Here is a 115,343-nt window from a genome sequence, read left to right as displayed (position 1 = left end):
TCATCACTACCGGGATCCCCGGTAGCGTTCTGAACCCTTTTATCGATAGGGAGAAGGGAGGGTGCGATGCTGGAGGAAGTGCTTACGCTCGCGATGACGGGTGCGACAACGGTGGTGGCCGCGATGGCGACGGATCTGTGGGATGACACGCGTGACCGGGTGGCACGATTATGGAGACGCGGTGAGGAAGGCGCGGATGCCGGTGGCGCGGTCGAGACTCTTCTGCGGATCGACAACGCCTCGGTCAGCGGGTCGGCCGATGCGGATCGCACCCGGCAGGCTCTCGTCGGGGCATGGCAGATCCGGTTCGAGGAATTGCTCACAGAGCGCCCCGAAGTCGCCGTCGAGGTGGCCGCATTGATCGCCGCGGTAGACAAGAAGATGTCGGAGGCGCGGCGGCAGTGGGTGCAGAACGTGGTGGCCACGCACGGCGGACACGCGTACGGGGCCCAGCACGGTGACGTCCACGTCCACCACCATGGACCGGGAGAGGCCCGGCCGGCCGGATCGTAACCGTCATGGCCGACCATGATCGACGACAGACGGTATTCGGCAGCGGTTTCGCCTACGCCGCCTCTCACGCCGACGTCAACGTTTTCCACGGCCGAGGGCCGCTCTACATGCTGACCGAATACCGTTCCCGGCGCGAGCAGGATCCGACGCAAGCGTCGTCGCCACCGAGCAGGCTGCTGGACGCCCGCTACGAGATCGTGCCGTTCGTCGGACGCGAAGAGGAACTCGGCCGGCTCGTGGAATGGCGAGATGGTCCGGCCGGCTTGTCGGTCCGATGGCTGCACGCGCCAGGTGGCCAGGGCAAGACGCGACTCGGGGCCGCGTTCGCCGGACTGAGTGGTCAGGCGGGGTGGAAAGTGGTCACCGCGGTGCACGGTTCCGCGACCGTTCTGCGCTCCAGCGAGCGGCACGAGGACCTGAGCTCAGCCGGCCATACGGGGCTGCTCGTGCTCGTGGACTATGCGGACCGTTGGCCGCTGTCTCACCTGACGGTGTTGTTCAGCAACCGGATGTTTCAACAGGCACCGTGCCGGGTGCTCCTGCTTGCCAGGACAGCCCAGCCGTGGCCCGCCGTACGCGCGGCGCTGACCGGTCTCGCGATCACGGCCGAGACCGGTTCGCAGCGACTGTCCCCGCATCACGAAGCGAGATCGGAACGGGAGTACATGTTCGCCGCCGCCCGTGACGCGTTCGCCGCTCGCTATCAGGTCGATCCCGCGAGGATCGGGTTTCCCGACCTTTCGCACTCCGACTTCGGGCTCACGCTCGCGGTGCACATGGCGGCACTGGTCGCCGTCGACGCTTCGGTCCGCCGGGAACCGTCCCCCACCGGCCTGGCTGGGTTGTCCGCTTACCTTCTCGATCGGGAGCGCCGCCACTGGGCCGTGCTGTACGCAGGCGGTGCCGAGGGACTGTCGTTTCGGACCCCGCCTGAGGTGATGTCCCGCACCGTTGTCACCTCCGTCCTGACCGGCCCGCTTCGCTACGAGGTCGCCGCGGAGATACTGCGGCGGGTCGGCGCCGGGGAGGCGGCGGCGTTGCAGGACCACACCGTGTGTTACCCGCCATTCGACGAGGAGACCGTGCTCGAGCCGCTGCGCCCCGACCGGCTCGCCGAGGATTTTCTGGCCCTCGCCCTGCCCGGTCACGACATCGACGGCCACCCGCCGGACCCGTGGGCGGCCGACGCGGTCGGGCGGCTCATCGGGTTGACCCTCGGCACGGAACTCGTCGGTGCGTTCGGCGTCCAGGGCGAGATCGAGCGCGTCCGGCGCGAGCGAGCGGACCTGCCCGGACCGGACTTTCACCTCCATTCCGATCTAGATAGCTGGTCGCTGCCGTATGTTCCCGAGTCACCGTGGCAGCGATCGGCGATGACCATCCTGGTCGAGACCGCCGCCCGCTGGCCGCACGTGGCGCGAGGATGTCTCTACCCACTGTTGCTGGCCAGGCCCGACCTGCCGGTCAGGGCGGGCGGGATGGTACTCGGCGCCTTGGCGGACTTTCCCGATCTCGACCCCGGACTGCTGGCCCGGATCGCGGCGCGGCTGCCGCACGGGCGGCACGCAGACCTGGACCATGCGATGGCCGCCGTCAGCCAGCGCCTGCACGACCATCTACTCACTCAGGACCCGGACGATACGACCAAAGCTGGGTCATACCGCATGCTCTCCGTCCGACGGTCCGGAGCCGGTCAGCCGGCGAGGGCCCATGAGGCCGCGCAGACGGCGGTCGCCCTGCGCCGCCGCCTCGTCCAGGAGCAGCCTGTGGACGCGGCCCGGCAGGCCGCGCTCGCCGATGACCTATGTCTTCTGGCGGACACGCTCCGCGCCGGCGGACGGGCCGATGAGGCATTGGCGGCGGTGGAGGAAAGCCTCTCCTGGCATCAGCGCATGCCCTCACCGCGCCTGCCCGTGCGACTGTGGCTGCAACACCCTCCGTGGCGTCCGGTGTTGTCCGACGGTGACGCCGCGCAGGCGCGGGCATTGATCACCCGCAGTGTGATCCTCGCCGACCTCGGAGAATACGACGAGGCGCTGGATTCGGCCTCCACCGCCGCGACGCTCCAGTGGAGGCGGATGACAGCCATGACGGGACGCCGGGCTGTCCGCCGGTGGCGGCGTGAGGGGACGGCTCCGATCGAGCCGGGACTCGCGCACGTTCTGGCGAGCCTGGCCGGGCGGCTTTCCGAACTCGGTCGCCACGAAGAGGCCCTGGCCCCCGCCCTCCAGGCGTGCACCGCTTACCGGCACCTCGCCGCCATGCGGCCCGGTGAGTTCCTCGATCGCCTCGCCGAGGCACTGAACCAGGTAGCCGACCTGCTACGGCTCACCGGACGGGCGGCGGAGGCCACGGCGGCCGCGGAAGAACATCTGGACCTGCTCCGCCGCATGTTCGCGCGTGACGCGGCCGCGCGCCTACCCTTGGCAATGGCCCTGGTCAACCTGGCGAGTGTCCACTACACCGAGACCCGCAGGTGGGACGACGCCTTAAGGGTCACCGACGAAGCCATCGGCCTGTGCGACGATGCGCCGGGGGTCCGATCCGCGTGGTTGCTGGAGATCTCGGCGGCGGCTCTGGGCAACAGCGCCTCCTACCTGCGTGCGCTGGGGCTCTGGGATGAGGCCGGAACGCGTTTGGAGAGGGCGGCGGAGCTGTACGCCGAACTCGTGGCCGCCGGATACGAAGAGTTCCGCGACGATCTGATCGACCTCACCGAGAACCTCGCTTCACCGGCCGACGCGCCGGAATTCCTTCTGGAGCACGGCGATGAGACGCTCGCGTACGCGCTGAGAGTCGCCGCCGCCGTCTCCGACCCCGCGCACGGGCGGGAGGTCGCGGACCGCTGGGCCGAGGTCATGCGCATGTTCGACGACATGGTCGCACACGAGCGAAAGGTCGGCGGCGGGTCTCTCGCGTCCGCGCTGTCCGTGCAGGCCACGCTGAGGAGCACGTCCGGTGACCACGCTGCGGCGCTGGCCCCCGGCGCCGAGGCAATCGCGATCTATCGGCGCCTGGCCGCACGCGACACCAGCGTCCTGCCGCACCTCGCCCTCGGTTTCCACGGCCACAGCGTCGATCTGTCGGCGGCCGGCCGGAAGTCCGAGGCGATGGACATCGCCCGAGAGGCGGTCGCCCTTTATCGGCAACTGGGCGACGACCACCGTCCCGGACTCGCGAACGCCCTCAACAACCTGAGCATTCGACTGGCTGAGGCCGAGCGATGGGACGAAGCACTCCTGGCCGCAGAGGAAGCGGTCGAGCCAGGCGCCGTATCCGATGACCTGGCCGAAATCGAACGCGCTGGTCGGCTCAGCGACCTCGCAAGGATCCTGCTGCACTCACACCGGCCAGCCGAAGCGCTCGATCGAGTCGAACAAGCCATCGCCATCTGTCATCAGCACCGGCAGGATCATCCGGAAATGACGTGGCGGCTGTTACGCACGGCCAATGGCGCCAAGGTCGCGATCCTTGAGACGCTGGGTGCGTCCCGTGAGGCGGCGGATCTGCGGCAAATGCTTACGATCGAAGAGAACCGGCACGCCCTGGCCATGACAGCGAAGACCCGCAGGCTGCGTCTTCGTGAACGCCTCTACGTGTGGCTCACCACCCCCAAGTGACGAACACGGCTACAGCGACAAGCGGCCGGCGTTACCGACGTGACTCATTCCGCGCTTGAAGAAGGCGCCAGCGGCAGACGCAGCACCAACCGAGCGGCACGAAGACCGTCCTCAGCGGTCAGGGTGCCGCCGTGGGGGCAGCCCGTAGCTTCCCGACCAAAAGGCCCCGAGCGCAATGCCGCGGCCCTGCTGCCGTCGCGGCGATCGAGGTCTGGCAGGCCCATCTGGCTGAGCAAGAGCCGAGCAGCGGCGCCGCGCCGAGGAGACCGCGCTCGGCGAGCGCCGACCGACTCGGTACCCGCGGCGTGGGATGTCGGCTCACCGGCGGTGGCAGGAGCCGTCCAGAGGGAAAGGGATGAACGCCGAAAGAAGCCCAGAAGGAGGCCATGGGTGGAACGGAGCCGGCCCTGGAGACCGGCCCTTTCGGCGTTACCTGGTCTGCGTCCCTTCTACGGGCGGCCGGCGACGGCAAGGTTGACGCCGAGGGCGATCAACGCGGTTCCGGTGAGGCCGTCCACGGTCTTGCGTACGGCCGGCTTGGCGAACAGCCGGCGCAGTGCCCCCACGATGTTGGCCACCAGGAGGAACCACAGTACGGTCCCCGCCACCGCGACCAGCGACAGCACCAGCGCGTCGCCCGGCCCGGCGTCGCCGGAGACGAACTGGGGCACCAGCGCGATGAGGAACAGCGCCGCCTTGGGGTTGAGCATGTTCGTCAGCAGCCCCTCGGCGAACGCCGCCAGCGGGCCGCGCCTTCCCGAGGCGGGCAGATCCAGTCGCAGGTCGCCGCCCTTGCGCAAAGCCGCACGCCAGGCCTTGACCCCGAGATACAGCAGGTAGCCGGCCCCGACGACCTTGACCACGGTGAACGCCATGGCTGAGGTCGCCAGCAGAGCCGCGATGCCGCTCGCCGCGGCCAGCACCCAGACGAACACCCCGACCGAGACCCCGGCCGCAGCGGCCATGCCGTACGCGCGGCCGGACACGGCGGAACGCCGGACGACCACGGCGAAGTCGGGCCCGGGAGACATCGCCCCGAGTGTCATCACACCAGCGAAAGCCGCCATCTGCGCCAAATTCGTCACGGCGGCCACTGTATGACCTCGCAGACCCCGCCCCACAGAGTCCAGCTCACTGACCACCGACCCTTACCGAGCATCGAGGCGGGCCGGCAGCGCGGCCGCGGCCGCCGACCGCGCGGCCGCCCTGGAACTGCTGACACGATGAGTTGAGGCGTCGCAAGCAGATCAGAGCGCAGCCGAGGCTGAGGGAGGCCTCGTGGACGTCGTCACGGACTTCCCGGCGGATGCGCGGTCGGCGGAAGTGATGCCGGTGTAGGGCGCGAACAAGATGCCCTGCAGGGCGAGGCGGTCATCGGGTCGCCTACGTCCTGGCCAACGGGCTCGACGCTGATGTGTGGGCAGCAGTGGTTCGACGACCGCCCGCAACTCGTCACCGACCTTCAACGGCTTCGGCCGCGCCACCTGCCCACGCCTCTCGCCGTCGCTACAGCGAGAGATCAAAGCACGGCAGAGCCCATTCTGTCAGGAGCTCTCAACCGCGACACGACGGGAGAATCTCCGGCCTTCAAACCGGCGAGGAGTTCAATTCAGCCAGTCGGTGTAGTGGGTGGGGGCGATGCGGGCGCCGTCCTTGGCGGTGAGGACGTCGCCGGGGACGGCGGCGAACATGCCGCCGTCGTCGTCGGTGGTCACCGAGCGCTTGTCGCCCCTGGCGGCGAGGGTGATCCGGCCCAGCTCGTCCAGCGGGTACACGTCGGGGCCGGCCAGGTCGAGGATGCCGCCCAGGGGTGCCCCGGCCGCGACGTCGGCGACGGTGGCGGCCACGTCCGCCGCGGCGACCGGCTGGAGGGGGGTGCGAGGCAGGCGGACGGTCTCGTCGTCGGCGGTCCAGGACAGGATGTCGCCGATGAACTCCATGAACTGGGCGGCGCGCACGATGGAGTAGGGGATGGGGCCGGCCTTGAGGAGGTCCTCCTGGAGGGTCTTGGCGCGGTAGTAGTCGATGGGGACCTGGTCGACGCCGATGATGGACAGGATGACGAAGTGCCCGGCGCCCGAGCGCTGGGCCGCGGCCAGCAGGTTGTCCATCGAGGTCTGGAAGAACGCGGGGGAGGCCTCGTCGAAGGTCGGGGAGTTGGTCAGGTTGACGACCACGTCGGCGCCGGCCAGCGCCGCGTCCACGCCCTGGCCGGTGAGCACGTCGACTCCGGTGGACAGCGAGTGCGGCACCGCCTCGTGCCCGGCCTCGTTCAGGATCTTCACGACCTTCGACCCGATCAGCCCGGTTCCGCCGATGACTGCGAACTTCATGGCACGTCCTGCCCTTCCTCGGTGATCCATGCCCGCTAACTCGGACATCTGTTATCCGGGATACTACACGGACATTTTTTGTCCGAGTCAAAGGGGGGTGGATAGAGTGAGGAGGTGAAGATGTCCGGTGGGGTCGAGTGGGCTCTGCACTGCTGTGTCGTGCTGACCTCGGTGGAGGAGCCGGCGCCGGCCGCGCGGCTGGCGCAACTGCACGACGTCTCGCCCAGTTACCTCGCCAAGCAGCTCCAGGCCCTCTCGCGCGCCGGACTCGTCCGCTCGGTCCAGGGCAAGGCGGGCGGCTACGTCCTCACCCGCCCTCCCGAGCTGATCACCGTGCTCGACGTCGTCGAGGCCGTCGACGGGCCAGGCCCGGCCTTCGTCTGCACCGAGATCCGCCGGCGCGGCCCGCTGGCCGCCTCGCCGGAGTCGTGCACCGCCCCCTGCGCCATCAAGCGCGCGATGGCCGGTGCCGAGAACGCCTGGCGGGACGCCCTGCGATCCGTCACGGTGGCCGACCTGGCCCGCGACGTCACCTCCGACTACGGCCCCGGCGCGCTGTCCGGGATCAGCGCGTGGCTGAGCGCGGCCGAGGCGTAGGCTCCCGGCCCTCCGGGGATCGGAATGTCCCTGCTCCTGGGCAGCCTGTTCATGACCCGTGCGCGCACCAACCGCTGGTGGACCGTGACGCTGGAGCTGCTCGTCGCCGTACACGGCACCCTCGTGGCGGCGAGGAAGGCGCCGTCCGCCTCCCCCTTCGGTTCCGGCCGCGTCGTTCGGCGTGAACACGGACGTCCGGTCGCCGAAAAGCCCCGACAATCCCGCAAGTGAGACCGTACTCCAGGGCGCTTGCACCATAAAGACTGGACATACCAGGACAAATGCTGTCGGAATGGGGTTTTTCGCGAATAAATGATTCACCCTGCGTAAGGGGCGGTCGAACACTTCCCGATGGTGGCGCATGGACACTGCTCTGTCGTTTCGAGTTCTCGGTCCGCTTGAAGTCCTGGTAAGTGAGCAACGGGTCTCGATCGGCGGGTCACGCCAGCGCATCATTGTCGCCACGCTCATCCTGCGCGCGGGCCGGGTCGTCCCCGTCGACCTGCTCGCCGAGCGCCTCGCCTCCCAGGCGCGGTTCGCGGAGAGCGCGGGCGACCTCGCCGGAGCCGCCCGGCTGTTCGCCGAGGCGTGCGGCCTGTGGCGCGGCCCGGTCCTGGCGGGCATCGAGAGCGTGTTCGTCGAGTCGGAGGCGCGAAGGCTGGACGACCGCCGGCTGACGCTCACCGAGGAGCGCGTCCAGCTGGAGCTGGCCCTGGGCAGGCACCGGGAACTCATCGACGACCTCGCCGTCTTCGTCGACGCCAACCCGCTGCGCGAGCGGCTGCGCGCCCAGCTGATGCTGGCCAGGTACCGGTGCGGGCGCCGGGCGGAGGCGCTCGACACGTACCGGATCGGGCGGATGCAGCTGGTCGAGGAGCTCGGCATCGAACCGGGCACCGAGCTGCAGGCCCTGCACGACGCCGTCCTCCGCGACGACCTGGAGCTGACCCCGGCGCCCGCGCCGGCCGCCCGCCCGGACGCCCGCGCCCGCCCCCGAGGCCGCCGCGGAACCGGAACCCGTCACAGCTCCCGCTCCCGCTCCCGCCGAGCCCACGGCGGTCCAGACGGCCCAGGTCGAGCACCGGGTCGCCTCCCGCTTCCCCGACGGCCGGCTCTTCGTGAACCTGCGCGGCTACGACCTCGACGCCCGGCCGCTGACGCCCGGCGCGGTCATGGACCGCTTCCTGCGGGCCTTCGGCATCGGCGGCGAGCGCATCCCCGAGGACCTGGACGAGCGCGCGGGCCTGCTGCGCACCGTCATCGGCAAGCGCCAGGTGCTGCTGGTGCTGGACAACGCCCGCGTCATCGACCAGGTCAGGCCGCTGCTGCCCGGCTCGGGCACCTGCTGCGTGATCGTGACCAGCCGGGACCCGCTGGGAGACCTCGCCCCCAGGGAGGGGGCCAGCGTGATCCATCTGGAGGTGCTGGGCCGCGACGGCGCCGACCAGATCCGCTACCGCTTCCACGACCTGGTCAGGTTGTACGCCAGGGAGTGCGCCCACGCCGAGGAGGCGGCCGGGGACCGCGTCGCCGCGATCACCCGCGCCCCGAGCTGCTGGCTCGCGCTGGCCGAGGAGGCCCACCAGCGGGAGTACGGCGGCGCCTTCACCCAGCTGCACGGCTCGGTGCCCCGCTGGCGGCCCGCCGACTCGGTTGAGGACGACATCGAGGTCATCCGATGTGACCGCCTCGGCGGGCTGATTCACGAGTACGTGCGGGCCGCATAGGTGGCCGAGTTCTTGGCACCCACACGTCTCGCTCAGACGCTGTGACGGCGTGACGTCCTCAGCCGGTCGCGGCCGGATGGCTCCGCCACGCCGATGCCGCCGCCCGGGGATCCTCCCGCGCGCATTCGGCGGCGTACACGCCGATGAGCGCCGGGAAGCGGTAGCGGTTCCGGCCGACCGGTTCCAGCAGGTGGTTGGCGGTGAGGACGTCGAGAAGCTGCTTGGCGTGCACCCAGGTGACGCTTGCCAGCACCGCCGTTTCCGAGACCGTGATCACGGGCTTGTGAGTCCGGCCGAGCAGCCGGAACATGCGCGCCGCCTGGGGCGACAGCTCCAGATACGAGGCGGCGAACACGGACCGCAGGCTGGCGGTGGCGTCCCCGGCGATGGTCAGCCGGTCCAGCCGGCCCTGCTCGGCGGCATACCGGTCGGCCATGTCCGCGAGCGTCATCATCGGGTCGGCGGCGAACTGCTGCGCGACGATCCGCAACGCCAGCGGCACGTGACCGCAGAGTCCGGCGAGGCGCTGGGCGTCCGCGGTCTGTGCCGCCACCCGTTTCGGCCCGGCGAGATAGCTCAGCAGATCCAGCGATTCGTGGGGAGCCAGCGGAGCGAGGCAGATGCGGTGGGCTCCGTCCCGGGCGACCAGACCGATCTGCTGGCGCCTGCTCGTCACGAGCACGCAGGTCGGGCCGTTGGGGATCAGTGGTCGCACCTGCTCGGCGTCGGACGCGTTGTCGAGCACGGTCAGCATCCGGCGGTTGTGCAGGAGGCTGCGGTACAACGCCGTCCGGTCCTCCAGAGTCGCGGGCAGCCGCCGTTCCTCCACGCCGAGCCCACGCAACAGGGAGGCCAGCGCCGCCGATGCGCTCAGCGGGTCGCGGTCCGGGTCGAACGCGCACAGGTCGATGAAGAGCTGACCGTCCGGATAGAGGTCGGAGAGGCGGTGCGCGATGTGTACGGCGAGTGCCGTCTTGCCCACCCCCGCCGTCCCGTCGATCACGACCAGCTTGGTGCTCGCGTCCTTGGACTCGCGGTGGGGCATGAGCACGTCCCGCAACAGCGCCTGCTCCTGGTCGCGGCCTACGAAGCCGCGGACGTTCGGCGGCAGCTGCGCTGGCCGCGGCAGCGCCGGGTCGGGGGTGTCCTGCGAGTCCAGCACGGTCAGGGGGAGGTTCGGCGCCGTCTCCGCGGCGCCACGGGCGATCAGGTCGGGGCAGCCGGACAGGATCCGCTGGTGCAGTCGCTGCAGGTCGAGCCCCGGTTCGATGCCGAGCTCCTCGCTGAGCAGCCGTCGCGTCTTGTGGTACACCGCGAGGGCCTGCGCTTGGCGGCCGCACCGATACAGGGCCAGCATCAGCAGCCACCGGAGCCGCTCTCGCAGCGGCTCCTTGACGACCAGGTCCGACAGTGCGCCGGTGACCTCCGTGTGTCGTCCGGCGGCCAGCATCGCGGCGGCCCAGTCCTCCGCAACCGTCAGTCGCGTCTCCGCGAGGTACGTGCGTTCCATCTCCGCGAACGGACCGGGGACGTCGGCGTAAGCGTCACCACGCCACAGGTCGAGCGCCGCGTCGAACGCCTCCAGCGCCGCGTCCGGCCGCCCTTCGGTGTTCAACCGCCGCGCCCGCGCGTGCAGCCGCAGGAACCGCTCGACGTCGATGTCCTCCTGGTCCATGCGCAGGCTGTAGCCGCTGCCTGCGGAGACGATGAGAGCGCCGGACTCCCGCCTGCTTCGCTCCGGCTCAAGGGTCCTGCGCAATCCGGCGATATAGGTGTGCACACAGTTGGCCGCCGACTTCGGGACATCCTCGCCCCACAAAGCATCGATTATCTCGTCCGGCCGTACGACGTCGTTCACCTGGCGTCCGAGCAGAGCGAGGACGGCACGCTGTTTCGGCGCCCGGATCGTCACTTCCCGCCCGCTCTGCCAAACTCTCATCAGACCCAGCAGGTCAAGTCGCATCGGTTCAAGCGCAGCTGACAATGTCGGACGCCTCCTTTCGCCTGCGTTCATGGGTCGCCGAATCCGCGCGGCATTGTTATTCGTTATTCAGCCGTCAAGCCGTCGCCGATCTTTTCTGGATATAACCCAGAATGCAACGCTCGGGACGAAGCGGTCATCGCCCAGATTGCCCTCAGTCCGGTGGCCTTCGCGAAATCACAGTGGGATGTTGCCGTGCCGCCCGCGCGTGCCGGCCTGATGCGTCGCGAACACCTCAAGCAGCCGGACGCGGGTCGCGGCCGGGTCGATGACCTCGTCGATCACGCCGAGGTCCAGCCCGTGGACGAGGTCGCGGTTCGCCCGCCGATGTTCCTGGGTCAGGCGGGCGCGTATCGGTTCGCGTTCAAGCTCCGGGACGGCTTCGATCTCCTTGCGGTGCAGGATGCGCACCGCGGACTCCGCGCCCATGACGCCGACCTCGACGTCCGGCCAGGCGAAGACCGCCGTGGCCCCCAGGGAACGCGAATTCATCGCGATGTAGGCCCCGCCGTAGGACTTGCGCGTGATCAGGGTCACGCGCGACACCCGAGCCTCCGCGAACGCGTACAGCAACTTCGCGCCGCGCCGTACGACGCCGCTCCACTCCTGCTCGACGCCCGGGAGGTATCCGGGGACGTCGACGAGGACGATCAGCGGGATCCCCGCGCTGTCGCACATCCGGACGAACCGGGCCGACTTCTCCGCACTCAGCGAATCCAGACAGCCCCCTTTACGCAGGGGATTGTTGGCGATGATCCCGACCGAGCCTCCGCCCAGCCTGCCGAGACCGATGACGATGTTGGGCGCCCACTTCGGCTGCAGTTCGAGGAAGTCGCCGCCATCGACGATCTCACGCACGAGCGGACGCACGTCGTAGGCCCGTCGCGGCGACTCGGGCAGCAACGCTCGCAGGTCCTTGGGCGCCTCCGTCGCGCCCGTCTCGAACGACCCGGGGCAGCCCAGGAATCCGGCAAGCCGGCGCGCCGTGTCGTACGCGTCGTCCTCCGACTCGGCTGTCACGTGGGCGACCCCCGATTTGCGGCCATGCGCCTCGGCGCCGCCCAGGCTCGTCATGTCGATCTTCTCGCTGGTGACGCCGGCGATCACCTCCGGTCCGGTGACGAAGATCCGGCCGGTCGGCGCCATGATCACGAGGTCGGTCAGCGCCGGTCCGTACGCCGCGCCTCCCGCGGCCGGGCCGAGCACGACGGAGATCTGAGGCACGATTCCGGAGGCCCGGACCATCGCGGAGAAGATCCGGCCTATCCCGTGCATCGACTGGATGCCGTCACCGATCTTCGCTCCGCCGGAGTGCCACAGGCCGATGACCGGGCACCCCTCGCTCGCCGCCAGGTCGATGGCCTCGGCGATCCGCAGGGACTCCGCCAGGCCCAGTGCGCCGCCCCGCCGCCTGGCGTCGGTGCAGAAGGCGATGACCTTCACCCCGTCGACCTGGCCGCGTACGGTGGTCGTCGCGATCTCGTCCGTCTGGTGCAACATCACCGGGGACCCGGGATCCAGCAGGCGCGCGAGCCGATGAAGCGGGGCCCGGGGATCGTCGTCCTGGCCCAAAGGCCCGGATGTGATGGAGGATTTCATCACTTGTTCTCCTTGTGGCCTTTTGCCGGGCCGTTGTTTCGGTGAGGCATTCAGTGGCTTATGGCCCCGCGAATACTTGGTGGACCCCGAGGAGACCCGCCTCTTCGCGCGAGCGATTCTCGATATCGGCGGTCCTGGTCGGATGTAAGGCTCGAACGCCGACCGGATCGCCGCCGTTCCCGCGCCGGCGGTGCATGGGGTGTCGCTGCTCAACGAGATTCGCAAATGGCCAGGGGAACGTCTTCTCCGAAATTGCCGCCGACGCAGGAGGTGTCCTGGTCCGGCTATGAATCATCAATTCGGCGCGCCTGATTCGTGGCACAACCGATCGCCCTGACGGCCTGTTTCAGTCGGCCTACAGATGGCCTTCAGACGCCCCGGCGCAGACTGAGTCCGACGTACGGCCCAAACGTGCGCGACCGGATCGGAAAAAGGGAAGGTCACGGATGTCGTCCACTCTCTTCGGGGTTCCTGACGATTTCGACGTCGTCGTCATCGGCGGCGGGCCCGCCGGCGCGACCGCCGCGGGTCTGCTCGCTCAGCGAGGTCGCCGCGTGCTGGTGCTCGAGAAGGAGCGCCACCCGCGCTACCACATCGGCGAGTCACTCATTCCCGCGGTCATGCGGCCCATGGAGGAGCTCGGGCTGACCGAGCTCATGGACGCCCGCGGCTTCGAGCGCAAGTACGGCGGCAGCCTCGTCTGGGGCAACCAGCAGATCCCCTGGAACTTCTCGTTCATCAAGGGCGGCAAGTTCACTCACGCGTATCACACCCGGCGGGCCGACCTGGACGCCCTCATCCTGAATCGGGCGCGTGAGCTTGGCGCGTTCGTGATCGAGGAGGCGACCGTCAAGGACACCGTCGAGAACGAGGACGGCCGTGTCATCGGGGTCCGCTACCAGATCCGTGGCATGGACGAGGTGCGCGAGGCCCGCAGTTCGCTGGTCGTCGACGCGTCGGGGCAGGCGCGTCTCCTGAGCCGCAAGTACGCCGACGTCACGTGGCACGACGAACTGCGGAACGTCGCCGTCTGGACCTACTTCGACAACTGCCACCGGCTCCCGGGCGACGAGTGGACGAACATTCTCATCGAAGGTCTCGAAGAGGGCTGGTTCTGGGCCATTCCCATCGAGAAGGGCAACATGAGCGTCGGCTACGTGACGCGCTCGGAGACGGCGGGCGCGACCGACATGTCGCTCCAGGAGCTCTTCAACGCCGAGCGGGAGCGCACCACCCGCCTCAAGGAACTGCTCAAGGACGCCCACCAGGCGAGCGGTTTCCGTACGGCGCGTGACTGGTCCTACACCGGTCACAAGTTCTACGGCAACGGCTGGGTGCTGGTCGGTGACTCGGCCGCGTTCGTCGACCCGCTGTTCTCCACCGGCGTGGCCCTGGCGACGCTCGCCGCGAGCGTGCTGTCGAAGATCATCGACAAGATCCTCGACAACCCGGGGATCGAGCAGGTGGCCCTGCAGCGCTACGCGGACGCGTACAGGTCCTTCTTCGACGAGATCCGCGTGTTCGTCGAGCGGTTCTACGACCGGACCCGGCACAAGGAGTTCTACTACAGCCTCGCGCAGGAACTCGTCGACCCGGAGAAGAAGAACGAACCGTCGAAGGACTTCGTGACGCTGATCTCCGGGCTCAGCGGCCAGCACGCGCTCTTCAACATCGATCTTGAAGACATCCAGCTTGATTCGCTGACCACCGCGGTCTCCTGACCCCTCCGGGCGGTGGACACGGCGCCGCCACCCGGATCACCCCTCGTCCGCGGCCCGACTAGCGAGCGGAGCTCTCCGAATTGACGAGCCATGAGGTGCAACTGCTGCTCTTGGGTCTCGCGCTGATCCTGATATTGGCACGCGCTCTCGGAGCGCTCGCCGCCCGGCTCGGGCAACCACCCGTGATCGGTGAGATCATCGCGGGCATTCTGCTCGGCCCCACGATCATGCACGGCGCGATCGCCGACGTGTTGTTTCCCGAGGCGCTGACCGGGCCCTTGACGGCCTTGGCCAACATCGGCGTCGCCCTGTTCATGTTCCTCGTGGGCATGGAGATCGAGTTTCACACGATCAGCGGCCGGACAAGGGTCGTGGCCGGCGCGGCCCTGGGCTCCGTCCTCGTTCCGTTCGCACTCGGGGTGGGGCTGGCGGCGTCCCTGCTGGGCGACCACGCGCAGGGCCCAGGGAGCGCGTTCGTGGTGTTCTTCGGGCTGGCGGTCTCCGTGACCGCCTTCCCCGTGCTCGCCCGGATCCTGGCCGACCGCTCTCTCATCAGGACGAGTCTCGGCGGAATCGCCCTGGCCACAGCCGCGGTGGTCGATGTGGTGGCATGGATCGCGCTCGCGATCCTCGTGGCCGGCGTGAGCGACCAGGGCGGCGCCTGGCACGTCGTGCTCATCGTCCTCGTCGGGGCGGTGATGATGCTGGTGGTCCGGCCGCTGCTGCGCCGCCTGCTGACGCCCCGCGGAATCGGCGCGCCGCTGACGGGATGGACATTCGCGCTGGTGCTGGCCGGCGCTCTGGCGTCCGGGGCCGTCACCGAGGCGATCGGAATTCACGCGATCTTTGGTGCCTTCCTCTTCGGGCTCGCGATGCCGCGCCAGGGGGCCACCGCGGTGCGGGTCGACGTGCAGGATCGCGTCGGTCAGCTCACGTCGCTGCTGCTGCCCGTCTATTTCGTGACGGCCGGGTTGAAGGTCGACTTGGGCCGCCTCGATCTGGCCGACCTCGGGCAGTTCGGCGTCATCCTGCTGGTGGCGGTGCTCGGCAAGTTCGGCGGAACGTACGCCGGGGCGCGTCTTCAGCGACTGCCCGCCCGACCGGCCATCGCGCTCGCCACGCTGATGAACACCCGAGGACTGACCGAACTCATCATTCTCGGCGTCGGCCTGCAGATCGGCCTGCTCGACAACTCTCTCTACTCCCTGATGGTGGCCATGGCGGTGATCACGACGGTGATGACCGGCCCGCTGCTGTCGCTCATCTACCGCAAGCCGGTCGAGACGCCGGCGCCCGGGGGCACGGAGGGCTCGGGATCCGCGACCCGGACCTCGACCCGGTCCCCGGCGGAGCCATAGCAGGACCGCCATCGTGAACGCGCCCCGGCGCGCACGGCGAACTTCGCAGACCAGCGAGACCTTCCACAAAACCAGGAATGAGAGGTGAGGGAGTTGCAGCGAGACACCACCTCACAAACGCGTGCCGACCACTACGACGTCGCGATCCTCGGCAGCGGCATGGCCGGCGGGATGCTCGGCGCCGTGCTCGCCAGGAACGGCGTCAAGGTTCTGCTCCTTGACGCGGGCACGCACCCGCGGTTCGCCGTGGGCGAGTCGACGATCCCGTACACCTCGGGCATGACGCGGCTCATCTCGGAGCGGTACGGAGTCCCGGAACTCAAGGCGCTGTCCAGCTTCAAGGGAATCCAGGAGCACGTCTCCCGCAACTGCGGCCGCAAACAGAACTTCGGCTTCGTCTACCACGAGGAGGGCAGGCCGCAGGATCCCGGACAGATCAACCAGCTGGTCGTCCCCTCGCTGCTGCGTACCGAGAGCCACCTGTTCCGGCAGGACGTCGACGCCTACCTCTTCCATGTCGCGGTGAAGCACGGCGCGCACCCCCGGCTGAACACGCGCATCGCCGACGTCGAGATCGACCCCGAGACCGGCGCGGTGCTGCGCACGGACCGCGGCGAGGAGTTCAGGGCGAGCTACGTCATCGACGGCAGCGGCTTCCGCTCGCCGCTGGCGGAGAAGTTCGAGCTCAGGGAGACCCCGACACGTGCCCGTACGAACTCGCGCTGCCTGTTCACCCACATGGTCGGCGTCACCCCGTTCGACGACGCGCCCGCCGCCCGGCACCACGACCAGCCGAACCCGTGGCACAACGGAACCCTCCACCACGTGTTCAAGGGCGGCTGGCTCTGGGTGATCCCGTTCGACAACCACCCGGGCGCGATGAATCCGCTGTGCAGCGTGGGGCTGACCCTCGACCCGCGGATCTACCCCAAGGGCGACATGTCGCCCCAGCAGGAATTCGACGCCTTCCTGGAGCGCTTCCCGGAGATCGCGTACCAGTTCAGGGACGCGAAGTCGGTGCGGTCGTGGGTGTCCACGGGCCGGCTGCAGTACTCGGCCAAGCAGGTCGTCGGCGAGCGGTTCTGCCTCACCTCGCACGCTGCCGGGTTCATCGACGCCCTCTACTCTCGTGGTCTCACGAACACGATGGAACTCGTCAACGCCCTGGGCTGGCGGCTCATCGCGGCTTCGCGCGATGGCGACTGGTCCTATGAGCGCTTCGCCTATCTGGAGGGACTGCAGCAGGGGCTGTTCGACTTCCACGACGACCTGGTCTACAGCTCCTTCGTCGGCTTCGATGACTACGAGCTCTGGAACGCCGTCTGCCGCACCTGGATGCTCGGCACCATGCTCGGCAACGTCATGCTCGAGGACGCCTACTACCGCTACATCAAGGGGGGAGGCGAAAGCGTCTTCCTCGACCTTGAGCAGAGCGTTCGGCCTGGGTCGCCGTTCCCGGTCAGCGACGGGTTCAACGAGCTCGGCGTCGTCACCCGCGACCTGTGCCGTGAGGTCGAGGGCGGCTCGGTCGCGCCCGAGGCGGCGGCCCGTCAGATTCTCACGCGCATCAAGGACGCGGACTTCATCTCGCCGGCCTTCCGCCTGGGGGAACGCGACACCCGGTGCTTCAACATGACGCCGATGAAGATGGCCAAGAACGCCATATGGTGCCGCCGTGAGGCGCCGCCGCAGATCGGCCCGCGGATGATCCGGGCGAGCAAGGGCCTCGTGCGGATGCGGGTCAAGGAGTAGACGCCGCGCCCGTCACCGCCGCGACAGGAAGACCCGCCCTCCGCGGGATACGGGGTCGTGGTGTGCCGGCATGACCGCACACCGGACCCTTGTGGCCATCAGCGAGACGCAAAGGCAGCGAATGGACGCGAACGCAGCACAGGACCCCGCGGACCTGATCGCCGTTGTCGGCATGGCGGGGCGGTTTCCCGGCGCGCCGGACACCGAGAGCCTGTGGCGGCTCTTGGCGGACCGCGGCGACGCGATCAGGCCGGTCCCGGCGGACCGCTGGGACACCTCGGTTCAGCTCGACCCCGAACGGCAGATCCAGGCGGTCGGCGGGTTCATCGACGGGGTGGACCTGTTCGACGCCGACTTCTTCGGCGTCTCTCCGCGTGAGGCAGAGGCCATCGACCCACAGCAGCGGCTGCTGCTCGAGGTGAGCTGGCTCGCGCTGGAGGACGCCGGGCAGCGTGCGGCCGACCTCGCCGGCACCCGCACGGGCGTCTACATCGGCGCGTCCTGGCACGACTACGAGATCCTCCGCCGCGAACGCGGCGCCCGGGCCACCCCCCACAGCCTGGTCGGCAACGCCCTCGACGTGATCGCGGCGCGGCTCTCGTACTTCTTCGGGGTGCGCGGGCCCAGCCTCACCGTCGAGACCGGATGCTCGTCCTCGCTGGTGGCGTTGCACCTCGCCGCGCAGGCACTGCGGCAGGGCGAGATCGAGTCGGCGATCGTGGGCGGTTCCAACCTCATACTGGACCCGCACGTGACCGTCGGGCTGACCCATTTCGGCGGATTGTCGCCCGACGGCCGCTCGAAGTCGTTCGCCGCGTCCGCGAACGGGTTCGTGCGCGGTGAGGGCGTCGCGGTGCTGTACGTGAAGACGCTGGAGCGCGCGTTGCGCGACGGCGATCGGATCCACGGCGTCATCGTCCGTACGGTCGTCAACAACGACGGCGGCGGGGACAGCCTCGTCACGCCGAGCCGCGAGGGTCAGGAGGACCTGCTGCGCCGAGCGTACGGCGACGGCGCCGTTCCCCTGGACGCGCTGGCCTATGTGGAGGCGCACGCCACCGGCACCGGACGCGGTGACCCGGTCGAGACGACCGCGATCGGCAACGTCCTCGGCAGGGGGCGTGCCGCGGGCCCGCTGCCCATCGGCTCGGTCAAGACCAACATCGGTCACCTGGAGGCCTGCGCCGGCCTCGCCGGACTCTTCAAGAACCTGCTCGCGCTCCGGCATCGGACGGTGCCGCCGAGCCTGCACTCGGAGGAGCTGAACCCGGAGATCCCGTTCGACGACCTCAACGTCCGGGTCGTGCGCGAGCCGCTGCGGCTGCCGAAGACCGGCCCGATCTACCTGGGGGTCAGCTCCTTCGGCTGGGGCGGCACCAACGCCCACGTCGTGATCAGGAACCCGCCGGAGGCCGCCGAGGAAGCCGGCGACGACACCCCGGACCTGGGCCTGCCCGCCTTCCTGCCGATCTCCGCCAAGCGGTCCTCCGTGCTCGCCGAGCGGGCCGCCCTGCTGCGTGACGCGCCGGCGGAGACACCGGACGCGGCCACGGCACTCGCCGGCGCCCTCGCCTGGCGTCGTGACCACTTCCCGGTACGCGCGGCGGTGCTCGCGGACGACGCGGAACGAGCCCGGGCCGCCCTCGACGCGCTGGCCTCCGGCGACGCGGAGCCGGACGCGCCGGGCCTGGTGACGGGCCGTGCCGTCGGCCGCGGCCGGGTGGCGTTCGTCTTCCCCGGTCAGGGCTCGCAGTGGGCGGGCATGGGCCGCGAGCTCTACCGTGACAGCCCGCTGTTCGCCCGGGTCGTACGGCGTTGCGCCGAGGCGCTGCGCCCGCACGTCTTGTGGGACCCGCTCGCCGTCTTCCTCGGCGAGGCCGGGGACGAGTGGACCACCCGCATCGACATGCTGCAGCCGACGCTGTGGGCGATGTCGCTGGGCCTGGCCGAGACGTGGCGCGCCGCCGGCGTCGTGCCCGACGTCGTCCTGGGCCACAGCCAGGGCGAGATCACCGCGGCCACCTTCGCCGGCATCCTCTCCTACGAGGACGGCGCCCTCATCATGGCGCGGCGCAGCGCCATCGCCCGCCGTACCTCAGGGAAGGGCCGCATGCTCGCGGTCGACCTGGACCGGGACGCCGCGCTGCGGTCACTCGAGGGCTTCGAGGGCAGCGTCTCCTTGGCCGTGCACAACGGGCCTCGCTCGTGCGTCCTGTCCGGCGACGAGGACTCCGTGCTGGTGCTGAAGGAGCTGCTGGAGGCCGAGGGCGTCTTCTGCCGTCTGGTCAACGTCGACTATGCCTCCCACAGCCCGCAGATGGACGACCTGCGGGAGGACCTGCTCGCCGCGCTCGCCCCCGCCGAGCCGGGTGCGGGCGACATCGAGCTGATGTCGACCGTCCGCAACCGCCGTCTGGACGGCACCGAGATGGACGCGGCGTACTGGGTGGAGAACCTGTGCAACCCGGTGCTGTTCGCCGACGCGATGGGCACGCTGTTCGACGAGGGCGTCAGCCACGTCATCGAGGTGAGCCCGCACCCGGTGCTGACCCCGGCCATCGAGCAACTCGCCGCGGGCCGCGCCGAGCCGCCGGTGGTCCTGCCGACGCTGCGCCGTGACGACGGCGGGCCCGGGAGCTTCGCGCTCGCGCTCGCCCGGGCGTACACGGCGGGTCTGGAACCGTTCGGCGGCCTGCCCCGGCGTCGTTTCGCCGAGGCGCCCGGGCACCCCCTGCACGGGGAGAGCCACTGGACGCCGGTCCGCCGGCCCGGCCCGGCCACCGTCACCGGCTTCGACGTGGCACTCGTCCCCGCGCCCGGTCAACCGGACACGTGGCACGGCGGCCTGGAGATCTCCGCCGACGACCTGCCGTGGCTTTCCGATCACCGGGTGTACGACGCGCCGGTCCTGCCGGCCACGGCGATGCTCGCCGTCGCGGTGAACGCGGCGCGGGCGCGCAGGGACGCCGTGCCGCGCAGGGTGGAGAACGTCGTCTTCGGCAGTGAGATCGCGGTCGGCGGCGGGCCGGTCCGGCTGACCGCCGAATGGAGTGACGACCTCGCCGACGGCGGCGGCGTCCGGATCCTGTCGCTGCCCGACGGCGGCGCCTCGTGGGTCGTGAACGCGACCGCACGGGTGTACTTCGGCGGCGGCGACGGCGGGCCCGCCCCCGAGTTTCCGGCCTGGGCCGGGGACGTGGAGGTCATCGACGGCGCCGACTTCTACCGGCGGTGCGCCGGACGCGGACTCGATTACGGACCGGCGTTCCAGCGGGTGCGGTCGCTGCACATCCTGCCGGGAGGCGCGGAGACCGCCGGTCAGGTCCGGCTCGAGCAGCGGCTCCTCCCGGGCAACCGCCCGCACGTGCTGCACCCGGCCCTGTGGGACGGCGCCCTGCAGGTGGCGCTCGCCCTGTTCGACGGGGACGAGGCGCTGGTACCGACGGCCGTGCGTGCGGTCCGGCTGCTCAGCGCACTGGACGAGCCCGTGACCGAGGTCTGGTCGCACGCGGTGCGCCGCGACGACGGCCTCGTGGACGTCCGTGTCTTCGACGAGGCACACGCACCCGTCCTCGTCATGGAAGGGCTCGCGCTGAAGCCGCTGCCCGGCGTGAGCACGACCGAGGCCGGCGCCGAGCGCCTGCACCGCGTCCGGTGGACCGACGTGACCGGGCGGGAACCCGGCGGGACGCCGGCGCCGCCGGGCCGCTGGGCCGTCTTCGGAGATCCGGCGCTCGGCACGGCCATGAAGGCCGCAGGGGCCGAGGTCGTCCTCGTCGCGGACGCGGACACGGCCGTCACCGCCGACCTGCCCCCCGCGGACGGCGTCGTGTTCGCCGCGCCTCCCGCGGGCGCCGGATTCGACGCTCAGCGCCGCGGCCTCGGCCGGCTCACGCGGCTGGTACGCGCCTGCGCCGGGCAGGGTGTGCCACCGCGCCTGGTGGTGGTCACGCCGATCGCCCAGGCGGCCACCGCCGCGGATCAGCCGGACCCCGGAGCGGCGATGTACTGGGGGTACGCCCGTGTGCTGTGCCGCGAGCATGGCGAACTGACCCCACGCGTGATCGACGTGGACCCGTCCACGCCGGGCTGGGCGGCGGCCTGCGCGGAAGAGATCCTGCGTGGTGACGGCGAGGACCAGGTGGCGCTGCGCGACGGGCGGCGGCTGGCGGCCCGGTTGACCGCGGGGGACACATCGGACGAGGCCGCCGCCGGGCTGCCGGTGGCCCGTACGAAGCCGCAGCCGTTCCGCGTCGCCGTCCTGCGCCCGGGACGGCCCGACGGCGTCGACTGCGTCCCGCTGTCCCGGCGGGCGCCCGGGCCCGGCGAGGTGGAGGTCGAGGTCACCGCCGCCGCGCTCAATCCGACCGACGTGCTCAAGGCCGTCGGCGCCTTCCCCGGCCTGTCCGGGGAGGCCGCGCTGCTCGGCGGCGAGTGCGCGGGCCGGGTGGTCGCGGCCGGGCCGGGCGTCACGATGCTCTCGCCGGGAGACCGGGTCGCCGCCTGCGTGTTCGGCGCCCTTGCCGATCATGTGACGATACGCGCCGCGCAGGCGCTGCCGGTGCCCGCCACCCTCGGCGACGCGGAGGCGGCGGGGATCCCCCTCGTCATGGCCATGGCGTGGTACTCGCTCGTCGACCACGGCCGCGTCGGCCAGGGCGACACGGTTCTGATCCACGCGGCGGCCGACACCATCGGTCTGGCGGCAGTGCACGTCGCGTTGCTCCTCGGTGCGCGGGTGATCGCCACGGCCGACAGCGAGAGCAAGCGCGCTCACCTCCATGAGCTGGGGGTCGCCGACGTCTTCGACTCACGTGACCTGTCGTGGGCCGAGGCGGTCATGGCCGCGACGGGAGGCCGCGGGGTCGACGTGGTCCTCAACGTCCTGCCCGGCGCGGCGATCTCCGCGGGGTTGGACGTCCTCGCTCCCGACGGCCGTTTCGTCGAGGCCGGCAAGCAGGACATCGCGAAGGGGCGCAGCATCAGCCTCAGCGCGTTCGCCAAGGGCATCACCGTGTCCGCCGCCGACGCCAACGGACTGGTGCGGCGCAACCCCATGCGGTTCGCCGAGATCCTGCACACCGTCTGGGAGCACGTGAGCTCCGGCCGGCTCGAACCCCTGCCGGTGCACCGTCGTCCGTTCGCGCAGGCCGGTACGGCCCTGTTCCAGATGGCGCGCAACGAGCACGTCGGCCGTTTCGTGCTCACGGAGCCGGAAGGCGTCGGCCGGGTCGCCGCGGTTCCGATGCCCGGCGGCCGGTTCAGCGCCGACGGCACCTATCTGATCACGGGAGGGCTCGGGGCGCTCGGTCTGTCCCTCGCGAGGTTCCTCGCCGCGAACGGCGCCGGTGCCGTCGCCCTCATGAGCCGCTCGGCGCCCGACGACGCCACGGCGAAGCTCGTGGCCGGCCTCCGCGAGGGCGGCACGAGAATCGAGACCGTCCAGTGCGACGTCGCCGACGTCGCCGCGCTGCGGCGGAGCCTGGAAACACTGCGGGCGGACCTGCCGCCGCTGCGCGGTGTCGTGCACGCCGCCGGCCTCCTGGACGACGCGGTGATCCAGAACATGACCGACGAGCAGATCGCGCGGGTCCTCGCGCCGAAGGCCGAGGGGGCACGGAACCTCGACGAGGCCACCGTGGACGACCCCCTGGACCTGTTCGTGCTGTTCTCCTCGGCCGCGGCGCTCGTCGGCAACGCGGGCCAGGCCGCGTACGCCGCGGGCAACGCCTACCTGGACGCGCTCGCCGAGGCCCGCCGCAGACGGGGTCTGCCCGGGCTGAGCGTGCAGTGGGGACCGTTCACGGGTATCGGCCTGGCCGCCGCGGACGAGCAGCGCGGTGCCCGCCTCGAGGAACGCGGCATGGGCGGGATCACGGTGGACGAGGCGTGGCCGGCGCTGGCGGACATGCTCGGCCGGGGCGAGCCCGTCGCCGGGTACGTGCCGCTCGACCTGCGGCGGTGGTTCGACGCCTACCCCGACACGGCGGCGCTGCCGAGCTGGGAGACGCTGCGGGCCGCCGCTGCGCGAGCCGCCGGCGCCGGCGCCTTCGGCGGGGAGTTCCGCTCCCGTCTGGGGGAGGCCGCCCCGGAGGTCAGGGCCGAGCTGATCGAGCAGAAAGTGCGGGAACTGACCGGCCGCGTACTGCGCGCGGATCCGGCCCGTCTGGAGCCTGAGACACCGTTCAAGGCACTGGGTCTTGACTCGCTCATGAGCCTGGAACTACGCAACCGCCTGGAGTCGACGTTCGGCCTGCGGCTCTCGCCGACCTTGTTGTGGACGTACTCGACCACGAAGGCGCTGGCCGGCGCGCTGTGCGATCAGCTGGACGACGCGTCCTGACGCGCAGCCGACACCGTCAATCGGACGATGAGGAACCGAGCGTATGGATGAAGCCATTTCTTCTGGTGCGGCCCAGACTCCTCTCACGCGGGCGCTCGCGACGATCCGGTCGTTGCGGCAGCGGCTGGAGGAGCAGGAAGGGAGGCAGCCGATCGCTGTCGTCGGCGCCGGGCTCCGGCTGCCCGGCGGCATCGACGATCTCGACGGCTACTGGGATGCGCTGGCCGGCGGCCGTGACCTGGTGCGGACCATGCCGGAAGCGCGGAAGGGACCGTTCGCCGAAGCGTGGGCGACCCTGCCGCGGCGGGGCGGTTTCCTGGAGGAGGTGCTGGATTTCGACGCCGCCTTCTTCGGCATCAGTCCTCGCGAGGCCCAGAGCCTGGACCCGCAGCATCGGCTCCTCCTCGAGGTGACGTGGGAGGCGCTGGAGGACGCGGCGCTGCCGCCGGACCGGCTCGCCGGCACCCAGACCGGCCTCTACCTGGGCATCATGTGGCAGGACTACCGTGAGTGGCTGACGGATGACCCGGACGCGTACTGGACGACCGGGAACGGCCACAACTTCGCGGCCGGTCGCATCGCGTACACGCTCGGGCTGACCGGACCGGCCATGGCGGTCGACACGGCCTGTTCCTCGTCTCTCGTGGCGGCCCACCTGGCCGTCCAGGCCCTGCGCAGGGGCGAGTGCGACGTGGCGCTCGTGGCGGGGGTGAACCTCATCATGTCTCCCCGGTCGACCCGTCTCGTCCAGGAGACCCGCTCGCTGGCGCCCGACGGCCTCTGCAAGACCTTCGACGCGCGCGCCAACGGCTTCACGCGCGGTGAGGGCTGCGGAGCGGTCGTCCTCAAGCGCCTCGACCACGCGCTGCGGGACAACGACCGGGTGCACGCCGTGATCCACGGTTCGGCCGTCAACCAGGACGGCAGGTCCGGCGGATTCACCGCCCCGAACGTGCTGTCCCAGGTGTCGCTGATCGAACGGGCGATGGCGGACGCCGGCGTCGAGCCCGCGGACATCGGCTACGTCGAGGCGCACGGCACCGGCACGTCCCTCGGCGACCCGATAGAGATGGAGGCACTGGCGACGGCGCTGGGGCGGCGCAACGGCGGCGCGCCCCTGCAGGTCGGCGCCGTCAAGACCAACCTCGGTCACCTGGAGTCGGCGGCGGGGATCGCGGGCCTGCTCAAGGCGGTCCTGTGCCTGCGGCACCGCAAGGCGCCACCGGTGGTGCACTTCCGCACTCTGAACCCCCGCATCGACCTCTCCGGCACGGGGATCACCGTCTCGGCCGAGCTCACGGCCTGGGACCCGGCGAGCGGAGGCTACGCGGGGGTCAGTTCGTTCGGGATGAGCGGTACCAACGCCCACCTGATCCTCTCCGCGCCCGATCCCGGCGCCGATGCGCCGGCGGCCGGGGAGGCGCGGGCCGATGGGTTCGAGATCTCGGCCAGGACGCCTGAGGCGCTTCGCGCGCTCGCCGGCCGGTACGCGAACCGGGTCGCCGGGCTCGGCCCGGCCGACTACCCGGCGTTCGCCTACACGGCCACGCACGGGCGCGCCCGGCATGACGTACGGGCCCGCGTCACGGCGGCGGACCCCGCCTCGGCGGCCGCGGCACTACGGGCGCTGGCCGCCGGTGAGCCGTCCCCGGCCCTCACGATCGGCGGCCGGGACGAGGGCGGCGACGCGGCCGCGTCGCCGCCCCGCCGGATCGTCGGCCTGCCGTTCTACCCCTGGCAGCGTGTGCGGCACGCGCCCGAGTACGTTTCCGCGGAACGAGGCGCGTCCACGGCGTACGAGCTGGTGTGGGCGGCGGCCACGCCGGAGGGGACCGGTGACGGCGGCGCGCTGGTCGTCGCGGGTGCCGACGCCGAGCCGCTCGGCCTGCTCGTCCGGGAGGCGGCGGGGCAGGGGCGGACCGGCACCGTGCTCGGTCCGGTCTCCGCCGGCGTTCCCGCAGGATGGGAGCACGGTGAGCTGCCCGGCGGAGCGGACGGCTGGCGCCGGTTCTGGGAGACCCGCGGCGACGGACCGGCCACGCTCATACTCACCGCACAGGAGGTGCCGCTCCCCGGCGCCGCGGATGACGTCGCCGCGCCGGCGGCGGTCACGGCGGCGCTCTGTGCCGCCGTGACGACGGCGGTCGGCGCGGCGGCCGGCGACGGCGGGCCCCACGCGCGCGTGTTCCTGGTCACGCGTGCGGCCCGCCGCGTCGATGACGGCGATTCGTTGATCACGGTCGGTCACGGCGCTCTGCACGGCCTGGCGCCCGTCCTGGGCCTGGAGGCAGGCGCCGCCTGGGGCGGTGTCGTCGACCTGCCGGCGCGGCCGACCGCCGAGGACACGCGGGCGCTTCTCGCGTTCGTCGCCGCGGAGTCCGGGGCGGGGCCGTCGGCGGTCCTCGAGGACCTGGCGGCCGTACGCGACGGCCGGGTGCTCACCGCCCGGCTGCGCGGGAGCGAGGGGTACGTCCCGGAGCTGCCCGTGCACGCCGACGCCACCTACATCGTCACCGGCGGGCTCGGCGCGGTCGGCCGGGAGATCACCGTCGAGTTGGTCCGCCGCGGCGCCCGCAACCTGCTGCTGATCGGCCGCCGGGCCCCGGAGACACTCGGCACGGCGGCCACCGCGCTGCTGGCCGAGCTGCGCGGACGCGGTGCGCGGATCGAGTACCGGGGCGGCGGCTGCGAGACGCCGGCCTCGCTCGCCGCGGCCTGTGCCGGTCTCGCGGACCTGCCGCCGGTGCGCGGCGTGGTCCACGCCGCGGGGGTGGCCGACCCTGTTCCACTGTCCCGGCTGCGCACCGCCGACTTCGAGGCGGCGCTGCTCGGCAAGTTCGCGGGCGCGTGGTGGCTGCACGAGGCCGCACACGCGTGGCCGCTGGACTTCTTCGTCATGGTCTCCTCGGTTTCGGCGGTCTGGGGAACCGAAGGGCATTGCGCCTACTCCGCCGCGAACGGCGCGCTCGACGCGCTCGCCGCGCACCGGCTGTCCCTCGGGCTGCCGGCGACGAGCGTCGCGTACGGGCCGTGGGCGCTGGCCGGCGCCGGAATGGCGGACGAGGCCTCGTTGCGTCGCTACGACCGGATCGGCGTCGGCGCGTTGAGCGCGGAGCAGGGCGTCGCCGCGCTGACCGCACGGACCACGGGCCCCGCCGGCCACGTGGTGGCCTGCCCACTGGACCTGCCGCGGTTCGCCGAGGTGATGTCGGTCGTGCGGCCCCGCGGCCTGTACGCGGGCATAACCGGGGGAGCCCACGACGAAGGCCAGGCGGACGGGCGAGACGAGCCGTCGATCATGGCGGAGCTGACGGCGCTGCCCGAACGCAGCCGTCCCGCCGCGGCCCGGGCGCACGTGCGGCGTCTGGTCGCGGCGCAGCTGGGCCACGCGGACCCGGCGGAGGTGGCCGAGGACACCGGGTTCTTCGACCTCGGCATCGACTCGATCATGGCGGTCGACCTGGTCGGCCGCTTGTCCGGCGCGTTCGGCGTGGAGCTGCAGTCCGCTGACGTGTTCGACCACCCGACCGTCGCGGAGCTGGCGGAGTTCATCCTGGCACGGACCACGGCGGCGGGGACCGGCCGTGCCACGGCCGGCCGTCCTGACGCCCGCGTCCCGCGGCCCGTGCCCCGCCAGGAAGGCCGGACGGCACCCGGGACCGCGACCGGCGAGGGGATGGGCGGCCGGAGAGAGCCCATCGCGATCGTCGGCATGACCGGCAGGTTCCCCGGCGCGGACTCGGCCGACGAGCTGTGGACCCTGCTGCGCGATGGGCGGGACGGCGTCGCGACCGTGCCGGAGGACCGCTGGGACACGATGGTCTTCACCGGAGACGTCCGCCGGTCCGGCAGGATCACCACCGATCAGGGAGGGTTCCTCCGCGACATCGACCGCTTCGACGCCTCGTTCTTCGGCATCCCGTCCCGCGAGGCCGACAATCTGGACCCGCAGCAGCGGTTGCTGCTCCAGTCGGCATGGCACGCGCTGGAGGACGGCGGCATCGACCCCCACGGTCTGAAGAACTCCCGCACCGGCGTCTTCGTCGGCATCAGCTACGGCGACTACGCGCGGATTCTCGCCGGCGGCGGTCCCGAGCAGATCGACGCCTACTACAGCACGGGAACCGCGTTGAACGCCGCCGCCGGCCGGATCGCCTACCTGCTGGGGCTCAACGGCCCGGCGGTGGCCGTGGACACCGCGTGCTCCTCGTCGCTGGTGGCCCTGCATCTCGCCGTCCGGTCACTGCGAACCGGAGAGACCGACGCGGTGCTCGCGGGCGGCGTCAACATCATCCTCGATCCGATGTCGTCGGTCGCGGTGAGCCGGGCCCACATGCTTTCGCCCGAGGGACGGTGCAAGGCCTTCTCCGCCGATGCGAACGGGTTCGTCCGCTCCGAGGGCTGTGGCGTGCTGGTACTCAAACGGCTGAGTGACGCCCGGCGCGACGGCGACCGGGTGCTGGCCGTGATCCTCGGCAGTAGCGTCAACCAGGACGGCGCCTCCTCCGGCCTGACCGCGCCCAGCGGCACCGCCCAGGAGGCCATGCTCCGCGCGGCCCTAGCCGACGCCGGCGTGGCCGGCTCGGAAGTGTCCTACCTGGAGGCGCACGGCACCGGCACCTCCCTGGGCGACCCGGTGGAGATCGGGGCGGCATGGCGCGTCCTGGGGGAGGACCGGCGGCCGGGCGACCCGCTCCGCATCGGCTCGGTGAAGAGCAACGTGGGGCACTGCGAGTCCGCCGCGGGCGTCGTGGGCGTCATCAAGACGGTCCTGGCGATGCGCAACGAGGTGATCCCCGCCAACCTGCATTTCCGCGAGCCGAACCCCCACGTGGCCTGGTCCGAGATGAACGTCGAGGTTGTCGCGGCGCCGGCGCCGTGGCCCGCCGCCGGCCGGCCGCGCATCGCAGGCGTATCCGGTTTCGGCTTCACCGGCACCAACGCCCACGTCATCCTGGCGGACCCGGAGGACGTCCCGGCTCCGCGTGAGCCGGACGCGGACGACGACGCCGGTGTCCCCCACCTGGTCACGCTGTCGGCACCCGACGCGGCGGGGCTGGCACGGCTGTCCGGCGCCTGGGCCGAGCGGCTCGAGGCCGCCCGCGAGGACGAACTCGGCGCGCTCGCCGCCGTCTCGGCCACCGGTCGCGCCCACTTCCCGTACCGCCGTGCCCTGTCCGGGGCCACGCGGGACGCGATGGTGGCCGCCCTGAGGGCGCCGCTGCCCCAGGATCCCGTCACCCGGGCCCCGCGCGTCGCGTTCCTGTTCACCGGCCAGGGCAGCCAGTACTTCGGCATGGCACGCGAGCTCTACGAGACCGAGCCGGTCTTCCGCGAGGTGTTCGATCGCTGCGAGCGGACTCTCGCCCCCTTGCTCGGCGCCTCCCTGGCCGACTTGATGATGTACGGCGACGATCCGGCGCTGATCGACGAGACCCGGGTGACCCAGCCCGCGCTCGTCACCGTGGAGATAGCCCTCGCCGCGCTCTGGGAGTCCTGGGGCGTGACTCCCGCGGTCCTGATGGGACACAGCGTCGGCGAGATCGCCGCCGCGATCCACGCGGAAGTGCTGGACCTGGAGACGGGGCTCACCCTGATCGCGGAGCGGGCGCGCCTGATGCAGGCGACGGAACGCGGTGCGATGCTCGCCGTCGTCGCCGGCGAGACGGACGTCGCCGGCTGGATCGCCGGGCGCGATCTCGACGTCGCCGCGGTGAACGGGCCGGAGTCGACCGTGGTGTCCGGTCCCTCCGAGGCGATGGACGAGTTCGTGGGATGGCTGCGGGACCAGGGGGTGCGGCACCGCCGGCTCAGCGTGTCGCATGCCTTCCACTCCCGGCTGCTCGATCCGATGATCGAGGACTTCACGGCGGCGGTCGCAGCCATGGAGATGCGCGACCCGCAGGTGCCGATCATCTCCAATCTGACCGGGCGGCTCGTGGCGCCCGGGGAGTACGACGCGGAGTACTGGGCGCGGCACGCCCGCGAACCGGTCCGTTTCCACGCCGGAGCACAACGGCTGGCCAACCTGGACGTCGACGTCTGCCTGGAGATCGGTCCGGATCGCACGCTCGTCAACCTGGTGCAGGCCGCCGGGCTGACGCCCCGGGGCGGCCTGGTCTCCTCGCTGCGCCGCCGGTCGGGCGACCGGGCGGCACTGCTGACCGCGGTGAAGTCGCTGTACGAGCGGGGCCAGGACTTCGACTGGAAGCGGATCCACCGGCGGAGCGGCGGGGACCTGCCGCGTGGTCCGCTCTACCCGTTCGCCGGCACCCGGCACTGGGCCGACGTGCCCGGGCAGGGCGGGTCCCGGTCGGGCCTGCGCGTGGCCGCCTGGGGCACGGAACTGCGCTCGCCCGGGCTGCGCGGCCGGGTCTTCGCCACCGAGCGCAGCACCGACTTCCCCGCGCATCTCACCGACCACCGCCTCTTCGGCACGGTGTCGGTGCCGGGGGCGTCGCAGACGGCCACCGTACTGTCGGCTCTCGGAGCCGATGGATCCCCGATCGTCCTGGAGGACCTGCACTTCCCGCGCGCCCTCGTCCTGCAGGAGGGGGAGCGCTATGAGACGCAGATCATCCACGAGGTGCAGGACCACGGCGCGCACACCGTCAGCGTGCAGAGCCTCGTCGCCCCCGACGAGGGCCGCTGGCAGGAGCACCTCGCCGCCCGGATCGTCCCGCCGGTCCCGTCGGCGTCGTGGCCCGTGCCGGACCCCGGCACGTTCATCGGCCGTGCGGAGCGTTACCTGTCCGGCGACGACTTCTACCGCCATCTGTGGACGCTCGGCTACCACCTCGGCCCGTCGTTCCGCTGGATCCGCGATGTCTGGATCCTCGGCGACGAGGCGCTGATCAGGTACGCCGAACCCGCGGAGATGAACGAGAACCCGGCCAGCTACGAGATCCACCCCGGTCTGCTGGACTCGGTGCTGCAGAGCGCGGTCACCTTCGCCGTCGGGCTGCCCGGGGAGGACGCGACGGAGCAGACGGCCCTGAGCATCCCGTTCGCGGCCGCGCGGCTGGCCTTTCCCGGCCGTCCTGTGCCCGGTCGCGAGCTGTGGGGGCACGTGCGGGCCACCCGCCGTCACGACGGGGGAGCCGGTGACCTGCTCCACATCGAGGCCGCGGACCTGCACGTGTTCTATCCGGGCGGCGGCACCGTCCTGGTGGTGGAGGGGTTCCGGTTCCGCCAGGCCCCCCGCGCGCTGCTGCAGCGCTCCCTGCGGGAAGGCAGCGACCTCGCGTACGCCCTCTCGTGGGTCGAGCAGGAGCCCGCGGTCGAGGGAGCAGTCACGCACATGTGGCGCATCGCGGTCGTCGACGCCGACCATGTCCACGGGCTGCCGGAGGAACTCGACTCCCTGGGCCACCGGGTCACGGTCATGGGCGCGGACGACCACGACGGCGCCGCCGACCTCATCGTGGACACGTCCTTCCACGCGACGGACGGTACCGCGCCGGACGACGCCCTCGCCGCGGTCCTGGCCCTCACGGAACGGCTCCGGGCCGTCCCGCGGCACATCCCGTACGCGGTCCTGTGCGCGGACGGCGCACGCGCGGCGCCGGTCCGCGAGTCGCTGTACGGCCTGCTCACGGCGCTGGAGGCGGAGCAGCCGGACCGCCGGCTGCTGCGCGTCACGCTCGCCGAGGGGTGGGACGACGCCACGGTCGCGGAGGCGCTGGTCCGCTCACTCGACGAGAACGTTCCCGAGACGCGGCTGAAGATCGGCGCGGGGGAGGTCAGAATGGCCCGCCTGCGACCGGTGGACCGCAGCGACGGCGACTCCGCCCGAGTGAGCGGCGACGGCGCCGCCCTGATCACGGGTGGTCTCGGGGCGCTCGGTCTCAGCGCCGCAGGTTTCCTCGCCCGCCGGGGTTTCCGCTCGATCGCTCTGATGGGCCGCTCGGCTCCGGACGAGGCCGCGCGGAAGGTCATCGACGAGCTGACCGCGCGCGGGGTCCGCGTTCACGTGCTGCGCGGTGACGTGAGTGAGCCGCAGGCGTGCCGCCGGGCCGTGGCCGAGGCCGCACGAGACCTGCCGCTCCGCGCTGTCCTGCACCTCGCCGGGGTCAACGACGACAACGCCTTCGACAACCTGACCACCGCGTCCTTCGAGAAGGTGTTCGCGGCGAAGGCCCGCGGCGTCGCCAACCTGGCCGCCGAGCTCCGGGATCACGAACTGGACGCGTTCGTGCTGTTCTCCTCCGCGTCGGGCGTCCTGGGGACGGCCGGACAGGCGAACTACGCGGCGGCCAACGGCTGTCTCGACGGCATGGCCGAGTCGCTGCGCGCGGCGGGCGTCCGAGCGACGAGCATCGACTGGGGCGCGTGGGTCCCGCAGGCGAAGGGCGGCATGGCGGCATCCGCGGCGACCCGGCGGGCCATCGAGCGGATGGGCGTGCGCGCCCTGTCCGACGACGAGGCCGAGGAGCTGTTGCGGCAGGCTGTGGAGGACGGGCACACCCGGCTCGTGGCCGTGGCGCTCGACCCGGAGCGCTACATCGAGAACGCGGCCGGCCATCCCCGTGCGGCGCTGCTCGCGGGCCTGGCCGTACCGCGACCGCGGCGGACGACACCGGAGGCGGACGGCCGGCCGCGCGGCTGGCTGGCCGGCGTCCTCGCCGACATGGATCCCGCGGACCGTGACGACCGGCTTCGCGACACGCTGCGCGACATGGTGGGCGATGTCCTCGGCGCTGCGGTCCTGACCGACGACGACCTCGGGTTCGGCGACATCGGCCTCGACTCGATCATGGTCATCGACCTGCGGACCCGGCTGTCCCACGCGCTCGGGGAGGACCTGCCCGCCACGGTGGCCCTCGACCATCCCACCGTCGGGCAGCTGTCCGCCCACCTCGCCGAGCTGTTGCTCCCCGCGGATCCCGGGCCGGCGGATGAGAACGGGCCTGTGGATGAGAACGGGCCGGCGGACCAGGTCGCGACGCCTCCAGCCGAGATCGACCCCGCGGACCTGTCGCTCGACGAACTCATCCAGGCCGTGCGGACCGATCTGGCATCGAAGAGATGAGGGTGGACATGGTGGACGTCCCGGAAATGCGCAACCTGCTGGAAGATCAGCTCAGGCTGTCGCAACGGCTCAGGGCACGGATCCGGGAACTGGAGGAGGCCAGGCACGCCCCGATCGCCGTCGTGGGCATGGGTCTGCGGTTTCCCCGTGAGATCGACTCCCCGGAGGACTATTGGGACTTCCTGCGCGGTGAGGGAACCGCGTTGTCGGAGATCCCCGAGGACCGCCCCGGCCTGCGGTCGGTGTACGACCCGGTCGCAGGCAGGCCGGGCCGCTCGTACGTCGACCGCGGCGGGTTCATCTCCGACATCGCGGGCTTCGACGCCGAGTTCTTCGGCATCTCTCATCGCGAGGCCAAACAGCTCGACCCGCAGCAGCGGATGCTCCTGGAGACCGCGTGGGAGGCCCTGGAGCGGGCGGGGGTCGCCGTACGGCGGTCCGACCGGCTCGACGTCGGCGTCTACCTGGGCATGATGGCCTCGGAGTACAGCGAGCGGCTGGAAGACCCCACCCGGGCCCGCATCAGCCCCTACTACACGACCGGCGGCGGCCTCTGCTTCGGCGCCGGGCGGATCAGTTACGTCATGGGCTTCTCCGGACCCGTCGTGAGCGTCGACACCGCGTGCTCGTCCTCGCTCACCGCTCTGCATCTCGCGGTACGCGGCCTGCGGGACGGCGACTGCCGCTACGCGCTCGTCTGCGGATCCAACCTGTTGCTGTCCGCGAATCTCATGGTGTCGCTGTGCCAGACAGGGGCGCTGTCGCCCGACGGCCGGTCCAAGTCGTTCCTCGCGTCCGCGGACGGTTACGGTCGTGCCGAGGGCGTCGGAGCGGTCCTGCTGATGCGCCTCGGCGAGGCCGAGCGCGGGGGCCACCCGATCCTCGCCGTCGTCCGGGGCACGGCCGCGAACCACGACGGCGCGGCGTCCGGCCTGACCGCGCCGAGCGGTCCCGCGCAGCAGGAGGTCATCCGGGCGGCGCTCGCCGACGCGGGCGTCGATCCGGCCGACCTCGGCTGGATCGAGGCCCACGGCACCGGGACCGTGCTCGGCGACCCGATCGAGGTCGGCGCCCTGGACGGCGCCGTCGGCACGGCGATACGCAAGCGGGACACGCCGTTGGCGCTGGGAAGCGTGAAGTCCCGCCTGAACCACATGGAGGCCGCGTCGGGCATCGCGTCGTTGATGAAGACCGTGCTGATGCTCCGGCACGCGGAGATCCCCGCCGCCGTGGACGACGAGGACGGCGACCTCAACCCGCACATCCCCTGGGACCGGCTGCAGTTCACGGTGCCGCGCCGTAACCAGCCGTGGCCGCGGTCCCTGCCCCGCAGGATCGCGGGGGTCAACTCGTTCGGCATGAGCGGCACCAACGTGCATGTCGTTCTGGAAGCGTACGAGCAGGGGGAGCACGCGTCACCCGCCGAGGGCACGCGGCGCGAGCTGCTGACCCTGTCCGCGAAGCATCCGGAGGCCCTGGCCGATCTCGCCAAGGCCGTCGCCGTCCACCTGGAGAAGGCCGACCAGGCGGCGCTCTCCTCCATCTGCCACACGCTGCGAGCCGGGCGGGCCGCCTTCGCGCACCGCCTGACGGTCACCGGAACGACCCCGGCGGAACTGGCCGAACGCCTCATCGAGGCGGCGCGCGGGCCCGTGGGCGCGGTGACGCCCGTGCGGTCGGTGACGTTGCGACTTCCGGAGGACGGCGCGGACGCGGGCCCGCTCGCCGAAGCGGTCGCCGCGCTCGTGGCGGCGTTCCCCGCGCTGGAGGAAACCGTGGACGACGCGCCGCCGGGCGAGCGGCTGGTGCGTCTCCTGCGCCGTCTCGGCGTGCCGGCCCGGCCACGGTTCGGCGGGCCTGGGGATCGGGGCGACGTACGGCTGGAGTGGCGGTCCGGGCACGACACGGGAACCCACTCGATGCCCCTGGCCGGCGACTCCCCCGAGACCGCGCCGGACCTGCTCCTCGACGCGCTCGCGCAACTGTTCGCATCGGGCGGCGACCCGCGTCTGGACGCGTTGCGCGCCTCGGGTGCGCGGCTGGTCGGAGACCTGCCGACCTACCCGTTCCGCCACGTCCGGTTCTGGATCGACGAGCCGGCGGCGTCCTCGGCCGGCGTCCCTGCCGCGGACGCCGAGACCCTTGACGCCGGCGGGACGCCGCCGGACTCGTACGACCGGGAGAGCATGCGGACGTACCTGCTGGCCGTGCTGAAGGACGTCCTGGACGCGCCGGACGACATCGACCCGGAGTCGTCACTGCTGGAGGCCGGCGGTGACTCGTTCATCTTCACGCTGTTCCTGGCGAAGGTCGAGAAGCACTTCCAGACCGGGACGCCCCCGGAGGACCTTCCCCTTGAGGTGCCGATGGCCGAGCTCGTCGAACTCCTCACCGACCACATCGTGGAGACGACGGGCGCGGCGCCCGCGGCGGCGGGGACGGGGGCGTGAGCGGGGCGGGCGGTCACATCCGGGCGGCGTCGCCGCCCGGCTTCGTCCGGCCCCGGCCGGTCGAGGATCCCGAACTGCGGCTCCTGGTGTTCCATCACGCGGGAGGGTCGGCGGCCGCGTACTACCCGCTCGTGCACAGCCTGCCGCCGACCTGGGACCTGGTCCTGATCGACCTTCCCGGCCGGGGCAAGCGCCATCGGGTGCCGACGATCGGGGACATGGCCGGGCTCGTCTCCGTCGCGGCTGAGGACGTCCTCGGCTGGGCCGGTCCGCCGATCGGGTTGTTCGGACACAGCCTCGGCGCCATCGTCGCCGCCGAGGCCGCTCGGACGGTGATCGAGTGTGTCGACCTGGCCTGGCTGGGGGTGTCGGCGCGTCCCGCGCCGGACCGCCGGGTGCGTACGGCGTTGGACCGGCCTGACCTGTCCGACGAGGAGTTGCTGCGGGAACTGGCCGGTATCGGTCATGTCCCCGGCCGGATCGACGAGGTGCCGGAGTTCCGCGATCGGTTCCTCCGGCTCGTCCGGGCCGATCTGCGGGCGCTCGGGTCATACCGCCCGGCTCTGGACAGGACGCCGCTGAGGGTGCCAGTGACGGCGTTCGGGGGAACGCAGGATCCGCTGGCTCCGCCCGACTCGGTCGCGGCCTGGGAACAGGAGACGACGGGCTCCTTCCGCCGGCGATTGTTCATCGGGGCCCATTTCTACTTCCTGGGCACCGCCTTTCCGAGGTTCGGCAGGGTGATCCGGCAGGAGATCCAGCGCTCGTTGACATTCCGTTCCCGCGTCGCGGCCGGGCTGTCCCAGGGAACCGCGGCGCCTCGCCCGATCACCCTTCCTCAGAAGGAGGCTTCACCTTTATGAACCCGGACAACGCGATACCGCTGCGCGGCAAGCAATCGCAGCGCCTCACCCCGGCCACGGACCAGACGGAGGAGTCGGTCGACATCCGCCCGCTGTGGGCGGGCTTCCCGACGGGCGTGTCGATCGTCACGGCGATGGACGGCGACGGCCGGCCCTGGGGGATGACCTGCACCTCCCTGTGCAGCGTGTCACTCGACCCCCCGATTCTGCTGATCTGCCTGAGGTGCGGCAGCCCGACGCTGAAGGCGGTTCAGGACCGCGGGCTCTTCGCGATCAACCTGCTGCACGACGAGGCCCAGGCGTCGGCGGAGCTGTTCTCCTCCGGGGTCGTGGACCGGTTCGACCACATCCAGTGGCGCGTCGACGAGCGTGCCGCCGGACCACACCTGCCGAACTCCGCCCACACCATCGCGGACTGCGCCGTGGTGGAGGACAGCACCGTCGGCGACCATGTGGTGATCATGGGAAGGATACGCAGGATCACCCGGGTGGGCGCGCACAAGCCTCTGCTCTACGGGCTGCGCCGCTACGCGACCTGGCGCGAGACGGTGGCCGGCAATCCCATCTCTTATGAGTACGACTTCATCTCGTGATGCGCACGCAAGTGTCCGGGGCTCGCACGGGCCCCGGACCGCGGAGTCAGGCCACGCTGGGAAGGGGGTCCAGGCCGGGGAGCGCGAGGAGGATCGGCGGACGGGTCCAGTCCAGCGGCCGGATCGCCACGTGCAGTTCCACCTCACGGTTCGGCCGGCCCGTGATCGGCCCTACCGTGTCGACGAGCAGCGGCTGGTCGCAGTAGGGCGTCATGGGAGAGTGCGCTCCGTGCGCCACCGCGTGGAGGTACCAGGTCCCCGGCGGTATGGAGGTGAGGCGAAAGGGGCCGGGCTGGTCGCGCATGGCGCACGCGTACGGGTGGCCCTGCAGGATGGGGCTGTCGAACACCCCGATGTAGATCGACGACAGGGGCGCGCCCAGGACTTCGATCGTGCCCGTCACCGAGCCGCATGCCTTGGTCAGCGCGTGCGGGACGGCGGTCCCGACTCTGATGTCCTCATCACCCTGGGTCATCCTCCGATACTGGGTGGGGGAGAGGCCGACGGACTCGCTGAACCGGCGGGTGAAGGTCCCGGTACCGCTGTAGCCGACCTGCGCCGATATGTAGGCGACGTTGAACGAGGTCGTGAGCAGTAATCTCTTGGCCTCCTGCAGGCGGACCGCGCTGAGGAAACGGCCAGGCGTCACGCCGGTCGCGCGGCGGAACATCCGGAGGAAGTGAAATTTGCTCAACATCGCCATTTTGGCGAGATCTTCGAGGTGGAGCGGTTCGCTGTAACGCTCATGGATCGCCGTCACGGCACGCTCGATCAGGTATTCCATTTTGGGCTCCCGTTAAGAGGCTCTTCGGCGAGGATTACTCCTGTATCGCGGCGGGGCCGGGGCCCCGACATGATGAGTGGGGAGGGTCGCGACGCGCCGAGGCGCGTGTCGTCTTCATTCACGGGAGCCCGCTCGACAAGGTCCCCGTAGAACAGTCGGCGTTCGGTGACGAGAGGCCGGTTCTACCTTGTCCATCTTGACCTCGACTCCAGGATGGTCAGAGTCAACGCAGAGTGAGGAAACAGAAGTGATGTGGAGGTGGCGGTATGCTGCCGACTCCTACCCCGTGCATATTTGGAGTTGCAGTTATTACCCCTGGTATGCGAACTTTCATGTCATGCTTACGTAATCGGCGCAATATGTCTTCTTCCTCCTTGCTCAATGCTCATCGAATGTAGGCCGTAACATTCCGTGAGTCCCTGGTACGCTCTTCTATTCAGCCGGGCATCTTTCCGCCATCCGGGCCGACCTTAAATCGGTCGGCGGGCGGGCGGGACGGGGCGTCCGGGGCGCTGGCGACGCCGCGGGGCGGGTTCCGGCGCGTCATAAGGGAGGGGGTGCGCGACCGGCGCTTCCTTTTCCGGTTCCGCGAAATCGCCGTTCACGCTGGTCGCCGGGCGGGGAAGGAGAACGCCGGCGGCGTCGGTGCGAGGACGTCACCGCGAAGGCGGCGGCATCTCCGCCGGCAACGGTCAGAAGTTTTGCGGGATGCCGCGGGACTGGCGGAAAGTTTCAGATGAGGCGTCATCCACGGCCGCGGCTCCGCCTGAATTTCCGATCGTGCGGCCGCCTATTTTTTTATCATCCGCCCGTGCTCTCTTTTTTGATAAATCGTTGTTAATTTTATGTGACGCCCGGGTGGACGTGTTGGTCTCGGCCGCGGCGGGCACTCTCGATCGGGGTGTTCCGGCCGGAGTTCTCCAGCGGGCTCCGTCCGCCCCGGCGATCACCCGGCCCCGTGTACCCGGCCTTCGCCGTTCACCGCGAAGGTGGCGTGTTCCGCGCGGTCACGAGCCCGGTCTCGTACGCGAAGACGACGAGTTGCGCGCGATCTCGGGCGCCGAGCTTGGTCATGGCTCGGCTGACGTGGGATTTCGCGGTCGCCGGGCTGATGACCATGTGGGTGGCGATCTCGTCGTTGGACAGGCCCTGGGCGACGAGCGCGACCACCGCGCGCTCTCGGTTGGTGAGAGTCTCCAGCTTCTTCGGGCTGACGCTCGGCGGCCGGGTGACGAACTCGCCGATGAGCCTGCGCGTGATGGCCGCGGACAGGAGCGCGTCCCCCCGGGCGGCGACCCGTACGCCATGGAGCAGGTCGGACGGCTCGGTGTCCTTCAGGAGGAACCCGCTGGCCCCTGCCCGGAGCGCGTCGTAGACGTACTCGTCCAGGCCGTAGTTGGTCAGGATGACGACGTGCACGCCGGACAGCCGCGGATCGCCGGCGATCCGTCTCGTCGCCTCGATGCCGTCCATCACCGGCATCTGCACGTCGATCAGGGCGACGTCGGGCATGTGCTCCACGGCGAGTTCGACCGCTCGCCGCCCGTCCGCGGCTTCGGCGACGACCTCGATGTCATCCTCCGCCTCCAGCAGCGCGCAGAAACCCGCCCGGATGAGAGCTTGATCATCGATAAGGATGATACGGATCACGCTCTCTCTTTCGCTTCGCGACCGGCCATGGGGTCATGTCCGCCCGGCCGATCGTCCGGCGGCACCCGCAGGGGGATCTGGGCGTCGACGGAGAAACCGCCCTCGGGCCGGGGCCCGGCGTACAGCCGGCCGCCGAGAGCGGTGATGCGCTCCCACATACCACGCAGGCCCACCCCCGGCTCGGAGGGCGGTCCGAGCGTCCCCGGGCCGTCGTCGTCGACGCGTATGGTCAGCAGGTCGGAGCCGTAGTCGATCGAGACGGTCGCGGTGGCGGGCCCGGCATGCCGTGTCACGTTGGTCAGCGCCTCCTGGATGATGCGGTAGACCGCGCGTTTGAGGTCGGCGGAGAGCGCGCGGCGGTCACCGGTGACCGTCACCGTGGTGGGCAGGCCGGCGGCACGGGTGCGGTCGATCAAGCTGGGCAGGCGGTCGCATCCGACGCCCGGCTCGTCGGCGCCGCTCTCGGGCCGGTGTCGCAGCACCTCAAGGGTGGCCCGCAGCTCGTTCATGGCGTCCGCGCTGGCCTCCTGGACGGCCAGCAGGGCCTGCGGGACTTCTTCGCCCCGTTTGCGCGCCAGGTGGATGGCGACCCCGGCCTGCACCTTGATGATCGAGATGCTGTGAGTAAGAGAGTCGTGCAGTTCTCGTGCGATCCGCAGGCGTTCCTCACCGGCTCGGTGGCGCGCGGCCTCCTCGCGCGCGCGTTCGGCCTCGGCCGCCCGTTCCTCGACCTGGCGGGTGTAGGCCGTCCACTGCCGGAACGTCTCGCCGAGGACCGCGCTCGCCACCAGCCACCCCGTGAGCAAGAACCGGTTCTCGACGATCTGGCGGACGTCCTGCCCGACGACTGTCAGATCGGCGACCACGACGATGACGATGGCCGCGGCCGGTATCAGCGTGCTGAGGCGGTGGCCGCTCCGCACCGCGATCAGCAGCGCGACCATCACCGGGACGGCCGCAGCCACCCCCGGGTAGCCTCGCAGGAGATAGCCGAGCGCGCACACGGTGGTCACGAGCAGCGCCGAGACGGGTGCGCGCCGACAGGCGGTGAGCGCGAGCGGGCCGGTGAGGAGCAGGACGTAGCCGAGCGGGTCGAAAGGGGCGCGGCCGTTCGGAGCGAGGGCCGCGCTGGCCAGCGCGAAAGCGGCCGTGGCGGCGGCGAGAGCCACGTCGGGCAAGAACTTTCTGAGCCCCCACGGGATGTCCATATGCGTATCCTAGATACGACCGAATTTCCCCGCCTCCGTCTAAGAGACTAAATTGGCACTACTCCCGGGGAAGTAGTCCGCCGAGAAATGCGCCGTGTGCGGGAGTCGAAAGAGTCATCCCATGGATGAAGCCGTGCCGGTCTCCTGTCAGGACAATGGTCACGGCATGGTGTCAACTCGGAGAGGAGCCGATATTGGACCCGCATAGCGCTCTGGCCGTCCAGGCGCGCGATCTGGTGAAGATTTTCGGCGCCGCGCGGGCGGTCGACGGCGTGGACCTCAATGTGAACACCGGTCTGGTTTATGGGTTGCTGGGGCATACCGGCGCAGGTAAAACGACATTGCTGCGAATCCTTGGCGCTCGATTACGCCCCAGCGCGGGAATTGCGCGGATTTTCGGACATGATGTCGTTCTGGAAGCGGAGCGGATACGCGGTCGCGTCAGTATAACCGGACAATCCGCCCTGATTGACGAAAACCTCACGGTCAGGGAGAATCTCCTCATGCGGGCCCGGCATTCCTGCCATCACCGGACACCGCCCGAGGTGTGGGTCAGCCGGTTCCTCGAGGTCTTCGGCGAGGGGTTCGCCGATGGCAGAGCGAGTGAGTGCCCGCCCCGCCTGCTGCGCTGCCTGGACTTCGCTCTGGGCATCGTCTCCTGTCCCGACCTGCTGCTTCTCGACGAGCCGACCGTCGGCCTGGACACGTACACGCGGGAATGGGTCTGGGACGTCGTCCGGTCCTTCGCGGCCGAGGGCACGACGGTCCTGCTCGCCACCCAGTACCTCGACGAGGCCAGCCGGCTCGCCGACCGGATCGCCGTCCTCGACCACGGCCGCGTCGTCGTCGAGGGCAGCGTGGAGGAGTTGCGCGCCGATTCGGAATCCGACGTCATCCGGATCCGGCTGCGCGACCCCGGCGACCGGTTCCGTGCCGAGCAGCTGCTGTTCGAAACGCTGGGGGTGCGCGTGCACGGAGAGAGCGACCCCGCCGTGCTGTCGGCTCATGTCAGCGATCCGGAATCCGCGGCGATCGCCCTCGCCGAGCTCTCCCTCGCCGACATCGAGGTGATCACGTTCGTGTTCGGCCGGGCCAGCATGGGCCGGATGCTCTTCAGTGCGACCGATGACCCCGGCGACCTGCCCGCCCCCGGTGGCTGCGGCGAAGGGGGCAGCGGCGCGGCGCCGCCGGCCGACGAGTGACATACGAGCAGTGAATCGGGCGCCGGACGACCGATGCCGCGCGGGCGGCGTTCAGGTCGCCGGTAACCGGATGTCGGCGTGATCTCCGATCATCAGGCGGTGATGTCCGCCATCGGCTGCCACCAACGCGGCCCGGCCGATGATGGAGCCGTGGATGCCCCGGACGCCGGTGATGGCGGCGCCCTCCAGCACGATGGAGTGTTCGAGACCCGCCGACACGAGCACGCAGTCCGCTGCGATGGAGGTGTGCGGGCCGATGTAGGCGTCCTCCACGACCGTGCCGGCGCCGATGATCGCCGGGCCGATGATGTGCGATCCGATGACGTGCGCGCCATGCTCGATCACGACGGGTCCGATGACCTCGCTGCCCTCGTCGACCTTGCCCGCCACACGGCGTTCCAGCCGGGTCAGCAGTTCGGCGTTGCAGCGCAGCGCCTCCTCGACCGTGCCGGTGTCGGCGTGGAAGGCGGTGTAGAGGCTGGCTCGTACGTCACCGCCGTTCTCCACCAGCAGCTGGATCGCGTCGGTGATCTCGAGCTCGCCACGCCTGCTCGGCCCGATCGACCAGACCGCCTCGTGGATGGCGGGCCTGAAGAAGTACACGCCGAGTACGGCCAGGTCACTGGCCGGAACCTCCGGCTTCTCCGTCACCCGGACGACTCTGCGATCCGGCGTCATTTCGGCGACGCCGAACGGCCGCGGATCCGCCACCCGGTGGACGACGAGCTGCGCGGCGGCCGTGCCGGCGAGGAACTCGGCCGCGGCCTCCGCGATCCCGTCGGGGAGCATGTTGTCGCCGAGGTAGACGACGAAGTCGTCCTCCCCGAGGAACGCGCGTGCGACCTTCATGCAGTCGGCCAGCCCTCGTGGTGCGTCTTGCCGAATGTAGGTGATCTCCACATTCAGCGCCGAGCCGTCACCCAGGACCTCGCCGATCTCCTCGGCGCGATCGCCGACGACGACTCCCACCTGGGAGATCCCGATCGCGCGCAGGTTCTCCACGATGTGCACGAGTACGGGCTTGTTGGCCATGGGAATGAGCTGCTTCGCCATCGAGTGGCTGAACGGGCGTAGCCGGGAGCCCGTCCCTCCGGACAGCACGAGGCCTTTCACGGCACCCCCAGATATGACGAGACATCCCGCCGGGGCGAGACGCTTCCCGAGCGAAGCGACGTCTTCCGCTGCAGATTTCGACAGGGGCCGGTGTTTGGGCCCGAACCATGAGCGACCCCGCCGCGGAAGGTCATGACCAGAGTCTGCGGCATCCGCGCTGACACTGTCTTCGCCTGTATTGCTCCGGCGGGAGGAGCGCCGGTGGCCGGCACGCTCGGCGGAAACAGACACGCCATGGTGGAAGTGCCGGAGAGATGCGCAATCTGGGAGACGCCCGACCGCGTTTACCTGTGCGAACGTAACTCACTACGAAGGGCGACTGCGTGGTGTCCGACGTGGTCCACGGGATTCACCGCCGGGAGCCGCCGATCGCCGAAGCGAGAGCTGCCATGACAGACCTTTTCGCCGTTTCTCCGGTTCTCACGCAGGCGGCACGGAGCGCACCGGACGGTCTCGCGGAAGCAATGCGGCGTTCATCCGACGCCGTTCGCGAGCAGCAGGACGTCGAAGATTGGCTGCGCGCCGTTAGAAGCCGTGTTTATGCGAATGCCGAGCGCGTTCCGCTGGAGAGCGTGGCCGACTGGAGCATGGATCCGGCGATCGGCGCCATCGGGCATCGAACCGGCGGATTCTTCCGGATAGAAGGTCTGGCGGTGTATATGCCGGGCGCGGTCGTGCCGCGCTGGGACCAGCCGATAATCAACCAGCCCGAGGTCGGCATCCTCGGCATCCTCGGCAAGGAGATCGACGGCGTTCTCCACTTCCTCATGCAGGCGAAGGACGAGCCAGGCAACTGCGACGGCGTCCAGCTGGCGCCCACCGTCCAGGCGACCCGGAGCAACTTCACCCGCGTGCATCAGGGCCGGCCTGTGCCCTACCTGGAGTACTTCACCGACACGGCCCCGCATCACGTGATCGCCGATGTCCGCCAGTCCGAGCACGGGGCGTGGACGCTGCGCAAGCGCAACCGCAACATGGTGGTCCAGGTGGGGGACGACACCGAGGTCGAATCCCGGGACGGCTTCCGCTGGATGACCGCCGGCCAGGTCCACGCGATGCTCGCCGTCGACGACGTGGTCAACATGGACGCGCGCACCGTCCTGGCCTGCCTTCCCTTTCACCGTGCCGAGCTCGCGAGGAGGCTCCCGGAGGTCCCCGACGACTTCACCGCCGCGCTCGTCCGTTCCTACACCCGGGAGGGTATGCACGCGACCGGCGACATCCTCGGCTGGATCACCGAGTTACGCAGCGAAACCGATGTGCGTCTCGAACGGACGGCGCTGTCCGGGCTGGCCCGCTGGCACGTCGGCGCCGACCGGATCACCCATGAGACCGGCCGGTTCTTCGACGTCGTCGGCGTGAAGGTCGAGGCATCCGGTCGTGAGGTGAGGGGTTGGTCCCAGCCGATGATCGAGACGCGCCAGCCGGGGCTCGTCGCGTTCCTGGTGACCCGGATCGACGGCGTCCTGCACCTGCTGGTGAACCTGCGCGTCGAACCTGGCCTCCTGGACGTGGCGGAGCTGGCACCGACCGTGCAGTGCACCCCCGGCAACTACGACTGCCTTCCCGCGGCGGCCCGTCCGGTCTTCCTCGACGAGGTGCTGGGGGCTCCGCCCGACCGGATACGCGCCGACGTGATGCTCTCCGACGAGGGCGGCAGGTTCCTCGCCTCGATGCACCGGCACCTCGTCGTGGAGACCGACGAGCGGTTCGACCACCCCGGCTTCCGGTGGATGACGCTTCGTCAGTTCGCCGAGCTGCTGACCCACAGCCACTACGTCAACGTCCAGGCCCGCAGCCTGCTGGCCTGTGTCAACGCACTGCTGCTTGGGCCGGTCCGGTGACGGGGCGCCCGCCCGAAGGGCTCCCACCGCACCTCGAACCGGGAGGAACACACCCTGACACGACGTCCGGATCGTTGCGGACCCGGCCGTTGATCACCGTGCTCGGGGCCTCGGGCTTCGTCGGTTCCGCGCTCGTCGCCGCACTCGCCCGCCGTCCCCTCCGCCTGCGCGCGGTGGCCCGCAGGCCGAGTGTCGTGCCCGATGCCGGGATCGCCGAGGCGGAGATCCGTACGGCGGACCTGACCGTGCCCGACGAGGTGCGCCGCGCCGTCGCCGGGTCGGCGGCGGTCATCCACCTGGTCGCGCACAGCGGAGGCTGGCGGGCGGCGGACAAGGACCCGGAGTGTGAACGCGTCAACGTCGGTGTGATGCGGAACCTCATCGCGGCCGTACGCGACGGTGCGGTCGGCGGACGGGACGGCGGGCCCCCGCTGGTCGTGTACGCCGGCGCGGCGTCGCAGATCGGCGTGCCGCCCGACAGGGCGATCGACGGCAGCGAGCCGGACCACCCCGAGACGGAGTACGACCGTCAGAAGCTGGCGGCCGAGACGCTGCTGAAGGGCGCCACCGCCGAAGGGGTCCTGCGTGGCGTCACCCTGCGGCTGCCCACCGTGTTCGGCCACGGGCCGGTGCCGGACCGCGGCGTCGTAGCCTTCATGATCCGGCGGGCTCTCGACGACGGGCGGATCACGATGTGGCACGACGGCACCGTCAAGCGCGACCTGGTGTACGTCGAGGACATCGCGGACGCCTTCGTCGCCGCCCTCGATCATCCCTGCGAGCTGGCGGGCCGGCACTGGCTGCTCGGGGCCGGACGCGGGGACCCGCTCGGCGAGGTGTTCCGCGCCGTCGCCGAGATCGTGGCCGGTCACACGGGCCGGCCGCCGGTGCCCGTCGTCTGCGTCGAGCCGCCGCCGGGCTCCCCGCGCACGGACTTCGCCGGCGTCACCATCGACTCCTCACCGTTCCGCACCGTCACGGGGTGGCGTCCGAGGGTGGCGTTGCGCGACGCGCTGGAGCGCACCGTCACGGCCCTCGCCGTGGAACGGATCGGCCACCGCTGAAAGGGCGCTGCATGTACGGTCCGAAATTCGCCGAGATCTATGACGCTGTCTACACCCTGCGTGGAAAGGACTACGAGGCCGAGGCCGAGTACGTGGCCAAGGTGATCCTCGCCCGCCGGCCCGGGGCGGTGTCCCTCCTCGACGTCGCGTGCGGGACGGGCGCCCACCTCGCCTGTTTCGGCAGGACGTTCGGCCATGTCGAGGGGCTGGACATCTCCGAGCCGATGCTGGAGATCGCCAGGGCCAGGAACCCGGAGGCCGCCCTGCACGTCGCGGACATGCGCTCGTTCGACCTGGGGCGCCGCTTCGACGCGGTGACGTGCATGTTCACCGCGATCGCGCATCAGCGATCGGCCGACGAGCTGACCGCCACGCTCAGGTGCTTCGCGCGGCACCTGACGCCGGAGGGCATCGCGGTGATCGACCCGTGGTGGTTCCCGGAGACGTTCCTGGACGGATACGTCGCGGCGGATGTCCTCGAACCCGGCCACCACGTGATCGCGCGGGTGTCGCACACGAGGCGAGACGGGGAGGACGCCTCGCTGATGACCGTCCACTACGTCGTCGCCGACGAGTCGGGTGCCCGCCACTTCGCCGAGACGTACTCGCACAAGCTGTTTCCCCGCGGTACCTACGAGCAGGCGCTGCGCGACGCCGGATTCGTGTCCGAGTTCATCGAGACCGTTCCCTCCGGGAGAGGTCTCTTCATTGGCGCACTCGAAAGGGCAGGGCAGCCGTGACCACTCTCGTTTGGGACTACCGCCGCGAGTACGAGAACGAGCGCAAGGACATCCTCGACGCCGTCGACGGTGTCTTCCGTTCCGGCCGGCTCGTGTTCGGTGAGAGCATGTACGGTTTCGAGAAGGAGTTCGCGGCCTACCACGGCACCGCCCACTGCGTCTCCGTCGACAACGGCACCAACGCCCTCAAACTGGCCTTACAGGCGCTCGGGGTGGGACGCGGGGACGAGGTCATCACCGTTTCGAACACCGCGGCGCCGACGGTCGTGGCGATCGACGCGGTGGGGGCCACCCCGGTGTTCGTCGACGTGCTGCCCGGCACCTATCTCATGGACACCTCCCAGGTGGCCGCGACGATCACCGAGCGCACGCGTTGCCTGCTGCCGGTGCACCTGTACGGTCAGTGCGCCGACCTGGAGTCCCTCGAACGGCTCGCGGCCCGGCACGGCCTGGTGATCCTGGAGGACTGCGCGCAGGCGCACGGCGCGCGCCGCGGCGGCCGGATCGCCGGCACCACGGGCGCCGCCGGCGCGTTCTCCTTCTACCCGACGAAGGTGCTCGGAGCGTACGGCGACGGGGGAGCGGTCATCACCGCCGACGACGAGGTCGCGCGACGGCTGCGCCGTGCCCGGTACTACGGCATGGAGGAGCGCTACTACGTCGTCGAGACACCCGGACACAACAGCCGGCTCGACGAGGTGCAGGCGGAGATCCTGCGGCGCAAGCTCGCCCGGCTCGCCGAGTACGTGGCGGGCAGGCAGGCCGTCGCCGCCCGCTACGCCGAGGGCCTGGCCGGCACCGATCTCGTGCTGCCGGAGGTCGCGGACGGCAACGAGCACGTGTACTACCTCTACGTCGTCCGCCATCCGCGCCGTGACGAGATCATCGAGGCGCTGAAGGCCTACGACATCCTGTTGAACGTCAGCTATCCGTGGCCGGTGCACACGATGACCGGCTTCGCGCACCTCGGCTACACGGAGGGGTCGCTTCCCGTCACCGAGTCGCTCGCCGGACAGATCTTCTCTCTGCCCATGTACCCGTCGCTGCCGCGTGACCTTCAGGACAAGGTCATCGATGCGCTGCGCGACGTGCTGGCCGGCCTCTGAACCCGACGACCATCGTTCCCGTCGCATTGCGGAGATGACATGAAGTCACGCAGCCTCGCCGTCGCCGGCGCCTGGGAGTTCACGCCGCAGGTCTTTCCCGATGACCGGGGTCTCTTCGTCTCGCCGTTCCAGGAGTCCGCCTTCGCCGAGGCGGTGGGGCGGCGGCTGTTTCCGGTGACGCAGACGAACCACAGCAAGTCTCGCCAGGGTGTCGTTCGCGGTGTGCACTTCACGGTGACGCCGCCCGGCTCGGCGAAGTACGTCTACTGCGCGGGTGGCGAAGCCCTCGACATCGTCGTCGACATCCGGGTGGGGTCGCCGACGTTCGGCCGCTGGGACGCCGTCCGCCTCGACCAGAAGGACTTCCGGGCCGTGTACTTCCCGGTCGGGGTGGGCCACGCGTTCGTCGCGCTGACCGACGACACGGTGATGTCCTACCTGATGTCCGAGAGCTACGTCACCGAGAACGAGTTGGCCGTGTCGGCCCTCGATCCGGCGCTGAACCTGCCGATCCCCTCGGACATCGAGACGTTCATGTCCGATCGTGACCGGGCCGCCCCCACGCTCGCCGAAGCCGAGGCGATGGGGCTGCTCCCGGACTACGACCTGTGCCGTGAGCTCGAGGCGAAGGGACGGCTGTGACCCGAAGCGTCCCGTGCCCAGCGGCGCGCGGCGACCCCGCCAACTCGGCATCAAGGAGGAGTGACATGTTCCGAAGACTGTCCCGGCTGACGGCGGTGATCGCCGGGCCGGCCAGGCCGATCGCCGCCGGTGCGACGCCGGCGTCCGCGCACGTGTTCGCCGGCACCGCGGCGAGGTCGTAGCGATGGACGTCACATCGACATCGCCGCAGACACCGGCATCCGGCACCGCCGCGCTCAGAGGGCCGGTGACCGGCGGCGAACGCGCCGCCACGCCCGACGTCGCCCGCGGGTTCATGCTGCTGCTGATCGCCCTGGCGCACGCATCGCTCTACGTGCGTACGGAGGAGTCCGTACTGATGAACCACCCGGTGGGAGGCTCCGCACTCGACCGGGCGGTCACCTTCGCCGGCGTCATCGTCATGGACAACCGCGCCTATCCCATGTTCGCCGCGCTCTTCGGCTTCGGCATGGCGATGATGGTCACCCGCCAACTGGCCGCCGGCGCCACGGCGAAGGCGGCGTCCCGGCTGCTGCGCCGCCGCGGCCTGTTCCTGCTGCTGTTCGGCTACATCCACTTCTGCTTCATCTTCCCCTCCGACATCCTCGGCCCGTACGGCCTGGCCGCGATCGTGATCGGATGGGTGATCGTGCGTGGAGGACGCACGCTGAACGTCGCCGTCGTCGTCACCGGGGTAGTCGCGGTCGTGGTGGCGACGCTGCTGTCGATCGCGCTCGCCTTCTCGAACGACCCGCACGGCAACAGCTTCCGCGGAACGCTCTGGGCGCGGGACTACGGCGAAGCGGTGCTCGCGCGGCTGCAGGAGGCGCCTTTCGCCGACATCCACGTGATGATCGGATGGCCCATCCTCCCGGCGATCCTCGTGGGAGCCATCGCCGCGAGGCGCGGCTACCTCGACGACCCCGTCCGGCACCGCGCGGTGCTGCGGCGCGTCGCTCTCGTCGGCCTGCCGATCTCGATGGCCGGCGCGTTTCCGATCGCCCTCGTCGCCGCGGACCTGTGGCATCCGAGCGGGCTGGTCACGGGATTGATCACTACGGTCGACATCGTCACCGGCTTCGTCGGCGGTCTCGCGTACGTGGCGGTGTTCGGGCTGATCAGCGCGCGCCGGAAGGAACGCGGCGGGGAGGCGGGGCCGGTGTTCCGCGCGATCTCCGCGGTGGGACGCCGGTCACTGACCTGCTACGTCCTGCAGACGTCGTTGCTCACCGTCTTCCTGGCTGGCTACACGCTGAACATCGGCGACCAGATCCATGCCACCGGCGCGGCTCTGTTCGCCCTCGGCGTCTGGCTCACGGGCGTCATGGTCGCCTCGCTCCTGGAGCGCGCCGGGCGTCGCGGTCCTCTCGATGCCCTGCTCCGGCGTCTCGTGTACGGGCGCAGGCAGCGGGCGGCGGTTCCGGCACAGGGGTAGGAAAAGCGCGAAGCGGTGTGCGGCCGTGATCCCCGGCCGCACACCGCGTGGCGGTTGTGCTTGCCGTTCTCAGTAGCGGCCGAGGGTGCCGCGGCGCTTGGCCACCCGCTCCAGGCCGATGAACAGCACGATTCCGGCGAGAAGCAGGAGCACTGGCTGGAGGAGGACCCAGGTCAGGCCCCATCCGTCGTGCAGGCCCGTGAGCGAACGGCCCTTCAGCAGGATCTCACGCATCGCCTCGATGCCGGGGGCGATCGGGATGAACGCGCGGCTGAGGAACGCGGCCCAGTCGGGCATGCTGACGAGCGGTACGAAGGTGCCGCCGGCGACGAACCACAGCGCGATCGAGATCTGGGTGGCGACCTCGACGCGTTTGTACACCAGGGTCAGGCCGCTGAGGATCAGCGCCAGGCCACACGTGCCGACGACGATCGACGCCATCGGCACGAGCGCCTGCACGTCGAACGGCATGTCGGCGTGGTTGACCTTGATGGCGACGAACCCGGTCACGAACACGGCGAGGGCGTACGGCAGCGCCCCGACGACCGACGCGACCTGGCGGCCGAGCAGGACGACCCAGGAGGGGAGCGACGTGAGGTAGGTCTGCTCGAGCGTGCCGGACTGGATGTCGCCGAGGTAGCTCCAGAACGAGCGATTGACCTGTTCGTGGATGAAGGTCAGCGGCACCATGCCGAGCAGGCCGGTGACGAGCAGGTCGGCGCGGAGCTGTCCCCGCCCCATGAACATGACGACGAGCAGGTAGAACAGCCCGAACATCACGATCTGGATCAGCGTGCCGCGCCACTCGGACCTCAGTCCGATCAGGCCCTTGTGGACCTCGTTGCCGAAGCCGTTCACGAAGGTGGCGGTGCGGGAGCGGGAGGGTGCGGCCCCGGGAGCGGGCCGTGCGGTCGTGGTGAGCGTGCTCATGATCGTCTCCGCTTTCAGTACTGGCCGAGCCGGCCCTCGGCCAAGGCCTTGCGGTGGTTGCGGACGAAGATCCACCAACCGAGTAGCGCGAGAGCGGCCGTGTAGGCGATCAGCCACGGCAGGGTGCCGTCGGACCAGATGTCGCTGAGTGACTTGTCCTGGAAGAGAACCTTCGTGGTCGCCTCGACGCCGATCGTGGTCGGCAGCAGCCGCGCCACCACCGCCAGCCAGTCGGGGAAGAAGGAGAGCGGCAGCACGGCACCGTTCATGAGGATCACCATGGAGGTCAGCATCGTCTGGAGGACGCCGATCATCGGTGAGCTCAGCGCGAAGGCGGCCAGCATGAAGGTGAACGCGAGCACGTTGATCAGCACCAGCGCGTAGGGAACGAGCGCCGCCCACTGCAGCGGGATCGTCACACCCGTGACCAGCATCGGCACCAGAGTGGCGACGACCGCGACGACCACACCCATGATCGACGCGGTGATCAGCCTGCCCCCCATGACCAGCCACAGTGGCGCCGGCGCCATCTGGGCCGCCGCGAACGTGCCGCCGCGCTTCTCCGACACGAGGTCGGCGACCATCACCATGCTGGCGAACTGCAGGAGCCAGTAGCCGCTGATGCCGATGAGCGTCTGCGGGAGCAGGTCGCGCTGGATCTGGCCCTGGCCCATGACGTACTGCAGGCCCAGATACACCGTCGCGGTGAAGACCACCATGACGAGGTGGGCGATGGGGTGGGCCAGCTGCGTGGTCAGGCCCTTGCGGACCTCGGCGCCGAGCACGGCCAGTCCCGAGCGGGGAGTGAGCCGCCAGCGGGTCGTGGGGGGGACGTACACGCGCGATGCGCCGGCTGTGGACACGGTGCTACTCATGGGGCGTCTCCTTGATCAGGTCGAGGAACACGTCCTCCAGCTCCGGCTGGACCTGCGTCAGCGACTGCAGGACGATACCCCGCACGCGCAGGCGCTCGACGAGCGGGTAGAGGTCCTGCGGATCGTCGAGGCGTCCGGTGATGAGCGTCGTCTCCTCGCCCGGCGTCACGACGAAGCCGTCGGGCAGGCTCAGGCCTTCGCCGTCGCCCTCGATCCTGATCTCGTACTTGTCGCGCTGGCGGGCGCCGGCCAGGAGGCGCTCGGTCGGCAGGTCGGTCACGACCTTGCCCTTGCGGATGACGGCGACCCGTTCGCACAGCTGCTCGACCACGTCCATCTGGTGCGTCGTCAGCAGGATCGTCTTGCCCTGCTCGGTGGACAGCGCGTGCACCCACTCCTTGACGGTCCGGGTGGCCTCGACGTCCAGGCCGATAGTCGGCTCGTCCAGCAGGACGATCGGCGGGTCGGCCATGAGCGCCGCGGCGATCGCCACCTTCTGCTGCATACCGCGGGAGTAGCCGCCGACCTTCTCGTCCTTGCGATCCCACAGTCCCAAGCCCTTGAGCAGTTCCTCGCCCCGGGAACGCGCCTCGGCCGTGCGCATGCCCTTCAGCCGGCCGAAGTAGACCAGGTTCTGCATGGCCGACAGCGTCCAGTAGACGTTGCGGGAACCTTCCAGGACCGCGCCGAACTGCTCCATCGCCGCGGCCCGGCGGCGGGTGACGTCGAAGCCGTTCAGCAGGACCTCGCCGCTGGTGGGCGACAGCAGACCCGCGAGGACCTTGATCGTCGTGGTCTTGCCGGCGCCATTGGGGCCGAGAAAGCCGAAGACCGTGCCCGCGGGGACCGACAGGGACACGTCGTCGACGGCCTTCTTGTCGGAGCCGCCGTACACCTTGGTCAGGCCGCGAATCTCGATCGCGGGCACCTCGGCCGGTGCGTCGGAACGCCCGATTCCGGTCATCACATCAGTTCGCGTCACTGCCATGACACCTCGATTTCCTGCTCGCTCCGCTGGTGCCGGCCGTCGGCAACGCGTCCCAACTTAGAGAAACCATCTCTTGCTCGTGGACAGGACACCTATGAGTTATCGGTGTTCACTCTCTCTATGCTGTACGCTAATGTCAAGTGCCGTCTGGCGGAAGTGGCGGACGGGACGGAACCGGAGAGCAGGCGACGTGGTATCACTGACGTGGCGCGAAAGGCGGCGCGCGGAAGCCGTTGCGGAGATGAAGGACGTCGCGCGGCGACTGCTCGTCACCGGCGGACCCGCCGCGGTCTCGCTCCGCGCGATCTCCCGCGAGATGGGGATGACCACCTCCGCGCTCTATCGCTACTACCCGAGCCTCGACGCGCTGGTTGCGGCGCTCCGCGTCGACCTGTTCGAAGAACTGGGCGGAGTCACCCAGGCGGCGCGTGACGAGGTCGGCGACGATCCCGCCGTGCGGGTGGCCGCGATGGCCCGGGCGTTCCGGCAGTGGGGGCTCGAGCACCGGCAGGAGTTCGGGCTGATGCTCGGCCCACCCGTGCACGGACCGGTCGGCGCGGACGGCTCGACCGAGTCCGATCACGCGGCCGCCTGCGTCGGTGTCGCGTTTCTCGGCGAGTTCGCCGAGCTGTGGCGGCGCGGCGAACTCGCCACACCCCAGGTCGAGGCCGCCGAGGAGCGGCTCGTGCCCACCCTCGGCGCCTACGTCGCCGAGAACGAGCACATCGAGTTGCCCGTCGTGTTCGCCTTCCTGTCCGCGTGGACCCGGCTGTACGGCATGATCGCCATGGAGATCTTCGGGCACATGGACTGGGCGGTCACCGACCCCGAGGAATTCTTCGAGACCGAGCTGGGCGAGTTCATCCGGCAGTTGTCCGGCGGCGACGGGCGCGCCCGATAGCGGGTGATCCGCGTCGCCGGTCGCCCTCCCGCCTACTCGATCGTTCCGAAGACGTAGACGTACACCACCGAGGAGGCGACGCCGTCGAGGCCGAGCACCTGGTTGACCGTGTCGTCATAGAAGCCGCCGAGACCGACGCACCCCTTGCCGAGCCAGGTGGCGACGAGCGACAGGTTCTGCCCGAGGTGGCCGCTCTCCTGCATCACGAGCCGGTAGGAGCGCAGCCCGTAGTGCAGGCGCTGGTAGGTCAGGTCGGCGACCATCATGATCCATAGCGGGCATTCCCCGGCGTCGATGTTCCCGCCGGCCTTCGGCGGGGTGGGGATCCGCGGATCGGTGGCCGGCGCCATCCGCATCAGATCGGCGGAGATGTCACGGTCGCTCAACCGTCCCAAGGCGTGCTCCGCCGGGTCGTACAGGTAGGTGCCGCGCGGCAGGCCCTCGACGTCGTGACAGTACGCCAGCAGGCGCAGCGGGTAGCGGGTGCCGCCGCTCGGATAGGGCCGCACCCGGTAGGAGGACTCCGCGCCGGGCAGGGTCTTGTCGGCGGTCTCCGCGGCCGAGAAGTACAGCAACGTGCTCAACTCGGCGACCGTGAGCGGGCCCCGGTAGCGTCCGTACGCGCTCCGGCGGGCGAGCAGCACCTCCTCGAACCCGCGTGCGGGGCCGTCCGGCGCAGACGGCTCCGGTAGCCGGACCACCTCTTCCGGTGTACCCATGTCCTGCCGGCCGGTGGAGACCTTCGCCGTAATGTCCGGGACCTGGACCGGCAGCCGCGCGGGGAAGTACTTGCTCTGCTCGTGCAGTTGCCGGTCGACGGACTCCACTGTGTCGGCGAAGAAGGGCAGGCGCGGGCCCGGCGCGACCAGCGCCATCGACCACAGCCACGCCACCTGGACCTCCTCCTCCGGGCACAGGCCGAGCCGGTTGTTCGTCGCGTGGGCCAGTTCGTGGAAGACCGCCTCGGGAGAGGCATCCAGGCGGCCCATCTGGCGCAACCGCCGCAGTTCCGACCAGATGCCGCACTGCCGGAGGTGCCAGAAACCGGCGGTGGTGCCGGGTGAGGAGATCTCGGCGCGGACCCGGTCATGGTGGTGTTGCCAGGTGGCCTCGTCGCGGAAGTAGGCCGTCTCGGCGGTGTCGCGCGCTCGCGCCGCCTCGGTGGCCGGCGCCCGTCCGCGGGCGTACCCGCGCAGCCAGCCGACGGCGGCGCGCCAGTCCGCTCCCATCGCCCGGGCGGAGGCGAGGAGGAAGCCCCCGGCCGCGAGCAGCCTCGTCGCCCGGGAGGTGGTCTCGCGGAAGGTCTCGACGGCGAGGGCGCTGGAGGCCGCGAAGTGCGCCATGCAGGCGGCCACGCCGTCGTCGCCCCCGAACCGGGAGGCGTCCAGTTCGCGATCGCATTCCTCGACGACCGCGCCGGGGAATCCGTTGGCGAACGTCTCGGCACGCGCGCGCAGCTCGTCCATCGCGTGCCCGGCGGCGTCCCGCAGATGAAGCCGCAGGTCCGTGCCGTCCTCGCCGGGACGCTCGAAGTACCAGCCGTCGATCTCGCCGGCCGCGCTCGCCCCGGTCGCCCAGGTGTCCACCACGGTGGTCAGCAGCCGTTCGATCCCGTCCGGCGGGACGGACACGCGCAGCGACCGCCACTCTTCCGCCATGTGCGCGCCGACATTCTCGATATTGGTGGTAGTCGTCATCCGGCACCCGTTCGGTTTCTCGCGGACCTGCACATGTGACCGCGATGCTAGGCAGCGAATTCAGGGTTTACAAGTAAATGACCGAGAATTTCAGGGAGTGCAATTCGGGAAATCGCGGCTGAGCCTCGCCGAAGCGCAGGCCGGAGTCGCGCCGGCGAAATTCCGGAAGAACGTGAAGCAACCTGGGAGAAGACAGTGACGCGCCACTCGCCGCATCATTGATGATGCGGACAGGAGCGGGCGCGTGATTCCGGTTTCGAACCACGGCATGGCCTCCCCCGCGCCGACCCATGGGCAACGTCCGCATCTTCTCAGGAGGCCGGCATGAAGCCGATCAAGGTGTTGATCGCGGGCGGCGGGATCGGCGGGCTGGCGCTCGCCGTGGCGCTGCGTGAGCGCGGTGTCGACAGCGATGTCTTCGAACGGGCCAAGGGCTACGGCAACCGCGGATCCGGCATCGAGCTGACCCCCAACGGGGTCAAGTCCCTCGACCACATCAGTGCGAACCTCGGCGCCGAGGTACGGCGGGCCGGGTGGACGAGCGACCGGCACAAGGACGTCATGCGCATCATGGCGTCCGACGGGAAGCTGCTGAAGAGCCGCGATGTCCAGGCGTTCTCCAGCCGATGGGACGTCCCGCTCGTCGGGATCCTGCGCGCCGAACTGCACCGCCTGCTCGCCGAGGCGGCGGCGAGCCCCGGTCCGAACACCGTCGCGGTCCACCACGACTCCGCCGTCGCGTCCGCCGAGACGTCGGGCGACCGCGCGATCCTGCGGCTCGTGAACGGCGGTTCGGTGACGGGAGACGTCGTCGTCGGCGCCGACGGCCTTCGCTCCACGGTGCGAGGGACCGTGTCCGGCGCGGCCCGGCCCCGCTACCTGGGATTCACCTCCATACGCGGCATCTCGCCGCGGCCGTCCAAGTACGGCGACGGGTTCGTCTTCGTGGGTCCCGGCGGGCATTTCTTCGCGGAGGCATGCGACGAGGGACGGCTCTTCTGGACGGCCACCGTCAACGGGCCGGAGGACAGCTGGCCCGCGAAATCGGTCGCCGAGGCGAAGGCCGACCTGCTGGATCTGTGGGGCGGCTGGGCCGCCCCCCTGCCGGAGACGGTGGAGTCCTGCGATCTGAGTGACATGGTCGTGACCGACGTCCATGACTGCGACCCGCTCAAACGCTGGTACTCGGGCCGGGTCGCGCTCCTCGGCGACGCCGCGCACCCGATCGGCCCCGTCCTCGGCCAGGGGGCCAACATGGCGCTGGAGGACGCCGCCCGGCTCGCGGACCTGCTGGCCTCGGGCAAGCCGTTGCCTGCCGCCCTGCGCGCGTACGAGCGGGCCCGCGGACAGCGGGCCAACAAAATCGTCCGGCATTCCCGGCTGATCGCCAAGCTCGGCCACACCCACAATCCGGTCATCGCCAAGGCGCGGGACCTCGCCATCAAGGTGGCGAACCGCCGCGACGAGGTCTACCGGGACAACGAGCTGTTCAGCTACCAGCCGTGACAGGCGGCACACCGACCCGACGAGTCATTCGAGGAGCCCGATGACGAACACCGCTGACTACGTCTTCCACAACGTCCCCGCGCAGTTGAATCCGCTGGAGACGTTCCTGGATCCCTTCACGAGCGCCGAGCTGGACGAGATCGCGGTGGGCAAGGGGTGGCGCTGCATGGACCTCGGCGCCGGCGGCGGGTCGGTGACCCGGATGCTGGCCGAGCGGGTGGGCCCGCAGGGCTGGGTCACGGCCGTCGACCAGGACGTGCACATGGTGCCCTCGCTCCCCAACGTGGACATCCACACCCGGGACATGAGCAGGGACGAGCCCCTTCCGGGAGAAGGGGGGTTGGACCTCATCCACGCCCGCCTGCTCACCCATCACCTGCCGAACCGCCGGGAGGTCGTGCACCGGTTCGCCGAGGCTCTCCGGCCGGGCGGCTGGCTCCTGCTCGGCGAGTTCATCCGCACCCCGGCCCGCGCGCTGGTCATGCCCGACCCGGCCAAGGGCGAGATCTTCACGCGTGTCGTGACGGGCTTCTACGACATGATGGAGGCCAAGGGCATCGACGGTTACTGGGGCGAGCGGGTGCACGAGACCATGCTCGAGGCCGGGCTGACCTCGGTGCGGACGCGTTGGCTCGCCGAGTCGTGGACCGGCGGCGAGTACGGCTGCAAGCTCCTGCACAACAACATCGCGCAGAAGCGTGACGCGATCGTGGAGATAGGCGTCCCCGCGGAGGACGTCGACGTCTTCCTGAACGACATCATGGGCGACCCCTCGGTGGTCATCCGCAGCCACCAGTTCCTCTCCATCCGCGGCCGCAGGCCGGAGTAAGGCCGAGGCGGGCCCCGGTCGTCGTACCGTGACGCGGGGCCGGCGGCGAACGCGGCGCGAGCGAAAGACGAGGAGAGCACCGATGGCACACCTGGCCTTCTTCAACATCCCCGCGGCCGGACACCTGATGCCGACGCTGGCGGTGGTGGAGGAACTGGTCCGCCGGGGGCACCGGGTCACCTACCCGGCGACCGAGAAGTACGCCGAGGAGGTCGCCTCGACGGGCGCCACCGTGCTGACATACGAGTCGACGATCGACGTGCAGCGCGATTTCCCGCCGGGCGTCGACAACTGGCTGGCCCGCGTCCTTCTCGGCGGAGCGCAGGAGGGTCTCGCGGTCACGCGGATGTTCGACGCCCGCCTCCGGGACGATCTCCCCGACGTCGTGGTCTACGACGGCTTCGTCCGCTTCGTCGGAGAGGCGCTGGCGGCCCGGTGGAAGCGGCCCGCCGTCCGGGTCTACCCGGTCGGCTGCGTCAGCTCCCACGTCACCCCGGAGGCGATCGGCGAGGCGAAGTACGCCGAGCTGAAGGCGGAGCTGCGCGAGCTCGCCGACATGAACGACATCGACCCCGAGGTGGCCTTCCACCAGTTGCGCGGCGACCCCGACGCGCTCAAGCTCGTCTTCTATCCGAGCCGGTTCGGGTACGTCGACGCGGCGACCGACGACAGGTTCGTCTTCGTCGGCCCGTGCTTCCGGCGGCGCGAACTCGACGGGGACTGGCGGCCTCCGGGCAGCGGCGCTCCCGTCGCGCTGATCTCTCTCGGCACCAGCTTCAACGAGCAGCCGGACATCTTCCGTGCCTGCATCGACGCGTTCACCGGCCTGCCCTGGCACGTCGTCATCACGACCGGGCCGGGAGTCGACCCCGCCGAGATCGGCCCGCTCCCCCCGAACGTCGAGATCCACGAGTGGATCCCCCTGCAGGCCGTGCTGCGGCACGCCGCCGTCATGGTCTGCACCGGCGGGACCGGTACCGTCATGCACGCGCTGTACGCCGGCGTGCCCTTGGTGGTGATGCCACAGATCGCGGCCGCCGACGGGCTCGCCGCGCAGTTGGCCGGCTTCGGCGTCGGCCGTGTCATCGCCAGGGGCGAGGAGACCGCGGACAACGTCAGGGCCGCCGTGCTGGACCTGACCGCCGACGACAGCGCGCGTGACAAGGTGCTCGACCTGCAGCGGCACGTCCGGGAATCCGGCGGCAAGGTCCGCGCCGCCGACGAGATCCTCGCCTACCTGGAGGAGCGCAAGGCATGACCGGGGGTGGATCTCCGTGGTGAGGGCCCGTGAGGCGGGACGGCGGACGCCCGGTTCGCGCGTCGCCGTGCCGTCGGCGTATGTCGGCGCGCTTCTGGGGCCGCTCGGCGGCGGTGTCCTCGCGCCCATGCTCCCGCAGGTCGGCGAGTCCCTGCAGGTCTCGGCCGGTGCGGTCGCCACGTCGATCACTTCGTACTTCGTGCCGTTCGCCGTCATCCAGCTGATCTCCGGCACGCTGGGGGAACGCTGGGGCCGCCGCCGCACAGTACGCGCCGCTTATCTCGTTTACGCGCTCGGCTCGCTGATCTGCGCCTTCGCGCCGTCCCTCGGGATATTCCTCCTGGCCCGCGCCGTCATGGGCGCCGCGAATGCCTTCACCGGCCCGCTCCTCGTGGCCGGCCTCGCCGATCTCGTGCCGCGCGAACGCCTGAGCCGGTCGGTCGGGGTGATCTCCAGCTGGGTGGCCGCCGGGCAGTCCGTCGCGCCGTTCGTCGGCGGTATGGCGGCCTCCGGGTCCTGGCGGTTCGCGTTCGTCATCGTCGCGGCCGTGGCCGTCCTGCTCAGTCTCTCGCCACCGCCGGGTGAGCCGCGGCCCGGGACCGCGGCTCCCTCCTGGCGGTCCCTGCTGCGCCGTGACGTCGGACTGCTGGCCGTCGGCGGGTTCGTGTCCTATCTCGGCGCGGCCGCACTGCCGTTCATGGTCGCGCTCTATCTGAACGACAGCCTGCACGTCGGGCCCGGCCTCACGGGAGTGGCGCTGCTGGGGTTCGGCGTGGCCGGTCTGCTGCTCGGGCCCGCCTGGGGCAGCCTCAACCAGCGCTTCGGCGCCAGGATGTGCGGGGTGGTGGCCGCGGTGGCGACGGCCGTGTTCGTGGCGCTGGTCGGCGTCACCGGCACGGCCTGGACGCTGGCCCTGTGCTGGACGGCGGCGGGTGCCGCGTCCTCCATGCTCACCATCGCGCTGCAGAACCTCACCGTGCGGGCGGTGCCGGGCAACCGGGGCGGTGTGCTCTCGGCGGTGTCGGCGTTCCGATTCGCCGGGGCGGCGCTCGCGCCTGTCGTCTGGCTCCCCCTCTATTACGGTGGCGGGGTCACGGCCTTCGCCGTGGCGGGCGCGTCCGTGCTGCTGGCCCTGCCGGTCCTGGCCGTCGTCGGCGGCCACGACAGGAGCTGAGAACGGTCCCTGAGACACGGGCAGGGCGGGCCGGTCACCGGCCCGCCCTGACCCTTGTGGAGATCACCGTCGCCGGGGCTACCTCGTCATGTGCGTCGCGGCGGCGGCACGGCGCCGGCGAAGTGAGCGACGCACGTACATCGCCACCGGAATGTGCAGAATCAGCAGTGCGACGACGATGACGACCATCCACATGCCGAACTGCTTGCTCACCCACAAATGGATGGCCACGCCGAATGCCAGGAGGACTCCTATGCCGACCTGGAATAGGCGCCGTTTCGCGCGGCCTTTTCCTCCGGGGTTCATTTCGCGGCACTCGTGTCGGGGGCCGGTCGCACGCGGCCGGACAGGAGTCTTGGTTCGCCCATGACGTCGCTCCTCTCCCGGCCATGACCGCACGATCGGCTGGCTTCCATGACCGGTTACGTTCGGCGGTGACCTCGAGGTGTTTTCGAAAAATCACCCGTGACAATTTCTTTCATCCTGCGCCGTTCATTTCCGACCGTCATCTCCCAGAGTGCTGTTGAGGGGCCGCCCTGACGACAGAGGCCTCCGGCCGGCGGCGCGTACCCTCCCGGGGGCCGCGCCGCCGGCCGGAGGCCGTCGAACGCCTTACAGCGCCGCTCGGAGAGCGGCGCTCCACCTGGTCACAGCGGCGGGATGTTGTGGTTGACGTGGAAGAAGTTGTCCGGGTCCCACGAGCGCTTGATCTCGCGGAGGCGCGCGTAGTTCTCCGGGGTGAAGGCGGTTTCGGCCTTGGCCGGGTTCCCGAGGAAGTTCAGGAAGGAACCACCGGTGGAGAAGGGCCGGATCCGCCCCAGCAGGCCTTCGAGGTAGGGGGCGACGACCGCGTCCATCTCCCGCTGGGGGTACATCGCCGTCGCGATGACGGAGAACGGGACGTCGCGGTGGCCGGCCGGCCCGGCGTCGGGCCCCGCGTGCTCGATGGCGCCGCCCCAGTGCCGGATCTCGATCGCCGTCAGCGGCGAACCGGGTTCCATCGCCTCCAGCAGCACGTCGATGAGACCGTCGGGCAGCTCGCGGCAGAGCTCGATCTGCTGGCGGGCCAGGACGGGCGGCGGCGGGGGACCGGCGATCGCCAGACCCGCCGACGTGAAGTCCATCATCCCGTACTGACCCATCACCGCGGGCCCCGCGGCGTCCAGCAGCGGCCGGAAGTGGCGCTCGGCGTCCTCGGCCGTGCCCAGGTGGAACGCGCGAAGGGACAGGAACTGCTTGCCGCGCATCGGCTCCGGGATCATCGGCGCGTCCGGCAGGCTCATCAGGGTGACGCCGGTGTTCATCTCGTCCGGTTCCTCGCGCGACCACTCGCGGTAGAGCGCGAGGGTCTCACGGGCCCGGTCCAGCGAGTGGAGGGACATGCCCGCGTACACCTGGCCGACGGGGTAGAGCCGGAACTCCAGGGAGGTCGCGACCCCGAAGTTGCCGCTGCCGCCGCGCAGCGCCCAGAACAGATCGGGATGCTGCTCGGCGTCGACGGTCCGCAACTCGCCGTCGGCTGTCACGATCTCCGCGCGCACCAGGCTGTCGCAGGCCAGGCCGTACTTGCGGGAGAGCCAGCCGATGCCGCCGCCCAGGGTGTATCCGGTCACGCCGACGGACGGAGTGCCCGACAGCGGCGCCAGGCCCAATGGCGCCGCGGCGGCGACGACGTCCGACCAGAGGGCGCCGGTGCCGACCCGGGCGGTGCGGCGCCCGGGGTCCACCTCGACCGCCGCCATCCCCGGGGTGCGGAGGAGCAGGCCTCCGTCGGCGTGGGCGAGGGCGAGGTTGCCGTGGCCCGTGGCCTGGACGGCGAAGGGCAGGGAGTGCTCGCGCGCCACACGCACCGCCGCCAGCACGTCCTTCGGCCCGGTGGCCTCGGCGACGACGGCCGGGTGTGGGTCGATCCTGCGGTTCCAGGGCATCCGTTGTTCGTCGTACCTGGGGTCTCCCGGCACGTGGATCTCGCCGGAGAACGTTCCGCGCAGTTCCTGCGCCGGAACCCCTTGCTGCGTCATCGCGCTCTTCTCCTCGTGTGGACGTGGTCCTGTTCGATCTTCGCTCATCTGCCATCCGCCGTCGTCGTACCTGGGATGGGTCTTGCGGGTGCCCGCTGCGGAGTAGTCCTGGGGCGGCTACATCGCCGGGAGTACGAGTGGTTCCCTCCGGGAGCGGAGGCGGCCGGGGACGATGCCCGGCACGCGCCGCGGAGCGGCGGGCGCCCCTCCGCCGGAACGGGAGTCCGGACGCGGCTCACTCCGCTGCCGTCCGTCCGGCCGCCGGCTCCGCCAGCCAGGCGGTGACGCGGCCGACGATGCCGGGGATCCGGTCGTCGGCGACGATCGAGTAGTGATCCGCGGGCAGGACCTCCACCTCGATGCCCGCGCACACCGCACGCCAGGCGACGGCGGGGTCCGGCCGGTCCACGTCCCCCGCGACGAACAGCAGCGTGCGCCGGTCCGAGGTGTCCGGCCGGTGCGCGGCGAGGATCGTCAGATTGTGGGTGTGCGTCCGCATCAGGCGTTCGAATGCCGGTACGTCGATCTCGACCGGCAGGAGCCCGTGCTCGACCGCGGCGTCGCGCGCCGCTCTCGTCAGCCCGGCCGGATCGGCGTCCCGGAGAACGGCTGTCACCGCGCCGGGCAGCCGCCCGCCTGCCAGGTCACGCAGGAACTCGCGATGCCGGGCCACGTCGGTGTCCGGCGACCGATCGCCGTCGGCCGTACTGTCGATCATGAAGACGTCCGTCCGCTCCCCCGTCTCGGCCAGGCGGCGTGCGACCTCGTAGGCCAGCACGCCGCCCATCGACCAGCCCCCGAGGACGTACGGCCCCCGCGGGGCGAGCCGTCGCAGTTCGTCGCAGTAGGCCGCGGCCATCGCCGGGAGGCCGGGTTCGGGAACGGCGGCCTGCCCATGGACGAGAGCGCGGCTCTGAAACGCGCGGACAGGTCCGGGCCACGCTTGTGCGAGAGCGTGGTAAGCGCGGACGGAACCGCCGACCGGGTGGAACAGGAAGAGCTCGGTGCCCGTGCCGGCCGCCAGGGTGACGGCGCACCCCCCCGCTCCGCCGTCCCGGATCCGGATGGCGAGCGCCCGTGCCGTCGGGGCTTCGAAGATCAGTCCGAACTGCGGGTCGCCGCCCACCTCCGCGCGGATCCGGTTGATCAGGCGGAGCGCGAGCAGCGAGTTGCCGCCCAGGGCGAAGAAGTCGCCGTCGGGCCCGGCTCCGGGGGCCTGCAAGATCTCCTCCCAGAGTTCGGTCAGCCGGCGAGTCAGCGTGTCGTCCGGCGCGTCCGTGGTCCGCCCGGTTCGTGGCGGCGTCGCCACCATCGTGAGCGCGCGGGAGACGTCGACCTTCCCGTTGGACGTCAGCGGCAGCCGGTTCAGCACGTGGATCTGCCCCGGGACCATGTACGAGGGCAGCCGGTCGCGCAGACGGGCGGTGATCGCGGCGGCGTCCGGGGCGCGGCCCGCGTGCGGCACCGCGAACGCCACGAGCCGCGGCCGGCCGCCTGCTCCGGACACGGCGCTGACCGCGCACTCGCGCACGCCGGGATGCTCGCGGATCGCCGACTCGATCTCGCCGGGCTCCACCCGGAAACCGTGGATCTTGAGCTGGCGGTCCTCCCGGCCGAGGAACTCGATGATTCCGCCGGGGAGGTAGCGGCCGAGGTCACCGGTCCAGTAGAGACGCTCTCCGGTGCGGGGATGCCGTACGAACCGCTCGGCGGTACGTTGCTCGTCACCCGCGTAGCCGCGGGCGAGGCCGGCGCCGCCGATGTAGATCCGGCCGACGGCCCAGGGCGCACGCACATCGAGCCGGTGGTCGAGGATCTCCATGGTCTGTCCGCGCAGCGGCGTGCCGTACGGGATGCTGCGCCAGGACGGGTCGACCCGGCCGATCTCGTACACGTTCGACCAGATGGACGCCTCCGTCGCACCGCCCATCGCCACCACGCGCGTCCGCGGCCAGAGCCGGCGCAGGCGGTCCGGCAGCGACGTCGGCACCCAGTCGCCGCTCAGCAGGAACGCGCGGACGGGAGGCCGGCCCAGGCCGGCGCGTTCCTCCACGACTTCGGCGAGCATCTCGGCGAGCGCGGGAACCGAGTTCCACACGGTCGCGCCGCAGGCCCGTGCGGTCGCCGCCCAGCCCATCGGGTCGGGGCGCGGCGTCGCCTCCGGCAGGATCACCGCCGCGCCCACGGTGAGCGCCCCGAACACGTCCCAGACCGACAGGTCGAAGCTCAGCGACGAGATGCCGAAGACCCGGTCCGCGGGCCCGAGCCCGATGAGCCGGTTGACCTCATGGATCGTGTTGAGCGCGGCCCGGTGCTCGATCACCACACCCTTCGGCCGCCCCGTCGATCCGGACGTGTGGATGACGTACGCCGGGTCCTCGCCTCCCGCCCGCACGACGACCGGATGCCCGGCGCCCTCGGACGGCGCGCCGGCGTGCAACGTGTCGACGTGCAGGACCGGTACGCCGGGTGGTTCGGCGAGCGGCCGGTGTGACTGACCGAGCACGGCCCGGGCCGAGCACTCCCGGATCAGATGCCGGATCCGTTCTGCGGGCAGTCCCGCGTCGACCGGGCAGTAGGCGGCGCCCGCCCGCAGCACGCCGAGCACCGCGACGATCTGCTCCCACCCCTTGGCCATGACGACGGGAACGACGTCGCCCGGCCCGATGCCCTGCTCGCCCAGCCAGGCGGCGACGGCGCGAGAGGCGTCGTCGACCCGGCCGTATGTCAGCTGGCGCTCGGAGGTGATCACCGCGACGGCGTCGGGGTGTGCGCGCGCGTTCCGCAGGAAACCGTCCTCAAGACGGCCGCCGGGCGGCGTCCGCGGCACGTTGAGGGACGCGACGAGCGCGCGATGCCCCGCCGGCACGGGGTCCGGTGCGGTCTCGTGGCCGTCCGGGCCGGAGAGCGTCCCCAGCATGGTCCGGTACGCGTCGAACATGATGTCCGGCAGGCCGGGCGGGTAGACGTCGTCGACGACGTCCCACACGCACGCGACGCCGCCGTCGACGTCGTCGAGGACCTGGTTGTCGATGAGCACCTGGGGAGTGCGTAGACCGGTGGTGATTCTGCGGCAGGCCGGCCTCGTGGCGCGGGGGGCGTGCTCTCCCGAGGCCAGCATGCTGTTGAAGACGTACGGCATCGCCGCGCCCGAGGTCCAGCCGCGGCGGGCGGCCAGCTCCCGGGTGATCCGCACACCGGTCACTTCGGCGTTCTTCAGGTCCGTCCAGAGCCGGCTCTGCAGGGTGCGCGCCCGCGCCCAGAAGTCCTCGTCGGCGGTCAGGTCCACCTCCAGCGGCAGTGTCGCGCTGAACTGCCCCACCACCCCCTCCACGTCGGGATCCTGGAGCGCCCAGTTCTGGTGGAGGACATTGAGGGAGAAACGGGGCGTGGCCGACCACGCGCCGAGCGTCTCCGCGAAGACGTGCAGCAGCCCGGTGGTCGGCAGGACGCGGCGCCTGCGGAAGTTCGCGCGCAGCCGATTCCACTGGTCGGCGGTCAGCACGCACGCGCGGCGGGTGAGACGCACGGGGGACACTCCGGCGGGCCGGCGCGCCAGCGGAGGCTGCGGGGGACCGGGCAGCGAGTCGAGGCGATCCTCCCAGTAACGCCACTGCTCCCGATAGGCGTCGGAGTCCTCCCGGGCCATGCGCGCCAGCACGCATTCGCGGAAGGTGCGGCGCACGGGAGGCAGCTCCGCACCGGGATCCCGGTAGAGCAGCAGCAGTTCCCGCTGCAGCGTGAGCGTGCTCGCGGAGTCGAGCAGCAGGAGGCTCATCGCGAAGTGGACGCGGTGCCGGTGCGGCCGGACCCGGTGGACCACGATGTCGAGCAGCGGCCAGCCGGTCGGATCCGGGCCCTCGTCGAGCATGCGTTCCCGGGTCGCGAGGATCGCCTGTTCCTGGTCCGCGGGGGAGAGGCCGGACACGTCGACGACGGGGATCCGGACCGGCGTGACGCGCTCCTCCCCGATCACCTGCTGCCGTCCGTCGGCCAGCACCAAGGTCCGCAGGTGCTCGTGCCGCCGGATGAGCAGGTTGATCGCGTGCTCGGCACGGGCGGGGTCGAAACCGACGACGTCCAGTTCGGTATACAGGTTCGGCCGGAACCCGCCGAGCTCGATGAGTCGGCTCGCGCCGACCAGATAGCCGGCCTGCAGGTCTGTCAGCGGGAACGGCGCGCCGCCGTCCGCCGGGTCCGTTCCGGCGTCCCGGGCAGACGAGGCCGCCCGGGGCACCTCGGTCACTTCGGTCAATGTGGCCTCCCTGAGCCGGTCCACAAGTCGTCGGTGATGGCGGCCGTGACCGGCCCGCGGGACTCGTGCAGGAAGAAGTGGTCGCCGTCGAACATCCGCACGGTGCAGCCGCCGGCGCTGTGCCGGTCCCAGGCACGCAGTTCGGCCATCGTGGCCATGGGGTCGCGGGTCCCGCCGAAGACCGAGATCGGGCACTGGAGCGGCCCGGCGGGTCGCCAGCGGTACGTCTCCGCCACCGCGAAGTCCGCCCGCAGCATCGGCAGGAAGGTGGTCAGCGTGGCCCGGTCGTCGAGCACCTCGCGCGGTGTCCCGTTCAGTTCCTCCAGCCGCGCCACCATGTCGGCCACGGGCGCGTCGTGCACGGGCCGGTCGCGATCAGGCAGGTGCGGGGCGCGACGGCCGGACACGAACAGCCGTTCCGGCGGGGGCATCCCCCGGTCGCGAAGAGCCCGGCACATCTCGTAGGCCACCAGGGCGCCCATGCTGTGGCCGAACCAGGCATGCGGCCGGTCGAGGAACGGGCACAGGCCGTCGAGGAGCGCGGGAACCAGGTCGCCGATCCGGGTGAAGGGCCGCTCGCGGAAACGCGTCTCGCGGCCCGGCAGCCGGACCGCGACCAGCTCGATCTCCGGCGGCAGGTACGCCGCCCAGGCGCGATAGGCGGCGGCGCCGGCCCCGGTGTGCGGCAGGCAGAAGATCCGCATCGTCGCGTCCGGCACGGGTCGCCAGGTCACGCCCCAGGACTTCGGCGCGCCGGCCCGGGTTCCCGTGGCAGTCATCCCATCCAATCGGCAGCCCTTTCCGCGAGCATCATGCAGCTGAGGTTGGTCGGGGCGCTCGGGATCGTGGGCATCACGGAGGCGTCCACCACCTGCAGGCCCTGGATGCCGTGAACGCGCAGACGTTCGTCGACCACGGCGAGGCGGTCGTCCGCGGGCCCCATCCGGGCGGTTCCCGCCGGGTGCCATGAGGGGCAGACGAAACGGGCGACGGACGAGCGCAGCATCACGTCGTCGTCGACCATCCGGTCGGTCCACAGAAAAACGCGCTGGAGGAGCGAGGCGATCTCGTCGTCGCGGATCAGGGACCAGACGGCCCGCATGCCGGTCATCAGCCGCTCGATGTCACGGCCGGCCGAGGCGAGCCTCAGCGCGATCACCGGCGGCGTTCCGGGATCCGCGTCACGGAGGGCGACGAAGCCGCGCGACTCCGGGCTGAGCAGCGCCGCGGAGAGCGACACCCCGACCCGCCCACGCAGCATCGCACCGATCGCGGGAACGGCGAGGCCGGTGACGTTGTTCAGCAGCGTCACGCTGAGGTCCGGGGCGCGTCCGGGGCCGGCCAGCCGTGCCAGCACCTGGTGCAGCGGGTCGCCCGCACGGCACACACCGTCCTTCGGCACCGCCCACAGCGCGACGAACGGATGGTCGACGAGATTACGGCCGACGCCCGGCAGGTCGAGGACCGGCCGGACACCCAGTGCGGACAGCCGGTCCGCAGGGCCGACGCCCGAACGCTGGAGGATCGCCGGTGTGTTCACCGCGCCGGCGGACAGGGTCACCCGGCCGCCGCTGACCGTGACGATCCCGCCGTCCCGGACGACCTCCACGCCCCGGGCGCGCCCGCCCTCCACAATGACGCGCACGACCTGGCATCCGGCCCACACCGCCAGGTTGGGCCGGGCGCGCGCGGGCGCCAGATACGCCTCCGTCGTCGACATCCGCCGGCCGTCCGCCACGTTGCGGGGGATGCGGCCGGCCCCGGCCGGGGCGTCCACCCCGTTCAGGTCGCCGACCTCCGGCAGGCCGAGCGCGGCACAGGCGCGGAGGAACCCGGCGGCGAGCGGCGCCAGCTCCCGGTCACGCCGGACGGGCAGCGGTCCGCCGGAGCCGTGGCCGGGCTCGCCGCCGAAGTCGGCGTCGGTCTCCAACGCGGCGAAGAAGGGCAGGACGTGTTTCCACGCCCATGCGGGGTTGCCCGCCGCCGCCCAGGCGTCGAAGTCCCCGGGCAGGCCGCGTACCGCGAGCGCGCCGTTCACCGCGGACGATCCGCCGACGAGCCGCCCCACCCGGTAGGGGTACTCCCGGCTCCCGTCGACCGGGTCGGCGATGTAGGCGGAATAGTCCCAGTTGTAGCCATCCATCAGCGGTATGTCCGCGGCGCGGTCCGGGTCGGTCCGGTCCACACCGGCCTCCAGCAGCAGCACCCGGCGGTCCGGGCACTCCGAGAGCCGCGCCGCGAGTACGGCGCCGGCCGAACCGGCGCCGACGATCACGTCGTCCCATCCGCTCGATACGGCCCGCGTCATCGTGGTCAACATCTCATCCGCTCGTGCAGCTTCGTGGCCAGTTCCGCGATCGTGGGGTGGTCGAACAGCATCTCCAGGTCATCCTCGGCCTCCTGCTCGATGCCGAGATCCTTACGAATCCGGGTGAGGATGCGGACGGCGTGCAGGGAGTCGCCGCCGAGCTCGAAGAAGTTGTCGTCGACGCCGAAGTCGTCCCGGCCCAGGGCGTCGCTCCACATCTTCAGCAGCCGGTGCTCCAGGTCGTCGCGGGGCGCCGTCGGCGCCTCCTCGGGAGCCGCGTCGCTCCAGGGCAGTGGCAGCGCGGCGCGATCGACCTTCCCGTTGGCGCTCAGCGGAACGGCGTCGATCCGCAGGTAGTGACGCGGCACCATGTACGCGGGCAGGAGCCCTTCGAGCGCCTCGCGGAGCACCGCGGGGGACAGGTCGTCCTCCGCTGCGCCGGGTGACGCCACCACACAGGCGACGAGTTGCCGGCCGCCGGTGAGCGGATTGTCCGCGACCGTCACCAGGGCCTCCTCGACCGCGTCCCGGCCGCGCAGCGCCGCCTCGATCTCGCCGAGCTCGATGCGGTATCCGTTGACCTTGACCTGGTGGTCCTCCCGGCCCAGGAAATCGATGTCGCCGCCGGGCAGGTAACGTCCGCGGTCACCGGTGCGGTACAGCCGCTCCCCGGTCTCCGGGTGCGTCACGAAGCGCTCGGCCGTCCTCTCCGGATCCGCCCAGTAGCCCTTCGCCACACCGATCCCGCCGATCCAGATCTCGCCGGCCGCCCACGTGGGACGCCGCACGAAGCCCGGGCCGTACACGTGGAGCGTCTGATTGGTCAGCGGTTTGCCGTACGGGATCCGGGTCCACTCCGGGGGCACCTCGCCGATCGGATACCACACCGACCAGATGGACGCCTCGGTCGCGCCGCCGAGGCTGATGACCCGGGCGGCGGGGTGCCGGGAGCGGATCAGGCCGGGCAGCGACACGGGGATCCAGTCGCCGCTGAGCAGCACCACCCGCGGTGTCCGCTCGGCCGCGGACGCGGGGGCGTCCACCCACGCCTGCGCCAGGGCGGGCACCGAGTTCCAGACCGTCACCCGATGCCGCTCGATGAGCGTGGACCAGCGTTTCGGATCGTGCAGGTCGATCGGGGACGGCATGACGACGGCGCCTCCGGCCGCCAGCATGCCGAAGATGTCGTACACCGACAGGTCGAAGCTCAACGAGGACAGCGCCAGGACGCGGTCGTCCGGGCCGACCGCGAACCGGCGGTTGATGTCGAGCACGGTGTTGACCGCGCCGCGGTGGTCGATCATCACGCCCTTCGGCGTCCCCGTCGAACCGGACGTGAAGATCACATATGCGAGGTCCTCCGGGGCGGGGGCGACGTCCGGCGGCTCCGGGGCGCAGGCACGGGTCCGCGGGTCGGCGGAGGTCACGACGGTGACGCCCCCGGGCCAGGTGAGCTCGTCGCGCAGCTGGGGCGAGGTCACCACCACGCGGACCCGTCCCCGCTCGATGAGCTGGTCGCGCCTGGCCCGCGGCCACTGCGGATCGATCGGCAGGTACGCCGCGCCGGACCGGGTCACGCCGAGCACTGCGGCGACCTGCTCCGCGCCCTTGTGCAGGACGACGCCCACGAGCGTGCCGGGCTCCGTGCCGAGCGCGCGGAGCCGGTGCGCGAGGCGGTAGGCGTCCGCCATGACCTCGCCGTAGGTCACGGCCCCGGAATCGGCGATCACGGCGGTGGCGTACGGCCGTCGCCGTGCCTGCTCCTCGACCAGGTCGCACAGCGTGCGTGCGGGGACGCCGGCGGCGGTGGCGTTGGCCTCGTCCCGCTCCCGGGCCTGTCCGGCGGGCAGCGCGATCGCCGGACCGCTGCGCTCCCATGCCTCCTCGTCCCGGCTGAGCCGCTCGATCAGCTCTTGGTATGCGTGGAACATGTCGTCCAGCAGACCGGCGGGGAACAGTTCCTCGACCGCGTCCCAGTTGTAGACCAGCTCGCCCCGCTCCTCGCTCACCTGATGGTCGAGCCAGACCTGCGGCGTCTGCGTGATCCCGTACACGTGCTCGCCGAAGAAGTGAAGGCCGTCCGACGGGTCGTCGTCCTCCGAGCCGAGGACCAGCGCGCTGGTGAACACCACCGGCATGCTCGCGCCCGGGCCGCCGCCGGTCAGCCGGGTGCGCTCGCGCATCACCCGGACACCGCTGAACGACGGGTGCTCCAGGTCCCGCAGGAGCCGGCTCTGCAGGAGCCTGGCACGGCCGGCGAACGACTCCTCCCCCTCCGGCGCCGTGACGGCGAGCAGCGTCACCGAGGTGAAGTCGCCGATGAGCCGGCCGAGCTGCGGGTGCGTCTGCGGCCGGTTGAACAGCGTGAGGTCGAGGGTGAAGTCCGGCTGGTCGGACCAGTGGCGGAGCACGTCGGCGTACGCGGTCATCAGCACGGCGGACGGCGTGAGGGCGTGCCGCCGAGCCAGCCGCTTGATCGCCCGCCAGCCGTCGCCGCTCATCCGCGCGCCACGATGGGAGAAACGGGTGCGGGTCAGCCGGGACGGCTGCGTGGCCAGCGGCAGTGCCGGTGCGGCGGGGAGCTCGGCGAGCCGGCTCATCCAGTACTCGCGTGCCCTCTTGTACCGCGGGCCCTCCTGCGCGGCCTCCTCGCCCAGCACGTGATCGCGGTAGCCGACCGCCAGCGGTTCCGGGTTCCAGCCGGGTTCCTCGTAGAACCGGCGCCAGTCCTGGAACAGGAGATACATGCTGTAGCCGTCGAGGATGAGCGTGTCGAGACTGACGTGCAGACGGGTGCGGTCACCGCCGATCCGTGATGCGCGGATGTCGAAGAGCGGCCATCGGTCGGCGGGGAGCACCTGGTGGTCCATCCCCCGCCTCGTCGCGTCGAGCCGCTCGTCCCGCTCTTCCGGCGGCAGCCCCCGCAGGTCCGCCGTCGCGATGACGTAGGGCGGCACCCGCGGCAGGACCCGCTGCGTGCCGTCCGCTCCGATCACGGCCCGCAGCATGTCGTGGCGGTCGATCACCGAGCGCAGGCTCTCCTGTGCGCGCTCCAGGTCCAGCCCGTCGCGTTCGAGCTCGAAGTAGACGTGCGTGGACACCCCGCCGAGATCCAGCGCCGGGCTGCGCCCGACCCAGTAGGCGTGCTGGATGTCGGTCAGCGGGAACGGCTCGTGCCGCTGATCCGGCCGCGGAGCGATCGCGGAGGATTCGTCGCCCGCCTCCACCCCTCTCAGGATGGTGATCAGTTCATCGCGCCGCCGCCTCAGGTCGTCGCGCAGCTCGGGGGTCAGTGAGCCCGCCGGGGCCAGGACGTCCAGGCGGTCATCGGCGGCCAGCCGGAGCTTGATGCCGCGCCGGCTCAGTTCGACGAGCAGTTCCTGCGCCATCGTGGATCGCCTCCTGGGAGTCGCGGTTTCACCCGGCCGGCCGGACGCCGTTGATCACGTCGGCGACGGCGGCCGACGACGGGCCGGTGAGCAGCGTGTGGTGGGTGCCGGGGAGCGTCGTGACGTCCACCGCACCGGAGGTGAGCGACGACCAGCCCCAATCGGGAGCGTGCGCGTACGGGTGATCGGCGAACTCGCCGACCCGGCCGTCCCGCGCCCGCAGGACGCTGACGTCGGCGGAGACGCCGGGGCATCGGTAGGCGTTGCAGGCGCGAACGACGCCCTGGAACACGGCGAAGGTCGCGGCGATGTCCGCCGGGTCCAGGCCGGTTCCGGGGGCGTTCCCCTCCCGCAGCCACGCGAGGGCGCGGTTCATGCGGTCGTCGCCGGTCAGCGCGGTGAGCTCCGACAGCCGCTCCGGGGTGGGGTCGAACCCGACATTCAGGTCCTCCAGGAACCACAGCAGCAGGTGCGGATCGTCGACGGACCGTGTCGCGACCGGGGCGGGAGCGTCGATCACCACCAGTCGGCCGACCTTCTCGCCGCCCTGCTCCAGCCGGTGGGCGATCTCCGCGGCGACGACCGCGCCGGAGGACCAGCCCCCGATGAGGTACGGGCCGTACGGCCGCGCCTCCGTCAGCGCCCGCACGTACAGTCCGGCCAGCTCCTCCACCGTGGCGAGCGGGTCCTGCCCCGTGGACGGTCCGGGGGCCTGGAAGGCGTGGAAGGGCCGGGCGGAGGAGGCGGCGAGCGACTGGTAGCACAGCACGTTCCCACCGGCCGGATGGACGAAGAACCACGGATTCTCCTCCTCCGGCGCCCGCCGCAGCCGTACGAGCGGCGACCAGGCGCCGGCGCGGTCGTCCAGGTACCGGGCCAGCGCGGCGATCGTCCGGCGTTCGATGAGCGCGCCCAGCGGCGCCCGATGCCCCAGTTTGCGGGTGATCTGCCCGATGACCCGCAGCGCCGTGTACGACTGCCCGCCGAGTTCGAAGAAGTCGTCGTGGACGCCGATCGGCGCGGTGTCCAGGATCGACTCCCAGATCTCCACGAGGGCCTTCTCCGTCGGCGTGCCCGGGGCGGCGTATGCGCGCCGCTCGGCGTCCGCCGCGGGCTCCAGCACCTGCAGCGCGGCCCGGTCGAGCTTCCCGTTGCCGGTCAGCGGCAGGCGGTCCAGCACGGTGATCTGACCGGGCACCATGTACGCGGGCAGGCGCTCGGCGAGCGCGTCCCGCAGAACGGCGGCGTCCGGTGCGGCCATCCCGTCCACGCCCGTCACGAACGCGGCGAGGCGGCTGCCCGAGCCGGACCGGTGAGCCACGACGACGGCCTGTCCGACCGACGCGTGCTCGGCCAGCGTGTGCTCGATCTCCCCGGGTTCGACGCGGAAGCCCTGGACCTTCACCTGGAAGTCGGAGCGGCCGAGGAACTCGATGTCGCCGCTGGGAAGGAAACGGCCCCGGTCTCCCGTGCGGTACAGCCGCTCGCCGGTGCGCGGATGGATGACGAACGCCGCGCCGGTTCTGACCGGGTCGTTCAGATAGCCGCGGGCGACGCCGAGGCCGCCGATGTAGAGGTCACCGGGCACCCAGGTCGGAGCGTCCCGGCCACATCCGTCGAGCACGTACCAGGTCTGGTTGGACAGCGGCTTGCCGTACGGGATGCTCGGCCGGCCGGGATCCACCTCGTCGATCGGGAAGCAGATCGACCAGATCGACGCCTCGGTCGCGCCGCCCAGACTGACGACACGGGCCCGCGGCGCGATCCGCCGGATGCGGTCCGGCAGGCCGACGGGGATCCAGTCGCCGCTCAGCAGGACCGTACGCAGCGCGGGGAACGTCGCGCCGGTCGCTTCGGCCTCCTCCACGAACAGCTGCATGATCGCCGGTACGCTGTTCCACACGGTGACGCCCCGCTCGCGGACCAGGCCGAGCCATGACCCCGGGTCGACCTGCCCCGGTGGCGGCAGCACCAGACGCGCGCCCGCTTCGACAGCCCCGAAGACGTCGTAGACCGACAGGTCGAAGCACAGGGACGAGATGCCGAACAGCACGTCGTCGCGGCCGATCCCGAACCGCCGGTTGACGTCCCTGATGGTGTTGAGCGGGCCGCAGTGGTCCAGCACCGCGCCCTTGGGCCGGCCTGTCGAGCCGGAGGTGTAGATGACGTAGGCGAGATCCGTCGGGTCACGGGTCACCAGCACCGGGTCGGCGGGCGCGCGATCGGCGATGTCCGCGCCCACGGACAGCACGGGCAGGTCGGTCAGGCCCGCGAGAGCCGGGCGCAGCTCCTCGGTCGTGAGCACGGCACGGGCCTTCGTGTCGGCCAGGACGTAGCGGATGCGGTCCTCGGGCCAGGACGGATCCACCGGCACGTACGCCGCGCCGGCCGTCAGGATCCCGAACACCGCCGCGACCTGCTCCCACTCCTTGGGCGACACCACGGCCACCAACGACCCCGGCCGGACCCCGGCCCCGATCAGGGAGCCGGCGACGCCGGCGGCGCGGCGGCGCAGCTCCCGGTAGTCGAGCACGGTGTCCTCGGTGACCACCGCGATGTCGTCCGGACGCTCGGCCGCGAGACGAGCCAGGCTCTCGTGCAGCAGGTCGGTCGGTACGCCGCCGCGGAAGCGGTTCAGCTCCAGCCGCAGAGCGCGCTCGTCCGGGGACAGCGGGGAGAACGCCTTCGTCTCCCAGGCCGCGTCGTCGTGCGCGAGCGCCATGACGATCGAGCGGTAACCCTCCTGCATCGCGTCGACGAGCCCGTCGGGGAACATCTCCTCGATGACGTCCCACACCACCCACAGCCTGCCATCGGGGAGCTCCCAGAACTCGCAGTCCAGCGACGTCTGGGGCGTCTCGAGAACGCTGTAGGCGGGGCGGTCGCTCTTCCCGACGAACAGCGCGCTGCCCAGCGCGAACGGGCAGGCGGCCCGCCCGGGCGTCCCCTGCGCCCGGTTCAGCGCCTGCAGGACCTTCACGCCGCTCCAGTACACATGCTGCACGTCGTCTAGCACCTGCGACTGCAGCCGCCGGGCCCGCGCGTGGAACGGCTCGTCGTGACGCCAGTCCACCTCCAGCGGATACAGCGACGCGAAGTTCCCGACCAGCTCGTGCATCCGCGGATGCAGCGGGAGCCGGTGGGTGATCATATTGTTGATCAGGAAATGCCGCGATCCGCTCCAGTAGGAGAGCACCTCCGCGTGGACGGCCGTGAGAGTGTTCGTCGCGGTCAGCCGTCTGGCCTCGAACCGTGCTTTGAACTCCTTCCACACCTCCGCGGGGAACAGGAGTTCGCGGCGGCGGAGCCGGGACCGGCGCCGCGGATCGGCTCCGGCCGCCTGCGGGACCGCCGGCGCTCCCGGCCAGTCCGCGACGCGGTCCAGCCAGTACTTCTTCGACCTCTGGCCCAGGGGCGAGTTCTCCAGCTCTGCCAGGGCCAGCACGCAGTCCCGGTAGGCGATGTCGAGCGGGGGGCGCGGCTCGTCCGGATGGTGGTAGCGGTGCAGGATCGTCTGGAGGAACCGCAGCGTCCCGGGTGCGTCGCTGAACAGATTGTTGTTGTTGTAGTGCAGCAGCCCGCGGTTCTCGCCGAGCAGGGTGAGCCGCATGTCGAACCACGGCCAGCGGTCGATCGGCGGCTCCTTGCGCTCCAGCTCGGCGCGGATCCGTTCGATGTGCGCGCGCTGCTCGGATTCGGGCCGCCCACGCAGGTCGTGCACCGGGATCCGCACCGGTGCCGGGTCGCGCACGGTCTGGAGCCGCAGGTCCTCCCGCACCACGACGATGTTCTTGCGCTGGTGGTCCAGCTCCTCGTCCAGCGCCGCCTGCAGCCGCCCGGGCTCCAGCCCGCCGACCTCGTATTCCATGTAGGAGTGCGGGCGCACGTAGTGCTCCACGCCCTCCCGGCTGCCGATGAGGAAGGACATCTGCAGGTCCGAGGGGGGAAACGGCTCGTAGAGGTTCTCCTCGTCCGGCACGACCACCGGCGGTTCCCCCTCCGGCGGCCGCGCGAACGGCACGCCGGACAGCCATTCGATCAGCTCCGGCTTGTGCCGCTCGATACGGCCGAGCAGCTCGCGGGACAGCCGGCCGCGCGGCGCGGAGACCTCCAGCCGGTCCGCACCGGCGAGCTTCAATCTGATCCCGGCCTGGGCCAGCTCGGTCACCAGGGGTGGGATGACGGCAGAGCCGCGTTCACTCACAGCGGTGCCTCCTTGTGCACAGGGGGTCGGCGGGGGACTCGAGGAACGGTGGGCGGTCAGAGCGTCAGGACCTCGGTCTCACCGTCCTCTTCCGGAGGACCGTCGTCCGCCGCGAGCACGGTCAGGGCGGTGAGGTGACGGCAGATCAACTCGACGATCTCCATCGCCGTGCCGCCGCCGAACAGGAAGTCCGGGGAGGCGTCCGCGGAGAAGTCCGCGAGGAGCCGGTTGCGTAGCTGGACCGTGGTGAGCGAGTCGAAACCGAGCTCGTTCAGCCGGTGGTGCCGGAACTGGGGGTGGAGTTCGGTGCGCTCCGCCGCGCTCAGGCCGAGCAGCTGGGCGACCCTGTCCAGCAGCTCGCCGAGCAGCACCTCGCGCGCCTCGTCCGGATCGCGCACGACGAGCTTGGCCAGGTCCTTGGCACGCCCGGGGCCGGCTGCCGGCTCGCTCCCCGGGACGTCCTCCGGCGTCACGTCCGTCAGCAGCGTGTACGGCTGCCCGCGGCGGGCCGCGGTCACGTGGCGGCGCCAGTCCATCAAGGCCAGGCCGACATGGGGAGGGGATGCGGCGGGCAGCGCGCCGAGCGCCGCCAGCGCCTGGTCGGGCGGGATCGCGCGGATGCCCATCGCGTCCGTCTTCTCGATCGCACCACCACGCGCCGCCATGCCGACCTGCGCCCACGCACCCCAGTTGACGCCGAGTACGGGCCTGCCGTGGTGGCGGCGGTGAACGGCGAACCCGTCCAGGAACGCGTTGGCGGCGAGATATCCCGACTCGCCGGGCAGCCCGATGAGCGAGGCGAACGCCGAGTACAGGACGAAGAAGTCAAGGTCGGAGTCGGCGGTGCGACGGTGCAGCTCCCATGTGCCGCGCACCTTCGGGCCCAGTGCGCCGGCGAACGTGTCCCAGCCGGTGTCCGGCAGAATCGCGCCGGTCGTCACGCCAGCCGCGTGCACGATGCCGCGCAGCGGTGGCAGCCCTCGCCGCGCGAACGCGAGCAGCCTTTCGACGTCCGCCGCCTTCGCGACGTCGGCGCGACACCCCTCGACCCGTACGCCGCGGCGACGCAGCGCGGTGACGGCGGGCGGCTCGGTTTCCGGGACGGTGCGGCCGGCCAGCAGCAGGGTGCGGGCCCCCCGGTCCGCGAGCCACGTCGCGGTCGCCAGGCCGAGACCGCCCCAGCCCCCGGTGATCAGGTAGGTGGCGTCCGGTCGCACCGCGACAGGAGAGATCCCGCCGGCGGGCGGCTCGTGCTCCCGCAGCCGTGCCTCGTACCACCGGCCGTCACGCAGCGCCAGGTGGCCCGCGCCGGGCAGGCCGGCGGCCTGACCGAGCACCGTTCGCACCGGCGGTGGCCCCGACTTGGGGTCCAGGTCGGCCTGCACGCACTTGAGGTCGGGATACTCGCAGACGACGGCCTTGGTCAGGCCGGTCAGCACGGTCTGTCCCAGGGCGGGGACGTCCCGCCCTGGGCGGGGAGCCGTGGCGCCGGTCGAGCACACGACGATCTCGCGGCGGCCGGCGGCGCTCGCGGCCAGGAAACCCTTGAGCAGGGCGAGCGCGCGGCGGGACGTCCGGTAGGCGTCGTCGACGACGGAGTCGTCGTCGGATCCGGGCGCCGTCGCCGCGTCCGAGTGGAGGACCAGGCCGGAGACGCGGGCACCGTTCCCGGCCAGTCCATCGAGCACCCGTCCGACGTCGTCCTCGGAATCCGGGTCGACGAACCGCACCGGGCCGGTCGCGTCGCCGCCGGGGCTCAGGGCGACGGCGGTCGCGCCGAGTTCCGTCAGCTGCGCCCGCCAGTCCTCGGCGAGCGCCGGATCCGCGGCGTACACGAGCCAGGTGCCGGTCCGGCGGGGATCGCCGCTCTGCCCGGCGACCTGCCAGGTCAGCTCGTAACGCTTCGGACGTACGCCGATCGCCGCGGGCAGCGCGTTGCGCGCGATCTCGCGATAGCGCACTCCGTCGAGGGTTGCCAGCGTCTCCCCGTCATCCGACAGCACCCGGGCGTCGATGACGGCCTCACCCGGGCCGACGCCGTCCCGGCGGTACGCGTGGCACCACACCCGGTTCGGCAGGCGATCGTAGACGGTGACGCGGTCGAGTCCGTAGGGCACCCACAGCGCCTCGCCGCGGGCGGTGAAGGCGCCGAGGATCTGCAGGCACGCGTCCAGCACCACCGGGTGCAGCGTGTACACCCCGTCGTCCCGCACGGCCTCCGCGACCTCGACGAGGCTGAGCCCCTCGGTGCCGTCGGACCACATGCGGCGGACTCCGCGGAACGCCGGCCCGCAGTCGAGCCCCGCCCGGGCGAACCGCTCGTACATCGGCCCTGTGTCCCGTTCCAGCAGCCGGTCCCGCGGCTCGGCCGGGTCGATGCGGGCCGGACGCGGGGTGGCGGCCGGCCCCGCCGCGGCGACGGTCGCGTGCTCGACCCACTCTCCGGAGCCGTCGGCGGGTCTGCTGAAACACCGCACCCGCCGTGCGCCCCCGGTCTCCTCGACCCGAGCCTGCACGCTCACCGGCCGTCCTTCGGGAACGGGAAGGAACCGGTTGAACGAGATGCCGGCCAGGGTCCACTGCCCGGTGAGGGGGCCGGCCGCGGCTCGCGTCGCCGCCAGCGCCCACTCGACCATCGCACAGCCGGGCAGAACCGGGGTCCCGGCCATCTGATGCCCCGGCAGGAACCAGGGGTCGTCCCGCGTGAGCGTGCCGGCGAACCAGCGTTCTTTCGCCCCGGCGACGTCGACCGGCGCACCCGCGAGCGGATGCCCGCCCGGCCGTCTGCCGGGCTCCCGGGTGGAGCCCGCGTCGAGCCAGTGCCGCCGGTGCTGGAATGGATAGGTGGGCAGGCAGACCCGCCGTGCGCCTGCCCCGAAGAGGAACTCGGGCCAGCGGACGGTCGTGCCGTGGACATGGATCTCGGCGAGCGCGCCGAGGAGGGTGCGCCGCTCGGGCCGGTTCCGGCGCAGCACGGGGGCCACGGTGCCGGACCCGGCCAGGCACGCGTCCACGAGCGACGTGAGGGCGGCGTCGGGGCCGAGTTCCAGATAGGTCGTGACGCCCGCGTCGCTCAGGTGACGGACGCCGTCCATGAACCGCACGGTGCGGCGCAGGTGGCCGGCCCAGTAGTCGGGCGAGCACATCTCCTCGGACGTGGCGGACCGGCCGGTGAGGTTGGAGACGACGGGTGTCCGAGGTGGCCTGAACGTCAGGGTGCGGGCCACCCGGCGGAAGTCGTCGAGGACGCCGTCCATGTGGAGGGAGTGGAACGCGTGGCTCACTCGCAGGCGCTTCTGCGTACGGCCTTCCGACTGCCAGAACGTGGCGATCTTCGAGACGACGTCATCCGCGCCGGAGATCACGGTCGAGGCCGGCGCGTTGACCGCGGCTATGTCGACCTGGCCCTCGTACGCACTCAGGCAGCCGTGTATCTCCTCCTCCGTCGCCTCGATCGCGATCATGGCGCCGGTCGCCGGCGCCGTCTGCATGAGCCGTGCCCGCGCGGCGACGAGCGTGCAGGCGTCCGGCAGGGACAGCACCCCGGCGGCGTGGGCCGCACTGAGTTCGCCGATCGAGTGGCCGATGAGATGGTCAGGAACGACGCCGAAGGAGAGCATCAGCCGATACAGGGCGATCTCCAGGGCGAACAGCGCGGGCTGTGCGTACTCGGTCCGGTCCAGGCGCCGCGCGTCGGGCGAGTCCGGTTCGGCGAACATCAGCGCGCGCAGCGGCCGGTCCAGGTGCGGGTCCAGCTCGGCGCACACCTCGTCCAGGGCGTCGGCGAACACCGGGTACGCCGCGTACAGTTCGCGGCCCGCGCCCGGCCGCTGGCGGCCCTGACCGCTGAACATGAACGCGACCTTCGCCGGCGGCCCCGTCGTGCCGCTGGTCAACTGCGGCGCCCGCGCATCGGCGGCGATCGCCCGCAGAGCGTCGCTGAACTCCTCGCGGTCGCCGGCGAGGATCACGGCGCGGTGTTCGAGGGCCGCGCGGGTCGTGGCGAGGGACAGGCCGATGTCGGCGAGCGTGTGGCCGGGCTCGGCGTCCAGGTGGGCGCGCATCCGCTCGGCGACGGCGACCAGGGCGGCGCCGTGCTTGGCCGACAGCGTCAGAGGCACCAGGCCGGGGACGTCCTGGTCCGGCGTTTGGTCCCGTGGCTGGTCTGGGGGTTCGGGTGGGGTGGGGGGTTCTTCGATGATGAGGTGGGCGTTGGTGCCGCTGATGCCGAAGGAGGAGATGGCGGCGCGTCGGGGGTGGTTGGTGGTGGGCCAGGGGGTGGGGTGGGTGAGGAGGTTGATGGTGCCGGTGGTCCAGTCGATGTGGGGGGTGGGGTGGGTGATGTGGAGGGTGGGGGGGAGGTGGTTGTGGTGGATGGCCATGATCATTTTGATGACGCCGGCGATGCCGGCGGCGGCTTGGGTGTGGCCGATGTTGGATTTGATGGAGCCGAGGTGGAGGGGGTTGTCGGGGGTGCGGTTGTGGCCGTAGGTGGTGAGGATGGCTTGGGCTTCGATGGGGTCGCCGAGGGTGGTGCCGGTGCCGTGGGCTTCGAGGGCGTCGATGTGGTCGGGGGTGAGGCGGGCGTTGGTGAGGGCTTGGTGGATGACGTTTTGCTGGGCGGGGCCGTTGGGTGCGGTGAGGCCGTTGCTGGCGCCGTCTTGGTTGATGGCGGAGCCGGGGATGGTGGCGAGGATGGGGTGGTTGTGTCGTTGGGCGTCGGTGAGGCGTTCGAGGAGGAGGGTGGCGGCGCCTTCGGACCAGCTGGTTCCGTCGGCGGTTGCGGAGAAGGGTTTGCTGCGTCCGTCGGTGGCGAGGCCGCGTTGGCGGCTGAATTCGACGAAGAGGCCGGGGGTGGGCATGATGGTGGCGCCGCCGGCTAGGGCGAGGTCGCATTCGTTGTTGCGGAGGGCTTGGCAGGCGAGGTGGAGGGCGACCAGGGATGATGAGCAGGCGGTGTCGATGGTGATGGCGGGGCCGGTCAGTCCGAGGGTGTAGGCGACCCGCCCCGACGCCACGCTCGTCGAGTTGCCGGTCAGCAGATACCCGAGCGCGGACTCCGGCCCCTCGTCGAACCGCATGCCGTAGTAGTCATGGGTCAGCCCGGTGTAGACGCCGGTGCGGGTGCCGTGGAGGGAGGTGGGGTCGATGCCGGCTCGTTCGACGGCTTCCCAGGCGGTCTCCAGCAGGAGGCGCTGCTGGGGGTCCATGGCGGTGGCCTCGCGGGGGGAGATGCCGAAGAAGGCGGCGTCGAATCCGGCGGCGTCGTGGAGGAATCCGCCCTGGCGGGTGTAGCTGGTGCCGGGGTGGTCGGGGTCGGGGTGGTAGAGGGCGTCGAGGTCCCAGCCGCGGTCGGTGGGGAAGTCGCCGATGACGTCCACTCCGTCGGCCACCACCTGCCACAGGCTCTCCGGCGAATCGATCCCGCCGGGGAACCGGCAGCCGATGCCCACGATCGCGATCGGCTCGTGCGCGCGTTCCTCGGCCTCCCGCAAGCGCTGTTCAGCCCGGTACAGATCCAGTGTCACCTGTTTGAGGTACTTGGCAAGTTTCTCTTCGTTCGTCATTTTCTGACCGCCTGATCGGCCGAGCCGTCTGTGAGGCTTCGACGGGTCCTGTTGTCGAGAAGGGCGAGTATCTCTTCGGGCGTCGCCGCCAAGATTGTTTCGGTGAGATCGTCCGGCGTCGCCGGTGTGTCGTCGTCCAGCCTCCGCAGGAGACCGCGCAGCCGCGCCGTCACGGTGGCCCTGGTGCCGTCGGTGTTCGGGGGAGCCGCGGACAGCACGGCCTCCAGCCGGTCGAGGTCGGCGAGGACCGACGGGGACCGTGAGGTCTCGCCGGGCGCGATCCGCTCGTGGAGGTACGCGGCGAGCGCCGTCGGCGTCGGATGGTCGAACACGAGCGTGGCCGGCAGGCGCAGCCCGGACGCGCTGCTCAGCCGGTTGCGCAGCTCCACCGCGGTCAAGGAGTCGAAGCCGGCCTCCTTGAGCGGGCGTCCCGGCTTGATCCCGTCCGCGCTGCCGCGGCCTAGCACGGTCGCGGCGTGACCGCGTACGAGGTCGAGCAGCATGCCGCCCCGTTCGGACGCGGGCAGCGCGGCGAGACGCCGCTTCAGCGACGCGCCGTCCGCCGCACCCGCCCGCACGCGCCGTACCGGCGCACGGACCAGCCCGCGCAGGATCGCCGGCACCGGAGCACTCCGCGCGGGGTCGCGAAGCGCGGCCGTGTCCAGCAGCACGGGCGCGAGCACCGGTTCGGTGCGGGTGAGAGCGGCGTCGAGCAGCCGCAGCGCGCGTTCGGTGGGCAGCGGCGCGATCCCGGCGCCGGCGAGGCGGGTCACGTCGCGTTCGGTGAGGTGGCGCGACATCGCGCTCTCCTGCGCCCAGTATCCCCACGCGAGGCTGACCGCGGGACGACCGGTGGCGCGCCGATGGGTGGCCAGCCCGTCGAGGAAGGCGTTGGCGGCGGCGTAGTTCGCCTGACCCGGCGTGCCGATCACCCCGGCGATCGACGAGAACAGGAGGAACGCGCGAAGATCGTAGTCCATGGTGAGCCGGTGCAGGTGCCACGCCGCGTCGGCCTTCGGCCGCAGCACGTGGTGCACCTGCTCGGCCGTCAGGCCCTCGACGACGCCGTCCTGAAGCACCCCGGCCGCGTGGACGACGGCGGTCAGCGGGTGCTCCCGGGGAACGGTCGCCAGCAGGGCCTCCAGCGCGGCGGGGTCGGAGGCGTCGCAGGCCCGGACGCTCACCTCCGCACCGAGCTCGACGAGTTCCGCGCGGAGCCGGCCGGTCCCTTCGGCGGCCGGACCGCGCCTGCTCGTCAGCAGCAGGTGGCGGACGCCGTAAGCGGTGACAAGGTGACGGGCGACCAGGCCGCCGAGCGTTCCCGTCCCACCGGTGATCAGCACCGTGCCGTTCGGGTCGAGGGCGCGATCCGGCCGTGCGGCCGGATCCGGGGCAGTGCGGACGAGACGTGGCGCGAGTATCCGGTCACCGCGGATGGCGAGCTGGGGCTCGTCGCCGGACAGCGCGGCCGGAATGGTCGTGTAAGAGGCGGGGCCGCCCGTGACGTCGATCAGGGTGATCTTGCCGGAATTCTCGTTCTGGGCGCTTCGGAGCAGGCCCCACAGGGCGGCGGCGGGAAGGTCGCGAACGTCTTCGAGCGGGTGCACGGCGACCGCACCCTGGGTGACCACCACCAGGCGTGACGCGCCGAGGCGGTCGTCGCCGAGCCACTCCTGAACGAGCCCGAGCATGGCGACGACCGCGTCATGCGCCCGTGCGGCGAGGTCCACGGGCTCACCGGTCGTCCCGGGCTCACTGTCATGCGCCTGTGCGGCGAGGTCCGCCGGCGCATCGGGCGTACCGGGGTCACCGGTCGTCCCGGTCGCGCCGTCCGGCCCGCCGGATCCCCGTTCCCGGGCGCCCGCGGGCGGCGGCGCGACGACCACGACCACCTCCGGCGGTTCGCCGCCGGGATCCGCGGCGAGCCCGGCGACGTCCGGGTAGCGTCGGACCCTCACCCCGGTGGCGGCCAACGCGGCCGCGAGGGAGGAGTCGCCGATCACTGCCCATGAACCACCCGGAGCCTGTCCCGAAACCGTCGTGGTGCCCCACTCCACCCGATAGAGGTCCCCCGCCGCGTGATCTGGCGACGCCGTGACCTGTCCCGTGGTGACCGGCCGCAGCCGTACGGACCGGGCGGTCGCCACGATCTCCCCCGCCGGATCGGCCAGGGTCAGCTCGACCTCCTCCGGTCCCTGCGGACGGAGCCGGGCCCGCAGCGCCGTGGCGCCGACGGCGTACAGGCGCACACCGGTCCAGGCGACGGGCTGCCGGACCTCGTCGGCGGCGACGGCGAGAGCCTGGAGCGCCGCGTCGAGCAGCACGGGGTGGACGCAGAACCCGGCGCTGCCGGAGTCCTCGTCCTCCGGCAGCGCCACGTCGGCGTAGACCTCCTCGCCGAGCCGCCAGAGCGCGCGCAGCGCCCGGAAGGCAGGACCGTACCCGTGGCCGCGGCGGGCGAGGTCCTCGTACGCGCCGGCGAGGTCGACCGGGGTCGCGCCGCGCGGTGGCCAGAGGCCGTCCAGCGTGGCCGCGGCGGATTCCTCGGCGGACGTCGCGGTGAGCGTTCCGAAGGCGTGACGTCTCCAGCCGGACCCCGTCATGTCGCCGGGACCGTCGCCGGGACCGGCATGGACGGTGACCGCGCGGCGCCCGGAGCCGCCATCGGGCCGGACCACCAGTTGCAGGCTCACTCCTCCGCCTTCCGGCAGAACCAGCGGTTCGCCGAGGGTGAGCTCCTCGATGTGAGGGAAACCGGCTCGTTCACCGGCGTGCAGCACGAGGTCGATCAGCACGGCGGCCGGGACGACAGCGGAGCCGTGCAGCGTGTGGCCGCCCAGCCACGGTCGGGCACCGGCGGACAGCCGCCCGGTGAACACCAGGTCGCCCTCGTCGGCCAGTCGCACCGCCGCGCCCAGCAGCGGATGATCGGTCGTCTGGAGTCCCGCGCCGGCCAGCTCACCGGCATGGAATCCTTTCTCCAGCCAGTACCGCTCGTGCTGGAACGGGTAGGTCGGCAGCGGCACCGGGCGCCCGCCTCCGCCGGTGAACACGGTCGCCCAGTCGACCGGCGCGCCGTGGACGTGCGCCTCGGTGAGCGAGGTGAGCATCCGCGCCGGCCCTCCCGCGTCCCGGCGGAGCGTGCTGATCACGGCCGCGTCCGCCCCCGCGTCGGTGATCGTCTCCTCCAGTGACATCGCCAGCATCGGATGCGGGCCGACCTCGATGAACAGGTCGTGCCCGTCGGCGAGCAGAGCACGGATGGCCCGTTCGAGCTCGACGGGATCGCGCACGTTGCGGCACCAGTAGGCGGCGTCGAGCGCGGCGGTGTCGAGGAGGCCTCCGGTGACGGTCGAGTAGAACGGGACGTCGCATCGCCGCGGGGACACCGGGGCGAGCACGTCGAGCAGGTGGTCGTGGAGGACGTCGACCTGAGACGAGTGCCCCGCGATGTCGACGCCCGGGATCAGGCGGGCCCGGACGCCCTCCGCCGTGAGCACCTCGACGAGCTCGGCCAGCGCGAGCGGCTCGCCGGCGACGGTCGCCGTGCCAGGGCTGTTGATCGCCGCGATCGACAGCCGGTCGCCCCAGCGCTCCAGGCGGGGGCGCAGCGCGTCCGCGCCGAGCGCGGCGGCCGCCATGCCGCCGCGGCTCGCGAGCGGCAGGCACGCCCGGCTGCGCAGCGCCACGATCCGCGCGGCGTCGCCGAGATCCAGTCCGCCGGCGACGCACGCGGCGGCGATCTCCCCCTGCGAGTGCCCGACCACGGCGGCCGGCCGGACACCGTGAGCACGCCAGACGGCGGCCAGCGACACCATCATCGTGAACAGCACCGGCTGCACGACGTCCACCCGATCCAGCGGAGGTGCTCCGGGCTGCCGGCGCAGCACGTCCAGCACCGACCAGTCCAGGTAGGCGCGTAGCGCCCCGTCGCAGGCGTGTGCGCTCTCCCGGAACGCCTCGGAGTGTTCGAGCAGCCCGTCGGCCATCTCCGGCCACTGGGCTCCCTGGCCGGGGAAGACGAGAACGACGCCGCCGTCACCCACCCTGCCGGTGACCGCGCCGGGCGCGGCCTCGCCGTCCGCGATCGCGGTCAGGCCCGCGATGAGGTCGTCGCGGTGCTCGCCGAGGGCGGCCGCGCGGTACGGGTGCTGGGCCCGGCCGGTCGCCAGGGCGCGCCCCACCGCGACCGGATCGAGGTGCTGGCCGGCCGCCGCGAAGTCGGCGATGCGGCGAGCGTGCGCGCGCATGGCGGCGGCCGTCCTGCCCGACACGAGCCAGGGGAGCGGACCGGAGGCCGGGGCCGGTGGCTGGTCTGGGGGTTCGGGTGGGGTGGGGGGTTCTTCGATGATGAGGTGGGCGTTGGTGCCGCTGATGCCGAAGGAGGAGATGGCGGCGCGTCGGGGGTGGTTGGTGGTGGGCCAGGGGGTGGGGTGGGTGAGGAGGTTGATGGTGCCGGTGGTCCAGTCGATGTGGGGGGTGGGGTGGGTGATGTGGAGGGTGGGGGGGAGGTGGTTGTGGTGGATGGCCATGATCATTTTGATGACGCCGGCGATGCCGGCGGCGGCTTGGGTGTGGCCGATGTTGGATTTGATGGAGCCGAGGTGGAGGGGGTTGTCGGGGGTGCGGTTGTGGCCGTAGGTGGTGAGGATGGCTTGGGCTTCGATGGGGTCGCCGAGGGTGGTGCCGGTGCCGTGGGCTTCGAGGGCGTCGATGTGGTCGGGGGTGAGGCGGGCGTTGGTGAGGGCTTGGTGGATGACGTTTTGCTGGGCGGGGCCGTTGGGTGCGGTGAGGCCGTTGCTGGCGCCGTCTTGGTTGATGGCGGAGCCGGGGATGGTGGCGAGGATGGGGTGGTTGTGTCGTTGGGCGTCGGTGAGGCGTTCGAGGAGGAGGGTGGCGGCGCCTTCGGACCAGCTGGTTCCGTCGGCGGTTGCGGAGAAGGGTTTGCTGCGTCCGTCGGTGGCGAGGCCGCGTTGGCGGCTGAATTCGACGAAGAGGCCGGGGGTGGGCATGATGGTGGCGCCGCCGGCTAGGGCGAGGTCGCATTCGTTGTTGCGGAGGGCTTGGCAGGCGAGGTGGAGGGCGACCAGGGATGATGAGCAGGCGGTGTCGATGGTGATGGCGGGGCCGGTCAGTCCGAGGGTGTAGGCGACCCGCCCCGACGCCACGCTCGTCGAGTTGCCGGTCAGCAGATACCCGAGCGCGGACTCCGGCCCCTCGTCGAACCGCATGCCGTAGTAGTCATGGGTCAGCCCGGTGTAGACGCCGGTGCGGGTGCCGTGGAGGGAGGTGGGGTCGATGCCGGCTCGTTCGACGGCTTCCCAGGCGGTCTCCAGCAGGAGGCGCTGCTGGGGGTCCATGGCGGTGGCCTCGCGGGGGGAGATGCCGAAGAAGGCGGCGTCGAATCCGGCGGCGTCGTGGAGGAATCCGCCCTGGCGGGTGTAGCTGGTGCCGGGGTGGTCGGGGTCGGGGTGGTAGAGGGCGTCGAGGTCCCAGCCGCGGTCGGTGGGGAAGTCGCCGATGACGTCCACTCCGTCGGCCACCACCTGCCACAGGCTCTCCGGCGAATCGATCCCGCCGGGGAACCGGCAGCCGATGCCCACGATCGCGATCGGCTCGTCGAACGCGGCGGAACGAGTGGTCCTTGCGGCGTCGTCACCGGAGCGGGTGACCAGGGCATGGAGGTGTTCGCACACCGCGGTGGGCGTCGGATGGTCGAAGACCAGGCCGGGGGACAGGGGCAGGCCCGTGGCGCCGGCCAGCCGCTCGCGAAACTCGACCGCCGTCAGCGAGTCGAAGCCCAGCTGCTTGAACGTCCGGCCGGCCTTGACCGCGTCCGCCGTCGTGTGACCGAGGACGCTCGCGGCGGTGGTGCGCACGATGTCGAGGAGCAGCCTCCGGCTGCCGTCCTCCCCGAGCCCGGCGAGTCGTCGTTCCAGCGGGAAACCGGAAACCGCGCCGCCGTCCGCACCGGGGGACTCGCCGCCGTCCCGCGCCGGGGTGCTCGCGGCGTCCTCCTCGGTCGCTTCCGGTCCGGACGCGACCGGAGCCGGCCCGTCGCCGGGTGTCTCCGGTGCCGCGAGCCAGTGCCTGCGCCGCTGGAAGGCGTAGGTCGGCAGGTCGATGCTTCGCGGGCCGCCTTCCGCGAGGAGGCCGCCCCACGCGACGTCGACGCCGCTGACGTACAGCTCGGCCATCGCCGTGAGAAGCGACTGGCAGGCGTCGCTGTCCTGGCGGAGCGAGCCGACGACGAGCGGCTGCTCCGCGTCCGGCAGCAGGGCCGCCCGGCGGACACCGACCGTCAGCTGTGGATGAGGGCTCATCTCGACGAAGACGTCGTACCCGAACGAAGCCAGGGCGGCGACGGTCGGCGAGAACCGCACCGGATGCCGCAGGTTGCGATACCAGTAGTCGGCGTCCAGGCAGGTCTCCGCCGGTCCGCCGCCGACCGTGGAGAAGAACGGGACCTGCGGTGAGCGAGGGGTGATGCCGGCGAGGGCGTCGAGCAGTTCCTCGCGTATCGCCTCGACGGCCGGGGAGTGCGAGGCGTAGTCCACCGGGACGCGGCGGGCGTGGACGCCTTCGGCCGCGCAGACGGCCAGCAGCTCGCGGACGGCGTCGGCGTTCCCCGACAGGATCGTCGTCTCCGAATCGTTGATCGCGGCGAGGCTCAGCGCGCCGCCCCACCGGGACGCCAGCGCCTCCGCGCGATCCTGCGTGAGCCGTGTCGAGACCATGCCGCCGCTGCCAGCGAGGCTCGCGAGCAATCGGCTGCGTACGGCGACCACACGCACCGCGTCGGGCAGGGACAGCGCGCCGGCGACGTAGGCGGCGGCGATCTCGCCCTGCGAATGCCCGGCGACCGCGTCGGGGTGGATGCCGAGAGATCGCCACACCCCGGCCAGCCCGGTCATCATGGCGAACAGCGCGGGCTGGACCACGTCGTCGCGGTCCAGCAGCGGTGCCGCCTCCGGATCCAGGAGGACGTCCTCGATCGAGTAGTCGAGATAGGGCGCGAACGCCTCGGCGCAGGCCTCGACATGGTCGCGGAAGACCCTGGACGAATGCGCCAGGCCGCGTCCCATGCCCGGCCACTGGGACCCCTGACCGGGGAAGACGAACACCGTTCCGCCGAGCTTGCGGGCCGTGCCGCGGACGACGCCCGGCGCCTCGTGCCCCTCGGCGAGCGCATCGAGACCGCTCAGGCAGGCGCCGAGGTCGTGGCCAAGGATCACGGCGCGGTGCTCGAACGACGTCCGGGTGGTGGCGAGCGACCAGGCGACGTCCTCCGGCCGCGCATCCGCACCCGCGGCGAGCCGGGATCGCAGCCGCGCGGCCTGCCCTCGCAGCGCGTCCTCACCGCGGCCCGAGACGACCCACGGGACGAGCGAGCCGCGGGCCAGGACGCCGCCGCCGGGCGCCGTGACGGGCGCGGCGCCGGCGGCGGGCGGAGCGGGCGGTTCTCCGATGACCACGTGGCAGTTGCTGCCGCCCACGCCGAACGAGCTGACACCGGCCAGCCGGAGCCCTTCGGCGCCGGGCCACGGAGCCGTCTCCCGCTGCACCCGCAGGCGCAGGGCGTCGAAGTCGATCCGAGGGTTGGGCGTCTCGAAATTGAGGCTTCGCGGGATCCGGCGATGCCTGATGCTCAGCGCGACCTTGAGCAGCCCCGCGATCCCGGCGGCGCCCTCCAGGTGGCCGATGTTCGTCTTGACCGAGCCCACCGCCAACGGCGGACCCGGCGGCCGCACCGCGCCGAGGGCTCCGCCGAGGGCGGCCGCCTCGATCGGGTCGCCGATTCTCGTGCCGGTTCCGTGCAGCTCCACGTACTGGATGTCGGCCGGGTCCACGCCCGCGCGCTCGCAGGCCCGCAGGATCACCGCTTCCTGCGCGCGGGCGCTCGGCACCGTCAACGTCTCCGTCGCGCCGTCGTTGTTGATCGCGCTGCCGCGGATGACGCAGTAGATCGGGTCGCCGTCGTCGAGCGCCCGTCCGAGTGGCTTGAGCACCACCGCGCCGCCGCCTTCGCCGCGGACGTACCCGTTGGCGCGCGCGTCGAAGGTGTGGCAGCGTCCGTCCGGGGACAGCCCGCCGAATCGGGCGACCCCGACGGTGCTCTCCGCGATGATGTTGAGATTGACGCCGGCCGCCAGCGCCAGCGTGGAATCGCCCTGGCGCAGGCTCTCGCAGGCCAGATGCACGGCGACGAGGGAGGACGACTGGCCGGTGTCGACGACCAGACTGGGGCCGCCCAGGCCCAGGGCGTAGGACACCCGGTTGGCGATGATCCCCCGATGCGTGCCGGTGAGGGAGTGCCGGGTGATCGCCTCGGCTCCGGAGCGCGCGAGCAGCTTGGCGTAGTCGTCGGCCATCGCGCCGACGAACACGCCCGTCCGGCTGCCGCGCAGGGTGGCCGGGACGATCCGCGCGTCCTCGAAGGACTCCCAGGCCAGCTCCAGCATGAGCCGCTGCTGAGGGTCGGTCGCCGCGGCCTCCCGCGGCGACATCGCGAAGAACTCGGCGTCGAAGCGGTCGATTCCGCCGACGAACCCGCCGGCCGGGGGACGTCCCTCTCCGGCGGCGGCCACACCTGGCTCCCAGCGGTCGGCGGGCACCTCGGTGATCGCGCTGTCCCCGGCGTCGAGTAGCCGCCAGAAGGCCTCGGGGCCGGATGCGCGCGGGAGCCGGCAGGCCATCCCGATGACCGCGATCGGTTCCTCCACGCCTTCCGCCGACCCTCGCCGGCTCACGCGCCCGCTCCCGGCGTTCGGACCGCACGGTGGAACGGTGCGTGTCCGGTTGCGTCGACAACGGGCGGCGCCACGACTTTCGCGAATCGGTAGATCATTCATACCTCCGAGTCGAGGCAGACGAGACGTTCCCAGCCCAAAAGACGAGTGTCAGGCGAGTGGCGAGTCATCGGATTCCCCGGAGGCTAATCCTGCGCATGACGCCGTGCGCATTCATCTCCGATATTGCGCTTCGCCGCGGCCCTTGACCTGGTGCCGGTTTTCGTCACCGTTGGGTCGTGGCGTCGACGCCGAAATTGCGGTCGGCGCGGTCACGGCCTGGTCGGGGGCACGCCGTGATCAACCGCTGGGCGGTGCGGGAAATCCGCGACCGGAGCCGTCGTAAATATTTCCTACTTATAAATCGGTTTTCCCGTCGAACCCCTGTCGGCTGCGCCGAAAGCGGACCGTCATCCGTACGAATGCATGAGCACGGCACGGCGGGGCGACCGGTGTGACGATGTGGCCCCATGCGGCGGGGAAGCCGCGACTCGGTCGTCCGGGTGGCTCGTGCGTCAGGATTGGAAGATGTCCGGCAGCGCGAAGGCCAGAGGGCGGCGATTGTTGTCCGCCAGACGCGCCTTGGTGGCGGCCACCAGGTGAAGTTCGACCTCGACCTCGGCTCCCGGCCCGATCCAGAGCGGGCCCACGCTGCCCATCACCACCGAATGGTCGCCCTCGCCGCCGCTGCGAGAGGTTCCCTCGACGAACCACGTTCCGACCGGAACGTTGTCGATGCGCCACGGAGCGGCGGCACCTTCCAGCCGGAAACAACGGATCGGACGGTCGTTGCCGAGCGATTCGGAAAACGCTCCGATGAAGATTTCTTCGTCGGGCATCTCATCCGACCGGCAAACCTTTCCGGTGATCGATCCGTACGCGTAAGGCGCGTCGTCCGCGGCCGGCGTGAATCCGGACACGATGCTCAGCAGGCCGAGGCGGCGATACCGGCCGGGCGACACGCCGACGGACTTGGTGAACCGTGTCGTGAAGGTTCCGAGGCTGTCGTATCCGACGTCCGCGGATATGGTGGCGACGCTCTCGTCCGTCGACAGCAGTTTCCTCTTCGCCTTCTCCAGGCGGACGGTCGCCAGGAACCGGGCGGGAGGAAGCCCCGTCTCCTGGCGGAAGAGCCGGGCCATATGGAACGGGCTCAACCGCGCCATGTCGGCCAGATCGCAGAGGGTCAGCTTCTCGCTGTAGCGCTCTCTGATTCCCTCAACTACGCGCTCTATCTCGGAACGCATCGAGTTCTCCATCCGAAACTGGTGGCGTTCGGCCGTCGAGCGCCCGCTTCCCATCCGACCGACACCATGGTCATGGAGAGGGGGCAAGAACGTATGCCCATACGATCAAAGCCAAGGTGTTCGAGTCAAGGCTTATGATTTCGCAGCCTGACCGGTTCAGGTAGGCCGGTCGGTTGTACCGGTGGCGCCCGTCCTATGACCGTAGCGGACTCGGAACGCCGAGCAATACGGGAGAAGACGGTGCGGGGTGGCCCGCTCAGACTCGGTGCATATCTGCCTCTATGGGCATCATGTGACGACGAAGGAGTGGGCGTGGGCAAGCTTGGCGGACATGCCGTCGTCGTCGGGGCCTCCGTGGGGGGACTCACGGCCGCCCAGGTGCTGTCGAGCAAGTTCGAGCAGGTGACCGTGGTCGACCGTGACTCGCTGCCCGCCACGGCGGAGGACCGGCGGGGTGTGCCGCAGAGTCCGCACGCGCATGCTTTGCTGATCCGCGGCCGCATGGCCTTGGAGCAGTTGTTCCCCGGCCTGTTCGACGAACTCGTCGGCGGCGGCGCCGTTCCCTTCGACCCCGGTGATGATTTGCTCTTCTTCCAGATGGGGGCACTCCGGGTTCGCTTCCCGAGCGGGATGCTCGGGACCAGTTGCACCCGCGCCTTTCTGGAGACGACGATCCGGCGCCGGGTGGCCGCGCTGCCCAACGTCGAGATCCGCGACCTGGTCTCCGTCGACGGCCTGACCGGTGTCGACGGCCACGTCACCGGCGTCGTCCTGTACGGGGGTGAAGTCCTCGCCGCCGACCTCGTCGTCGACGCGACCGGGCGCAGCGGTACGCGCAGCGACCCATGGCTGGACAAGCTCGGCTGCCCCGCCCCTGAGGTCACCACCGTCAAGATAGATGTGGGCTACACGACGCGGCTCTTCCACCGCAAGCCCGGCGACCTCCCCGATGGTGCGCTGCTCTATCTGTGCAGTGAGAGGCCTCCGCATGAGAAGCGGGCCGCGGCGGCGTTCGCTGTGGAGGGCGACCGCTGGGTGGTCACGCTCGGCGGCTGGCACCGTCACCACGCTCCCATCGACCCGGCCGGCTTCGCCGAGTTCGCCGGCACGCTGCCCTTCCCGCACCTCGCGGACCTGGTCGACACCGCGAAGCCCGTCAGCGACGGCGACGCCCGCAAGTTCCACTACCCGATGGCGCGCCGACGCTACTTCGAGAAGCTGCGCACGCTGCCTGCCGGGTATGTCGCGCTGGGCGACGCCATCTGCAGTTTCAACCCGCTCTACGGGCAGGGCATGACGGTCGCCGCGCTGGAGGCGATCGCGCTCGGGCGGTGCCTCGACAGGTACCGCACGGCGTCGGCGAAGATGGCCCGTGACTACTACCGGGCGGCGGGGAAGGCCATCGACGTTCCCTGGCAGATGTCGACGGGCAGCGACTTCATGTATCCCGAGACCGAGGGCCGGCGGCCGATCGGTACGGGGCTGGTCAACCGCTACGTCCGGCAGGTCATGCTCGCCAGCCACGTCTCCCCGGAGGTGCACAGGGTGATCCTCGGCGTCCAGCACCTCATGGCTCCACCGGCGGCGCTCTTCCGTCCCGCGACCGTCGTCCGCGCGCTGCGGGCGGCGCGCAGGTCGCCGGCGCGCTGAGGCCGCGATCCGCCCGAGCCGGAGCGACTCCCGGGGGAGGCGCTCCGGTGACGCGTGGCGGCGTACCGGCACAACGGCGGGCCGGTGCTACACAAAGCGCCCGGGCTTCACAGCGCGTAGGGACCGAAGCGGCCCCAGACCACGATCGCCGCCGCGACGAACAGGACGGCGTTGACCACGATCGATCCGGGCTCCTTGCGGCGGGCGTGGGTGATCGCGGCCAGCACCATGATCAGCGCCAGCCCGGCCGCCGCCAAGGGAGTGAGGATGGGAGCGATGCCGGTGGCGGCGGGCAGGACGACACCGAGCGCGCCGGCCAGTTCGGCGAGCCCGATGAAGCGGACCATGCCGGCGGAGAAGTCGGCTGCCCAGGGGAGCATGGGTTCGAGTTTCTTCTTGGGCAGGCTGGCGGTCAGTACGCCGGCCGCGCCGAATATCGCCGCCAGCACCGCCTGCAGAATCCACAAAGTCACGTTCATGGTCAGGTTTCCTTTAATTCGCGGGGGATGGGAACTAATTCGCGGGGATGGGAACGCCGGCAGCGACTCTGGCGCCCGCTCCACCGCGGTGAGAGCCCTGAATTTCTGCGCGTGGTTCGTCCGTCACCGGGTCGTGCGCCAGATCGACGGGAGTGCCGCGTATATCGGAATTGGGGATTTCCGCGCCGCTCCTGCCGCATTTGACTCAAACAGGTTTAACCGGGAAAATCAAGATGTGGGGCTGCCGACCGGCAGCCCCACACAATAACGCGCGATTCAGCTCGCGGTCGTTTCGAGTTCCGACTCGGACGCACGAACGATCGGTACGGTATCGGAGATTCCCTCCGCTCTGATCACCTTTCCATCGCGAAGTATCCAGAAGTGCACGAATCGCACCCGGAACTCCTTTCCGGTGGACTTGAAGCGCCCGCTCCAATAGCCGAGCGCCGTGACCCAGTCTCCCGACGGCAGCAGGTCCTCCACATCGAAGCGGGTCTCCTCGAGGTGGTCGACGGCGCTGCCGAAGTACGCGGCGGCCCCGTCGATTCCCCTGTAACTTCCCTTGGACCAGGGCAGCGACTGCGGGGCGATAATCTCGACTTCGGGGTCGAACGACCCGAGAACCGTGGGGATGTCCAGGTTGGTCAGGCCCTCGTAAAGCCGCTTCACGATATCAATCGACTGTTCCGACATCGTCCCTCTCTTTTCGTTGGTTGAATGGCGTGGTCGAGCCGGCATGCCACGTCTGGCAGGTCACGGCACCGGTGCGTTCGCGAGTTCTGCGTTGGTCCGGTTCCGGGCCGGTGAGCGCCGGGCCGCGCGTAGCGAGCGGGCTATCATGGCGGGCCGCATCACCGCGGAGGGCGAGGCCACCATCATCTGGACCTCCAGCATGACGCGGTGGACCGCGACCGAGGTGTGGCTGGCCAGCGTGACCTGGCGGGTGTACCAGTTCGTCAGCTTGGTGCCGCGTGCCCTGGGGCCGACCGTCTCCGGATAGATGAAGTCACCGGCCGTCGCGATCTGCCACGGCATGTCGATCAGCTTTCCGACTGTCCGGAAATACCTGCCGGTCAGCTCCTTCGACACGGCGCCGACACGGTCGAGGCACCGCCCGAGTTCGACCGCCTCGAGAATGGCGACGGTCATGCCCTGCCCGTACAGCGGGTTGAAGCTGCAGATCGCGTCGCCCAGCGCGACATAGCCGGCCGGGAAGTCGCGCAGCTGCTCGAAGTAGCGGCGACGCGAGGTGGGGAACGTGTATCTCGGCGCGTTCTCGTTGTCCATGGGCTCGCATCGGGCCAGCAGGTCGGCGATGTGCGGCGCGGGTAAGTTCGCGGCGAATCGGGCGAACCCCTCGGGGTCGACCGGCGCGTAGGCACGGTGCCAGCCGCCCAGCGTGACCACCCAGCGGTCGCCTTCGACGGCGAAGGCGGCGGCGGCCCGTTTGTCGTCGGGCGAGATCGAGGCCATCAGGTAGAGCAGCCCGCCCGTGTCCGTGATGCCTTCATCGGGCTTGCGGCGCAGCAGACGAGTGGTGTAGCCGACGTCGATCTTCATCGTGTCGACTCGGGGGGCGGAGAACCCCAGCTTCTCCAGCCACCGGTCCGCACGGTCGCTGCTGCGTCCCGCCGCGTCGACGACCAGGTCGGCCGCGAGTACTTCACCGCTGTCCAGCTCGACACCGGTCACCCCGCCCGGACCGCCGACCAGGCCGGTCGCCGCCGTCCGGTCGCGGACTTCGGTGTTGGGCAGAGCGCACACCCGGCGCCGCAGCGAGAACTCGAGGAAGGCCCGGGTCAGGCTGACCCCGAGCATTCCACTGGCATACGGAATGCGGAAGGCACCCATCTGGTGGAAGAGGAGATCGTTCCCGGGATCCCAAGGTATCGCGCCCTTCGCGGTCAATTCGGCGGTGAGGCCGGGAAACAGCTCTTCCAGTGCCATGCGCCCGCTGATGAGCAGGGCGTGTGCGTGGCTGGCCTGCGGAGCGCCACGCCGGGTCTGCGCGTCGGAGGGCAGTTCGTCCCGGTCGAGAACGGTCACCCTCTCGAACCTGCTGGAGAGCACACGAGCCGCGGTGAGACCGCTTATGGAGCCTCCGATGACGACTGCATGCCTGCCGATCACTCTCACACGCCCCCTCGGGAATTCACGGTCCGCTTGTTCAGACGATTCAGGTTTTTCTGCTCATCAGTCTGCGACGCCGAATCGGCGATATCGCCTCCGTAATTGCTTTGTCCCGGAGGTGGTCGCGTCATTGGGCGCCGCCCGTATGAGAGATGATCGGCAAGAATGGGCTACGCCATCAGTTGCGCCATCATGTCAAGGGTGCGCAGGGTGTCCGCCTTCGGGACGGTCTGCAAGCCGAAGAGCACGCGGTCGGCCCCTGCTTCGGCGATTCTCTTGACCACGCCGGCGTCCGGAGGCACCTGGAACATCGTCACCGGGATGTGCCCGCGGCCGTGCTCTTCCGCACGCCTCCTGAAGCCGGCGAGCAGGTCGGCGAGATTCGCGTCGCCGCCGTCCATGGACGGCAGCCAAATGAGTCCCCACTCGTCGCCGTAGTCGAGGACCCGGTCGACGACCGCCGGGTGGTTGCCGCTCACGATGATCGGCGGATGAGGCTCCTGCACGGGCTTCGGCCAGGAGAACACCGGGTCGAAGGCGACGAAGTCACCGTGGAACTCCGCCTTCTCCTGGGTCCACAGCGCCTTCATGGCGAGTACCCGTTCCCGCATCACCGCCATTCGCGTCCGCGGATCGGTGCCGTGGTTGCGCGCCTCCTCGCGGTTCCATCCCGCGCCCACGCCGCTGATCACCCGGCCGTCCGAGACGCGGTCCAGCGTGGCGATCGCCTTGGCCAGCACGATGGGGTCTCGCTGGGTGACCTGCACGACTCCGGTGCCCAGCAGGAGGCGCTCGGTCACCATCGCCGCCGCGGTGAGCGCCACCAGCGGGTCGAACGTGCGGTAGAAGACGTCGTCCAGTTCTCCGCCACCCGGCCACGGCGTTTCCCGCTTCACCGGGATATGAGTGTGCTCGCCGACGAATAACGACTCGAACTCGCGTTCCTCCAATGCGCAGCCGAGTTCGGCAGGTGCAATTCCCTCGTCGGTCACCATGGTAGACACGCCGAATCTCAAGAGACCTCCTAATATCAGAGCGTCGTCCGAGGATGGCACGGCGAAGGTGCCGATGACTTCTCGCATCTTGCGAAATTCGCGAGGACGGGCGGGCTCCGCCCCGAACCCGGACGGCATAGGACCGGCGTACGGTCAGGAGTCGCGCCGGCCACCGTCGGGATTGCCGCTCACCTCATCTTGACCGATGTGCAGCAATTTCGGCGAAGACTCGCGTCCGGCTGTCCTGCACGCTGTCAATATGTCCCCACCACACCATTGTCCCTGCTCCCCGGATGCATGGAGAAGCGATGCATGTGAGCCCGCGGCAAGAGCAAATCCTGTCTCTGATCGCCGAAGGGTGCTGTGACAAGGAGATCGCCCGCCAGCTCGGCATGTCGGCACGGACCGTCGATTCCCACCTACAGCGCCTGTACGTACGGTACGGAGTGCACACCAGGGCCGCAGTGATCGCGAAATGGCTGCAGGAGGGCGGGGCGCCCGTCAAGCCGGGGCGATGAAGGATGACTGAGACGCGCGGCTACGTGAAGGACAAGGACGCGTACCTGCGAAGGCTGCGTCGCATCGAGGGTCAGGTACGCGGCCTGCAGCGGATGGTCGCGGACGAGACGTACTGCATCGACATCCTCACCCAGGTCGCCGCGGCGACCCGGGCGCTTCAAGCGGTCGCGCTCGGACTGCTCCAGGACCACATCACGCGCTGCGTCGCCGACGCGGTCGGCGGCTATGCCGCCGCGGAAGGCGACCACGGCGATGCGGAGGCCAGCCGGGCCAAGGACCTGCTCGTCAAAGACGCCGTCCAGGCCATCACCCGGCTGGTCCGCTCGTGATCGGGTGGGGAGGGTTCGTCACGGGACCGCATGGTGGCCTGCCGTCGCCCGTCACGGCCGAGTTCGTGTCCCAAAGCCGTCTCACATTTGCCTTCCCCCAGCTGCTGGACGGCGTGTGGTGGCAGGAGAGCAGGCCCGCCGAAGGCGGCAGAACGGCGATCGTCCGCGCCACCGCGTCCGGGCTCACCGAGCCGTTGGACAGCCGATGGGACGCCAGGACGAGAGTGCACGAGTACGGCGGACGCTCCTACCTGGCGCTGCCGGGCGGTGGCGTGGTCGTCGTCCACGTGAGTGACCAGCGGCTCTACCGGGTGGGCGCGGACGCCCCCGCGCCCGTGCCACTCACTCCCGAGCCGCGGCCGGGCACCATGGCGCGGTATGCCGACTTCGTCCGTTCACCTCGCGGGACGGAGATCTGGTGCGTGCGCGAGGAGGAGCAGACCGACGGGTCCATCGCCCGCGTGGTCGTGTCGGTCCCGCTGTCCGGTGTGGCGGCCCGGGATCCGGGTGCCATCCGCGTCCTGGCCTCCGGCGCCGGCTTCTACGCCTTCCCGGCTCCCTCACCGAACGGCCGATGGCTGGCCGTGATCGTCTGGGACCATCCACGGATGCCCTGGGACGGGACGGAGCTGCGGATCGTGCCGGTCGAGGACGACCCGCGCCGGCCGGCCGGCGAAGGCCGCGTGCTGCTGGGCGGGCACGAGGAGTCGGTGCTCGCACCCCTGTGGAAGGACGACGGCCGACTGTACGCGATCTCCGATCGCAGCGGCTGGTGGAACCTGTACGAGGTGCCCGTCGACGGATCGGCGCCCCGGCCGCTGTGCCCGCTGGACGAGGAGTTCGCACAGCCCCTGTGGGACGTGGGCGGCCGGCCGTACGGCATCCTGGGCGACGGGCGGCTGGCCGTGCTGCACGGGCGGGCGGACCAGCGGCTCGGTGTCCTGGATCCCGGGCGCGGCACGCTGCGCGACCTCGAACTGCCCTTCGCGACCTGGGCGCCCGCGCTCGCGGTCTCGGGCAGTGTGGTGGCCGGGGTGGCGGCCGCCTGCGACCGGCCGTGGTCGGTGGTCGGCGTCGACGTCACCACGGGGGAGCACGAGGTGCTCGCCACCCCGTTCGCCGAGCTGCCCGACCCCGCCTTCCTGCCGCGGCCGCGCGAGATCCGGGCGCGCACGCCGTCCGGCCGCTCGGTGCCCGCGTTCGTCTATCCGCCGTCCGGCCCCCTCGCCGCGGCCTGCGAAGGACCCGCGCCGTACGTGCTCAACGTGCACGGAGGTCCGACGGGGCACTCGGGCACGGAGCTCGACCTGAGCAAGGCCTTCTTCACCAGCCGCGGCATCGGCGTGGCGGACGTCAACTACGCCGGGTCCAGCGGGTACGGCAGACGCCACCGTGAGCTGCTGCGCGGCCAATGGGGCGTCGCGGACGTGGAGGACGTGGTCGCCGTGGCCGGGGAACTGATCAGGTCGGGCCTGGCCGACCCCGCCAAGCTGGCCATCCGTGGCGGCAGCGCGGGCGGCTGGACGGTGCTCGCGGCGGTCACCTCCTCCCGGATCTTCTCGGCGGCCACGTCCTACTACGGCCTCTCCACGGTCGAGGGGTTCGGCGAGGAGACCCACGACTTCGAGTCGCACTACGTGAACCAGCTGATCGGAGCGGCCGATCCGCGCACCCGCGAGCCGCTGGCCCGTGCCGACCGCACGGGCTGCCCCGTGCTCCTGCTGCAGGGCCTGGAGGACCCGGTCGTGCTGCCGAATCAGTCGGCCAGGTTCGCCGAGGCGCTCAAACGCAACGGGATCCCGCACGCTTTCCTCACCTTTCCCGGCGAGTCGCATGGGTTCCGCAAGAAGGAGACGGTCGTGCGCTGCCTGAACGCCGAGCTGTCGTTCTACGGTCAGTGCCTGGGCTTCACCCCGCCCGGCGTTCCGGTGCTGGAGCTCTCCTGAACGGCCCGCCGCCGTCCTGTCATGGAAGACACAGGACGGCGGCGCGCACGACGTCGCCGTCGAGGGAGTCCAGAGGCAGCCCGAACGCGGCGCGGGGAGTGGCGGGCGCCAGGGCGGGAGGGGAGGCGGTGAACGCGAAGGTCGCCAGCCACCACGACCAGAGCTCCTCCGCGTCCGCCCCATAGGGAAGGCGCGCCAGCGCGGCGTCCAGCCGCGCCATCCTGGCCACCCGCATCGACACCTTGTCGTCCTCGGCCCGCTCCGCCGCGTGGATCTCGGCCCCGTCCGAGCCTTCGAGCAGCAACGCATACCGCTCTCGCGCCACCACCTCCCGGGGAAGCGCGAACAGCCGCGCCGCCACGTGGCGGCGCGGGCCGGCCACCACATGCGCCTCCCACCTGGGACGCACGCCGTTCCCGGCCGCCGCGGTGAGCGAGGCGCCGCCCTGCCCGGGCGGCATGCCGGCCGCCAGCACGTACGCCTGGAGCTCGCCGGTGTAGTGGCGCAGCGGATGACCGAAGGCGCCGCGCGTGGTCACCGGCCGGGGCACGAGGCCGAGATCCTCGAAGGCGCCCAACTCCAGCAGGGCCTCGTCGAAGGCGGTGATGGAGAGGGGAGTCCCGGACAGGGCCGTCCTCGTCAGCCGGTCGGGCAGCGTGCCGAGGTCCTCACCCGTCCATACGCGTACGGAGCCCAGGTCCTCCTCTTCGGCGCGTCGGTAGATCCGCACCTCCGCCCGTCCCGCGCCTTGGAGGAGCAGCACGTAGCAGGGGGCGGACACCAGCGCGTTCGGGAGCCCGAACAGCCGCCGGGCCACCTCGTCCTCTGTGCCCTGAACGCCATGGAACTCGACGGTGCGCACGCTGAACACCACCTCTACTCGCGGGCTTCACGAGCAGCCTAGGCATGGCCGGCGGACGGTGGCAGTCCGCCGTTCTCCTGTCGGGTGGACACCCCACAGCCGCCGCATAGGCTTGAGACCGTGATCGACGTCAACAGGTTGCGCGTGCTGGTCGCGGTGGCCGACCACGGGACGATGACGCTGGCGGCGGCCGCCCTCTCCTGCACGCAGCCGGCGGTCTCCCGGCACATCGCGATGCTCGAACGGCAGGCGGGCATGCCGCTCGTCCTGCGTACCACGGCGGGCGTGGAGCTCACCCCGGCCGGAGATCTCCTCGTCGGACACGCGCGCGCGGTGTTCGACCGGCTGGCCGTCGCCGAGGGCCAGCTCGCGGCGCTGCGCCCGCAGGACCCGGGACCCCTCACGGTCGGCTCGTTCAGCAGTGCCAATGTCTCGCTCGTCCCCGAGGTCTTCCGCCGGTACCGCCAGGCCAACCCGGACCGTGAGGTCCCGCTGCTGCCGAGCACCGTGTGCGAGCAGCACATGGACGACGTGCGGGCGGGCCGGCTGCACCTGGCGCTGGCCACGCAGTGGGATGTGGACGATCGCGAGTTCGAGGGCCTGAAACTGGACTTCCTCATCGAGGACGAGATGCTCGTCGCACTGCCCCGTGACCATCCGCTGGCCGGCGCCTGGCTCACCCTCGCCGACCTGGGCAACGAGAGCTGGATCGAGGGCAGCCACCCCGACTGCCTGGGCCCGCTCGGCAAGCTCTTCCTGGAGAGCGCCGGCTATGAGCCCACCGTGCGCTTCCACTGCGACGACTGGACGGGCAAGCAGGGGCTGGTCGCCGCAGGCGCCGGGATCACACTGCTGCCGTCGCTGGCCAAGCGTGACATCCGCGGCGACATCGTGCTCGCCCGGGTGCACGACGCGGATCTGCGCCGCCGCATCTACCTGGTGTCCGCCGAGAGCGCCAGGCAGGTGCCCAGCCTGGCTGCTCTCGCGCGGCTGTTCGCCGAAGTGGCCGCGGAGTACGCCGTCGAGTGACGGCCGGCCCCTCGCCGCCTTCCGATCACTTCGCCGGGATCTCCGCGGCCACTTCGGCAGTCCTTCTCGGCCGGATCATCGTCGCCGCGGCGGCAAGCAGGGAGGCGACCGCGCCGACGATCGCGCCGTACGCCACGCTCCCGTTCTCGATGGCGAAGCCCGTCAGGGAGGTGCCCGCGGCGAAGCCGATCCAGTTCGCCGACGTCAGCCAGCCGAAGGCCTGGGTACGCGTGCCCTCGGCGGCACGGTCGGCCACGATCTGGGACTCGATGGCGTCCGCGGGCCCGTTGGCGAATCCGATGAAGAGCAGCACGCAGAGGGTGGCGAGCAGGCCGAGTTCCAGGCCGAGCAGCAGGATGGAGACGCCGTACAGAGCGAGCACCGCCATGAGCAGGGAAGGCAGCCTGCCGGGCAGCTTCAGCCCGCCGTACAGGAAGCTGCCGAGCACCCCGCCGACGGCCATCACGCCCAGCAACAGACCGGCGTTGGCGCCCATGTCCGTCGAGCGGGCGACGACGGTCACGTTCACGGCGCCGATGCCGACCGCCGCCATCGCGACGACGAACAGAATGCCGAACTGGCCGGGTGGCCAGGCGAACCGGCGCTCGGCCGGTGCCGGCGGACGCGGGCGGTCGGTCGCGCGCACGGCGGGGGCGCCCGCCAGCCACAGTGCCCCCACGGTGGAGACCAAGGCGGTCGCCATCACGGCCACGAGCGGGGATATCACCGCGACGAGCACGCCCACCAGCATGGGACCCACGATGAAGACGCCCTCGGTCATCAGCCCGTTCAACGCCAGCAGGGTCGTGCGGGCTTGCGGGGCGGTCACGTAGGTGGTGAATATGGTGCTGGAGACCGCGCCGGACGGAGGGTTGACCGATCCGACGAGGAACGCGGCGGCCACCAGCAGCAGCGGTTCGGGAAAGAACAAGGCCGTCAGTACGAAGGTGGCGAACGCCAGGACTTGCAGGACCGTGCCGGTGACCAGCGAACGGCTGAAGCCGAGCCGGTCGGCCCGCCTGCCCCAGACGGGCGCGGCGATCGTGAGCGCGACAGCGTATCCGGCGGTCACCGCCCCTCCGATGGCGTAGCTGCCACTCACCTCGACGGCCGCCAGAAGCAGCGCCAGGCTCACCATGCCGGCCAGCAGGCGGCACAGGAACGCGGCGGCCACGACGCGTGGAATTCCGGGCACCCGCAGCGCCTCGCGGTAGCGGTTCAACGCTCCCATGGTATTGAGCACACCTCATTTCCTCGGAATCTCTTCGACACGAGCCGTGCTCGGCGGTGCCCGTTCCGATGCTGCGGGCGGCGCGGTGGCGCGGTCAAATAAGGGTTTCGCATCCTTATATGTGAGAGCGGTATATCTGCACATCCTGGTGTTCGGCTGTCGGGTGAATACCGTACTGACCGTGCGATGGATGGCTGGTTATTTTCGTGAAGAGTCTCCGTTCGGGACGGAGGCACCACGACAACAGGAGGAGGTGTCATCGTGTCCCAGGACGTGATGACCGCACCCGAGACCACCACCCGGACGCGCGCCAAGGCGTGCGGTGCGGCGGCGTGGGACTGCCAGACCCACAATTTCCTTGGCTCCCCGCAGACCGTGGCGGAGAACCTCGCCGCTCTGCCCGCCGACCTCGTGCAGCGCCGCGTGTTCATGCTCATGATCGAGGGCGAGGACCGCGCCGAGGCACGCGTCTTCGAGCGCTTCGCGTTCGGCGACGACGAGGGCACCGTCGCGACGTGGGAGAGCGACAGCCTGGGCGACATGGTCACCCAGCTGACCGACGTGCTCATCAAGAACCGTGGCGTGCACTGCCCCGGTGAGCAGGTCAAGGCCAGCCTCGACAGCGAGCGCGAGTTCATCGTCTCCGCCCCGGCGCCGGCTCCGAAGACCGCCGCCGAGGCCTTCGCCTCGGCGATGGACGCGTACGCCGAGCACTCTTTCGTCCGGGCCAGCGTGATGGTCCTCTGCTGAAAGCGCGGGTGAACGAACCGTCAGGCGGCCAGCCACGGCCAACCACGGCCAGCCGCCTGACGGCCGCTTGACGGGCGCTTACGGAAAGCACCCGGCTCGGCCTGTGGGTGAAGGGGACGGGTCCCCAGGGAGAGACGACACCAAAGGCGAGCATGGATCCTGGACGGGGCCGGTGTTCACACCGGCCCCGTTCTCATGTCCGCGCCCGCGTCCCCCGGCGGCGGGGCGTCAGAAGGGGTAGCGAACGCCGGTGCGGTCCTCCGACAGCGCCCACAGCCGCCGCGCCGTGCTGATGTCGTACACCGCCCGGTGCCCGTCGCGGGGTCCCGGATCGCCGCGCAGTTCCAGCAGACCTCCCGGGGCGATGTAGGAACCACCTGGCAGGCCGGGGGTGGTGGCCGCATACAGGGCGGTGAGGGCTCCCTCCGCCGGCGGTCGGCGCAGCCTGCGGATGAACCACTTGATGACCGCGCGGTAGGCCTGGCTGCGGCCGGTGATGTGGCCGTACTCCAGGAGGTTGGTCATCGTCAGCCCGGGGATCGCCGTCATGCTGCGCAGCCGGGCTCCGGCCGCGTCCGCCCGGCGTTGCAACTCGACCGCGAAGTAGACGTTGGCCTTCTTCGACCTGCCGTACGCCATGGCCGGGTCGGCACGAGGGTCGTCGATCTTGGACAGGTCGAGCGGCACCCAGCGCTGGCTCTCGCTGCTCACCGTCACGACCCTCGGGTCGGACGAGGCCAGCAACCAGGGCATGAGGAGCCCGGTCAACGCGAAGGGACCGAGGTGGTTGACGCCGAACTGCGACTCGAAGCCGTCTTCGGTCCTGCTGAACGGCACCATCGCGATCCCCGCGTTGTTCACCAGCAGGTCGAGACGGTTGTGGTCCCAGTCCTCGCGGAAGGCGCGGATGGCGGCGAGGCTGGACAGGTCCAGCGCCCGGACCTCCACCTCGGCGTCCGGCGCCTCCTCGCGTACGCGGTCGGCCGCCTCCTTGCCGCGGCCCGGGTCCCGTGAGGCGAGCACCACGTGAGCGCCGTGCCTGGCCAGCTCGGTGGCGATGGCCAGGCCAATGCCGTGGGTGGCGCCTGTCACCAGGGCCAGCCGCCCGCTCTGGTCGGGCATCGCCGCGGGCGTCCATCTGGACGGGGAGACATAGCGGTACGCATGGGATCTCATGGTGACTGCCTTTCATGGGCGGGGAAAACGACGAAACGCCGGCCGGCCTCCCTTACCGCAGGTGAAGGAGTCCGGCCGGCAGGTCACGGGTTCCGGGTCGGGTGGCGGTCATTCGGCCACGCAGGTGAAGCCCGTCCATTCCATGACGCGCAGCCCCGCGCTCGCCGTCTCATCGGTCGGATTGAAATGCTCGTAACGGTTGCCCCACAGCAACTTGATTACGGAATCCGGATCGGCGTGATGACGAATTCGTTCGGTCTCCGGGATCCGCGCGGGACCTCCGCGCAGGATGACATTGGGTTCCCTGCGTTCCATGGCCGTGCTCCAATACCTTCTTTTCCGGTTGGTGCTCGCCAATATTGGGACACGAATGGCCGGGCACACGGCGATGGTCGCAAATTCCTGGTCGCCGTGTCGCCTCCGAAGTTGCGAGGCGTCGGACACCGGCCGGAAAGGTGGTGCGTCGGCGCGGGGGTCTGCGAGGTTCCGCGGAAACGCGTGCGGGCCGTTCGTGAAACCTGTGGGTGCCGAATATCGTGTCACCGGGTTTGATCTGGGATTTTGCTGTGCTCGATGGCCCGGCTCCGGCCGGATCGCAGAATGGCTCTGCGGCTGCTGTACTTGATCGTCTTACCAACCTTCGGCTGGATCGCGCTACTCGTCCGATCGCAGGCGTCCAAGGACGCAGAGATCCTGGTACTGCGGCATCAGTTGGCTGTTCTCCGCCGCCAGGTCGCGGCTCCCAGGCTGTCATTGGTGGACCGCGGGCGATCCTCTCCGGGCTTGCGCGGCTTCTTCCTCGATGCCGTCGATGTCACCTGTTCGTCACACCGCGGACGCTGCTGCGTTGGCATGCCGACCTGGTGAAGCGACGCTGGACCTACCCCAAGCACGGGCCGGGACGACCACCGATCCGACCCACCCTCCGAGACCTGGTGCTGCGCCTGGCCGCCGAGAATCCGGACCGGGGTTACCGGCGGATCGCCGGTCTGGGCCGGAGGGTGTGCCGCTCGAATATTGAGTTACGTGCCCTGAGCTGCGGTTGAGCGACGTGGTGGTGTTCGCTGATCGTGCTTGCGACGACGAGTTTTCGGCGGATGGAGCGAAGGCCGAGGAGATCGGTCGTGTCCCGGGTGGGCTGCGTTCCGGTGTTCGGGGGTCGTTGGTGTCGGGATTGGTGCGGCCGGTGCTCGTTGTAGTGGATCAGATACTCCTGAAGCATGCGGGCCAGGTGGCTTTCATTGAGGATCAGGATTCGGTCCAGGAGTTCGCGGCGCAGGGTGCCGATGACGCGCTCGCAGATGGCGGTCAGGAACTGCCGCCAGGTCGGCCCGGACCGGCGGGCGCCGGATCGATACCCGACATGTGCAGGATTTCCCACACCGTGGAGGCCGCGATCGGGTAGCCCAGCCGGGCAAATTCGCCGTTAATTCTCCGATGACCCCATGTCGGGTTCTCCCTTGCCATCCGAATAATCAGTGCCTTGACCGGCCGGCGGGTGCATGGCCGTCCCGGGTGCCCCCGGTCGGTGAAGGTCCACTTGCGTGCTACGAGGTGGCGATGCCGGCGCAGGATTGTCGCCGGGGCGATCGGAAAAACCTCCGCCCACCGGCGGCGGTGAACTAATACTCCAGTGACACTTCGCGATCTTGAGGCGTTGGTGTCACATGACAACGGCCACCGCGTGATCATTCGGGGTTTGTGAGGACAACGAAAGATCACGCGGTGGCCGCGAGCCACAGCGTGGACCCTGACGGTTGGATGGTCATCTTCAACGAGCTGATGGCCCGGATCGCCCGTCGGTTCGGCCGCATCGAGCCCCGTCGCGCTGCCGCAGCGTACGTGCGCGGGCTGTTGGCCGACATCAATCGAGAACTGCCAGATCGGCCTGGGTGAGTGGGGATGAGGTCTATGGGCAAGACCCGCGCCTGCGCGCCACCCTGGAGGAGCACCGGATGGGATACGTACTGGCGATCGCGGGCAACCGGCGGGTCATACTCGAGGGCGTTCAGGTGAGTGCGGCCGAGGTCGCAGCAAGGGTGGCCGAGCGGCACTGGCATCGCTACCGCGCCGGCCAGGGAGCCAAGGGACCCCGCGGGTATGCCTGGGCCTGGGCCCGCATCGATGATGAACCCACGACCCACGGATTATGAGACGGTCCAGGAGGCGGAGACGGTCCGAAACGGGGGGTAGGCGGTGGCCTTCGCGGGATGGGGATCCCGTGACGGTATATGGACAGGATCTTTCCGGATTGTGGACCGCTGTTTGGCGTCTCGTCCCAACCCTCGGTATTCTCGATCTCAAGGCCGAGAGGCGCTGCAACGGGCTCAGGCCCGCCACGCTCGGCCTGGATCTTCCGGTAAGGGCGCCTCCCACGACGGGAGGCTGACCGGTGAACGGATCTTCGAAGCACGACGAGCACGGGCACGACCTCGTACCCGGTGGCGCGCCGGGAGCCGAGGACCGCGCGCGGGCCCTGCGAGAGCTGCTGGGGCAGCGAATCCTGGTGCTCGACGGAGCCTGGGGCACGATGCTGCAGGGAGCCTCGCTCACCCCGGCCGACTACCGCGGCGACCGGTTCCTCGACCACCCGCGCGACGTGACCGGCGACCCCGACCTGCTGAACCTGACGCGTCCCGACGTCATCCTGGACATCCACCGGCAGTACCTCGCGGCCGGCGCGGACATCACCACCACCAACACCTTCACCGCCACGAGCATCGGCCAGGCCGACTACGGGCTGGAGTCGCTGGTGCGGGAGATGAACGTGCGGGCCGCGCAGCTGGCCCGCCAGGCCGCCGACGAGGCGGGCGGGCGCTTCGTGGCCGGTTCGATCGGCCCACTGAACGTCACGCTGTCGCTGTCCCCGCGCGTCGAGGACCCCGCCTACCGGGCGGTGTCGTTCGACGAGGTCCGTGCCGCGTACGCCGAGCAGATCAGCGCGCTGGCCGAGGGCGGCGTCGACCTGCTGCTGATCGAGACGATCTTCGACACGCTCAACGCGAAGGCCGCGATCGCCGCCGCGCGCGAGGTCGCCCCGCACCTGCCCCTGTGGATCTCGGTGACGATCGTCGACCTGAGCGGGCGCACGCTGTCGGGACAGACCGTCGAGGCGTTCTGGAGCGCGATCCGGCACGCCGAACCGCTCGTGGTCGGCGTGAACTGCTCGCTGGGCGCCGAGCAGATGCGCCCGCACGTCGCCGAGCTGGCACGCCTCGCCGGCACCTACGTCGCCTGCCACCCCAACGCGGGCCTGCCCAACGCGTTCGGCGGCTACGACGAGACCCCCGAGGAGACGGCGGCGCTGCTCGACGAGTTCGCCAGGGCGGGCATGGTCAACGTCGTCGGCGGGTGCTGCGGGACCTCGCCGGCGCACATCGAGCGGATCGCGGCCGCCGTGTCAGGCCTCCCGCCCCGCCAGATCCCGGCACCGGCCGCCCGCACCCGCTTCAGCGGCCTGGAGCCCTTCGAGATCGGCCCGGACACCGGGTTCGTCATGATCGGCGAGCGCACCAACGTCACCGGCTCGGCGCGCTTCCGCCGCCTGATCGAGGGCGGCGACCACCAGGCGGCCGTCGACGTCGCGCTGGAGCAGGTACGCGGCGGGGCCAACCTGCTCGACGTCAACATGGACGCCGACCTGCTCGACAGCGTGCAGGCCATGACCACCTTCCTGAACCTGATCGCGACCGAGCCCGAGGTCGCCCGCATCCCGGTCATGATCGACAGCTCGCGGTGGAGCGTGCTGGAGGCCGGGCTCAAGTGCGTGCAGGGCAAGGGCGTCGTCAACTCGATCAGCCTCAAGGAGGGCGAGGAGGCCTTCCTGGAGCAGGCCCGGATCATCCGTGACTACGGCGCGGGCGTCGTGGTGATGGCCTTCGACGAGCAGGGGCAGGCCGACACCGCCGAGCGCAAGGTGTCGATCTGCGCCCGCGCCTACGACCTGCTGACCCAGCGGGCCGGGTTCGCCCCCGAGGACATCGTGTTCGACCCCAACGTGCTCGCGGTCGCCACCGGCATCAGCGAGCACAACGGGTACGCCAAGGCGTTCATCGAGGCGCTGCCGAAGATCAAGGAGCGCTGCCCGGGGGCGCTGACCAGCGGCGGCATCTCCAACCTGTCGTTCTCCTTCCGCGGCAACGACGTCGTGCGCGAGGCGATGCACTCGGCGTTCCTGCTGCACGCGGTGCGCGCCGGGCTGGACATGGGCATCGTCAACGCCGGGCAGCTCGCGGTCTACCAGGACATCCCCGCCGACCTGCTCGAACTCGTCGAGGACGTCATCTTCGACCGGCGTGACGACGCCACCGACCGGCTCGTCACCTTCGCCGAGACGGTGAGCGGCTCCGGCACGCGCCGCGTCGTTGACCTGGCCTGGCGCGACGCCCCGGTGGAGGAGCGCCTGTCGTACGCCCTCGTGCACGGCATCGTCGACTTCATCGAGGCCGACACCGAGGAGGCCCGGCAGCAGCGGGCACGCCCCCTGGAGGTGATCGAGGGGCCGCTCATGGACGGGATGAAGATCGTGGGCGACCTGTTCGGGTCGGGGAAGATGTTCCTGCCGCAGGTGGTCAAGAGCGCGCGGGTGATGAAGCGCTCGGTCGCCTACCTGGAGCCCTACATGGAGGCCGAGAAGGAGCAGGCGCGGCTGGAGGGGCGCATCGACACCGGCCGCGGCCAGGGCAAGGTGGTGCTCGCCACCGTCAAGGGCGACGTGCACGACATCGGCAAGAACATCGTGGGCGTCGTCCTCGGCTGCAACAACTACGAGGTCGTCGACCTGGGGGTGATGGTCCCCGCCTCGGTCATCCTGGACACCGCGGTCGCCGAGGGCGCCGACGTCATCGGGCTCTCCGGGCTGATCACCCCGTCGCTGGACGAGATGGTCACCGTCGCCGCGGAGATGCAGCGCCGCGGGCTGAAGCTGCCCCTGCTGGTCGGCGGCGCCACCACCTCGCGCCAGCACACCGCGGTCCGCATCGCCCCCGCCTACGACAACCCCACGGTCCACGTGCTCGACGCCTCACGCGTCGTCGGCGTGGTCTCCGACCTGATGGACGACGACCGGGCCCAGGTGCTGGAGCAGAGCAACCGCGCCGACCAGGAGCGCCTGCGCGAGCAGTACGCCAACAAGCAGCGCACCCCGCTGCTCACCGTCGACCAGGCCCGCGCGAACCCCGAGCGGGTCTCCTTCGAGGACCTGCCGGTCCCCGCCTTCACCGGCGTCCGCCTCGTGGAGCCGGACCTGGAGACCCTCCGGGCGATGATCGACTGGCAGTTCCTCTTCCTGGCCTGGGAGCTGAAGGGCAAGTATCCGGCGATCCTCGACCAGCCGGTGGCCCGCGAGCTCTTCGACGACGCCAACACCATGCTCGACCAGATCATCGCCGAGGGGAGCTTCCAGGCCAGGGGCGCCTACGCGTACTGGCCCGCCCACTCCGAGGGCGACGACATCGTGATCGACGGTCCCGGCGAGAGTCTCCGGCTGCCGATGCTGCGCCAGCAGACGGCCAAACCCGACGGCCGGCCCAACCGATGCCTGGCGGACTACATCGCCCCGGCCGGGGACCACCTGGGCGGGTTCGCCGTGGCCGTGCACGGCGCCGAGGAGCTCGCGGCCCGCTACGAGGCCCAGAACGACGATTACCGGTCGATCATGGTGAAGGCCCTGGCCGACCGCCTGGCCGAGGCGTTCGCCGAGCACATCCACCTGGAGGCGCGGCGGGGCTGGTTCGAGCCGGACGCCGACCCTCGGATCGAGGACCTGCACGCCGAGCGCTTCCGCGGCATCCGTCCCGCGCTCGGCTACCCCGCGAGCCCGGACCACAGCGAGAAGCGGGAGCTGTTCGAGCTGCTCGGCGCCGACAAGCTCGGCATGGGCCTGACCGAGTCCTTCGCGATGACCCCGGCCGCCAGCGTGAGCGGGCTGATCTTCGCCCATGAGTCGTCGAGGTACTTCACCGTGGGACGCCTCGGCAGGGACCAGGTCGAGGACTACGCCCTGCGCCGGGGCCTCGACCTCGCCGAGGTCGAGCGCTGGCTGCGCCCCAACCTCGCCTACGATCCCAGCTGATCCTTCGCCGGTACGGGGCCGCCTCCCGGTGGTGGCCCGACCGGCGGGAAGGTTCCTCATCCCGATGACCGGCGGCGGCTGGCGTGAGGTCGGCCGCGCTGCTGTGGTCGACTTGAGCCGTACTGATCACTTCTGGGGAGCAGGCTGGGCGTCGCTCCGCCGCGGACAGCGGGGCCACCCTGCCCCGCTGCCCGGCAGAGGCCGAGCTTGATCAGTCGACGCACATCGCCTGGTGAGTGGACTGGAAGACCCAGGTGCCGCCGCCCGGGGAGACATAGGTCGTCATGGTGTTGTAGGTCCCAGGGGTGCAGTCGTGGCCGACCGCGAGGACGGCCGCCCGGGCCCGCTGTTCGGCCGCCGCCAACCCGGCCGCGTAGGTGTTGCCCGCCCCCACGGCAGTGGCGCTGCGGGGGGTGTCATAGCCGTCGGCGTGTGCGGCCACGGGTGTGGTCGCCAGGCCGGCCGCCACTACCGCTGAGACGAGGCCGAGCCGGCGGAGCCAAGTACCTTTTTGCATGTTTCTCCTACGGGGACGGATCTTTTGATCGACCGAGGATAATTTTCAAACGGGCCGAGGTAAAGACGGTATTGACCACTCGGTCACCAGAATCCGGCCCATCATGTGTTTCTTCGTGGCGAATCATGTAATTTACAGGCGGACGAAGCTTCCGCCGAGGCGGCCCGCCATGCGGTCGAAACAGCGGACGCGGTGGTGGCGGATCTGTCAATTCCCGCTCCTCGGCGAGTTCGACCCCCCACTGCCGGGTGCCTATCAGGATATGGAAGGCGGCCTTGGGATTCTTCGTCGACATCCCGAGCCGATACCCCCGCCGCTCGACATGACGAGCAAGCCCCCGCGAGACGGCGAAGACACGCGGAAACAATTCCGGAGAGACGCGGATACACGACGGATCTGCGGTCAGCACCTCGGCGATCGCCGCAGGATCGAAGATGTTGTGAGGTGCGAAAATCCGGGTGTGGCCTCCGGTCTGCGGTTGTCCGCCCTTGGGCTTGCCGGCGGTCTCGTCGATGTCTTCGCGCAGCACGTTGACCGGGCTCTCGTCTTCGCCTGAGCCGGGTACCGCGTGTTCCCGGCGACGTTCGTGCGCCCGCTCACCGTCACCGGAGTCGAACAGCCCACTCACCTGTCCACCTATGATCTTTTCATCTGAAATTTGCCCTACCGCCGGAAGAGCCTTCATGACCCACCCCCTCAGTCGGCGGTCCGCCCTGCTGAGCGCCGCGACAGTGGCCGGTCTCGCCCTGTGGGACAGACCGGCCGAGGCGGCCGGCGCCGCGGCGTTCGACGCCGCGCGTGAGCGGTGGGTGAGCCTGCTGGCCGGCGGGTCGTACGACTCCGCTCATACCGACAGGACCTATACCGACAGGACGCGGGCGCTCGAAGGCTCGGCCAACGCGGTGCTGCGCAAGCTGAAGCCCGCCGCCGGTCGCCCGAGCCTGTGGCCCGACCTGCCGCTGTCGGACCCCCGGACGGGCAACTTCAACCGCTCCTACAACCGCATGCGCACGCTGGCGCTGGCCTGGGCCACGCCGGGCACCGCCATGCACCGAGACAGACAGGTCGCCCAGAGCGCTGTCGGGGCGCTGGACTTCCTGTACGAGCACGCCTACCACGAAGGGCTCGACCGGCGAGGCAGCAACTGGTTCTGGTGGGAGATCGGCGTCCCGCGCGCGCTGACCGACACCTGCGCCCTGCTGTACGACGGCCTGCCCTCAGGCCGCCTCGAGCGGTGGCTGCGCCCCGTGCGCCGCTGGTGCCCCGACCCGGAGCGCCGCGTCAGCCACCCCGGCGTCGTCGAGACCGGCGCCAACCGCGCGGGCAAGGCCATGGCGGTGGCGATGCGCGGAGTGCTCACCCACGACGCCCGCCTCGTCAGGCGGGCCGGAAACGCGGTCTCCGACCTGCTGCGGCCGACCAGGGGCCCGGGCGACGGCTTCTACCGTGACGGATCGTTCATCCAGCACGACGTGTACCCCTACACCGGCAGCTACGGCGTGGACTACCTGGAGAGCGTGGCCAAGCTGATCGCCATGCTCTCCAGCTCCCCGTGGGAGATCACCGGAACCGGCAACGTCTACGACCTCGTGGATCGCTCGTTCGTGCCGTTCGTCTTCGACGGGCTGATGATGGACTGCGTACGCGGCCGGCAGATCTCGGTGCAGGGCCACCGCGACCACCACTCGGGACACAAGGCGGTCGAGGCCGTCCTCACCCTGCTGGAGACGGCGCCCGAGCGCCATGCCCGGCGGTGGCGGCCGCTGGTCAAAGGCTGGCTCACCCGCAACCAGGTCATCCCCTACGGCACGCTGGCACCGCCGGCGAGCATCGCGAGGGCCACGGCCCTGCTGGAGGACCCGTCGGTGCCGGTCGGCCCGCGCACGACGGGCACGTACGTCTTCGCCGACATGGACCGGGTCGTGCACCGCCGTCCCACCTGGGCGTACGCGATCGCGATGAGCTCGCAGCGCATCGGCGCCGCCGAGGCCATCAACCGGGAGAATCTGCACGGCTGGTACACCGGCGACGGCATGACCTACCTCTACACCGGCGATCTGACCCACTGGAACGACGACCTGTGGCCCACGATCGACCCGTACCGGCTGCCGGGCACGACGGTCGACACCCGCAGACGCGCCGATCTTCCGCACGACCACCGTCGCCTGCCCGCCACCCCGTGGGCGGGCGGCGTGGCACTCGACGGCGAGTACGGCGTGGCGGCCATGAGGCTGATCGCCGGTGGCTCCTCACTGCGGGCCAAGAAGGCGTGGTTCCTGCTCGACGACGCGGTGATCGCCCTCGGCGCCGGCATCACCGCCTCCGACGGCCGCCGTGTCGAGACCATCGTGGAGAACCGCAACACCCACGACCGGCATCCACCGCTGACCCGGGGCGACGGCTGGATCCACCTGCCCGGGGTGGCCGGCTACGCGCTGCTCGACGGCGCCGAGGCGAAGGTGATCCGCACAAAGCGCACCGGCCGCTGGCGCGACATCGACAAGGGCGCCACCACCGGTGGCGACACCTCCGCTGTCACCAGGCACTACACGACGATCCTCATCGACCACGGCGTCGATCCCCGCAAGGCGCGCTACGCCTACGCCGTACTGCCCGACGCCTCCATCACGCAGATGGAGGCCTACGACGGGCGGATCGAGATCCTCGCCAACTCCGCGGCGGTGCAGGCCATCTCGCGCGACGGTGTGACCGCCGCCGTCTTCTGGCGTGCGGGGAGGGTCGAGACCCCGGATGGGCCGCTCGCCGTCGACGGTCCCTGCACGCTGCTGGTCCACCGCGCCGGCAAGCGGGTACGGCTCGCGGTCTCCGACCCGTCCAGGACCGTCGACGAGGTGAGGATCACGTTGCCCTGGCCGGTGAGATCGGTCAGGAAGAGCGACCGCAGCGTGCGCAGGGCCAGGACCGCGCTCACGGTGGAAGTGGGCGGCAGCCGCGGGCACGCCCACACCGCGGAGGTGTGGGTCTGACTCCGAAAACCGCTCGTCCAGATCTGCGATCCGGTGTTCCGGCGTGAGTTCTGTCCGGTCGACGTTATTTCGGAGGTTTCGACGAAATCGGACTTACCCAAACCGTTGGGTCCGGTGGCGACGACGAGGCCGTTGCCCTGGGGGAGGGGGATCGTTCGTGGCGCGGTGCTCGGGATGCCGGCCCGATGAATCTTTCAAAGGTGCCTGATGCGGCGCGCGACCGGCAGACCGAAACATCAGGCATACGCCTTCCGGTCCGGCGTCCGTAGGAATCGCGTCAACGCCGCTGGTTGCACGTTCTACCCGGCGGTCGTTCCCCTGAAGAACACCGAATTGACCGGCGGTGGATTCGGTCTTCGGGATCTCGCCGCCGTGACGGTTGTGGCTCTGTTGAAATCGCTCGGCCGTTGACCGTGTCGTGCGAAGGATGCTGAATTCGCGGTGGCCGATGTCAGAAGCATTGAGGAGGAACGGCGATGTTCGCTGCGAAACTGGTTCGTCGAGGGCTGGCGCTCGGATCCGCGCTGGTCGTCACCGGCACGTTGGGCATCGTAGGCCTTGCGCAGCCCGCCGCCGCGACCACCGCCGTACTGCATGCCACGGTGGACTGCGTCAGCTCCAACCACTTCGGAGACATCCGCGACTGGTATCCCTCGAACGTGCGGCTCCACACCTCACCGCCCTCGGCGACCCCCGGCCTGGTCGCGGTCCCCGCCACGCACGCGTTCCAGTTCACCCAGACGCTGCCCGACGGGGCCACGTCCATGGGGGTCACGGCCCAGTGCAGCAGCGGCCACTACCCGTACGGCGACTTCAGCGGGTCGGCCGGCCTCACCGGCATTCCCGCCGGAACGACCGGCATCACCGCGAGCTGGGCCTGCTCCGCGGCACCGGTCTCCCCCGGGCCATGGCTCACCAACTGCAACCTGCAGTCGGTGTCGTTCAGCTAGATCTCGTTACGTTCCACGCGAGACCGCACGTCTCCGGTCAGGCCCGATCCGGGCGATGTGACGCCCCCGGGAGGACGGCCATGCGGCAGGTCGCACATCAGTTCCGCCGTAGGCTGCCCCAGGGAAAATCATTCGGAAATGAACCTTTCATACGTTTTGTGGCGTATGGCCAGCTCCAGGCCGGTCTCCCTTCGAGAGCCGTAGATCACTGTTGCCCCCCAATGCGGATTGGGCGACGGTGGGGACCCTCTGGCGTGAGAACTCCGCCCTCACTCGGCGCGCCAGGACCCGTCCCCCGGCACTCGAAAAGGAGACCTGTACCCGATGAGGTCACGTACGCTCCGACTCCTGCGCGACCAGGCACACGTGTCCGACGTCGCATCCCTCCACCGGATCCCGGTCTGGCGGATGGTCGTCGCGGCGCTGGTCGCGGTCGCGACCGCGCTCGCGCTCACCACCGTGACGGCGGGCCCCGCCGCGGCGCACGGCTCGATCAGCGACCCGCCCTCGCGT

The 115,343-nt window shown here is 70.8% G+C and carries 68 protein-coding genes, 2 pseudogenes and 1 riboswitch (1 of these 71 running past the window's edge); of the genes and pseudogenes, 37 read left to right on the top strand and 33 right to left on the bottom strand.

The genetic code is table 11. The annotated features are described in order from the left end of the window. Positions 1-66: 66 nt before the first annotated feature. Positions 67-513: a hypothetical protein gene (locus tag ACVCAG_RS14770; RefSeq protein ID WP_440083652.1), complete on the top strand. Its 447-nt coding sequence runs from the start codon at positions 67-69 to the stop codon at positions 511-513. A gap of 5 nt (positions 514-518) precedes the next feature. Then, positions 519-4,133, top strand: a complete 3,615-nt coding sequence (locus ACVCAG_RS14765; RefSeq protein WP_440083651.1) for a hypothetical protein — start codon at positions 519-521, stop codon at positions 4,131-4,133. 449 nt (positions 4,134-4,582) lie between these two features. On the opposite strand, the gene ACVCAG_RS14760 is transcribed toward ACVCAG_RS14765, so the two are convergent. Then, positions 4,583-5,164, bottom strand: a complete 582-nt coding sequence (locus ACVCAG_RS14760; protein WP_440083650.1) for a LysE family transporter — start codon at positions 5,162-5,164, stop codon at positions 4,583-4,585. A gap of 573 nt (positions 5,165-5,737) precedes the next feature. Then, the gene (locus tag ACVCAG_RS14755) at positions 5,738-6,466 is read right to left on the bottom strand and encodes an NAD(P)H-binding protein (RefSeq protein WP_440083649.1); all 729 of its coding nucleotides are present in this window, start codon (positions 6,464-6,466) and stop codon (positions 5,738-5,740) included. Between the two features lie 120 nt (positions 6,467-6,586). Between ACVCAG_RS14755 and ACVCAG_RS14750 the strand changes: the two genes are divergently transcribed. From ACVCAG_RS14750 to ACVCAG_RS14735, 4 genes and pseudogenes are all read left to right on the top strand, one after another. Next, entirely contained in the window at positions 6,587-7,063 is a 477-nt protein-coding gene (locus ACVCAG_RS14750) for an Rrf2 family transcriptional regulator (protein WP_440083648.1), read from the top strand. Between the two features lie 24 nt (positions 7,064-7,087). Continuing rightward, the gene (locus ACVCAG_RS14745; RefSeq protein WP_440083647.1) at positions 7,088-7,294 is read left to right on the top strand and encodes a hypothetical protein; all 207 of its coding nucleotides are present in this window, start codon (positions 7,088-7,090) and stop codon (positions 7,292-7,294) included. Positions 7,295-7,424: 130 nt separating this feature from the next. Then, positions 7,425-7,931, top strand: a pseudogene (locus tag ACVCAG_RS14740) (AfsR/SARP family transcriptional regulator); the annotation flags it as partial. A gap of 250 nt (positions 7,932-8,181) precedes the next feature. Beyond that, positions 8,182-8,790: a hypothetical protein gene (locus ACVCAG_RS14735; protein WP_440083646.1), complete on the top strand. Its 609-nt coding sequence runs from the start codon at positions 8,182-8,184 to the stop codon at positions 8,788-8,790. A 58-nt stretch (positions 8,791-8,848) separates the two neighbouring features. On the opposite strand, the gene ACVCAG_RS14730 is transcribed toward ACVCAG_RS14735, so the two are convergent. Together ACVCAG_RS14730 and ACVCAG_RS14725 are read right to left on the bottom strand one after the other, a co-directional pair. Next, positions 8,849-10,729, bottom strand: a complete 1,881-nt coding sequence (locus ACVCAG_RS14730) for a BTAD domain-containing putative transcriptional regulator (RefSeq protein WP_440083645.1) — start codon at positions 10,727-10,729, stop codon at positions 8,849-8,851. 219 nt (positions 10,730-10,948) lie between these two features. Then, entirely contained in the window at positions 10,949-12,370 is a 1,422-nt protein-coding gene (locus tag ACVCAG_RS14725; protein ID WP_440083644.1) for a carboxyl transferase domain-containing protein, read from the bottom strand. Positions 12,371-12,816: 446 nt separating this feature from the next. Here ACVCAG_RS14725 and ACVCAG_RS14720 point away from each other — a divergent pair, with 446 nt between their 5' ends. The 8 genes from ACVCAG_RS14720 (at position 12,817) to ACVCAG_RS14685 (ending at position 36,481) form a co-directional block, all read left to right on the top strand. Next, positions 12,817-14,091, top strand: a complete 1,275-nt coding sequence (locus ACVCAG_RS14720) for an FAD-dependent oxidoreductase (protein WP_440083643.1) — start codon at positions 12,817-12,819, stop codon at positions 14,089-14,091. Positions 14,092-14,186: 95 nt separating this feature from the next. Then, a complete protein-coding gene (locus tag ACVCAG_RS14715; protein ID WP_440083642.1) occupies positions 14,187-15,449 on the top strand; it encodes a cation:proton antiporter domain-containing protein in 1,263 nt (420 codons plus the stop codon). Positions 15,450-15,533: 84 nt separating this feature from the next. Next, complete coding sequence (locus tag ACVCAG_RS14710; RefSeq protein WP_440083641.1) at positions 15,534-17,201, top strand: tryptophan 7-halogenase; 1,668 nt, start codon at positions 15,534-15,536, stop codon at positions 17,199-17,201. Between the two features lie 121 nt (positions 17,202-17,322). Continuing rightward, positions 17,323-23,544 carry an SDR family NAD(P)-dependent oxidoreductase gene (locus ACVCAG_RS14705; protein ID WP_440083640.1) on the top strand — a complete coding sequence of 2,074 codons (6,222 nt, stop codon included), beginning with the start codon at positions 17,323-17,325 and terminating at the stop codon, positions 23,542-23,544. A 43-nt stretch (positions 23,545-23,587) separates the two neighbouring features. Further along, positions 23,588-32,575: an SDR family NAD(P)-dependent oxidoreductase gene (locus ACVCAG_RS14700; RefSeq protein ID WP_440083639.1), complete on the top strand. Its 8,988-nt coding sequence runs from the start codon at positions 23,588-23,590 to the stop codon at positions 32,573-32,575. Next, positions 32,572-35,025 carry a beta-ketoacyl synthase N-terminal-like domain-containing protein gene (locus ACVCAG_RS14695; protein ID WP_440083638.1) on the top strand — a complete coding sequence of 818 codons (2,454 nt, stop codon included), beginning with the start codon at positions 32,572-32,574 and terminating at the stop codon, positions 35,023-35,025. Before ACVCAG_RS14700 ends, ACVCAG_RS14695 begins: the two co-directional genes overlap by 4 nt. Continuing rightward, a complete protein-coding gene (locus tag ACVCAG_RS14690) occupies positions 35,022-35,888 on the top strand; it encodes an alpha/beta fold hydrolase (RefSeq protein WP_440083637.1) in 867 nt (288 codons plus the stop codon). The genes ACVCAG_RS14695 and ACVCAG_RS14690 overlap by 4 nt, the downstream gene beginning before the upstream one ends. After that, a complete protein-coding gene (locus ACVCAG_RS14685) occupies positions 35,885-36,481 on the top strand; it encodes a flavin reductase (protein WP_440083636.1) in 597 nt (198 codons plus the stop codon). The genes ACVCAG_RS14690 and ACVCAG_RS14685 overlap by 4 nt, the downstream gene beginning before the upstream one ends. A gap of 46 nt (positions 36,482-36,527) precedes the next feature. On the opposite strand, the gene ACVCAG_RS14680 is transcribed toward ACVCAG_RS14685, so the two are convergent. The 3 genes from ACVCAG_RS14680 to ACVCAG_RS14670 all read right to left on the bottom strand — a co-directional run bounded on the left by ACVCAG_RS14680 (position 36,528) and on the right by ACVCAG_RS14670 (position 40,123). Continuing rightward, positions 36,528-37,265 carry a helix-turn-helix domain-containing protein gene (locus tag ACVCAG_RS14680; RefSeq protein WP_440083635.1) on the bottom strand — a complete coding sequence of 246 codons (738 nt, stop codon included), beginning with the start codon at positions 37,263-37,265 and terminating at the stop codon, positions 36,528-36,530. 978 nt (positions 37,266-38,243) lie between these two features. Beyond that, positions 38,244-38,915: a response regulator gene (locus ACVCAG_RS14675; RefSeq protein WP_440083634.1), complete on the bottom strand. Its 672-nt coding sequence runs from the start codon at positions 38,913-38,915 to the stop codon at positions 38,244-38,246. Then, positions 38,912-40,123 (bottom strand): histidine kinase, encoded by a 1,212-nt coding sequence (locus ACVCAG_RS14670; protein ID WP_440083633.1) that lies wholly within the window; start codon positions 40,121-40,123, stop codon positions 38,912-38,914. Before ACVCAG_RS14670 ends, ACVCAG_RS14675 begins: the two co-directional genes overlap by 4 nt. 194 nt (positions 40,124-40,317) lie before the next feature. Between ACVCAG_RS14670 and ACVCAG_RS14665 the strand changes: the two genes are divergently transcribed. Continuing rightward, positions 40,318-41,325 carry an ATP-binding cassette domain-containing protein gene (locus ACVCAG_RS14665; RefSeq protein ID WP_440083632.1) on the top strand — a complete coding sequence of 336 codons (1,008 nt, stop codon included), beginning with the start codon at positions 40,318-40,320 and terminating at the stop codon, positions 41,323-41,325. A gap of 51 nt (positions 41,326-41,376) precedes the next feature. Here ACVCAG_RS14665 and ACVCAG_RS14660 read toward each other — a convergent pair whose 3' ends face one another. Further along, positions 41,377-42,438, bottom strand: a complete 1,062-nt coding sequence (locus tag ACVCAG_RS14660) for a glucose-1-phosphate thymidylyltransferase (RefSeq protein ID WP_447189940.1) — start codon at positions 42,436-42,438, stop codon at positions 41,377-41,379. Between the two features lie 389 nt (positions 42,439-42,827). Here ACVCAG_RS14660 and ACVCAG_RS14655 point away from each other — a divergent pair, with 389 nt between their 5' ends. From ACVCAG_RS14655 to ACVCAG_RS14630, 6 genes are all read left to right on the top strand, one after another. Beyond that, the gene (locus tag ACVCAG_RS14655) at positions 42,828-44,282 is read left to right on the top strand and encodes an NDP-hexose 2,3-dehydratase family protein (protein ID WP_447189939.1); all 1,455 of its coding nucleotides are present in this window, start codon (positions 42,828-42,830) and stop codon (positions 44,280-44,282) included. A 98-nt stretch (positions 44,283-44,380) separates the two neighbouring features. Then, positions 44,381-45,346 carry an NAD-dependent epimerase/dehydratase family protein gene (locus tag ACVCAG_RS14650; protein WP_440083730.1) on the top strand — a complete coding sequence of 322 codons (966 nt, stop codon included), beginning with the start codon at positions 44,381-44,383 and terminating at the stop codon, positions 45,344-45,346. An 11-nt stretch (positions 45,347-45,357) separates the two neighbouring features. Further along, the gene (locus ACVCAG_RS14645; RefSeq protein WP_440083630.1) at positions 45,358-46,086 is read left to right on the top strand and encodes a methyltransferase domain-containing protein; all 729 of its coding nucleotides are present in this window, start codon (positions 45,358-45,360) and stop codon (positions 46,084-46,086) included. Then, positions 46,083-47,192: a DegT/DnrJ/EryC1/StrS family aminotransferase gene (locus ACVCAG_RS14640; RefSeq protein WP_440083629.1), complete on the top strand. Its 1,110-nt coding sequence runs from the start codon at positions 46,083-46,085 to the stop codon at positions 47,190-47,192. The genes ACVCAG_RS14645 and ACVCAG_RS14640 overlap by 4 nt, the downstream gene beginning before the upstream one ends. A 39-nt stretch (positions 47,193-47,231) precedes the next feature. Next, positions 47,232-47,834 carry a dTDP-4-dehydrorhamnose 3,5-epimerase family protein gene (locus ACVCAG_RS14635; protein WP_440083628.1) on the top strand — a complete coding sequence of 201 codons (603 nt, stop codon included), beginning with the start codon at positions 47,232-47,234 and terminating at the stop codon, positions 47,832-47,834. Between the two features lie 184 nt (positions 47,835-48,018). Then, on the top strand, positions 48,019-49,269 hold the full coding sequence (locus tag ACVCAG_RS14630) for a DUF418 domain-containing protein (protein ID WP_440083627.1): 1,251 nt from the start codon (positions 48,019-48,021) through the stop codon (positions 49,267-49,269). A 69-nt stretch (positions 49,270-49,338) separates the two neighbouring features. Here the strand turns inward: ACVCAG_RS14630 and ACVCAG_RS14625 are convergent, their stop codons facing one another. The 3 genes from ACVCAG_RS14625 to ACVCAG_RS14615 are packed head-to-tail and all read right to left on the bottom strand — an operon-like array spanning position 49,339 to position 52,056. Beyond that, entirely contained in the window at positions 49,339-50,199 is an 861-nt protein-coding gene (locus ACVCAG_RS14625) for an ABC transporter permease (RefSeq protein ID WP_440083626.1), read from the bottom strand. A gap of 14 nt (positions 50,200-50,213) precedes the next feature. After that, positions 50,214-51,074: an ABC transporter permease gene (locus tag ACVCAG_RS14620; protein WP_440083625.1), complete on the bottom strand. Its 861-nt coding sequence runs from the start codon at positions 51,072-51,074 to the stop codon at positions 50,214-50,216. Continuing rightward, entirely contained in the window at positions 51,067-52,056 is a 990-nt protein-coding gene (locus ACVCAG_RS14615) for an ATP-binding cassette domain-containing protein (RefSeq protein WP_440083624.1), read from the bottom strand. The genes ACVCAG_RS14620 and ACVCAG_RS14615 overlap by 8 nt, the downstream gene beginning before the upstream one ends. Before the next feature lie 247 nt (positions 52,057-52,303). On the opposite strand from ACVCAG_RS14615, the gene ACVCAG_RS14610 reads away from it, so the two are divergent. Beyond that, positions 52,304-52,963, top strand: a complete 660-nt coding sequence (locus tag ACVCAG_RS14610; RefSeq protein ID WP_440083623.1) for a WHG domain-containing protein — start codon at positions 52,304-52,306, stop codon at positions 52,961-52,963. A gap of 32 nt (positions 52,964-52,995) precedes the next feature. Here the strand turns inward: ACVCAG_RS14610 and ACVCAG_RS14605 are convergent, their stop codons facing one another. Further along, a complete protein-coding gene (locus ACVCAG_RS14605; RefSeq protein WP_440083622.1) occupies positions 52,996-54,660 on the bottom strand; it encodes a thiopeptide-type bacteriocin biosynthesis protein in 1,665 nt (554 codons plus the stop codon). A 324-nt stretch (positions 54,661-54,984) separates the two neighbouring features. Between ACVCAG_RS14605 and ACVCAG_RS14600 the strand changes: the two genes are divergently transcribed. The 4 genes from ACVCAG_RS14600 to ACVCAG_RS14585 all read left to right on the top strand — a co-directional run bounded on the left by ACVCAG_RS14600 (position 54,985) and on the right by ACVCAG_RS14585 (position 59,427). After that, a complete protein-coding gene (locus ACVCAG_RS14600; protein ID WP_440083621.1) occupies positions 54,985-56,166 on the top strand; it encodes an FAD-dependent monooxygenase in 1,182 nt (393 codons plus the stop codon). A 40-nt stretch (positions 56,167-56,206) separates the two neighbouring features. Continuing rightward, a complete protein-coding gene (locus tag ACVCAG_RS14595) occupies positions 56,207-56,995 on the top strand; it encodes a methyltransferase domain-containing protein (RefSeq protein ID WP_440083620.1) in 789 nt (262 codons plus the stop codon). A gap of 82 nt (positions 56,996-57,077) precedes the next feature. Continuing rightward, positions 57,078-58,253 (top strand): macrolide family glycosyltransferase, encoded by a 1,176-nt coding sequence (locus tag ACVCAG_RS14590; protein ID WP_440083619.1) that lies wholly within the window; start codon positions 57,078-57,080, stop codon positions 58,251-58,253. Between the two features lie 16 nt (positions 58,254-58,269). Then, the gene (locus ACVCAG_RS14585; protein WP_440083618.1) at positions 58,270-59,427 is read left to right on the top strand and encodes an MFS transporter; all 1,158 of its coding nucleotides are present in this window, start codon (positions 58,270-58,272) and stop codon (positions 59,425-59,427) included. A gap of 78 nt (positions 59,428-59,505) precedes the next feature. On the opposite strand, the gene ACVCAG_RS14580 is transcribed toward ACVCAG_RS14585, so the two are convergent. The 10 genes from ACVCAG_RS14580 to ACVCAG_RS14535 form a co-directional block, all read right to left on the bottom strand. Further along, complete coding sequence (locus ACVCAG_RS14580) at positions 59,506-59,640, bottom strand: hypothetical protein (protein WP_440083617.1); 135 nt, start codon at positions 59,638-59,640, stop codon at positions 59,506-59,508. 434 nt (positions 59,641-60,074) lie between these two features. After that, positions 60,075-61,448, bottom strand: coding sequence for an FAD-binding protein (locus ACVCAG_RS14575; RefSeq protein ID WP_440083616.1), 1,374 nt, complete (start codon positions 61,446-61,448; stop codon positions 60,075-60,077). Positions 61,449-61,683: 235 nt separating this feature from the next. Then, a complete protein-coding gene (locus tag ACVCAG_RS14570) occupies positions 61,684-65,694 on the bottom strand; it encodes an amino acid adenylation domain-containing protein (RefSeq protein ID WP_440083729.1) in 4,011 nt (1,336 codons plus the stop codon). Positions 65,695-65,699: 5 nt separating this feature from the next. Further along, entirely contained in the window at positions 65,700-66,482 is a 783-nt protein-coding gene (locus ACVCAG_RS14565) for a thioesterase II family protein (protein ID WP_447189938.1), read from the bottom strand. Continuing rightward, on the bottom strand, positions 66,479-68,011 hold the full coding sequence (locus tag ACVCAG_RS14560; protein ID WP_440083614.1) for a GMC family oxidoreductase N-terminal domain-containing protein: 1,533 nt from the start codon (positions 68,009-68,011) through the stop codon (positions 66,479-66,481). Before ACVCAG_RS14560 ends, ACVCAG_RS14565 begins: the two co-directional genes overlap by 4 nt. 5 nt (positions 68,012-68,016) lie before the next feature. After that, positions 68,017-71,400: an amino acid adenylation domain-containing protein gene (locus ACVCAG_RS14555; RefSeq protein WP_440083613.1), complete on the bottom strand. Its 3,384-nt coding sequence runs from the start codon at positions 71,398-71,400 to the stop codon at positions 68,017-68,019. A 28-nt stretch (positions 71,401-71,428) separates the two neighbouring features. Continuing rightward, positions 71,429-75,604: an amino acid adenylation domain-containing protein gene (locus ACVCAG_RS14550; protein ID WP_440083612.1), complete on the bottom strand. Its 4,176-nt coding sequence runs from the start codon at positions 75,602-75,604 to the stop codon at positions 71,429-71,431. Positions 75,605-75,660: 56 nt separating this feature from the next. Then, positions 75,661-81,171 carry an SDR family NAD(P)-dependent oxidoreductase gene (locus tag ACVCAG_RS14545; protein ID WP_447189937.1) on the bottom strand — a complete coding sequence of 1,837 codons (5,511 nt, stop codon included), beginning with the start codon at positions 81,169-81,171 and terminating at the stop codon, positions 75,661-75,663. Continuing rightward, entirely contained in the window at positions 81,168-89,921 is an 8,754-nt protein-coding gene (locus ACVCAG_RS14540) for a type I polyketide synthase (RefSeq protein WP_447189936.1), read from the bottom strand. Before ACVCAG_RS14540 ends, ACVCAG_RS14545 begins: the two co-directional genes overlap by 4 nt. 554 nt (positions 89,922-90,475) lie before the next feature. Beyond that, positions 90,476-91,207 (bottom strand): helix-turn-helix domain-containing protein, encoded by a 732-nt coding sequence (locus ACVCAG_RS14535; protein ID WP_440083609.1) that lies wholly within the window; start codon positions 91,205-91,207, stop codon positions 90,476-90,478. Positions 91,208-91,519: 312 nt separating this feature from the next. Between ACVCAG_RS14535 and ACVCAG_RS14530 the strand changes: the two genes are divergently transcribed. Further along, positions 91,520-92,857, top strand: coding sequence for an FAD-dependent oxidoreductase (locus tag ACVCAG_RS14530; RefSeq protein WP_440083608.1), 1,338 nt, complete (start codon positions 91,520-91,522; stop codon positions 92,855-92,857). Positions 92,858-92,964: 107 nt separating this feature from the next. Here ACVCAG_RS14530 and ACVCAG_RS14525 read toward each other — a convergent pair whose 3' ends face one another. The 4 genes from ACVCAG_RS14525 to ACVCAG_RS14510 form a co-directional block, all read right to left on the bottom strand. Further along, positions 92,965-93,336, bottom strand: a complete 372-nt coding sequence (locus ACVCAG_RS14525) for a DoxX family protein (RefSeq protein ID WP_440083607.1) — start codon at positions 93,334-93,336, stop codon at positions 92,965-92,967. A 276-nt stretch (positions 93,337-93,612) separates the two neighbouring features. Then, positions 93,613-94,029, bottom strand: a complete 417-nt coding sequence (locus ACVCAG_RS14520; protein WP_440083606.1) for a nuclear transport factor 2 family protein — start codon at positions 94,027-94,029, stop codon at positions 93,613-93,615. A gap of 60 nt (positions 94,030-94,089) precedes the next feature. Beyond that, positions 94,090-95,382: an NAD(P)/FAD-dependent oxidoreductase gene (locus tag ACVCAG_RS14515; protein WP_440083605.1), complete on the bottom strand. Its 1,293-nt coding sequence runs from the start codon at positions 95,380-95,382 to the stop codon at positions 94,090-94,092. A 254-nt stretch (positions 95,383-95,636) separates the two neighbouring features. Beyond that, on the bottom strand, positions 95,637-96,461 hold the full coding sequence (locus tag ACVCAG_RS14510) for a TIGR03619 family F420-dependent LLM class oxidoreductase (RefSeq protein ID WP_440083728.1): 825 nt from the start codon (positions 96,459-96,461) through the stop codon (positions 95,637-95,639). Positions 96,462-96,775: 314 nt separating this feature from the next. Here ACVCAG_RS14510 and ACVCAG_RS14505 point away from each other — a divergent pair, with 314 nt between their 5' ends. The 3 genes from ACVCAG_RS14505 to ACVCAG_RS14495 all read left to right on the top strand — a co-directional run bounded on the left by ACVCAG_RS14505 (position 96,776) and on the right by ACVCAG_RS14495 (position 99,255). Next, entirely contained in the window at positions 96,776-96,979 is a 204-nt protein-coding gene (locus ACVCAG_RS14505; protein ID WP_440083604.1) for a LuxR C-terminal-related transcriptional regulator, read from the top strand. 3 nt (positions 96,980-96,982) lie between these two features. Further along, positions 96,983-97,309 (top strand): metal-sensitive transcriptional regulator, encoded by a 327-nt coding sequence (locus ACVCAG_RS14500; RefSeq protein ID WP_440083603.1) that lies wholly within the window; start codon positions 96,983-96,985, stop codon positions 97,307-97,309. Between the two features lie 65 nt (positions 97,310-97,374). Then, positions 97,375-99,255, top strand: a complete 1,881-nt coding sequence (locus ACVCAG_RS14495) for a prolyl oligopeptidase family serine peptidase (RefSeq protein ID WP_440083602.1) — start codon at positions 97,375-97,377, stop codon at positions 99,253-99,255. Positions 99,256-99,274: 19 nt separating this feature from the next. On the opposite strand, the gene ACVCAG_RS14490 is transcribed toward ACVCAG_RS14495, so the two are convergent. After that, positions 99,275-100,117 (bottom strand): hypothetical protein, encoded by an 843-nt coding sequence (locus ACVCAG_RS14490; RefSeq protein ID WP_440083601.1) that lies wholly within the window; start codon positions 100,115-100,117, stop codon positions 99,275-99,277. A 120-nt stretch (positions 100,118-100,237) separates the two neighbouring features. Here ACVCAG_RS14490 and ACVCAG_RS14485 point away from each other — a divergent pair, with 120 nt between their 5' ends. Then, positions 100,238-101,146 (top strand): LysR substrate-binding domain-containing protein, encoded by a 909-nt coding sequence (locus ACVCAG_RS14485; protein WP_440083600.1) that lies wholly within the window; start codon positions 100,238-100,240, stop codon positions 101,144-101,146. A 25-nt stretch (positions 101,147-101,171) separates the two neighbouring features. On the opposite strand, the gene ACVCAG_RS14480 is transcribed toward ACVCAG_RS14485, so the two are convergent. Continuing rightward, positions 101,172-102,377, bottom strand: coding sequence for an MFS transporter (locus ACVCAG_RS14480; protein WP_447189935.1), 1,206 nt, complete (start codon positions 102,375-102,377; stop codon positions 101,172-101,174). 261 nt (positions 102,378-102,638) lie between these two features. Between ACVCAG_RS14480 and ACVCAG_RS14475 the strand changes: the two genes are divergently transcribed. Next, positions 102,639-103,127, top strand: coding sequence for a hypothetical protein (locus tag ACVCAG_RS14475; protein ID WP_440083598.1), 489 nt, complete (start codon positions 102,639-102,641; stop codon positions 103,125-103,127). A gap of 228 nt (positions 103,128-103,355) precedes the next feature. Here the strand turns inward: ACVCAG_RS14475 and ACVCAG_RS14470 are convergent, their stop codons facing one another. From ACVCAG_RS14470 to ACVCAG_RS14460, 3 genes are all read right to left on the bottom strand, one after another. Next, complete coding sequence (locus ACVCAG_RS14470; protein WP_440083597.1) at positions 103,356-104,303, bottom strand: oxidoreductase; 948 nt, start codon at positions 104,301-104,303, stop codon at positions 103,356-103,358. A gap of 108 nt (positions 104,304-104,411) precedes the next feature. After that, positions 104,412-104,618 (bottom strand): DUF5988 family protein, encoded by a 207-nt coding sequence (locus ACVCAG_RS14465; RefSeq protein WP_440083596.1) that lies wholly within the window; start codon positions 104,616-104,618, stop codon positions 104,412-104,414. Between the two features lie 655 nt (positions 104,619-105,273). Then, positions 105,274-105,684 (bottom strand): integrase core domain-containing protein, encoded by a 411-nt coding sequence (locus ACVCAG_RS14460; RefSeq protein ID WP_440083595.1) that lies wholly within the window; start codon positions 105,682-105,684, stop codon positions 105,274-105,276. 508 nt (positions 105,685-106,192) lie between these two features. Here ACVCAG_RS14460 and ACVCAG_RS14455 point away from each other — a divergent pair. Next, positions 106,193-106,432: pseudogene (locus tag ACVCAG_RS14455) on the top strand (IS701 family transposase); the annotation flags it as partial. 173 nt (positions 106,433-106,605) lie between these two features. Then, positions 106,606-106,681, top strand: a riboswitch (S-adenosyl-L-homocysteine riboswitch). A gap of 14 nt (positions 106,682-106,695) precedes the next feature. Continuing rightward, positions 106,696-110,376, top strand: a complete 3,681-nt coding sequence (gene metH / locus ACVCAG_RS14450) for a methionine synthase (RefSeq protein ID WP_447189934.1) — start codon at positions 106,696-106,698, stop codon at positions 110,374-110,376. 211 nt (positions 110,377-110,587) lie between these two features. On the opposite strand, the gene ACVCAG_RS14445 is transcribed toward metH, so the two are convergent. Together ACVCAG_RS14445 and ACVCAG_RS14440 are read right to left on the bottom strand one after the other, a co-directional pair. Next, the gene (locus ACVCAG_RS14445; protein ID WP_440083593.1) at positions 110,588-110,893 is read right to left on the bottom strand and encodes a hypothetical protein; all 306 of its coding nucleotides are present in this window, start codon (positions 110,891-110,893) and stop codon (positions 110,588-110,590) included. Positions 110,894-110,900: 7 nt separating this feature from the next. Next, positions 110,901-111,578 carry a hypothetical protein gene (locus ACVCAG_RS14440; RefSeq protein WP_440083592.1) on the bottom strand — a complete coding sequence of 226 codons (678 nt, stop codon included), beginning with the start codon at positions 111,576-111,578 and terminating at the stop codon, positions 110,901-110,903. Between ACVCAG_RS14440 and ACVCAG_RS14435 the strand changes: the two genes are divergently transcribed. The 3 genes from ACVCAG_RS14435 to ACVCAG_RS14425 all read left to right on the top strand — a co-directional run. Next, entirely contained in the window at positions 111,577-113,880 is a 2,304-nt protein-coding gene (locus ACVCAG_RS14435) for a polysaccharide lyase 8 family protein (RefSeq protein WP_440083591.1), read from the top strand. The genes ACVCAG_RS14440 and ACVCAG_RS14435 overlap by 2 nt on opposite strands. A gap of 476 nt (positions 113,881-114,356) precedes the next feature. Further along, positions 114,357-114,830, top strand: a complete 474-nt coding sequence (locus tag ACVCAG_RS14430; RefSeq protein WP_440083590.1) for a hypothetical protein — start codon at positions 114,357-114,359, stop codon at positions 114,828-114,830. 324 nt (positions 114,831-115,154) lie between these two features. Next, on the top strand, positions 115,155-115,343 hold the 5' end (the start) of the coding sequence (locus ACVCAG_RS14425; RefSeq protein ID WP_440083589.1) for a lytic polysaccharide monooxygenase. 915 nt of this gene lie beyond the right edge of the window; 189 of the gene's 1,104 nt are visible here — the first part of the coding sequence; it begins with the start codon at positions 115,155-115,157; the stop codon falls past the right edge of the window.

The sequence above is a fragment of the Streptosporangium sp. G12 genome, from assembly GCF_052983175.1.
Note: the sequence above shows the minus strand (reverse complement) of the source record. Positions and strands in the feature narration are given on the sequence as shown.

What these genes read in the sequence shown, in the direction of transcription:
- ACVCAG_RS14770 (WP_440083652.1), top strand. Translation starts at nt 67, where the DNA reads ATGCTGGAGGAAGTGCTTACGCTCGCGATGACGGGTGCGACAACGGTG.
- ACVCAG_RS14765 (WP_440083651.1), top strand. Translation starts at nt 519, where the DNA reads ATGGCCGACCATGATCGACGACAGACGGTATTCGGCAGCGGTTTCGCC.
- ACVCAG_RS14760 (WP_440083650.1), bottom strand. Translation starts at nt 5,164, where the DNA reads ATGTCTCCCGGGCCCGACTTCGCCGTGGTCGTCCGGCGTTCCGCCGTG.
- ACVCAG_RS14755 (WP_440083649.1), bottom strand. Translation starts at nt 6,466, where the DNA reads ATGAAGTTCGCAGTCATCGGCGGAACCGGGCTGATCGGGTCGAAGGTC.
- ACVCAG_RS14750 (WP_440083648.1), top strand. Translation starts at nt 6,587, where the DNA reads ATGTCCGGTGGGGTCGAGTGGGCTCTGCACTGCTGTGTCGTGCTGACC.
- ACVCAG_RS14745 (WP_440083647.1), top strand. Translation starts at nt 7,088, where the DNA reads ATGTCCCTGCTCCTGGGCAGCCTGTTCATGACCCGTGCGCGCACCAAC.
- ACVCAG_RS14730 (WP_440083645.1), bottom strand. Translation starts at nt 10,729, where the DNA reads ATGAGAGTTTGGCAGAGCGGGCGGGAAGTGACGATCCGGGCGCCGAAA.
- ACVCAG_RS14725 (WP_440083644.1), bottom strand. Translation starts at nt 12,370, where the DNA reads ATGAAATCCTCCATCACATCCGGGCCTTTGGGCCAGGACGACGATCCC.
- ACVCAG_RS14720 (WP_440083643.1), top strand. Translation starts at nt 12,817, where the DNA reads ATGTCGTCCACTCTCTTCGGGGTTCCTGACGATTTCGACGTCGTCGTC.
- ACVCAG_RS14705 (WP_440083640.1), top strand. Translation starts at nt 17,323, where the DNA reads ATGGACGCGAACGCAGCACAGGACCCCGCGGACCTGATCGCCGTTGTC.
- ACVCAG_RS14700 (WP_440083639.1), top strand. Translation starts at nt 23,588, where the DNA reads ATGGATGAAGCCATTTCTTCTGGTGCGGCCCAGACTCCTCTCACGCGG.
- ACVCAG_RS14695 (WP_440083638.1), top strand. Translation starts at nt 32,572, where the DNA reads ATGAGGGTGGACATGGTGGACGTCCCGGAAATGCGCAACCTGCTGGAA.
- ACVCAG_RS14685 (WP_440083636.1), top strand. Translation starts at nt 35,885, where the DNA reads ATGAACCCGGACAACGCGATACCGCTGCGCGGCAAGCAATCGCAGCGC.
- ACVCAG_RS14680 (WP_440083635.1), bottom strand. Translation starts at nt 37,265, where the DNA reads ATGGAATACCTGATCGAGCGTGCCGTGACGGCGATCCATGAGCGTTAC.
- ACVCAG_RS14670 (WP_440083633.1), bottom strand. Translation starts at nt 40,123, where the DNA reads ATGGACATCCCGTGGGGGCTCAGAAAGTTCTTGCCCGACGTGGCTCTC.
- ACVCAG_RS14655 (WP_447189939.1), top strand. Translation starts at nt 42,828, where the DNA reads ATGACAGACCTTTTCGCCGTTTCTCCGGTTCTCACGCAGGCGGCACGG.
- ACVCAG_RS14645 (WP_440083630.1), top strand. Translation starts at nt 45,358, where the DNA reads ATGTACGGTCCGAAATTCGCCGAGATCTATGACGCTGTCTACACCCTG.
- ACVCAG_RS14635 (WP_440083628.1), top strand. Translation starts at nt 47,232, where the DNA reads ATGAAGTCACGCAGCCTCGCCGTCGCCGGCGCCTGGGAGTTCACGCCG.
- ACVCAG_RS14630 (WP_440083627.1), top strand. Translation starts at nt 48,019, where the DNA reads ATGGACGTCACATCGACATCGCCGCAGACACCGGCATCCGGCACCGCC.
- ACVCAG_RS14625 (WP_440083626.1), bottom strand. Translation starts at nt 50,199, where the DNA reads ATGAGCACGCTCACCACGACCGCACGGCCCGCTCCCGGGGCCGCACCC.
- ACVCAG_RS14620 (WP_440083625.1), bottom strand. Translation starts at nt 51,074, where the DNA reads ATGAGTAGCACCGTGTCCACAGCCGGCGCATCGCGCGTGTACGTCCCC.
- ACVCAG_RS14610 (WP_440083623.1), top strand. Translation starts at nt 52,304, where the DNA reads ATGAAGGACGTCGCGCGGCGACTGCTCGTCACCGGCGGACCCGCCGCG.
- ACVCAG_RS14605 (WP_440083622.1), bottom strand. Translation starts at nt 54,660, where the DNA reads ATGACGACTACCACCAATATCGAGAATGTCGGCGCGCACATGGCGGAA.
- ACVCAG_RS14600 (WP_440083621.1), top strand. Translation starts at nt 54,985, where the DNA reads ATGAAGCCGATCAAGGTGTTGATCGCGGGCGGCGGGATCGGCGGGCTG.
- ACVCAG_RS14595 (WP_440083620.1), top strand. Translation starts at nt 56,207, where the DNA reads ATGACGAACACCGCTGACTACGTCTTCCACAACGTCCCCGCGCAGTTG.
- ACVCAG_RS14590 (WP_440083619.1), top strand. Translation starts at nt 57,078, where the DNA reads ATGGCACACCTGGCCTTCTTCAACATCCCCGCGGCCGGACACCTGATG.
- ACVCAG_RS14575 (WP_440083616.1), bottom strand. Translation starts at nt 61,448, where the DNA reads ATGACGCAGCAAGGGGTTCCGGCGCAGGAACTGCGCGGAACGTTCTCC.
- ACVCAG_RS14565 (WP_447189938.1), bottom strand. Translation starts at nt 66,482, where the DNA reads ATGACTGCCACGGGAACCCGGGCCGGCGCGCCGAAGTCCTGGGGCGTG.
- ACVCAG_RS14560 (WP_440083614.1), bottom strand. Translation starts at nt 68,011, where the DNA reads ATGACGCGGGCCGTATCGAGCGGATGGGACGACGTGATCGTCGGCGCC.
- ACVCAG_RS14555 (WP_440083613.1), bottom strand. Translation starts at nt 71,400, where the DNA reads ATGGCGCAGGAACTGCTCGTCGAACTGAGCCGGCGCGGCATCAAGCTC.
- ACVCAG_RS14545 (WP_447189937.1), bottom strand. Translation starts at nt 81,171, where the DNA reads ATGACGAACGAAGAGAAACTTGCCAAGTACCTCAAACAGGTGACACTG.
- ACVCAG_RS14535 (WP_440083609.1), bottom strand. Translation starts at nt 91,207, where the DNA reads ATGCGTTCCGAGATAGAGCGCGTAGTTGAGGGAATCAGAGAGCGCTAC.
- ACVCAG_RS14525 (WP_440083607.1), bottom strand. Translation starts at nt 93,336, where the DNA reads ATGAACGTGACTTTGTGGATTCTGCAGGCGGTGCTGGCGGCGATATTC.
- ACVCAG_RS14520 (WP_440083606.1), bottom strand. Translation starts at nt 94,029, where the DNA reads ATGTCGGAACAGTCGATTGATATCGTGAAGCGGCTTTACGAGGGCCTG.
- ACVCAG_RS14510 (WP_440083728.1), bottom strand. Translation starts at nt 96,461, where the DNA reads ATGGTGACCGACGAGGGAATTGCACCTGCCGAACTCGGCTGCGCATTG.
- ACVCAG_RS14500 (WP_440083603.1), top strand. Translation starts at nt 96,983, where the DNA reads ATGACTGAGACGCGCGGCTACGTGAAGGACAAGGACGCGTACCTGCGA.
- ACVCAG_RS14480 (WP_447189935.1), bottom strand. Translation starts at nt 102,377, where the DNA reads ATGGGAGCGTTGAACCGCTACCGCGAGGCGCTGCGGGTGCCCGGAATT.
- ACVCAG_RS14470 (WP_440083597.1), bottom strand. Translation starts at nt 104,303, where the DNA reads ATGAGATCCCATGCGTACCGCTATGTCTCCCCGTCCAGATGGACGCCC.
- ACVCAG_RS14465 (WP_440083596.1), bottom strand. Translation starts at nt 104,618, where the DNA reads ATGGAACGCAGGGAACCCAATGTCATCCTGCGCGGAGGTCCCGCGCGG.
- ACVCAG_RS14445 (WP_440083593.1), bottom strand. Translation starts at nt 110,893, where the DNA reads ATGCAAAAAGGTACTTGGCTCCGCCGGCTCGGCCTCGTCTCAGCGGTA.
- ACVCAG_RS14435 (WP_440083591.1), top strand. Translation starts at nt 111,577, where the DNA reads ATGACCCACCCCCTCAGTCGGCGGTCCGCCCTGCTGAGCGCCGCGACA.
- ACVCAG_RS14440 (WP_440083592.1), bottom strand. Translation starts at nt 111,578, where the DNA reads ATGAAGGCTCTTCCGGCGGTAGGGCAAATTTCAGATGAAAAGATCATA.
- ACVCAG_RS14430 (WP_440083590.1), top strand. Translation starts at nt 114,357, where the DNA reads ATGTTCGCTGCGAAACTGGTTCGTCGAGGGCTGGCGCTCGGATCCGCG.